This window comes from Chryseobacterium sp. UF-290 (assembly GCF_058245615.1).
In genome coordinates, this window is the sequence record NZ_JBSICB010000002.1 from 57672 (window position 1) to 173014 (window position 115343).

The window sequence follows — 115343 nt, forward strand, 5'->3', positions numbered from 1 at the left end:
AATCCTGAGGTAAAGTCCATACTTGAGTAATAAGAGCCGGAGTAGGCTGTCCTGGCTGGGTATCATTATATCTTCCTTCTTTTACAATCTGTCCTGCACTGTTTCTCAGGTTCCATCTCGTTTCGCTACCATACTTATCTCTCTGCAACTTAAAGGTAACAGTAGTTGTGGAAAAATATTGAGGTGCTACAGGTTTTACATAATTACCACTTGTGGTATTATTGGTACTTCTCTGATCTGCAGTTCCATTTACAGATGTGATAGAGAAGGAAACAGGAGAAGATGCTATAGAGCCATCTACAGGGATATTAATAACACTCGATTTATCCTGAGTCAGGTTGCCTGTCCAGTTATACGTTTGAGCAGTCCCTCCGTTTATTGAATATGAAATGACAGCTGATGTCAAATTACTGGTACCTCTGTTTGTGATAAGCAGACGCAGTACTCCTTGTCCACAGTTAACAATTCCTATTGAGCATCCTCCGTCAAATTTTATCTCAGCATCATTGGCAAACAAAGGAATGGGCATATCTGCATTTGATGCTTTAAGCTCCACTCTTCTTGGAGAATTGTCCATCACTGTTCTCATCCTGGTTTTCTGATCATTTGTATAGATATTCATACAGGTATCATTCGTGTAGTCCATATAATTCTGTACCATTTCAAAAACAGCAGGGTCATCACAACTTGGGATAGCAGGATTACACACATAGTTATCTTCATGTGCTGTTGGTGTATCTGCACAATAATCATTACCACACGCCGCATCTCCCCAGATATGTCTCAATCCAAGGAAATGTCCTACTTCATGGGTCATTGTCCTTCCTCTGTCATAGCCAGGCTGCATCAGAAATGTACCGTCATCATAATCCATACTTCCAAAAGTAGAATACCCTGCTACTACCCCGTCTGTATTGGCAAGCCCTCCATTCACATTAAGACCTGGGAGACTGGAATTAGACGGAAACTGAGCAAATCCCAACAATCCATTAGCTGCAAAGTCTACACTCCACATATTCATATATTTTGTAGGATCCCAAATCGTCTTGGTTTTTACAACATCATTGATAAAATTTTGATATCCATATTGAGGAGCTCCATTCGCCCAATAGTCTCTACAAAGATTTACCCTGTCAATTCCGTTGGTTGGATTTCCATTAGGATCTACCTTTGCCAGCACAAACTGTATCTCAGTATCAGCTCCTACAGGATTAGTATTAAATCCAGGAGTGTTAATCTTTTTTCTAAAATCATTGGTCATTACTGTAATCTGAGACATTACCTGAGCATCTGTGATATTAGGAGCAATCCCTACATCCTGACCACTGTGAATAACATGTACCACTACCGGAATTGTAATTACAGTTCCATTCTGGGATTTATTAGCCTTAGCCTTTTCAATCAAAGGAGCAAGCCACTGTTCAAACTGTTCTGTTGTAAGTCTCTCAGGAAATTGTCTCTTCAGATGAGCTTCATATTCAACTGTTCCGCATTTTTCAATTCCATTAGGATCCAGCTTTTGTTCTGTAAGTCGTTTTGGAGATTTTGCTCCTTCTCTAGTCTGTGCATTTGAAAATCCGATTCCCATAAAGAATAGGGCCGCTAAAGAAGATTTCAAAATAATAGAGTTCTTCATTATGATATTTTTTATATTTTAGCAAACATACAAAAACAACCTGCATAAACAGATCAAAATGCAACAAAATTTTAAATAATATAAAAATAATACAATGAAAATGCAATTTATAATAATTAATATTATTACACTTATATCAACTATAAGTTGTATTAATCAAAACAAAAATGACATCAATAGTAAAAATTTAACCCAAACGATAAAACAACAAAAAATAGAAAAGATCGAATTAACAGAAAGAACCAGAGGAACCAACCGGAGTGTTGTGTATACTCCTAAGCTTATTACTGCTACATCAAATGGAGATTCAACCCAAACTGCACTGCCTCCTTCCGAATGGGAGAACATTTCCAGACAGGCAGAAGCTCTTGATCTATCCAAAATATCAGATCTTCAGTCTCCCACTACCGGCAGATATTCTGACCGGGCTTTAAGCGCCACCATTATCATCACGTCCAATGGAGTCACCTATACTTCTGCCAGTTTTGATTCCGGCATTCCGCCAAAAGAGCTGGAAGCATTATACAATGCAATCCAAAAACCCAAGGAAAGACAAAAGAGGCCTTTCAAATAAGGGATTAATGGAAGAGAAAGAAAGAAAGAAAGAAAGAAAGAACTAAATTAAAAGAGTCCGTTTTTGTAAAACGGACTCTTTATTATTTGTATTCATTATTATTTTTCAATAAAGAATTTTACATTTTCTATAGGTCTTCCCAACATGGCCACTGAACCTTTTACCAGAATAGGTCTTTGGATCAGGGCAGGATTTTCAGACAGAATTTTGATCCATTCTTCTTCAGAATAGTTTTTGTCTGCATAATTTTCCACATACAGCTTGTCTGTTTTACGGATGATATGAAAAACGCTCTGATTAAGTTTTTTCAAAACCGTTTTGATCTCCAGAACGCTCAACGGATCCTCAATGATATTAATGATCTCAAAAGGCACACCGTTTTCATCCAGATATTCCAGTACTGCATTTGATTTTGAACAGTCTCCGTTATGTAAAACCTTAACCATCATAATGTAAGTATTAAAATCTATTAAACAAATTTAGAAAGAAATAAGTGGATTACCGTGTTAAATTCTGATAAAAACTGTTAAAACAGCACTATTATTAAGACAATAAAATCGATAGCTTTTATGAATTCACCGGTTAATAACAACTAAAATCTATTGTGAGGTAAATTTTAATTTAAAATAACCCGTGCAGCTCTGCTTCAATCTTTTCCAGAATAAATCCGAAATCTTCCGGTTTTTCAACAAAGTCAAGATCATCCACCTCAATGATCAGAAGCTTTCCTTCTGTATAGTTTGAGATCCATTTTTCGTACTTCTGATTCAATTTTGAAAGATATTCAATGCTGATAGAGGTTTCATATTCGCGTCCTCTCTTATAGATTTTCTTTACCAGATTGGGAACATCTGATTTTAAATAAATCAGCAGATCCGGAGCGGATACAAAAGACTTCATCAGATCAAAGACCGATGAATAGTTATTGAAATCCCTGTCGGAAAGAAGGTTCATATCATTTAAGTTTTCTGCAAAGATGTGTGCATCTTCATAAATGGTACGGTCCTGAATAATATTCTTACCGCTTTCTCTGATCTCTTTCACCTGACGGAATCTGCTTCCCAGGAAATACACCTGCAGGGCAAAACTCCATTTGCTCATATCTGAATAAAAATCTTCCAGATAAGGATTATGATCTACATCTTCAAATTGCGCATCCCATCCGTAATGCTTGGAAAGCATAGTGGTCAAAGTCGTTTTTCCTGCTCCAATGTTTCCTGTAACTGCAATATGCATATTCTTTTTCCTTGTATTTACTGTTTAATTGATAAGCTTTTCTACGCCTGCCGACTGAACTTCCGAAATATCTTCGATCAATTTTTCCAATGTATTGTCTAAAGGTTTTTCCGCTGCGTCTTCTTCCTCCTGCTTTTGTTCAGAGTTTTCTGCAGGTGGTGTTGGAAGCTCCGGCTGGATGTCCAGCTGTTTTTGCAGCCTGGCTTTTTTTACTTTTTCAAGGCTGTAAAGATAGAGCTTGTTACCCTTGATTTCAAAATAAGAAAGGATGTTTTTATCCACAATCTGCGCATCGGGATCATCAAAAACGGTCACCAATCCTTTTTCAGGAACATATTTTGAAATTGAATTATTGGCAATGATCAGAATGTTATCATTCTCTCTTCTGAATCTTTTCCCGGTATCAATAGGAGCTTCAAAAAGTTTTTCAAATTTCAGGCTGTAGATCCTGATATGTTTCCTTGTCAGAACATAGACCTTACTTTCATAGACCAAAAGATCTGTCAGATCTTCGAAGCTGATATCAAACGGATATGAATTGATGGTCGTATCATTTCTGAAATTATACTGTATCAGGCGTTTTGTACTGTCATCCAGCAACCACAGCTGCTGTAAATCTTCAGCGTAAGCCATTCTTATAAAGCCAAATTTCTGCTTAAAATCAATCCGTTGAATTTCATTCATATTCTGGTCTACAAATTTCATCTCCTGGGCGTTTTCCGAAAATAAAGGGACATTTAAAGGGTTTTGTACCGTTTGTACTTTAAAAGGAACAGTAAGCATCATTTTCCCGAGCTGCTTTCCTAAAGAATCATATTTGGTAAGACTGAAGTCCTTATTTTTGTAGATGTACAAATTCCCGTAATCATCGGCCAGCATATCTTTGGCCTCCTTTAGCTTCAGACTATCCAAAGGAATAATATTCTGTCCGAAAGCTGTACAGAAAAGGAAAAAGAATATTATGTTTAAAAACTTCACTCTGCTTTTTTAATGTGGTCAAGATACTGAAAAATAATTTCACCCAAAAGACCGTCAAAGTTAATAAAATGATCTTTAGATCAACTTTCAAAAAACACTAAAATTTCAGCCCTTATATGAAAACAGCGCCCCCTGAGGAACGCTATATTTTATAGATAAGCTCTTATTGACCATTACTTTATCTGAACTTCATAGATCTTTGACCAGTTCTTACCTGTTACCAGCATATTTTCTCCTTTAAAAGCAATCCCGTTCAGCACGTCATCACTTCCTTTGGTATTTTGTTTTGCAATTTCCGTAAAATCAAATGTTCCTACGACTTCTCCGTTTGCAGGATTGATCTTTAAGATGATCGGTTTTTGCCATACATTGGCATAGATAAAGCCATTATGGTATTCAAGCTCGTTCAGCTGGTCATATGCCTGGGTACTTCCGGCAACGGCAATGTATTTGGTCACTTTTGAAGGATCGTTAGGATCAAGGAAATACAAAAGCTTACTCCCGTCAGAAGCGATCAGGTTGTTGCCGTCATATGTCAGTCCCCATCCTTCACCCAATACATTAGGATAGGCAAATTCTGAAAGCAGCTTTAAAGAGCTTTTGTCATAGATATATCCTTTTTTGCTTTGCCATGTCAGCTGATATACTTTATCACCAATAATCGTGCTTCCCTCAGAGAAATCTTCCGGAGCCTGTTTTGTAGAAGCAAGCGGAGTGGTCGTTCCCAATGTATATTTCAGAATCTGGGAAGATCCGTTCTGCCCGTCACTTTCATAGATGGTATTTCCCTCGATCTGAAACCCCTGTACAAAGTTTTTAGGATCGTGAGGATATTCTGCGATAATCTGGTAAGAGATATTTTTTTCAGGATTTTTTGCAAACACATTGATGGTAGCATCCTGATTCAGGACCTCTCCTCCTTTGGTTTTGATATTGAAGGTAACCGCATTATCCCCCAGTGTAAAAAATTTCGGATCGATGGTTAAATCCGTTGTTTCCTTATCCCCGAAGCTAATCGTTACACTTTCCGCATTTTCAGTAACTTCTTTCGGAAGTTCAAGTTTATCTCCGAAGTGATATCCTTTTGACTCCATTGAAGTATTATAAGTGTTTAATGTATCAAGAATCTCTTTACTTTTATTACAAGATGCCAGTAATAAAATCGCCGCGAAACCCGCTATTATAGTTTTTTTCATTGACTTTCTAAATATTTCCCCAAAAATAGCAAATTTTATTCCGTATTGCCAATATTATCCATTTGTTGACCAAATTGTAAGATATAACCATTGTTATCATATAGGGCAAATTCCCTCATTCCCCATTCAAAAGTTTCAATCTCATAGCAGATCCTGGCTTTTGCTTTAAGGTCTTCCCAAAGCTCATCCACCTTATCTACATTAAAATAAAATGAGCCGCTAAAGCCTATTGCAGCAGGTTTTTCATGCTCATTAGGCTGAGAAAGCATGACATATACATCATCTTTACGAAGTGAGGCCCACTGCCAGTCGTCATTTCTGCCCATCAGGGTAAAGCCGAGAACCCGCATATAAAATCCTATAGTACCGTCAAGATCCTCTGTCCAGAGAATAGGCCGAAGTCCTGTAAGCTGCGTCATGATTTCTGTAATTCAAAAGTTTTTTTATCGATCTTCATATTCAGAGAGATCCATGTTTCCCGTCCAATCCTGGCCTCTTTCTTAATCTCCGGATCAATAGTGAAGCCTACCTTTTTATAACATTCAATAGCTCCCGTATTCCAGTCATATACGTTCAGCTCTGCTATTTTTTTGTCAAAATGACTAAAACCGTACTTCAGAAGCTCCTTCACCACTTTTTTTCCATATCCTTTTCCCCTGTAGCTTTCATCCCAGATCAATATTCTTCCAAGTAAAAATGTTTCTTCTTTCAGAAAGATCTGAGCGTGGCCTACTACCTTCTGATCTGCCTGATCCACTATCTTGAACAGCGTCCGGTTCGGGTCAGACAGATCTCCTTCCAGCTGGTCTCCGGTAAGAGGGAAACGATACACCGGACCTGCAAACTGGAGCAGCATTCTTTCGTCTTTTATATTTGCTATCAATATCCCCGCATCGTCTGTTTGAAAAGGCTGTAATTCGATCATGACCTATTTTTCTGTATATTCTTTTAGGCTCTGACCAATAATTGTGTTCCAGCCTCCTGTAAAACTTTCTCTTGAAAAATTTTCTCCCAGATCTTTAAAATTTTCTATTCCTTCATGTGTCAGCTTCACCACTGTTTCATCTTTTCCAGGTAGCAGTTCCCATGTCACCACTGTTTTCTGATCTGAAAAATCCGGATAACACCAAGTATGCTTCAGCTTCTGATAAGGAATAATCTCTACGATCTCACATTGATGATGGTACTTGTTCTCTCCTCCCGGTTCATAAAAATGGAATGCTTTTCCTGCTTCCGGCTCAAAATCCCGGATATCAAAGTACCAGGATTTCATTTCATTCTTATCGGTCAATGCTTTCCATATTCTTTCTGCCGAAGCTTTTATTTTGTACTGAACTGTAATCGGTGTATTCATATAATTAAGATTTTAACAGGCTTCCAAAGCTTATAAACATAAAAGTCACATAGAATTTAAGAAGTTAATAGTAAGGTGAACTTACATAAAATTAACAAAGCAAAATCTATAGATTTTCAAAACTTCAGTATACTTTTCAACTGAAAGATTCTGTAACCTTTTCGGTTTCTTTTTTACCATATTCAAACCCTTAAGGGTTCAAATATTCTATGTATGTGAGAACCCGGTGATCTTTGCTTCATCAAAATCCAGCTGCATCTCAATGGTTCTCATCACATGGTCATCAAATATTTTCTCTTTTTTCATCCTGTGCAGCTCATTCCTCTGTGCCTGAATGATCTGACGCAATACATCCTTATTCTCATTCACCGCCGCTACATAATCTCCGGCAGAAGCCATGCATTGCGCCTTATCCGCCATCAGCATCATTTCGTTTTCCAGCTTATGCTTTTGGTGACGCACGAGGCTGTTCGTTACGGCCAGCTCAGAAAAATCATTATCCAGCTTATGCAGAGCCGTTTCTTTCAGCTTACGCATCAGGATCACTTCCTGTTTTTCTTCCGGCAATTCGCTTCCTGCATCCTGTATGTTCAACAGTTTAAGGACCGGACTCAGTAATAATCCCTGCCCTACCAGAGTGATCAATATAATAACGAAAGTTACGAATAAAATGATATTCCGGTGCGGAAACGCTTCTCCATTTGGCAGAAAAGCCGGAATAGATAATGCTGCTGCCAGAGAAACCACTCCCCGCATCGCTGCGAAACTGATGATGAACGGCTCCCGCCAGTCCGGCCTGGGAACTTTTAATCTCAATTCTTTGGAGCAAATCCTTGGGAAATACATGAGTGCATAACTGTACAGGATCCTTGTGCCAATGATAGCTCCACCAATAACTACGCTGTAAAATATTCCTTCAGAAATGGTATAGTCCTTCATTCCTTCAACTACTACAGGAAGCTCCAGACCGATAAGGATAAAGATGATGGTATTCATCAGAAATATCAGCACGCTCCAAACATTCCCCGACTGTATCCTTGAGGTATGGCTTAAATAACAATGAGAGTTATAAGACATCAGCAATCCTCCTGCAACCACTGCAAGCACTCCTGAAAAATGAAAATGCTCTGCTCCCACATACATGATGTAAGGTACAATAAGCGTAATAATCGTATCTATATTGGAATTGGTGGGAATAATCCTCAGCAGCGCTCCAAACAGGAAGCCTACCGCTACCCCAACAGCGATTCCTCCAATAGCCATGGTAAAGAAGTCCTGAACGGCATCTCTCCAGATAAACTGCCCGGAAATAACTGCTGCCAGCGCAAATTTAAAGACGATCAAACTGGATGCATCATTGATAAGACTTTCTCCTTCCAGAATATTGGTAATCTTTTTAGGAATTTTCATATGCTTCAATACTGATGTGGCAGCCACCGCATCAGGCGGAGAGTTCACCCCTCCCAAAAGGAATCCCATTGCCAGGGTAAGCCCTGGAATAATGGAAGATGAAAGATAGGCAACTACTATTGATGTTAAGAATACCAACCCAAAAGCCATAGAAAAGATCTGTTTCCTCCATTTATGAAAATCCTGCCATGAAGTGAACCATGCAGCTTCAAACAAAATAGGAGGCAGAAAAATAAGGAAGACCAGGTCGGGTTCTATTTCTATCCGGGGCATTCCCGGAACAAAGCAAATCAGCAATCCCGCGATCACAAGAAAGATCGGATATGCTACTTTCAGCTTCTGCCCGATCAGTACTAATATCATTACAGACAGTAATACTACAATGGATATTATAACATAGCTGTGAATCATTTTGATTTAGTTTTTTTAATGTTATTTTTTTGAATTAAAGAGTTTCCCGCAGATTTCACAGATAGCACAGATTTCTATAAGATCAATAAAACATGCGGAAATCTCTTAATCTCTCAATTTCTTACTCTTTCAGTTCTTATTAAAGCACAATATTATTCGTTGGGGTAATTGCCGGCGGAAGGTCAGGTTCATCCAGCATATCTCTCATATCGATCTCTATAGTACGGCTGATCTGGGTGATCGGGACGTCATTCGGGCTTCCTTCAAAAGGATTTACAGAAGCCTCTCCTACACTGTCTAATGTATGAAAACACCAGGTCACCAGTAGTGAGAAAGGAATATTAAACCAAAGTGTCCATCCTTCCACTATGCTTCCTTCACCCAGTTTATCGAATTCTTTCAGTAACCCGAAAGGAACAAAAACGATGAACAACAGCAAAAGATAGGTGGTAATGGAAGAAAAGTTTCTGGGATATGGAAAATTTTTGATCCTTTCCGCTTTTCCCTGACTGTCTGTAAATTTCACTAGCTGCTGATTGATCTGCGTCCACTGAAAGTCATTGATCTCCCTCTTTTCATATGCTTCGGAGAGTTCTTTACTTTGGCTGGCCATCAGTTGGGTAGCTCTGTTCTTTTTGCTCAGAATATATTCCAGCTCTTTTTCAGACAGGTATTTTTTCAGTTCTTCATCCAGCTTTGTCAGCCTTTCAGGGATTTCATATTTCTTGGCATATTCATCAAACTGAGCCGTTCCCGTATTTTCCCAGGCTCTGGGCTCACGAAGCTGAAACCTTAATGCTGTAAGCCACGCATAATGGCGGAGAAACATCTCCTTTACTTTTGGGGCATCTTTTGCAATAAGGGCATCTCTCAGAATATATCCGAAGCTCCGGCTGTCATTGATGATTGCTCCATAGATCTGCCTTGCTTCCCATAACCTGCTGTAGCTGGCATTATTTTTAAATCCCACGATGAAAGCCACCGCAGTTCCCATAATAGCAATCGGCTGCCAGGGCACGGAAAGGAATTTCCAGCCTAAGAAATACAAAATCGTTGGAATCGCTGATAATACGATTAAAGCATAAATACTGCGCCTCGTCCAGTTGATGAACTCACGTGCGCCAAATCTTTTCCCTGAATGCATATTGTGTTTATTAAATTTTTTTGGATGTTTTCCTTATAAAATAACAGTTTCATTTTCATCATGGCATTCAGCAAAAAACTGTTGTTATTAATTCCGGGTAAACGGAATATTGTTATAGAAGCCGATCTGAATCTGTCCCCGGTTCTTATTTTCCTGGATCTGATTCATATAGCCTGCTTCTATTCTCATATTTTTATTGATTACATATCCTAAAGCACCGTACACCCTGTTCCTGTCAAAAACCGGACTGTTGAAATGCAGAAAGATCTCATTATAAACGGATGCGTAAAGTGTTTTGGGTAACATTTCTTTTTGGGTAATCGGAATATTCAGCCCCAGCATATAACGGAATCTCATTCTAAAATCATCTTCCAGAAAGCGTTCTTCCAAACGGTAACGGTGCTGAAGGTTAAAACGTCCGAACTTCTGCTTCGTAATATATTGCTGGAAAATTCTGTGCTCAACATTCTCTTTTTTTTCTCCGTTTACATACGGCTGGCTCAGAATAAAACCATATCCCAGCAAAACATTATTATTGTTTTCGGTGAGATCATACCCTATCCCTGTACGGATTAAAAGCTGTTCCAGATCTCCAATGGCATCAAAGTTCCGGTACTGGATTTCATTATGCCAGTTCAGCTTCTTGCTGATCTTATTATTCCCAAAGTACATATACCAGGCCCCAAGATCATTCTTCTGCGCAAACGTCATTATAGATCCCAATCCTAATAGTGTAAAAGCCAGCTTCGTAAAAACCTTTCTCATGTTTATAATTACTATTATCTATCGTTTTGAACAAAATTAATATTTTAAATCAATAATAGCAAACAAATATTGAGTAGGGTTTAAAAAGGCTTTGGAATTAAATCCGGGAGGATTCAATTCTCACCTGGCTTCATGCCGGAACCTGTTCTATCAGTATTTCCAGTCCTTCCTTATCAAAATACGCACAGGTCATGGTATTCAGGTCCATCTTCCAGCCTTCCACTCCGTTTACTGCACAGTCATTACAGAAGGTCACATAATCGGTACCGCCCTGCTGGTGAAGCTTTAATTTTACTTTAAAATTTTCAGGGTTTACATTTCCGGAAATATTGAGAATATCATATTTACTTCCGGTCTGAACCGATTGATTATCTCCATTGAAATATTCTGTATTTCCGTCAGAAACATAGGTTGTATAATGAGAAACACCCAGACTTTTTATCGCCTGAATGTATTGGGGGAAATCTGCTCCGCTCTTTACCTTTTGATGTTCCGCTGCAATATCTTCGACTGTAAATTCCATTTTTTCTATATTTTCTATCAGTTGTTGTCTTATTCTGTCTTTGAAACAACACTTCTCATAAACGGGCTGTACGGTTTCAAAAACAAAAACTAATTTAATCAGAAAATATCAATAAAATTCAATCGAATCTGTCTTTTAAATAATTTGTATCTACAATTTTACTTTCTATTGCATAGACCACTAAACCTGCTGTGTTTTTAGCTCCGGTTTTCAGAAGGAGGCTATTACGGTGACCTTCCACGGTTCTGGAACTTATGAAAAGCCGATCTGCTATTTCAGGAGTGCTGTATTGTTTACAGATCAGTTCCAATACTTCTTTTTCCCTTTTAGAGATGTGATTGGCATCAAAAATACTGGAAACCTTTTTTTTAGGCTCAGTCAGATTCTGATGCAGGGCTTCCATCACTTCCATATTATAAAAGAATCCTTTTTGGTGTACTTCCCTAATGGCAGTGAGCAGCTCTGAGGGACTGGAATTTTTCTTCAGAAAAGAACATGCCCCCGATTGGATCATATTGACAATAAAAACTTTTGTATTATAGCTGGTGAGCGCTATAATTTTGATCTGAGGATATTTGATATGAACCTGCTTGGTGGCTTCCACTCCGTTAATTTCCGGCATATTGAGGTCCATTAATATAATATCCGGCAGCTCTTCCAGAGTTGCAAATGCGTCAAGCAGCTCTTTTCCATTGCTGAAATCACGTACCAATACGATATCTTTCTCTCTTTGTATCAACAATGAAATTCCCTGGCGGAATAGCGCTTCATCATCTACGATCATCAGGCGAATGGTATCTTTTTCCATTGTATAATCAATTAAAATGTAAATTCTACAGTAATTCCTCTGCTGCTTTCACTTTCTATCTTCAATGTACCATTGATAAGCTCTACCCTGCTCCTTATATTCCGTAATCCGAGTCCACCTTTCAGAGCATCCTCATTGGGATTGAATCCTTTACCATTATCTTTATAGATACATGTATTTTTTCCATCCTTTCCTTTAAATACTATTTCAATATGAGTGCTTTCTCCATGCTTTACTGAGTTGTTGATCAGCTCCTGAAGTATCCTAAAGATATGCAAATTTTTTTCATCCTCAGCTTTTGCAAAATACAGGTTGTTGGCATAAGAAACCTGTACCGTCTTAGACATATTGATCTCTGAACACAATGCATCGATGGCAGCGTGCAGCCCAAATTTTTCCAAAACCGGCGGAAGCAGGTCATGAGAGATCTGTCTGGCGCTTTCTGCTGTGGTATTGACTAAGTTGATGATCTTATTTTTCAGCTCATTATATTCCGCTCTGGTTAGATTGTCAAAATCCAGCAGGTGAATATTTAAAGAGACCACACTCAGTTTTGAACTGATATCATCATGCAGGTCCTGGGCGATCCGCAGCCGCTCTTTCTCCTGGGAACTTATAATGGCATGGGTAAGATCTTTCTCGTACCTGATCTCCAGCTCCTTCTTTTGAAGAAGGTTTTTCGTTATTTTCTTATTGGAAAAATAGTAAAATATGACCAGCGTGACCGCCAGCAACGTAAAAGCCAGAAAAGTATAGACTATAGTGGAAATAATGGTATTTTCATTCATCTTGTAAGATCATAACAGTAATTACACATTCTTTTTACGGGAAAAAAGATACTCAGCCAGGATAAAGATCTGGTAAACAATAAACATGACCACATTGAATATCCATATTTCTTTGTGCAGCTTTCTGTTCATTACCGTATACAGATTCCCGGACAAGAATATGACCGTGCTGCTTATCAGATACAGCAGAAGTCCCAGGCTTATATAATTGTACTTCTTCGCGGTATCCAGGATATTGTATAAATGAAATAATGCCAGGATAATAATAGAATAAGAGGTGACAAAAATTTCAAATAAATTGAAAACATAATATTTCTCCGGGTCAACAATATACTGAACAATAAGAACTGCCGGGATAATGATCAAAAGGAAACGGGCTGTATTCTTCTGATATTTTTCTGTGAGTATTTCATGAAAAAAAAGTCCCAGCAACAAAAACTGACCGATCAGATAATAATGAGAGAAAAACAGATTATTGATCTTCTGATCATTCAATACATAGAACACGATCTCACAGATTAATATCCAGGCCAGATAACCTATAAAATAGGCATAGGCTTTTCCGGAACCGGAAAAGCCTATGCAATATACTGCCAGATTAATCAGCAGGATGCCTTTTCCAATAAGTGATAATATTTCAATCCAATGATCCAATGATATTCAGTTTAAGATTATAGCTGCAGCCACTCTACCCGGGAGCATACGCTTGGGCATGGTGTCGTCATATCATAGATGTAATATCCTCTATCATAGTCTACGATATCATTACCGTCAGCGTCTACACTAACCATCAGAAATTTGAACTCTCCCTGATCGGTAATAGCATTGTAGCCCCGATAGTTCTCAAAACCTTTATCATTGTAGAAAATGTCAAACGCGTCTTTTGAAGGAATCATATGCGCTTTTATTTCATTTCCTCCAATTTCTGTTCTTTCCTGCCAGTTTCTAATCCAGTTTTTGGCATTTTCTAATGATACTGCATGTTTAGGTAATTCCATAGTTATTTGCTTTTAATATTATATAATTTGCTCAAAATGAAGTTATGAAAAAAACAAATTATATGGTCAAAATAAATTTATTTTATTTCCAATAGCATCAAACTGATCTATTTTTATCAAAAATAAAACAATATGAAGAGTTATAAGCACGTATTTTTACGTGTTTTCCTTTTCGGTATATTTTACCTTATTCCCGCATTTTTATCACTGTCAGTTTAGATGTTTTGATGAAACAGAAAGAAACCCGACAGAATATCTGCCGGGTTTCTATAAAATATTTTCAATCTCTTTCTTATGGATGCTGCTGCATTTTCGCAGGATCGTCATAATTTACCATCCAGTTGATCCCGAATTTATCAGTAAACATTCCGAAATAGGCTCCCCAGAAAGTATCTGCCATCGGCATTGTTACCTGCCCGCCGGCAGAAAGCCCTCCGAATAATTTATCTGCTTCTTCTTTAGATTCCGCATTGATGGAAATAGAGAAATTATTTCCTTCCTTAAAGCCTGAAGACCATTCTCCGCCGGTATCACTTCCCATCAATACTGTTTCTTTGGAAATCGGAAGGGTAACGTGCATGATCTTGTCCTTATCTTCTTCAGGAGTTTCTTTTCCTTCCATCGGAGGCATTTCTCCAAAAGTTCCGATATAAGGATATTCTCCTCCGAAAACTGATTTGTAGAAATCAAATGCTTCTCTGCAGTTTCCATTGAATGTTAAATAAACGTTTACTGTTGCCATGATTGTTTTTTTATAAGTTAAGTTTTTTAATGTTTTAAGACCTCTCCCTATCTGTGCTGATCGATCAGGATCATATTTCCATCCGGATCTTTCAGGTAAATATGTTCCGGTCCTGAAGTGCTCTCATCAGCTTCCCTGTCAATTTCTACTCCATTTTCCTTTAAATGCCTCTGAATCGTGCGTACATCATCAAAGGATTCAAGATTCTGGGCATTTTCATCCCATCCCGGGTTGAAGGTCAGCATATTTCCATCAAACATTGCCTGGAACAGACCTATCAGAGTAGATCCGTTTTTCATAATCAGATAATTCTGTTCTGTATTTCCTGCCATCGTTGTAAAGCCCAGCTTTTCGTAAAAATCTCTTGATTTCTGAAGGTCTTTTACACTTAAGCTGATTGAAAATGCTCCTAATTTCATATTTTTCTTGTTTTTAAAGCTAATTGATGTCCCGCGAAAACCAATCCCCAAACAAGGATTCCTAAAATCCAGAACCAGATGGGAGTAGGTAAAGATGCCATCATATAAATGGTCGTCAGTAAAAAAATGATTCCACAGATCAGAGCAGATGTATGTTTTCCGTTATTGGAAATTTTTGAGGCTGTAAATCCGGATACAACGGCCGCTATCGCATAGGCCAGGATAACGAAAAAAAGAGCCATAAAGGGAGCCTCGGCTACATAGGCTTTCAGCGCTTCCATATCTCCATCACCGGCACCCGAAGGAGGCGGATACAGATAATGTCCTGTTTTTTCAACGCCGCCCATACAAACGGAACCTGTAATAAGTCCTGCCACCACAGCTAATATTTGTCTCAACATCATTATTGGTTTTTCAAACGGGTTTTAAAGTCTAATGTTCCGTCATAACTTTTCCAGTCACCAATAAGCTCAATATATTCTCCTTCGATCTTTTCCGTTTTCCTGTTCCATTTGAAGTTGTAAACGAACTTTCCTTTAAAAAGCCCTGAGTGCTTTCCTTTGTTCTCTTCCGCCAATTCATACTCTCCGAATACGGTTCCCTGTTTTTTAGCATCTTTATACTTCAGAATGGTAATCTTTCCTTCGAATTTCGCATAATTGGTATCTACAAGAGAATATCCTGAAACAAAATATTCCTGATCATTTTTTTTATTCTGCTCAGAGGTATTGATCTTAAGCTTAAGTTCCTGTCCTTTGCTTCCTATGGTCCCTGTATAAGGCTTGCTGCCGTTTAGCCAGGTGTTTGAAATATCAGGCATCTGCCCCGGTACAAAATGTGCCGCAAAGATAAAGAGTAATAAAAGTTTTTTCATATCGTGATTTTTCTTAAACGCCAAACTGTGCCAGGTGATGGTTAAGGTGTTTTGCAAACATATTATTCCATTCCTGAGCATTTAATTTTCCGAAAGAGAAAGATTCTTTACCGTCAAAAGCATCTGCTCCTAACTGCTGTGTCTTCTGGATAAAGCCGATCAGTCTTGTTTTTTCTTCATGGAAATTTTTTCTGCCGGTAACCAAAAACTGCGGAGCCGTAGGAGAGTCTCTCGGATATGCTTTTTCACCTACCACTTTAGGCTTTACAAAGGTCTTTAAAATAAATTTTGCAATAGATCCTGGTTTTTTATGCTTTTCAGGCTCATACACCATTTCGTAGGTTATACAGCAATGTGCCAGCATCTGATCTACCGTCATTTTCCCCCATAAACCATGAGTATCTTCTACAAGCCTGTTGATTCTATCGATATAGTTTTGAGCCTCTTTTGCATCAAATACGTTTTCCATATTTTTTCTAATTTACAACAGACAAATATATCAGTTTTTTTGTTTGATTTTATAGTGGAGTCAATATTTCGCTACGAAGGACGGGGGAAGAAATCTGATGACGTAAGCTGGCGGTTAGTAATTAAGTCTACTTCCAAAGGTTTGAAAAATAGAGAGAGAGAATTTGAATGTTGCTGGTTGACAGTTTACGGGTACTGATTACTCTACATCCTCCTGAGAAGTTTCCTCAAGAGCAATTTCCTGCGGTGCCGCTTTTTTAAAAATAAACCAAAGCTTGATCTTTAAGGCAATCCATCCCAGAATAGCATAGACCACTACAAGAATGCTTAAGTGCTTCAGATAAGGAAAAGTAAGCTCTACGGACCCTTTTTGGATCAATAAGATCTTAAAGGCCTGTAAAAAGGGAGTTAACGGAATTATATTGGCAATAAGCTGAACGAAAGCAGGCATTGCGCTCAGAGGCCATGTAAAGCCGCTGATGATGAATGCCGGTGAAGCAATTACCATAAGAATCTGTGTAGCCTTCAGCGCATCCGGGATCAATATACTGATGAATACTCCCAAAAATGAAGCCGATCCTACAAAAACTGATGTAAGAAGGATAAAATTGAATATTCCCTCCGGCATTGGCACCCTGAAGATCATATGCATAAAGTAATAAATACTTACAATAAGAATGGAAAATACCCAGATCGGGATTACTTTGATCAGCATGGTCGGAAATGCCCATCTTTTCATTTTAAGATATTCTCTTACAAAAGATCCTCTTTCAAATTCTGCTGCAAAACTTACCGCCATTGCCAACAGGATCACCTGCTGTAAAACGACAGCCAGCATCGCCGGCCACATAAAGATAAGATAGTTTCCGGTAGTGTTGAAAAGTGTGATATAATTGGCCTTGAAAGGTTCATATTGTGTAGCCGCTTTCGCAGCCGGCATTCCTACTTTTTGCAAAGCTTTTATGGAAGCTCCGGCAGAGAACGTTCCTATTGTAAGCTGCAGCGCTTTGGAAGCAAAGTTTGCGGTTAAAACGTTTCCTGTATTGATGTAGACATTCAGTTCCGGATATTTCTTCTGAAGCATGTCTCCTTCAAACCGGGAAGGAATAATGACTACAGCCGCCGCTTCATGTCTGATCACTTCATCTTTAATGCTCAGAGGTTCCTGCAGATACCTGATGATCCTGATGCTCTTATTATCATCCAGCATTTCCGTCAGCTGATTAGACAAAGGCGTATTGTCCCTGTCAATAACCAATACGGGAGTATTTTCAACTTTTCCGCTTTTGTAGACAAACCCCAGCAAGGTTGCATAAAAGACCGGTGCCAGAAAGAACACAGTCCTTAAGGTAGAATTACCGATAAAAAGTTTAAACTCTCGTTTTAAAAGACGGAAAAATTCTTTCATCTGTTTATTTTTATATTGTAATGGCCAGACGGAACTTCTTTTATATAATGTGAAAATGATCCGTCATGCTCCATTCCGTACTATTTCAGGATTACATTTGCATTGACCAGAATATTTTTGGCCTTATTCATATCTTTGGGCTTCACTTTGATCTCATAGATCGCATCCTGCAGCTGATAATCAGGATAAGCTGTCGTAATATCCGCATACTTGGTCAGCTGTTTGATGTATACGATATTTCCTGTGAGGGTTTCTTTATTATAGACCACCTGCATACTGACCTCCTGACCTTTTTTGTATTTTGAAATGGCACTTTCAGGAATTGTGAACCTGAAATAAGTACTTTCCGGGATATATCCATTGAACAATGCAAAACCGGCAGTTGCCAATTCTCCTGTATTCAGACTGATCGTTTCTATTTCCATATCATTGGTGGCAATGATATACCTTTCGGAATAGGCCACATTGGCTTCCTGCAATGCTCCTTTAGCCTGAGAAGCCTGTCCTGCCGCCATCTCCACTTTTTCAAAGCGGGTCCCTCTTTTCACATCATCAAGCTCCGCCACTACAGCATCGTATTGTGCCTTTGCTCCCTGAAGTTTCGCATAGACCTCATCATGAGCCTGCGGAGACATCAGGCTGTCACGGAACATATTGTTTGCCCTCCGGTAAGATTTCTGTGCGAACTCATACTGCTCTTTCAACCCCTTATATTTTGCCTGCAGCTGTCTCATCTGATCTGCCGTTGCTCCGTTTTTCGCCATCTGCTCCTGAGCTGTTGCCGCATTCACGGCACCCTGGGCCTGTGCGATCTTTGCAGAGACTTCCGGTACATCAAGCTGTGCCAGGGTATCTCCTTTCTTCACAATCTGACCTTCGGAAACGTATATTTTTAAAATTCTTCCGGTAACCTTTGGCGCAAAGGAGATAACATCCTTTTTGGTCTTACCTTCAGGTTCCGTAATCTTTTCATCTTTTTTGCCACAGCTCCCCAGCAAAAACAGAGCAGCAAAGAGTATAGATATATTTTTATGCATCATTTTAATTTTTAAGGGATTAAATAAAGTTTGGTGATATCCAGCTCCTGGGTAGACCTCATCAGTTCTATTCCCGCTCTTCTCTGGTTGAAAATCGCATTCTGATATTCCAGTTCGGCAGCTTCAAGATCGTTTTCAGCATCGATAAGCTGTGAAGATTTGCTCATTCCGTATCTGAATTCTTTTTCAGCCTGCACCAATGCGTTTTTGGCCAGCTCTTTCTGTTTTGCCTTCAGAGTGATCTGTGCAGAAGCAATATTATAATTGGTCTGATTATTGGCCTGATTCAGTGTCAGCTTTTTTAATGCATCTTCTTTCTGGTTCTGCAATACTTCTTTTCCGACCTTGGCTGTTTCTTCAGCGTGCTTCCCTTCTTTTCCGTCAAAGATCTCCCATTTGAATCCGACCCCTGCGGTAATCAATGGGAATACATTAATGTTATTAGGCCGCCAATCCAGCTTTCTGCCTTCATATCCAAGTACCGGAACTGCCGGAATAATATTTTCCGAGCTTTTGATGCGGTTTCCGTAAAGTCCGATATAATAAGCTGAAGCCATCAGCTGTACTTTGGGGATCATCCATGTTTTTTCGGCTTTTATTTTATAGTCCGCTGCTGCTATCCCATGCTCAAGGGCACGGATCTCCGCTCTCTGTTCTATTCCTTTTTCAGGAGTAAGCAATTCTACAGGAGATAAAACAGGATCAATCATTCTAAGGCGTTCCCTGTCGATTCCGGTTAAAATATAAAGCTGGGTAAGAAGCAGCTCCTTTTTCCCTTCGTATTCTATTACTTTGGCATTTAAAGTAGCCTGGGCAAGTTCGATCTTCTTATGGTCATAAGGAGTGATCAGGCCATAACCTAAAGCTTTATCTGCTGTCTTTTTATTGATATCCAGTCTTTTTGTACTTTCATCCAGCACTTTTCTGGACTGATGGATCAGTGCCAGCTGGTCATAAGCTTTGGAAATCGTGGCAACAACCTCATCCTTTGTTTTCTCCAGGAGAATATCTTCAGATTTCTTTTTTTCTTCAACGGCTTTCTTCATGTATTTTACCTTACCTCCTGAATACAGAAGCATTTTAGCATCAGCTTTGGCCACACCTGAAAATCCGGAAACGTTGAAATTGTTATTAAAAGCTCCTTCAGAAATATTGATAAAGGGCGCGAGATTAATTTCCGGTGATGTGAGCCTTGCAGTTCCGTTGAGATAACCGGCTTTTCCGCTCAGTTCCAAAGTGGGAAGGAAGATATCTTTCAGTTTATGCTCGTCGAGATCGGTAAGTTTATTCCGGGTAATCTGCATTTTGAGATCAGAGTCCCGAACCATAGCACTGTCTAAAAGTTCCTTAAAATCCGGAGCAGACTGTGCCCAGCCAAAAGCAGGGAAAGCCAAAAAACTAAACGTAAAAATCAATAAATTGTTTTTCATGGCTTATGTTTATAACAAATATAATGCAAAAAAAATTTAAATCATCAAACATAATCTCATAAAACAGTGAATTTAAAATAAGTTTAAAACTTGTTTAAATATAAATTACTTTAAAATAAAGTTTTAACCAATCCGTTTAAATCTTAATTAAAAACTAAAAAACTTTGAAAAAATTTATAACTCTACTCTCAGGGGTCCCTTTTTGCCTTCTCTTCTCCCAGCAAACCAACGCATGCAAGTGTGTTGAATTTGAGAAATTAAAAGACAGCCTTTCCCAGTCAATCCCATTTTTCCGACCTGTTACGGAAGAAGAAGCCTTGACTCCACCATTCAAATATATCTCGGTGGAATACATAAAAGGAAATGCAAAATCAGAAAACATAATTGATCCTGTCCAGCAAAGAACAAAAGATCTTCCTTATGATAGTCTGGATGCCAGATATAGCGTCAGACAAGAAGAATTTGCAAAAAAGATGAGTGACATTCCCATTCCGCTTATTATTAAAACCGGAAAGTTGAAAGAAACAATCGCTATTTTGTATACTACAGATTCTTTTTTATCCAATGATTATTATATAAAAATATCAAAAGACAATGGAAAAACCTGGAAAAACTATTTCACAGGACTGGTTGCCAATCATCATTATTTTTTTAAAAACAATTCTCAATATCCGCTATGGAAAGATGAAAACCATCTTCAGATTGAAGCAGATGTAAGGCGAATGACCAGACATACTGTTTATGGAGTGCCTCCTGAATATACTACCGTAAAAAACAATGTATTGCTGACCTTTAATCTTGATGAGATCTTGAAAGATTCTGATGGAGACGGCATCAATGATATCGAGGAAACCAGAAAACTATTTACCAACCCCTATTCAAAAGATACAGATGGGGACGGCATCAGTGATGCAGAGGACAGAAACCCTAAATACCAATCTTCCGCTAATGATTTTACCAGACTCTTACAGGGAATCATGTATGGTAGTTATCCTGTAACAGTACATCAACAACCTTGGTATGAGGAATTTTTCATTAAAATGGCAACATTTGAAGAGGATATCAAAATCCAGAGAGAAGAGCTTCCAAAACGAAAAGAAGATTTTATCCATTCTCTGAATTATAAAGTCATTGTTACCGATGATGACAATCTAAAAAGGATTGAGCCCATCGATGCAAAAATAATTTTCCTGACCTCAAAAGAATATATGGAGTACAGCAAGTTAACCTATATGAACCAATTCAAAACGTACTACAGTAAAATCTTCCGGTGTGATGAGGAGAAAGACACTTATATTTTCATGATCGATGATACTGCAACAGGGCTTACTTACCTGATTAAAAAAACTTCTGAGGGATGGATTGTAAGGATTATCGGCCATTGGATAGCCTGATCTTGAAAGCATGCCGCACCTTAACCTCATTTATAAAAAAACAACCGGCTTTAACCGAGACCTAAACAGCCTATTATTCCATAAAAAACAGCTAAGGAAAGAAAAACGAAAACTCCCCACATCGCTGTGAGGAGTTTTCTGTTTATAATAAGCTTGCAATTTTAGTTTTGAACCGCTTTTTTCATTGTGTTATCAGGGCGTAAAACTCTGTAACGTACTTCAATATCTTTCGGTACATAAAATACCAATGGCAGTTTGCTGTTGTATCTTATGATTTCCGGCTTAAGCGTTACAAACTTTTTAGTCAGCTTCTGATCCAGGCAAGCCATCAATGTTCCTCCGGTTTCTCCGTTAGACTCTACTTCGTAATAGTTATACCCCCATCCCTGAAGATCCTGGGTTTTCATTTCTCCCATCAGGAAATAGTTGTTGCAGTCTAACATTTTTTCAGTTCCTACGAAAACCTCAACTTTCAGGTCATTTTCATTTTTCGCTACGGGAAGCTGAATATATACCTGCTTATATCCTTCTTTAGCTTTTGGGAACATTTCAATCTGTAGTTTTTCAAACTTTTCAGCTTTCTTTTGAGCGAAAGCACTTACACCTGCCATCAATACCAATCCTGTCATTAAAGTTTTTGAAAATTTCATTTTATTTGGTTTTAAATTGTACTCACTACCTGTAGCCAAAAATCATTCCAAAATCTGAATCCCCGTTCCTTTTGTGTGCGCATTCATCTGCGGAGCATAGTAATTCTGCATGGTCGTAATCCCATTGGAGAACTTTCCGGATGCGTTGGCAACCACATCATATTCAAACACATACTTTCCTTTCGGCATGTACTGGATATAGAAATTGGTAGAAGCATCTTTCGTTGACTGATAGTATCCCAAATTATTTTTCCATTGGTATCCTGATAAAGCGTCTATGGGCTCAAAACCTGCAGCACGCATATCTTTGATATGAATAAATTCCATGGCTCTGTCGGTATTCAGGATCATTCTTACCGTTACTTTATCTCCTACCTTCAGTAGCGTTTCCGGGGAAATTTTCTGAAGCTCTTCTCCATTTACCGTTTTCACTTTTTTATAAAGCTCTTTGGTCACAGAGATATAGTTTTCTGAAGACCTGATCTTATCCAGATCTTCATAATACTGCCAGAACAATCCTCCCTGCACAATTCCGGGACCAGGTTTTGTAACGGTAACGGTTGCCAGGTTCTGATCTACCACATCTGTTTTTACGGTAGATTTTACATAGCCTGTCGCCTGTGTTTGAGGAGCCAACTCTTTTCCACCCCACACAATAGTAGCTTTATCACTCTCTGCTCCGGTCCATGACTTTCCTGAATTTAATATCGTAAAGATCACTTCCGAAGTACCTCTTGAGCTTCCCCATGAATTCACTTCTTTCTGTGTCACCAGCCAGATCTTCATATCTTCAATAAAGTTCTGATCAGCAGGTCTCAGCTTATTGAATGCTTCCAACGCTCCGGCATGATTCACCACTTTGGAGCCAAACCATCCCCAGTCATTCAGGTTCTGTTTCCAGTAAACACCTTGGATTTTTGTATCTGTAGAAGTTTCTTTAAGGTAGGTCATCAGCCTGGCAGAAACATCATTCAGTCCGTAATCATTCATCAGTAATGCGGCACGGTGTAATCCGAAGAAGGTAAAGTCTGTGATCTTCGCCGTTTTTGCCTTTTGTTTTACCAGGGCTTTCAACGAAGCGCCTTTTCCTTTCAAAGGATATTGTTTTTCCCAGTAATTCCGGGTATCGAGATAATCAAGCGTCCAGTTATTCCAGATGTTTGTTGTTTTCACATCAGCATATTTGCTGACTTCATTATCCACATACTGGATCAGCCTGGTCACCAGCTCTTTCTGATCTGCGCTTTGATAATCTTTTACATTTTCTTTTAGCCAGGAATTGATCTTCCCTAAGTTTTTAAGAATATACAATGACGTTCCGTAAGAACTTGGATAGCCTGCATACCATGAGAATCCTCCGTCAGGGTTCTGCAGCTTTCTGAAGTCATCCCAATCCTGGCTGATAGAATTTCTCATCGTATTGACATCAAACAGTAAAGCCAGTTTTTGCATTTGCTCTCCTTCATTTTTACTTTCCAGCACCCAAGGAGTTTCCTCCAGTAACAGCTGTTTCAGCTCCTGATTCTTTTCAAGATTTGAATTTAATAATCCTTTGTTCTGATATTCTTCAAAAACCGTTTTCATTTTCGGATTGGCTTTAAATATTTCAGAAGCCAATACATCAGCAAACCACTTGTTGAAAATGACATCGGCAGAATTATTCTGGTCGTTTTTCAGGCCTGGCAATGCAAACATCACTTCCCAGATCGGGTTGGTCGTTAATTCCAATGTGTTGGAAACATTAGAAGCCGTTGCAGAGGTATTATTCTTAAGGTTATCCAGAACAAACGTTTTCGTTTCGCCTTCTTTCACAAAAACCGGAATGGCATCTGTTACCAGCATCCTGTTTGGCAATACCGCAATCGCCTGTTGCTCACCATCGGAGTATGCTCCTGCTTTTGCCACTATTTTTAAAATGATCGAAGAGATATTGTTCGGAGCTTTCAGCTTCCACGTAAGCTCTCCGTTTCCGTTTTCATTTAAATTAAAGCTTTGTACTCCTGATATAAGTCCAAATTTTGAAGAGATATTTTCATTCGTAAATGCATCCAGTATCTGCAATTCGGCTGAGCCGCTTAATTTCTTATCTGTAAGGTTTGATAGCTTGGACTGTAAGTTCAGCTCGTCTCCTTCCCTCAAAAATCTTGGATAATTAGGCGTTACCGAAAATTCTTTCTGGGTTACCACCTCTTTTTCCAGGGTTGCTGCTCTGGCATCTTTGGTATGGGCAAGGAACATCAGCTTCCATTTTGTCAATGCTTCGGGTGAGGTAAATTCAAAATTTACATTTCCTTCTGCATCGGTTTTCAGATCGGGATAGAAGAATGCTGTTTCGTTCAGGTTCTGACGTACGGGAACTTTTTCCAGATCTTCTTTTGGTTCTGACTGATCTGAAACTCCGTCAGCATCAGCTGCTATAGGTGCCGAAGCAGCATTTATTCTATCTTCCGTTACAGCCTTCCTCATCATCACACTAGCCTTTGCTCCTGTAGACGGTGGTGGCGGCGGATCCGAATAGACTGCTGTTTTAACACCTTCTACATTTCCTGCTACCATTTCCTGTAAAACCATACTGTCGATCCCATCAAACCAGTTAAATTCAGGAACCTCAACATAGTTACCATTGAAATATCTCATTCTTTTCTGATATGTTTTTCCCTGAAGGTAATTTCTGATATCATAGGAAGTAATTCTTCTAAACGGTGCATATAGCTTGTTCCAGCTGTAATTATTCACGGCAAACTGATCCAGAGACATATCATACATATTGGCCAATACTTCGGCATTGATCTTTTCCTTATCATTTCCCGTTACTTTTACAGTCCATTTTTCTTTTGAATTAGGTTCAAGTTTATCTCTGAAAGTAACTGTTTCTATCTTTAAAGGACGCTCCGTATCTTTTATTTTTAAAGTAACAGCCTGTGTATTGACATCGTTAAATGCCACCATCTGAAACTGAAGATTCAGGTCAGATACGTTTTTATCTTTAGGGATCTCAGCAGTATATTCCAATATCCCTTTTTTCAGAGAATGGGTTTCTGAGATTGTTTTTCCTGATCCGTCCTGTACAAAAACATTGATCAGAGCATCAGGGACTGCGGAAAACACATAGACTTTAGCTTTTTCACCTCTTGACAGCTCCTCTTTGGGGGCAATAACTGTCAGGAATGTCTTTTGAGCAGGTTTTAAAGAACCCTTATCCCAAACACTGAAATACTGAGAAGATCTGATCGTATCTTTCCCTTCAATGTTGAACAGCTCCAGATGATAGTCTCCTGCTTCCAATCTTCCAAGATCCAGATTATTTGAAGATCCAGCATTATCTGCTGATGGCTGCTGCTGTCTTTCAACAAGTACTTTCTCCGTTTTCCAGTTTTTGATCTCATCATTTTTATCAAAAAGATCATGCGGGAATTTACGGATAAACTCTTCTTTTGAATATTCCGGCAGGTTCTGAACTTCTGACTGGAAGTTATTTCTGAAAACCCTGTCAGGCGCCGTCAGCTTTGACAGTTTGACCTGGTATGATTTTTTAAGATTCTGCTCGTTATAATTCTTAGTTTCTACCTTTAGCTTTACATTTTCATCAGTGAATCCGTTTTTGATTTCAGCCGCCTTGATATAATGAGAAACTGAAGATACTTTCAGCTGAGTATCTGCAGATTGTGTTTCTCCATTAATATCTGTAACGGAAGCATTGATCTCATAATTATCGATCTGTATTCCCTCCAGCTTTTCATCCTTTTTAAGGTCCAGGCGGATCACAAACTCCCCTTTTTCATTGGTTTTTGCTTCTCCCAGGATCGAATTCTCATTACTATTATCCTGCGGATACCACCAGAAATACCTCCATCTGATATTACGTTTCTTAATTTCGTAATTCACGGTGGTATTGCTTAGCGCAACACCGGAAAACATCATAGCCTTACCTTTCAGCTCTATGGTCTGCCCATATTTATATTCATCTTTTACAGGGTCAAATGTTACTTCAAACTTAGGTCTTTTATACTCCTCAACCCTGATATCCTTGTATCCCTGTGGTTCCCCGGCTGTTCTGAGATAAAAAACACCGTTCAGCTTTCCTTTGGGAAGAATAAAGCTGCCATGATAGGAACCAAACTCATTGGTCGTAAAATCCTGTGAAGATACTTCCTGGCTATTGGCGTCCAGCAACGTGATCTTTTGTTTCTGTCCCGAAAGTACAGATTCCACTTCTTTTTCTATTCTGGTATTGATCACTTTAAAATAAACGGTTTGCCCCGGACGGTAAATAGCCCTGTCTGTAAAGATCTGTGCAGTGGTACGGGTTTGCTTGTTCGGATTGTAATCTTCACCATAAGTCCCGTTACCATATACCTGCATAATCTGGAAGTCATTGGTCTTAGGCTGCTGAATCAGAAAAGACCTGTAGTAGTCTTTACTCTCAGTAGCAGGAAACTTAAAAACTCCTTTTTCGTTTGTTTTACCCTCTATTTTATTTAAGGCCCTGTTGGAAACGAACTCATAAAAGGTAAGATTCTCATTGACCAGCGGTTTCCCGTTTTCGCTGTTGACCAGCTTCAGCTCATTTGAAAGTGTATTTCTATCTGTTTTAGACTGATAGATGATTCTGTTTCCGGAAACTAAAAAATAAAAACTCTGTGAAGGATCATCCGTTTTTATGTCAGTTCCTGCCAAAGCATACTCTGCAATATACACTCCCGACGGAAGAGGTTTGATCTCCAGTGATGTTTTGTGAGACTGATAATCTTTGGGATCAGAAAGCCGGTAGGTTTCTTTTCTTACCAGGCTTTTCTTTATCTTTCCAAAAGTATTGTTATACGGACTCTGCACGTATTGCATAAATGAATTTATGTCCTCTTTTACTTCGTAAATATGTAAAGAAAATTCCGGAACATTTTTATATTCTGCCACAAAATGTACAGGCATATTATTCTGCGTCTGGGATTCATATTTAATGCTCAGTACAGGATTCGTAATTTGTTCCTCTTTATTTTTAATATTGATGAGATAAATAGACTTCGGATATTGGCTTTTGGCCTGAGCTGCTACTGCAAGTGCTTCTTTAGCTTTCTTTTTAGCCAGAAGCTCATCCATAATATTTTCCATGATGATCACTTTATAATCACCTTCTTCACCTGATTTCAAAAGGCCCTGAAGCTGCTCAAGCTTATCTTTGCAGAGATTGGCATCACAGTTTTTTGCCAGTTTTTCCTTCATGAAATACAGCTTCGGATTCCCGGTATTCTGAACAATCAGATCATCATAAATCGTATTGATCTCCGTACGGTTTTCAGCAAGTTCATTTTTCGTAAAAAGGAAACCTGATGATAAGAATTCTATTTTTTTCAGCGAATACCAGTCAGATAATGCAGGGAAAAAAGCTATATCCTTACTTTCAGTGAACAGTGCGCTGTATTTCTTCAAAGCAACTTTTCTCATTTCCTGCTTCTGCAGGTCAAGTTCCTGATATATTTTCTTCAGGTAGTTTTTAAAGTCAAGCTTGCTCCAGGTTTCAATCTGTGAAATATCCTGAGAGTTTAGATTCGTTCTGCCATTTATTTTCCAGAGATTCTGGTTATAATAATCCAGGAAAAAATTACTCATCAGAACCTGATACACCAGTTTGTCCTCTCCTTTCAGTTTTCCTTCCGTTTCCTGAAGCTTTTTGAAAAATTTGGAGGCAGAATCATTCTGATCGTCATCTACCGTTTGGTTGACAATACTGAATTCCGCTTTCAGGGAACGGATCAGCTGAAGTGCATTGTTTTCTTTCATGGCTTGCTTTTGTATGTCTAAAATAATGGGAAGATTAGATTTATAAGCTCCTTTTGTTCTGTTGTCAACAATTTTTTTCCATTGGTCATCGTAATATTTCTGGGCGAAGACCGTTGAAAAGCTCAGCATTAGAAGCAAAAGCATAAAAATCTTGGAAAATCTTTTCATATATATTAATTTTGATAAATGAACATCTTAAAAATACTGAAAAAAACCGTCATAGACAGCCAGCTTTATGTCTCACTAATGGGAACTCTTTTTGCAGTATTTTTCATGAAAGAGCAAAACACATTCCGTTTCCCTACAGTTCTTCTTATTTTTATTACTTATTTCAGTGGCTATCTGTATACTAAATATCAATATACCCGGCATTTCCTCAAAATATTGGTTCTGAATGCTGTAGCGGGCATAGTCTGCGCTTTCCTGATCATCCACAATCACAATGAGATCAGGCTCTTAAAATGGTTCATTATTGTTGTGTTAGGATTGCTTTACAACAGTTTTTTTCTCGATGTTTATATTCGTAAAATCCCTCTCCTGAAAGTATTCTATGTGGGACTGGTATGGGCGCTGGTCAATTGCTGGCTCACCCTTCCTGAATTCAGCATCCCTATTTTTCTGATCAGCTTTTTCTTTATCACTGCTTTGGTACTTCCTTTTGATATACGGGACATGAATAGTGATACCGTAAAGACCTTTCCCATGCTCATAGGCGTACAGAAAACAAAATATATTGCCTATGCACTGGTTTTCATAAGCCATATGATCGGTATTTTCTATCTTAAATCCTTGTATGCCCTGGCTTTTTTTATGGCCGGCATCGTCACTTATATTTTTATTTATTTTGCTGAAAATAAAAGAGATGACGCTTATTTTTCATTCGGGGTAGAAACTTCTTCAGCACTTCCTTTTTTATTTTTACTAATAATGGAGTATTTTTGACGAATGATTATCAAGAAGCTTTCCCTTTACAATTTCAAGAACCATTCAGAGAAAAAATTTGAATTCTCCCCGCAGATCAACTGTTTTGTAGGTAATAACGGTATGGGAAAGACCAATATTCTGGATGCCCTGCATTATTTATCGGTAGGTAAAAGCTTCCTGGGCAACACAGATCTCAACAATATCAAAAGTGAAGAGGACTTTTTTACCATTGATGCCGAGATCCGGAATGAAGACAGTGAAGATATTATTAGGATCACCCAACCCCGGGAGGCTAAAAAGGTCATCAAGAAGAACGATAAAAGCTATGACAGGCTTGCGGATCATATTGGCTATCTGCCCAGCGTAATGATCTCTCCTTATGATTCCAATCTTATTTCAGATTCAGGGGAAAGCAGACGTAAGTTTCTGGACGCCATGATCTCCCAGACAGATTCTGAATATCTTTTTGACCTGATCCAATATCAGAAAACGATCCAGCAGCGAAATGCATTACTGAAGTATTTTGCTAAAAACAGAACCTGGGATAAAGATTCACTGGAAATTTATGATGATCCGATCAACCGTTTCGGAACAAAGATCTTTACGAAAAGAAAAGAGTTTGTGGAGCAACTGAATCCTATTGTTCAGAATTTTTATCAGATCATTTCGGGAGGAAAAGAAACCGTATCGGTCATCTATGAATCTCATTTGCTTGAAAACTCTTTTGAAGAGCTTTTAAAGGAAAGCCTGGAAAGAGATCGTATGCTGACCTATACTTCAAAAGGAATCCATAAGGATGATCTTCTTTTTGAGATGGACCGTGTTCTGATCAAGAAAATCGGCTCCCAGGGACAGCAAAAATCCTTTCTTATTTCACTTAAACTTGCTCAGATGAGCCTGGTCAAAGAACTTACCAACAAAACGCCTATCCTGCTGCTTGATGACATTTTTGATAAGCTTGATGACATCAGGGTTTCACAGCTGATTGAACTGGTGAACAGAGAAAGTTTCGGGCAGATATTCATTACGGATACCCATAGGGAACGTACGGAAAGTGTCGTGAAGAAAATCAACGAAGAAAGCATTATCTTTGAGATATAATGAGATACAAGTTGGTGATAAAGTATAATCCTGATTATCATTGTTTAGCGTGTAATGGAATGTTTTTCTATCTTCCCTAATGCAAACAATACAAATGAGAATAAGCAATCATAGCAGCATAAAGATATTATAAACCCTCGACCCCCTAATCAAACATAACATGAACCATACAACACAGCTATGAAGAAGAAAAAGCGTGAATACCAATCCTCTGAACTTGTGAAATCTTTTGCCAGGATCTATGGTTTTGAGGATAAACTTGTGGCCTTTGAGATCAAGGACTTTCTTGAAGATTATCTTGATGAGAGCTTGTTTAAAGAGATCAGAAGTGTCAATCTTGAGAACGGCTGCATCCTTATTAAAATTGATTCTCCGTTACTGAAGCATGATTTTAAAATGCGTAAAAGCTTTTATCTAAAGAAGTTCCAGGATAAATTTGGTACGGAGCTGTTTCATGATCTCCAGATCTTATAGAATTTCTGCCTGTTTACCTAATAAAACGAGGCTGTCCTACTTTTAAGACAGCCTCGTTTTATTTTAATCAATGTTCTTCTGATTTATTAGAAATTGTATTGCTCATCAGGTCATCTGCTTTTTTATCCAGTCCTGAGCGTAACGGCAGGAAGAATTTCAGCGGATGTTTTACAAAATACCTGAAGATTTCTCTATAGATCTCGCTTACCTGTCCGAAGTTCATTTTTCTTGAGCGGAATGCCAGGAACATTGACAAACTGAAACTTACCAGAAAATTAAAGAATCCTATCAGGAATACCGTCACAAAAGATATCCAGAAGGTATAAGAATCTACTGAAAAGTCTTTTCCATAAAGTCCCAATGCGAAGTTTCCCGCGGCAAAGGTAATGTGCCTGATATCAAGGTCAAGTCCAAAGAACATTCCGACCGGAGCCGTTGCTCCCAGAAATACCCCAAACCAGAAATTCGACACGATTCCCGGCCAGTTTTTAGCATAATATTTAGAAAGTCCTTTTGCAAATTTTTTCCCAAAAAAGCTTCTGATCGAAAGGTTTTTGGCAATTCTTTCCGGAATCTGATAAAATACGGAGTTGTTTCCGATATTTCCCGAAATAATTCCTGAAATAAAGAGGTAAAAACCTGCAATACTCGCATGTAAAATGGCTTTGGATTTAAAAGGATCCAGGTCTTTTAATAATTTATCGGATCTGTCCACGGCCAAGTTCTGTGAAAAAAATACATCGAGTCCGTAAATAATCGCCAATGAAATCGGAAATGCAAGCAATACATTCCCTACAAAAGCAATAAACTGACTCCTGAATAGTTTTGAGACAAGATGGGCAAATTCGGTATTATTTCTTTTGCTGTTTCCTTCTTCAGACAATACCTTGGTCATAGTAGCGGCAGTCATTGCCGGCTGTTTAGTGGCAAGGGTGAATCCCATCAGATAGATCATAACGAATCCCATCGCATAATTCATCGAATACAGGAATGCGTGTGAAAAGTCACTCCCGGGAATATAACCGTACAGCATTTTCAGTACACAAAGAGCACCAACGATGATTCCTCCTCCACTCGCCTTATAGAACATGGTCATATATTCTTTGCGGTTGGAGGTGATATAATGAGTTCCGGCTTCTGCCGTATGATTGGTAATAAGGTGAGAGATTAATCTCGTACTGTCATTGATCAGGTCCGCAATATTATTCTTATGGGATTTGTAGCTCAGAATATTAAAGGCCAGCTGCTTAGACTTGATCAATACATCTTCTTCGGAATCGATCACCAACAGCTGTACAATTTCATAGATCCTTTCCGTCTGCTGGCGGATCTTCAGCAAGGCTTGGTTGATCTTTCCGGAAATACCATATTTAGCGGAATTTTTAAAAGCAATATTCACGAACTCAAGGCATTGTTCCGAATAGATTTTGATCTGCTTGTATCTGCTGTCTTTGGAGTGCAGCTGCATTCCGGGATCTTTTACAAGGTCTTCCGCCAATGTTTCCAGCTCATTCTGCAAGGCCAGAAAAGGATTGTCCAGATTTCTGTATTGCGGAGCCATTCTCACGACTTCGACCTCCATAGCCATTCCTGTAACCCTCCAGGACAGGATGTTCATGGAGAAAATAAGCTCCTTTTTCACATTGGGTCTGATGATAAAATCTGAAGCGTCTAAAATGGTCAGAAATTCATTGATTTCATTCTCAGGAAGATTATGTAAATATTTCAGGTCTTTCTTAGGTCTCAGACTGACATTATCGATCATATACCATACCGTTTTCTCATTTTCAACGGGCGGCAGGATCTTATTCAGAACCCTTTTTTTAAGCTCTGGAAAGAAGGCATTTTCTGAAAGGATATTCGCTTCTGTAAGAGACAGATTGAAAGGTCTTCCTTTAAAGATATTATGAATATAATGCTTAAAGTTTTCAGCAAAAACCGGATTATTTCTGAAGAAATTGAGCACATCTGTAAAGTCTGCCTTTTTTACACTCTCCAAAAACTCTGCAAACGGTTCTAAAGAGAGCGTTTCGTTCTTAAAAGAAAAGTATTTTTTAAGAACTGACTCAAAATTTGTGCTGGAATTAAAAAATTTCATTAGTACAAAGATACTATTTCAAACTCACATTCCTCATCTGTCTCATGATCCAATTGTGTTTCTTCGTTAAATAAGGAGACGGATTTTTGGGATCATACTTTTTCGGATTAGGCAATACTGCGGCAATCCATGCTGCATCTGAAGCACTTAAATCCTTAGAAGATTTCCCGAAATAATATTGAGCCGCGGCTTCCACACCGAATACGCCCTGTCCCATTTCGATAGAATTCAGATATCTTTCAAGAATAACATCTTTACCCCAGACTTTTTCGATAATGAAGGTATAAACCGCCTCCAGTCCTTTTCTTACCCAGCTTCTTCCCTGCCAGAGAAAGACATTTTTTGCGGTTTGCTGTGAAATGGTACTTCCTCCTCTTATCTTTTTCCCTTTTTCATTATACTTCATCGCTTTTTCAATCGCTGTATAATCGAAACCATTATGGTCAAAGAATTTCTGGTCCTCAGAGGCAATTACCGCCTTTTTCACATTATTTCCCATTTCATCATAGGAAATATAATCCCTGTGCAGCTTTCCATATTCAAAAAGTCCTCCTATCTGGGTAATGGTCACAGGTGGATTAAAAAATCTGCCCCAGATAATGAAAACCACATTCAGAACAAGAATGATAAAGATAAGCTGTTTAATTTTTTTCCACATAACTTTATAAAAAGGAGAAGCAAAAATAAGCAAATAGTCCGAGTTACCGCAACTCTTTCATATAGGTAAGCTGATAGTCCGGCAAAAGCTCAGGATGGAAGATCTTAATGTAATCTTTCAGGATAAGATCTGCCCTTACAACACCACTTTCAAAGAAATCATTGGCTTTCAGCTTTTCTTTTCCTGCAATGGTATATATTTTTCCTTTATTGAATACATCCAGCTTTCCGTAAAAAGGATTCGTCCCCAGCATTTCTTTTTTGGAGGTATGGCTTCCCGCATTCACCCAATACTGAACGCCTCCCGTTTTTGCATAGACTTCTTCAAAGCTCATCGTCAAAGCTTTTTCATCTTTATTGTCCTTCATGATATAAGCAGCGTTGGCATCGGCAATATAATGGGCTACAGAGGTGTTCCCTCCCGGAAGATACCATACATCACCATACATTTCATTAGCCATGACAACAGGTTTCTCTTTTGCAGTCAATGCCAGCTTCTTCAGTTCATTGTAATTTTCCTCCACTTCCTGATATTTGGCTACCGCTTCCTTCTCTTTTCCAAAAAACTCACCGAAAAGCTTTATATAAGCCGTTTTTTCCAATGGCTGCTGTTCCATATACTCATCCAGAAACACAACCTGAATCCCATTATTCTTCAACAGCTGGTATGCATTGTCAAAGCTTGCAATATAATTGGTAAAAACTGCATCCGGTTTCATCGCAATGATCTTTTCCACATCATATTTCTTCTCACTTCCTACATTTTGAATCTTCCCCTCTTTCAGCAAGCTTTGAATTTTTTCAGAATAAATATACTCCGGACTTGAAACGCCTATGATCAGATCTTCCGCTGCAAGCTCAGAAATATACCCCGCCATGCTTGCATTCAAGAGAATGACTTTCTTAAAAGGCGTCTGGCTTTGCTTAAAATTATACGTGAAATTTCCGGATTTCAGCTCCAGCACCCCGTCATGCTCCTTAAACTGGGTACGACCTGATATATTTGTCCAATCTGAGGACGATTTTTTTGATTCTCTTTTACAGGCAATTAGCGAAAATACCGTTAATAAAAGTAAAATTTTCTGTTTCATCTTTCAAAGAACGGAAAAAAGTGGTATATTTGCAACCGTTAAACAAAAAGATAACAGACGGCCTCGTGGCGCAACTGAATAGCGCATCTGATTACGGCTCAGAAGGTTACAGGTTTGAATCCTGTCGAGGTCACTTAAGGAGACAACTATTTATTAGCTGTCTCTTTTTTTATCTATAAACATCTCTTTATCCAACTTTTATAATCTAACATTTAGTATTCAATATTTTAAGCGTAAAATGCTTAGTCTGTTTTAAATAAACAGTCTGAAAGCTTCAATGGAAATCTTTGATACAATAAACAAAAAATCCCGGATTAACGGGATTTTAATTTCTGATATTTAAATTTATTTGATCTCTACAGGAACTGAGATTTTATCCCAATCCATTGTGAATCCATTACTGTTTATTTTATAAACTAAATTTTCCTGTGTTGCTTGTAAAGCTTTTGTTTTTACATCAACACGTAAAGCATCTTTAGCTTCTTCGTATTTATAAGCACCCCATTGTTTTGGCTCTTTGTTAAAAATCGCAGTCCAGGTTCCGCTTTCTTTAGGGATCAGGAAAAAGCTATATTTACCTGCAGGCAACGGTTTACCCTGAACGGTAATGTTTTTATCCGTTTCGAAAGTTGTTGCTTCATTGGCACCCGCACGCCAAACTTTATCATAAGCTTCTAAACCACCCCAGATTGTACGCCCTTTAACAGAAGGACTGCTATAGGCAATTGTAATGGTTGCATCTTTAATTTTTCCCGTTGCAGTAGCCGGAGGGCTGGCAGGTTTTTTAGTATCCTGTGCAAAGGCATTCACTGAAAGCGTCATTGCAGCAAAAAGTACGGTAACAGATTTAATCATTGTTTTCATAATATTTTTGTTTGTTTGTATGTTTACTTTGTTCGTTTACGAATTTACTGCTTTCTGCTTATAAAACAGTAACCCGATTGCTGAAAATATAATTACCGCCGCTGCCCCAATTACGTTAAGCCAAAGAAAAGAAACGATATCGAACTGGTAAACGGCAATAACCGCAATTTCTGATAATATTGCAGCAATAAATACATTTGAGCCGGTGATTTTTTTATAGTAGAATGCGACCAGAAAAATCCCCAATATCGGACCGTAGAAAAGAGAACCTAATACATTAACCGCTTCAATAAGGGAACCCATTTGGGTAGCAAACATGGCTACACAGATTGAGAAAATACCCCAGGCCAAAGTATGCAGGCGACTATACTTCAACTCGGTTTTCTCATCAGGAATTTCTTTTCTGAATATTAAATGAACATCTTTTAATGAGCAGGCGGCAAGGGAATTCAGCGCTGCCGAAATGGAACCCCAGCTGGCCAGAAAAATGACGGCAAACAGTAACCCGATCATCCCTACAGGCAAGGTATTTTTTACGAAATACAGGAAAATGTAATTGGTATCCGTTTTCTCGGCATTATAGTTTGAATGATTGATCGCTTCCTCTACCCTGCCGTGAAGCGCTTTTACCTGGGTTTGTGTGCTTTTAAAATCCTGAATTGTTTTGTTGAGTTGGGGAGAATGAGTTTCTTTCAGCTTTAAAATTTCTTTCGATTCTGCATTAAATTTTATTTGTAAATCCTGATGTTCTTTTTCAAAAACCGCAGCCTGTTCAGGTTTTGTTTCCTTTAAATATTGATAAGAACGTTCGTTAAAATAAATCGGAGCCGGTTTCAGAGAAAAGAAAGCGAAAAGCAGGGCACCGATCAGGAGAATAGCAAACTGCATCGGAATTTTAACCAATCCGTTCAACAGCAAGCCCATTTTTGCATTGGTATTGTCTTTCGCTGTAATATACCTCCCGACCTGACTCTGGTCCGTACCGAAGTAAGAAAGCGCCAGAAAAAAACCGCCAATCAGCCCGCTCCAAATATTGTATTTATCTTTCCAATCGAATTCTGTGGTGATTACATTAAGCTTTCCTGATTTCCCCGCCAGATAAAGGGCATCATTAAAACCAATTCCATTCGGCATATTCTGAATAAGCAAATAACCTGCAAAAGCCATTGTTCCCAGAATAATGAGAAACTGTAATTTTTGGGTGTGAGCGATCGCTTTTGCACCGCCAACATAGGTATAAATCAACAGAATGCCGCCTGTTAAAACATTGGTTAAGTAAATATTCCAGTTTAAAACGCTTGATAAGATGATACTCGGAGCGTAAATGCTGATTCCTGTTGATAAGCCCCTGGAAAAAAGAAAAAGCAGTGAAGTAAGTACCCTTGTTTTTTTATCAAAACGGTTTTCTAAATATTCATAGGCGGTGTACACATTTAAGCGCTGAAAAATCGGGATGAAAGTGATACAGATCACAATCATCGCCAAAGGCAAACCAAAGTAATACTGAACGAAACGCATACCATCCGTATAAGCCTGACCGGGTGCTGAAAGAAATGTAATCGCACTTGCCTGCGTAGCCATAATCCCTATCAACACAATGTACCAGGGCATTTTATTATCTGCTTTCAGGTATGATTCGTTGCTTTTTTGACCACGACCGATAAATACGCCGTAAACCACCACTGCAAAAAGTGTAAAAATGAGAACTGTCCAATCTATATTACTCATGCCCAGAATTTAGTAAACCAATAATAAAATGCGATCTGCAATACTAACGCAACCGCTAATAGTATGTACCAGATATTCCAATTTTTAAGTTGCTTGTTCATCAGTTTTTCTGTGCAGATAAAAAGTTAAAAAATAAACGTGCCGCACCCACATTTCCTGCAGGCAGCTGTCTGAAAAATGCCAGCGGTGTATAAATAAAATTACCCTTCCCGTATTGGGCATATAAAGTTGATCCCTGCAGCGGCTCTTCATCTGTATCGTGCATTTCAAAAAGCGGTTCATACGCTGCATCCCATTGAGCAGGGAAATAGGCGCCACGCTCCTGTACCCAACCTTTAAAATCATCCGCAGTAATTTTATTCGGAAAGTTCAGTAATTTATGATTTGGATTTAAAAACGTAACCGCAGCATTTTCTTCGGTAACACGCTTATTAGCAATACTGAAATTGTACATTCCCAATTTATCAACGGTTGTATCCTGGTTGGTGTTATACTGCATCACCAAATTACCTCCAGCTTTTACATAAGACCATAAAAAAGGCATCCAGCGGCCCAGCTTTTTCTCTGTATTGTTGGCACGGACACCCAATACGATGGCATCATATTGCGACAGCTTCTTTTGACTACCGTTTCCGCCGGATTCATCTAAGTTGCCATAAAAATCTTCGTCCTTCAAAACATCTACCTGAATACCTGCAATGCGCAGGAACTCAGGAATGAAATCGCCCGCGCCTTCTATGTACCCCACTTTTTTAACTTTCGTCTGAATATCGCCTTTCATTACGGTTACCGTGGCAGGCGCAAAATATTGTAAGGAGGGTAAATGCGGGTACTGAATTAATACTTGTTTTTTATTATAAGTGACTCCATCTGCAACAAAATTGGCATCCAATTGCAAGCGAGATGAATGTATTACAGCAAGCTTCGTTTTTGGAATAACGTAATCGATGGCAGTATCTTTTCCATTGAGCGAACTTATATTAGTACTGCCTAATCGCTCTCCGTTATACATCAGGTTTACTTTACCATTGCTTAACTTTTTGCCGGAATTAACCTTAACATTTAAACTCAAATGTAAATCTTCATTTTCTTTTACCAGATAAAGTGGTTGTGTAAATTTCAGTTCCAATGCAGGAACAATGCGCAAGGCTTCTACTACATCACCACGCACCGGGTCTAATTTCTTGAAAGATAAAGGAAGCTTAACCTGAAACTTTTCCGAACCGATTCTTAAACCAAGCAAAACATTCAGTGGCGCTTCTGCTTCAGGCAAACCGACTAAAGTATCATTCGGAACAGAGAAAGTTGCCGCGTTCGTGGCTGGTTTTGCCAGCCAGTAAGGTTCTGTAAGTGCTGCATCTGCAGGAATCTGAATGTCATGCTGAATGGTAATTAAAGAATCTTTTGATAGCTTTCTGTTGAAGCTTTCTGACTGACTTAACCATTTTACATTTTCTAAAACGACAGGATTTGCAGCTCTTGAAATCAAATTTAATCTGAAATTGTAATGATCTCCGGCAACCGCTTCAGCCTGATTGGTAACCACCTCACCCATAAACCCGGCACAGCTTAAAATGATATGGTCAAGAGATTTAATTTTATCCCTTTTTAGGTTTTCATCCTGAAGAGCCACAACCTTTTTTCGCAAAGCAAGCAAAGCAGGTAAACTCAGGTCAGGATTATTGAAATTGAAAGCGGAAATAATTTTGTCTAATGATTGATCAATATCAGCGTTTCCTTTAGCGGTCCAGGTTTTAACTACTCCATCAAAAAGCGTTGCTTTTGCAGGCTCACCAACAACGTGGGAAAAATATTCAGTTCTGATGCCGGCTACAGACTGTGTTCCTGCACCCTGGCTTTTATGTAAGCTTCTGCTTAATCCTGCTAATTCACCATAGCCCATTCCCAGTTGCGCATCATATTGCCCAACGGTAACTTTCAGTTGATTTTCAGCGGTCGTATTGACCCCACCAAAGCGGAAAGTATTCCATAATACACGTTTTGGCTGCCATACATTAACATATTTTAGTTGGTTTGGGAAAGCAGTTTTATCGCCTGCCAGCTTAAAAGCTTTTTCCGCAACCACGGCCGAAGCCGCATGTTGTCCGTGGCCTGCCGCAGCAGTAGGAGGAAAACGACAAATGATAACATCCGGACGGAATTTACGGATTACCCAAACTACATCAGCTATAATGCTATCCTCATCCCATTGTTTAAAGGTATCGGTTGTATTTTTAGAGAACCCGAAATCAATCGCCCGGGTAAAAAACTGTTGGGCACCGTCTAACTTTCTTGCCTCTAAAAGCTCATGCGTTCTGATTAAACCCAATGCAGCACCCTGCTCTGTGCCTAATAAATTCTGACCACCATCACCTCTGGTTAAAGACAAATAGCCCGTTTCTACATTTTGGTCGTTGATTAGCCAGGAGAGCAATCCTGTATTTTCATCATCGGGATGAGCCGCAAGGTATAAAACTTTAGGCAGCTGTTTAAGGGTTTTGAGTTCACGGTAAATTTCAGATGATTTGGAGGGCCGAACCTGCTGAGCTGAACAAAAAACCATATAAAAGCCAAGAATAAATACAGTGCTTACTTTTTTGAACATTTAAATTTGCTTTGCGACAAATATAAGTAAATCATCTTTCTTTCAACCTTAAAAGAATCAGACTCTGAATTTCACAAAAAAACTGTTTAAACTTTTTTATTAAGCCACAAAAGGTACAAAAGATTTTTAAACACTTAAGCTAGTTAAGTTATATACTTTGTGTATAAGAAGTACACTAAAGTTTTGTTGAGAATCAAAGATTTTCATCTTATGTGAACTTAATTGTGCGGTATTTCCTTAAACTTTCTAAAGTATATTAAAGTGTAAAAAAATAAAAACCTTTGTGACTAAGATTTTCCCACAGATTACACAGATATGCACAGATGATTGAGAATAATTTTTACTCGCCGATCAACATTCAAACAAAAAAATCTTTGATTTTTTTTTAACTTAAGTGCTCTTCTCAACATTTAGCTTGTTACTAAAATAAACTAAAGTGTCTAAAAAGCTTTTGTGACTTTTGTAGTTAATTTTAAACAGACTTTATGTATAAATTAGAGTTTCAAAGAAAATAAAAACTACTTAGAGCCTGTTTAAATTTGATTTTTTGTATACCATTCAAATCTTACGCTGAAAATAATCTTGCGCTGAAAAGAACACTAAAGTCTTAAAGAAATCAAAGATTTCTATTATTCTCGCAGATGCCGCAGATTGAGTAGATTTTTACTCATAAGAATTCTGAGATCTTTTGGAAATTATCGGATCAAACCTTATAGGTTTTAGAGCTTATGTATACTAAAAACCTATAAGGTTTAGTCCCTTTATAAAATCAGCGTCATCTGCAAAATCAGCGAGAGAAAAATGTCCACAAACATCTGTGCATATCTGTGTAATCTGTGGGAAATTCTTTTAATCACAAACCCAGGGCTCGACGAAGTTAAAAGGAACCAGAGGTTTGATAATCTTCAAATAAAATTTAAACAGGTTCTTATGTTTTTCTAATTTTATCCCGCGTAAGATAGATATAATTAAACATACAAAATGTTGCTACCGCCCCAAAAGTATGCCATAAAAAGTGCGTTCCGAAACTCAACCATTCCCATTTATCAACGATGCGGAAAGTGAGTGCGAGAGCAAACGACAATAAAGCAAAGCCTACCCATTTGCCAGCTTTCCATTGGGTATAGATTAAATAACGTAATACCGAAAAAAGCACAAATGAAGCCATGATTGCATAATTTATGTTGATAAAGAGAGAAGTGTTATCTACCAAAATCCAATTTCTTAAACCCAACATCAATATCAGATATACAAGAACCATTAAAACAGCATAGTACCATCTGGTGCTCTGAGCTACAAAATAAAACCCGGCAGACAAACAGAGCAACATAATGGGCATCCAATCCATCATGATAAATACCGGCCATTGTCTGAATGAATGATAAATAGTTCCTCCTATGGCACCAATATATAATAAAATTAAGCAGTATGCTAAAAAAGGATATTCTTTAAAATTACCCTTCATTTTAATGGTCCAAAAAATAGCTAAGGCTAAAAATAACAGAGCAGTTATTGCATTGAATGGCTCAGGGAAAAACTGAACCATATCTGTTTCTTTATATAACATGCCTCCGTCCGGAGGGATTTGGTTTATTGGCATTGTCTTTTTTTATATCATATTTATGGCATGCTTTAGAGTGCAAAATACAAACACAAGCCATTTTTAAACATTCGTACACATATATAACCTGAATTCGGGAATATAAAAGGTTGGAAGCTGGGAGATGGAAGAAGGAAGTTCTGAAGGTCATCAATAATAGGTTGCCATCTTTTTTCAGCTAATTTGATTTTACAGGGGCTTTCAGTATCTTTAACTAAAAGTAACTTCTAGCCTCCATCTCCCAGCTTCCAACTTCTATAACTCAAAAATTCTTATTCCGAACTGAGGTTAATATGCTTCTTCTAAATATAGACAAAATTATGGCATCATATACGTGGATGTGTCCGATTATATTTTACAAAAATGTTAATTCTACTTCTTATACCCATAAACCAGATTAATTATAAGAGCTTAAAATTTCTAAATTTGATTTTGTATAGCACTCAAATCGTTATCACATCTTTAAAAAGATTTCAATTGCTCTCGCAGATGCCGCAGATTGAGCAGATTTTTTACACATAAGAATCTGAGATCTTTGGGGAATTGTCAGATCAAACCTTATAGGTTTTAAAACTCATGTATATTAAAACCTATAAGGTTTAGTCCATCCATAAAATCTGTGCGCAAAATCAGCGAGAGAAAAAATACTCACAAGCATCTGTGAAATCCGTGTAATCTGTGGGAAAATTTTTCAACCACAAAGGAGGCGCAAAAGTTTGATAATCACATATACATTTTTTTCAAATAAAATTTAAACAAGCTCTAAAACAAATATTTTTTTATTTTTTAATTCAGTACATTTAAAGATATAGTTTCCTAAGTTAATTTACAGGCATCACGGAGATATAAACAGAATACAGAATTGGTTTGTGATTTATCTTAAACAAAATATAGGAGAGATCTGTATTCACAACTCCCAACCTTTTATTTACGCTCAACCTTCTTATTCTGATTGGTGTCAGCCGTCTTCTTTTCTCTCTTTCTTTGAAGAATAAGGTGTGCTGCATCCAGCATTTTAACTGTATGGATGTAGGGCATAACGATATTCCTTTCCGGTAGATTGTCATAGACGCCCATTGAGAAATAAACGATTCCGGACATAAAATAATCAAATTCTTTGAGGGTGTATTCCCTGAATGCTTTTTTGAAAACCAGCAGAGGATTCCGGTATTCCTTCTCCGAAAGCAGGCCAAGAACCCACGGGGAAATCTTTTCCGGCCGTGTATCGACCGTCCATTTCCTTTCCTTCAGCATGATGAGATAGCCTGCCCGGATCAACGACCGCATCGACTGATGAAACTGGAAAATGACCGCCGGATCTTCATTGATCCAGCTATTCTTCTTTACCGCATAATTCATCATGTTGCTGAGAATTTCTTTGGAAACATCCAGCTCATTGAACTGAAAGAAAGTTTCCATCAGCTGCAGCCCGGAGCGCTTCTTACCTGCCCGAAACCGGGTATCAAAATCTGTTTTTATCTTTTTCATTGTTTGTATTTTTTATTTTTGAAATTTTTCTGAACCGTTAAGAGTTTTAAGGGTTTAAGAATTATTAAGGCCATAACTGAAGCTATATTTTAAGCGAACTGCTTTATCCATCTTTGATGGATCTTAACTTTCCTTAAAATCTTCATTCTTCTTAATGGTTTATTTTTTTCACGAGTTTGTATTTTTAGAATGCATGCAACCACCAGCCTACCGATGTACGCTGAGTTTTGTTGTAAATGATGAATAGAAATAAAATCTGTGTTCCCGTGAAAGCCCTGAAGCCGCAATGGATTGTACACTCCACTGTACCCTATCATGATACTTTATATGGTGAAGCAGCTTAGAAAAAGATGATTGTAGAAAAGCAGAACAGCATAAAATAAAAACGGCATGGGACTCTACAATATCCGATTCGGGGTACTGGTATACCTTGTACACAGATAAGAGAGCCCACGCCTAGGTCGTGAGCTTCCTGCTTATCGTCTCGTGTACTAAAATTACCAGTTTTCGAATCGAGATTCTAAGCAATAGCTTCTATTTTTCTTTGAAGTATCGCAAAGCTACTTTATTGTAGCTTATTTTACAAATGTAGTAAAAATACTTTAATTACGTTCGATCGACCGTGATTTTTTATTATTTAATTATTTCATTTGTTTATATGACAGATATAAACGAAAAAATTTGCTCATACATTACAAAAAACTGGTTAATACCTTGGCTTCAAGAAGGCAAGTCACAAACTTCTTTTGCCAAAAATCATGGTGTTGAAGAAAGTACTATTAGAAAAATTAAAAGTGAAGAAACTTACAGAATACCTGTTGAAACACTTTTTAAAATGTGTGAAGCAAGAAAAATTAGTTTATCTGATTTTTTTAAACTTATAAATGAATAAATCCTGACTGCTATCAGTTATTATTTTATTTTTAATTTATTTCTTGATTAAACCTAATTCCAATCCTATATCCTGATATAGTTTTGAAAATGGTCTTTTGTGAATTTCCTCAACATTTGTATAAGTTCCTAATATCATTCTATCTATCTCATTCTCACTAAACATAAGTCCATTATCTCTATATTTCTTAAGATAATCCCTATATGTCTCCGAATATTTGATTTTGCTTTTAATCACTAATTCTACCACATGATCTGAATGTAATTCATATAACTCTTTCAATTTAAAAACATCTAAATGCCCTGGAATTTGTTTTTGAAATTCAACCTTAACAGAATTTCTATCTAAAAGAGAGCCAAGAATCCCACTTGTTATGGGTTTAAATGTAAACTGCATATCTTCGTTTTCAAATAAGTAAGGATTTTTAAGACCAAACCGAATAGGGTCTTTTTCTCCTTTTACCTCTAAACCATTGCAAGTCTGACAACTTGGAATAAGATTGTAAAAAGACATTGCTAAAAACGGATATTTTGTTTTGGGATAAAAATGATCAATTTGAGGTTTTACTTTTTTATCTTTTGACAAATAATATATATAGTTTCGATTGCAATATGGACAGGTGTCTATATTAATGTCTGCAATAAAATTATATTTTGAAAACTTTTTGGAATCATCATAACAATTTGAAACAAAGATGTTATATAAAAGAATACTAGACTCACTATTTGAATTGAAAAATTCTGGATAAAGGTGTTTTAAACTACTTATAATTCCTTGAAAAGATTCTGGAGGTGCTGTAATTAAAATTTTTAAATTATCTCCTAATAACAATGATTGCAGATAATTCCTTAATTGTCCATTTACTCTTATTCGGCTATTATCCTTTTTTATACCATTTTTGAGAACATTACCAATTCTCGTCATAAGAAAATCCTTTATTGCTAAAAAATGTTTATTTGCAGCTGTATTATTAAGTTTAATTTTAATCATCTTGTTTCAATTTTTGTAGTTCTGCTTCTAATTCTTCTATACGCTTCTGCTTGTCAAATTTTGTATAATATATGTCTAGCAATTTATTTCTTAAGAAAGTTTCGCCCACGAGATGGATGTTTTTAAGCAAATCGACTTTTTCATTCTCAGTATATTTTTTTAAATTTTCATCATTTAGTTGCTCAATTATATTATTGATTTTTTCTAGAGCAAAAGCACCTATTACTCCATTTTTCAAAAAGAAATTATGAGCCAATAAATCGTGTATATTGCCACCAAATGTATTATATGATTCCCCTAAATTTTCTGGTTTTGCACTATCATTTAAAAACAATATATTCTGCTGTGGTATATCTGAAAGAATAAAAGGTGAATGTGTGATAAAAAGAAAATTAATATTTTTGATATTTTTAAACTTAATATTTGACAATTGAACAAGTAAATCGTTGATAAATTCTCGCTGATATTCAGGATGAAAGTAGAGTTCTATTTCGTCTAGAAATATATTTATGTTTTTAAAATTATATGTGGGAGAGATACTGATAGCTGATATGGCTTTCATTTTAGATTTTGCCTCGTATTGAACTGAATCAATATTTTTCAAATGATATATGATTGAGCTAACAATTGAGTTTTTTTGATATTCACCAGAACTCAATTTATTGATATTAATATCTGTATCACCAGAAGATAGTGACTTCAAGAAAATATCTGTTTGGAAAATTCTAGGTGGTAAATAAGTTAATCTATCTGTACTTTTATCATCTTCTATTGCTTCATTAATATATTTGTTAAGTTCTTCTATATCGGCAAAACCATTTTTTTCAACAAATTTTTTATAAAATTTAATTAGCTTACTGTGTGGTTTATTTATAGATAATTCTAGTATTTTTTTAGCTTGCCTTAGTTTTAGAGAAATATGAGAATTATCTACACTCACGATTTTAGCCAAAAACTCAGAATGCGGTTCAATGGAATTTTTATCGTCTAAACGTAACTTAGCTGCAAAAGGAATAATCGTATCAACCCTATTATAGACATTGTATTTTGGATAAGTAATAGATTTGTAACTCTTTACTAAACAATAATAAAAAAGAGATTTTTCTAAATTATACTTTTTATATTTAAAAATATTATCATCAATTAGCTTAAAATGATTTTTCCAAAAATTGAAGTAGATAGTAAGAATCTGAAATAGATTGTATGTGAAAAAATTAAAATCTCCTGTTTCCTTAATAATATATCTCATTTTATTCTTTACTACATCATCTTTAACTTGCCTCATTAAGTTATTATAGATTGATTTGAAATCAAAATCTAGATATGAAGAATCTTCGGTAAGTAGTCTGCTAAAATTTGCAAGGTTTATTAAAGTCACATCAGAATATGTAAGCATATCTTTAATTGAAAAAGGACGTATTTTTTTCTTCTTAATAATTCCTTTAAACTTAAATAATAATTGTTTATTTTCCTGTAGAAAATTATAATATTGATCTATTAACTCTATCGTTTGTTTTTTACTGACTTTAGAATGGTTTGAAATTAAAAAACTTTCAACTTTACGATACTTACTAACTTCAACTTGTTTAGGGGTTATTATTTTATCTAAATATTCTTCCAATGCATCTTTTTCTTTAAAAGTTATATTAATTTTATCAGCAACAAGATCTTCCGTTAAATGAAATTTATTATTGACTTCATCTAATATTATACTAAGTAGTCTCTGACTAACTAAATATTTTTCATTTCTGATATTAACTTGTCCCATTTCTCTAAAAGGATGCAAGACTATGGGTGTTTGATAACCATCATTCTTATGAAAAATTTGTGTCAGCCAAGATTCTTTATTTACCTCAACATTTTTAGCACTTGGTTCTTCGATGTAAATACACTCATTAGTATAATCACCATCGTCCAGACCATATAATGAATAGTTTACATACATTGTAAAAAACAAATCTTCCAGATTAATAATTTCTTCTCTGTATATATCAGTATTAGCTTCTTTTGTTGAATCATAAATAAGATTATCCTGTTCAAAAAATTTTGCTGTTATAGAATAATTTTCACCGCTTTTCTTGATTCTTCGAGAATCGACATGAATTTTACATGTCTTCCCATTAACTTCAAAAAACAAATTAGCAAATAAACCTTCTGCAAATATTAATTTTTCTGTAACTTTACCAATCTTATATTGCTTATAAAAATTATTTAAAATCCTAATTATAAGCTCGACAATAGAACTTTTTCCTTTTCCATTTTTCCCCACAATAGCCTGAACATTAATTTTCTCTAATGTGGAATCCTTTTTTGTGGAAAAGAAAAAATTTTCAGGAATTTGCTTTTTTTCTTTTTTTGACACTTTCTTTGCTTTACTATCAAACAGATAGGCATTATCAAAAGGATAGAACAAGTCTGGTGATAAATTTTTTAATATATTATCACTACAGCCTTTTAAAGGCTGTACACCTATAATCTTAAAACTCATTTTGGTTATTATGTTTTTATGTATTAATATAATCTTTTTAAGAAATGATTAAATTTAATAAAAACATGATATCTGGTCGAATTATAATTTAAATAATTATAGAATAAATAATATTTGTCAATTTAATATATAGATTTACCAGCTCTCTTATTCTACTAAATCTCAACTTTGTTTTTTTTCATTTCAATCAAACCACAGCAAAAAACTTAATTACTAACCATTACCAACCCCTCAGTTTTCTTCAGAAACTTTTCCACTTCCATCTGCTGGTGATTGTTCTCTGTTCTCCGAAGTCTCCCGACTTCGGAGCAATTTTAAAGAAAATGACTTTATTCACCAGCTCAAAGTCAGAAAACTTTATACATCAAAAATGAAAACAAAAAAATCCCAGCTTTCGTTGGGATTTTTTAAACAAAACAACCTACAGTTCTCTATTCTTGTAGGATTTGCATTATTTTTTTACCAGCTCTACTCTACGGTTTTGCGCCTTCCCTTCTTCAGAACTATTATCTGCAATCGGATTTTTGCTGCCGAAGCCCTCTGCTGAAAGTCTTGATTGATCGATACCTGAAGTGATGATAGCATTCAATACGGCTGTAGCACGGTCTTTTGAGAGTTGGATATTATGGGCATCATTTCCGCTGTTATCTGTATATCCGTTAATAGCAAGTTTCAGATGGGTGTCGCTTTTCAGAACTTTTGTTATTTCATCTACCGCTGTTTTGCCATCGGGTTGTAAGCTCGCTTTGTCTGTATCAAAATTAATATGCAATACGGCCTTGCCTGTTGCATCCAATGCTTTTTTTATTTCATCAGATTTTAGTATCGAAATCGTTTGCTCAAACGGGGCTTTCTGTAGAATTTGTATTCCTCCGGTCGAAGTATTTCCATAGAGCTGAATATAAATATCATCGCCATTTGGCCTTCTTATAACATATACTTTTACGGGTTCATTCCAATAATCTATGGAGCCTTCTTCTCCAAAGTATTTGGCATCCGGTTTTATTCTGTCAAGCTCTTGCTGAGAAACTTTACCATCAAATATTTTTACGCCACCCACTTTTGTAATAACGTCATCATAGCTTTTCAAAAAATAGGGCAATGACCACTCTTCTTTATTACTTTTCTCATTTACTACATAGGTTTTCCACACTTTTCCTTCTACCGGTGTCATTACGCCGTTAAGTGGAAAAAACAGCATGTCATAACTTCTTTGTACCGGTTTGTTTTGGAATTCCAGCCCTTTGGGAAAACTGAAAAAGGGAAAATCACCCACTTCAGCGGTGGAAACCGGTACGGAATTGATATCAAATTGAGTTGTTCCTTCTGAAGATTTTTCTGTAGCTGTAGTATTTTCTATGGCGACAGTATCCTGTGCAGAATCTGTTTTTTGTTCAGACTTTTTGTTACAAGCAGCAAGCAAAGCGCCCATTGATAGAATAATCAGTGTCTTCTTCATTTTAATAAATTTAGTTTTTTGGTGTATAAAATTCTTTTAAATAAGGAGAGATAAAACAGCACAAATCCTTCTTCATCAACATCTGCATCAAAATCGTCCGGTATATTTTTATCCTGTATTATTTTTGCGACACTAACTTACAAATAAAATGTGAATGTGAAAACCCGAAATCTACTGACTTTGCAGTAAGTTTAAAGGAAATAATCTTATTTTTACCAGCTCAAAATCGGGAGGCTTTGCACAGCAGATAATCTATAACTTTAATTTATCTAATCATTCAGGTATATCCTCATGAGCTTAAATCTGTTTAAACTTTTTATTACACCATAAAAGACACAAAAGCTTTTAGACACTTTAGTTTATTTTAGTAACATGCTAAATGTTGAGAAGAGCACTTAAGTTTAAAAAAAATCAAAGATTTTTTTGTTTGAATGTTGATAGCCAGGTAAAAATTATTCTCAATCATCTGTGCACATCTGTGTAATCTGTGGGAAAATCTTAGTCACAAAGGTTTTTATTTTTTTAATATTTTAGTACACTTTAGAAAATTTAAGGAAATACCGCACAATTAAGTTCACAAAAGATGAAAGCTGGGATGATCTAAAAAAATAATTGTCTTTACTTTTTTTAATCTGTATTTTAAAGTGTAAAGATTAGATTCTATCAGTTCTATTTAGAGGGAGATAAGATTGCGAAAAAATCGCTGATGAGGCCCAACGGATATACATACGCATAGAAAGGATCAATGAAATTGATTCCACTTTTCCTCTTAAAATCAACAAGGAAAATAATAAATCTTTGCGTGAAAAAATGATACTAATCTGAATTAATACTGAGAATACTTCACCTTTTCTTTTAAGCCTGATCGTAAAATACAGACAAAATATTTCACAAGAATATATAGTTAAACCAAAAGCCTGTTCGGGAAATAAATTATCTTTGTTACAGACAGAAATTTTCTCAATTATGAAGTTAGAATTATATCAAATAGATGCCTTTACAGAAGAGATTTTCCATGGAAACCCTGCGTGTGTTGTCCCCTTAAAAAACTGGTTACCCGATGAGGTCCTTTTAAAAATAGCCCGTGAAAATGCTGTGGCAGAAACCGCTTTCTTTATTGATAATGGAAATACCATTCATCTGAGATGGTTTACCCCTGAAATAGAGATGGATTTATGCGGACATGCTACCCTTGCCACAGCGCATTGTTTGATCTCTATCTTAAACTATCAGAATAACAGAATCATATTTGAAACCAAAAGCGGTGAATTAACCGTTGATGTAAAAAACGGATTTTATTATATGGATTTTCCGGCAAGAATGCCTGAAACCTCCACTCTTCCGGACAATATAACCCAATCTCTCAATATACAGCCTAAGGAAATCTTCAAATCAAGAGACTATGTTCTGGTATATGAATCTGAGGAAGACATCAAAAATATCAAAATTGAAAGATCCGTTTTTGACCTCATCAACCTGGATCCGGGAGGTGTTGTGGTGACCGCAGCAGGTACTGACAGTGATTTTGTTTCAAGATACTTTACACCGCAATCGTCAATTCTTGAAGATCCTGTAACCGGCTCTGCACACTGCTCACTCATTCCGTTCTGGTCATCAAGATTAGGAAAAGATAAGCTTTTCGCCCGCCAGCTATCAGAAAGAGGAGGCCAGCTCTATTGTGAAAACAAAAATGAAAGAGTGATTGTAGCAGGTAAAGCCAGAACCTATTCTATGGGACATCTATGGATAGAATAATGGTATTTATCAAGCTGTATAGGCTGGGAGCCAGGAGCTGGAAGAAGGAAGTTATGAAGGTGATACAGAATAACTGATCATCTTTTTTAAAGTAATTTAATTTCATAGGGACTGTAAGTACTTATAACTAAAAGTAACTTCCAGACTCCCTCTTCCAGCTTCCAGTTCTTCCATCTAAATTGCATGAGCACAAACAGTAATGGTGAAGTTGTATTCTGAAGCTTTTTCTAAAACACAAAGATAAAAGTCAGTCAGTTTATAGATTAAAAAAACAAGATCTTTCAAAAGAAAATCCTAAATATTCCGTTTAATTCTTAAATTTGGCTCATGCGAAAGAATCTATATCTCATCATCATATTATTTTCTCTTACCAATTGCTATACTTACCAGGTAAAAAAACAAGCAGATCCGGCTGCCGACAATAAGCAGGAATCTAAAAAGAATATGGCTCTTGCTAATAATACTGCTACGCCAATGAAAAGTACGGCAGCAGAATCCCTAAATCCTCAGCAAATGCCCGCTCCGATCAATATTCAGGAGAAGCTTGTCCCTAATAAAAATGTTAAAATTAACGTTGATGGAAAGAGCTATAAAATAATCGTTGATAAGTGGGAGAGCGACAGTCTGGTGGCACACCCGGTTCATAATCCCAAAAAAATTCTGAAATTTCATAAGAACCAGATCAATAGCGAGAAAATTGCGGAAAAACGCTTTTCACAACCCATAGCTGATATTATTACGGTTACCGCTTATGCCGCGATTGGTGTTGGAATCTGGCTTCTTGTCCGCTAATTTTTTAAAATTTTCCGGTAATTATAGAAAAGATTTTTATTCTTAGAGCCTGTTTAAATTTGTATTAAAATATTATTTCTCGCTGATTTTGCAAATCCCGCTGATTTGATTTACGAATAATGAGCTGCTGAATCTGCAAAATCAGCGGGGAAATAAAAAATAAAGCGTTAAATTAATTATACAAATTATTAGCAATTAAATTTAAACAGACTCTTAGTTTCAAAGATCCCGGTACTCCATCTGAATTATTGCATTAATTCCAAATTCAGTTCTTTCTACTCTCCGAAATCTCCCGACTTAGGAGAATATACTTCAATTCAGCCATAACAATGTTTAATCCTACAAAAGATAAAAGCATCATTACAACAATGATGCTTCCTATTTTAAATATCTGCCCTACATTCTCCTACTATTCATACTTCGAAAAATCCACAGCAAATATACACCGGTTGACCTGGCTGCCATTCTGTGCTCCGGCATTGGGTTCATATTCCGTCAGGCTCCATAGATAGCCATATTGGGCTTCATAATAGAGGGATTCTGCTCCATACGGCCATCGGTAACGTACGGTATCATCGGCCCCATCGGTATATCGTGCCAGTCTGGCATTGGAACCGTAAGAATTACTTGGAGATCCGGTACAGGAAAGCCATGTCCTGTTCCCTTTCCGGAATACCCCCTGAATGCCATGAGCGTGATTATCGGCAAAAAGGCTATTCTTAGGAGTGACGCTAACAATCCCTGAATTTTGAATCATTCCATTGGCATCAACAGGAAAACCAAAGACTTTAGGCACAATGGAAGCATCGGCGCTGCCTGCATAGTATTGTCCGGTCCAGAGCTGAGTTCCTTCATCATTGACCTGTATGGTGGAGAAAGGATTGGCATTATTGATCTTTTGATACCCCGTCTGAGGCAATATATACCGGTAGTTGAAGGCAAATAAATTACCGTTGGCATCTTTACCGCATTTGTTATTGGTAGTCTCACCTGTACTCACTTCAATAATTTTATTCAGATCGAATATCCGGACGCCCAGATTTGTGCTGCTGAGATACACTTTCCCTTTAAAATAGGCAATCCCACCGGCATGTACTTTCAGTGGAGCATAAGAGCCATATTGGGTATAAGTCGTTGTATTAGCTGGAATATCAGGCTGCACCAGCAAAATATGCCGATACGTGAGATAAGTGCTTGAACTTGGGCTGATGTCAATCAGGGTAATACGGGACCCTTTATATTCGGCATCATCCTTCGCATACCAGCTCACCAACAGGTAGCGAACTCCATCTTTGGTAAATCCTGCAATGCCCTGTGGCCGCCAGATCGCTGTAGTTTCATCATCGGTGTTCCAACGGATTCCCCTTACCCTGTTTTCTTCCGGTATATTGAATCCGTAGACCTGGGTGTAAGCATTTCCGCCAATGGCTTGCCGGTTTTTATTAATCTGGGATGGATTTAAAAAACTAAAGCCTGAATTGATATAAGCACTGGTGTCTACATAAGGATTGACACTGACATCTGTAGCCGCTCTGCCGGCATTGAGTTGTGACGGAAGCTCTTCCTCCATTGAAACGGAAGCAATTTCACTATTCTGACATCCAATGCTTGCTACCGCAAGCATAAGCATCCATCCAAATATTGGTTTTTGAATCATGGTTTGTTTTTTTGGCGTGTAAAAAATCGCCTACGAAACTACCGGATTCCATTTTCATTTGGATAACCTCAGTATTAAATCTGCATTAAATTTTATGATTCCTCTACTGCCCAAAACACAGTGTTTAAAACATCATACTTTGGAGCTTATATTTGGATAAACTTACTCCCCAAACTTATACACCCAACGAAATAGTTTCTTTGCAAGGCTGGCGATCAATCCAACTTAAAAAAGAAATACACTACCGCTGCCCACTCTTTTCTAATTCCTTTAGCATAGCCAATAGTGCTGTGACTGCTGTTTTCTACAGTTCCATCATCTTTGATGTAGCCAATGGTGGAATGATTGCTGTTTTCTACGGTGCCGTCTTTTTTAACATAACCTACCGTAGAATGGCTTTTGTTTTCTATGGTACCGTCGCTTTTGATATAGCCGATGGTCGAGTGGCTTTTATTCTCGATCGTTCCATCAGACTTAATGTAACCGATTGTGGAATGACTGCTGTTTTCAATCGTTCCGTCAGGTTTGATGTAGCCCGTCGTACTGTGGCTTACCGATTCTATAGTTTGTGCCCTTACAACAGAAAGGGTAAACAGAAGGAAATAAATGAATAGTGATTTTCTCATGGTTTTCAATTTTTTATCCTATTGAAAAATGGTAAATGTAAAATAAGCATTAAAGTTTTAACTTACAAATACATAGGTAAAATCTTAGAATTTTAAAAACAGAAAGAGGCTGTCTCAAAAGTGTCATTCTGAATGAAATGCAATGTAATGAAGAATCTCAAACAGCTGACCATCAATAAGATTCTTCCTTCGTCAGAATGACAAAAGCCAAATTATTTGACTTTTGAGACAGCCTCCATATAACAATACCTCGGATTTCTTTACAACCTTTTACATCACTTCTGCCAATCCGCAGCCTCATCCACCACAGCAATGGCCTCAATTTCAATCAGCGCATCAGGGGAAAATAAAGATGACACTTCAAAAATCGTATCTGCCGGATAAGGGGCTGTAAAATATTGACCTCTCAATGCTACAATCTTTTCAAAATTTCCCATATCACGGAGCATGATGGTGACCTTAATAACGTTCTTCAGACTGGAGCCTCCTGCTTTCAGCACTTTCTCCAGATTTTCAAAAGATTTTTGGGCCTGGACATCAAAGTTACCTATCCCGGTGAGCTTCCCGTCATCGTCAATAGCCGTCTGTCCTGAAATAAACAATAAGTCGCCAACCCTGTGGCCCTGTGCCAGACGGAATGGTTCATAAGTATCCGGCGTAATTTTAATTTGTGAAATTTTCATTTTTTCTTTTTTTAAAATGTTGGAATTATTTTTCTGTGCGAATGTTTTCCCTGTAACAGCAAACAGCAAAAACAAAATAGCCGTTGCAGATAGTCTATTCACTCTAAATATTAGCTGTTTCATTACTTTCTATGTTTAGCTTGCTGATGATCTTCTGGGTATGGCGGATGGTAGCTTGCGGCCATAGCATATCACGATGAAAAGGAATGACCGGTAAATGGCTCTGTGTCTTCACCACCCAATGCGGGTCTGCCAGGGCAGCTTTTCCAATAGCAAGAAGGTCGGCATGATTCCCGTTTAAAGCTGTTTCAGCTTTGTCAATATCGTGAAAGCCTCCATTGGCTATTACGGGAATGCCCGTTGCTTTCCGGATAACCGATGCCAATGATACCCCTTCTTCATAAAAGCTATCCCGTTCCCACTCTCCCGTTTGCACTGCTACGTGCACAAAATCCGGTCGGTTAGCCTTTATTTCTTCAGCCAGTTCTTTGGCGGTTTCTATACCATTTGTCCAACGGTAGGTAAGATCATTTACCTTTCCTTCCGAAATCCTCAAGCCTACAATGAAATCAGGTGGTACGGAAGCTTTTATACCGGCAATAATTTCAGCAATCACACGGAAACGGTTTTGCATTGATCCTCCATATTGGTCGTTACGGCGGTTCAGCTCCGGTGTGAGAAACTGATCCAGCAGATACCCATTGGCACCGTGAATCTCGACACCGTCAAATCCTGCTTTGTAAGCATGTATGGCTCCGTTAATAAATCCCAGCTGCATTTTCCGGATATCTTCCAGAGTCATTTCTTTAGGCAGCGGAAAACCCCCTTCGCCACCATAGGAAGCCATCTTTACCCCTACAGGCTGTATAGCGGACGGGGCCAAAGTGTTTTCGCTGTATTGGGACAATGCACCACCATGCATCAATTGCGCAAAGATCAGGGAGGAAAATTGATGAACCGCCTGGGTGATCTTTTCCCAGGAGACAGCCTGCTGAGCGTTTGTAAGCGCGGGCTGGTTGTAGTAGCTTTTACTGCCGTAGATATCGGTGTAAATACCTTCGGTAATGATAACGCCAAACCCTCCTTCCGCAAAGGCGGAATAATAGTTCATCATTTCATCCGTAGCCAGGCCATCCGCTGTAGCACTGACCCGTGACATCGGAGCGACTGCCGTCCGGTTCATCAATTCTCTTTGCCAGATATTGGCTTTCTGAAAAATAGGATAATGTTTCATTTGCTTCTTAAATTGTATGAAGCAAAATTCCCAGTAATTAAATTCAAAAAAATTGACCTAGTTCAAGATGGATTATTTTTTTTTCTGATACGGCTGATAAACTCTGCGGACACTCCCAAATAGGAAGCGATCAGGTATTGAGGTACTTTTGAAACGATGTTCGGATACGTTTTTAAAAAATCATAATACCTGTATTCCGCATCATATATATTGCTGTAAATAATCCTTTTCTGTAAGGCTCCGAGATAGCTTTCCAGGATTAAACGAAAATACCTTTCCAACGAGGGGATTTCAGCCAGTAACTTTTGAAAGGAATGATAGCTGATCTGTAAAACCTTTGTATCCTCTATAGCCTGTATATTATAGATAGAAGGTTTCTGCCTGGTAAAGCTGTCCAGATCAGAAGCCCACCAATCATCAACAGCAAAAAATAAAATTTCCTCATTGCCGTTTTCAGCATTAATATAAAACGCTTTTAATGCTCCCGAAATCACATAACTGTCATAACGGCAAACCTCACCATTACGCAGAAGACTCTCTCCTTTTTTAAAGGTTTTCTCTTTCCAGAAACTCTCAAAAACAGAAATTTCTTTTGGGGTTAGCTGTATATGCCTGGAAATATTCTCCAATAAAGCATTTTTTTTCATAAATCATTTTAAATTTGATAATACAAACCTATCAATTGATATCTATTGTCTCATTCCTGTCTATTGCTGGGAGCTGGAAGTGGGAGGTTGGAAGTTCTTTTAGTTATAATTACTGACAGTTATTTTATACTATTAAATTAACTTAAAAAGATAAATGTTATTTATTGATGAGCTGCATAATTCAATAAATATAAGAACTCTAACTTAATATCTAAACCTAACAGGTTTTAAAAACCTGTTAGGTTTATTTAGTACAGATCCCTTATAAGCAGACGCAATAACCGCCAGCTTTATCAGTGACTTTATCGCTTCCTTTGTCTTCATTTAATGATACGGTGAAATCACTGGGCTTTGCATTTTATACTATTAAAACTGTTCAAACTTTTCCAATGAAAACCACAAAAGACACAAAAACTTTTATTTTAAACACTTAAGTTCACTTTAGTTAGTTGAAAATGATATGGTATAAAAGTTCACATAAGAAGAAAATCAAAGATTTTCATAAAACTTAAGTGTACTTATTGCGCACCAAGCTTGTGACTTAAAATAACTTACGTGTTTAATCTTTTGTGTCTTTTGTGGTTAAAAAATTTGAATTTGCATTATATACAGCTGAATAATTTATTTTTTAATAGTCTCAAAGTTTAAAAATATGTTCGGAAACCTATTGCCTCCATTTCAGCTTTCCTCCTTTATCAAATGTTTCAATAGAAGCATTGCCTAAGCTGTCCACCTTTAAAACAATTCTTGGAACCTCATTGGCATCTTTCAGAACCAGCGCCGCATTCCCGTTTTCTGTAACCAGGTTGATTCTGTTGATATTATGTCCCGGTTTTCCGGATAAATCTTTATCATTAATGGTGAAACCTGCTTTGAAATATTGATCATTCTTATTATCCTGGGCGAACATACCGATGGCATCGGCATTCTGATAATCAAACGCCAGTGCGTTGAAATTGGTTTTGTCCGTATCTGTTATGGCGAGTCCCCCTCTTTCATCCCCTTTTTTATCATAAAAAATAAGACCTGCAGGTGTTACAGCCCTTTGATAGGTTTTCCCGTTAACGATTGGCGGCGGAATATGATCCACGTTTGAAATAACAATCCTGTTGTTGCCTGTTTTATCTTTGATGTCAATCCTTTCCGCCTCCATCAGCTTATCTGGTCTGTTCATCAGCATGTAGGACACGATAGACAAAAGAATGATATTAAAAAGTAAAAGGGCCCCGAATAAAATTTTGAAAATTTTGGATGTTGTTTGCATAAGTAAAATATATTTTGGTATTAGATTTTGGAGGAAGGTTGATGAATAAGGTCCTCCTGGGTTAAGTTTTTAAGTTTTTGCGGATCAATAACCGAATCAATCCGGATAATTTGGTTTTCATATACATCGAAGATCTGGCAGGACTGTATCTGCCCGTCCTGAATATATACAGCGGCAGGCTGATGATTGATAACGGTAAAGGTAATACTGGAAAGGCTGTTATACGTCTGGTGTATATAAATCAATAACCGGCTTACCAGATTATTCCCCAGACATTCTTTAGCCACAACCTGAATAGAGGTTCCGCCATCAGCATAAAACTGAATATCTTCAGCCAGCAATAGCTTCACATCCTCAGCGTCTCCATTTTGAATGGCATCGATCAGCTTCCTTACCGGGTCAGAAACAGGTGACTGATGTTGCGTTTTCTCTTTATAGCCGATCTTTTTCAGCTTTTCTCTGGCCCTGCTCAGCATCTTTCTTGAATTTTCCGGGGTACAGGACAGCCATTCCCCAATTTCCTCGTGTGAATGGTCAAAGCCTTCCTTCAGAATAAACACGGCCCGTTCTTTAGCACTAAGATGCTCCATTCTGGCAAGAAGCGAGAAATTAAAAACATCCGGATGCCTGTAAGCTTGCTCCGTAGCCACAGGCTCAGGAAGCCACATATAGGTCCGGACCGTCTTGTCCTGCTTCCGCTTTAGCTGAATTGACTGATTAATAACACTCTTGATCAGGTAATTTTTAGGATGGCTGATAACATCAGCTGAAACCTTTGTATACCGGATCATCACATCCTGGATCACATCCTCAGCATCTTCCACCGTACCCAGAATATTATAGGCATACGGGAATAATATGTGCCTGTAATTTTCAATCATATTATTCATATTACATCAAATTGTTGATACCTCATTTTTAAGCCTTAAATAATTGCAAAAAGATAGCTAAAGGATTTAACATAATTACTGATCGCTGATAGAAATTATGTATTTCATCAATTCCGCCATGAGCAATGGATAGATTGATCTCTGTTTATATCCGCAAAATTCCCGGTCTTTATTTTTAATAAAAAGACCAGGAGTAATGATTTCATTTCAGTATCTTTTATTGATGATTCGGTTTCTTAACCGCAAGGGCATCAATTTCTACCAGCATCCCATCTATAGCAAGCTTAGGAACGGGAATTAATGTATTGATAGGGAAATTTTTGGCAGGCCAGACCTTATTGAACTCCTCTGTGATGATCTTCAATTTCTCTGCATCGTGGTCAACGACCAATGTGGTTAATTTAATAACACTATCCATGGTAAGAGCTTCAGTTGTAAGCGCCTCTTTGATATTTTTCAGAGAGAATGCTACCTGGCGTCTGAAGTCAGGGGTCAGCTTTCCTTCCGGATTCTCCTCACCACCCTGTCCGGCGATAAAAATAAACTGATGTCCTTCCGGAACGGTAACCATATGGGAAAATCCATACGGCACAGGATCGAAAAGAGAAGATGGATTTTTAAATTCTTGGGCTTGTATTGTCATTGTAAAAATAATTGTGATTAAAAAAAGTAAATGGTTCATAAGTTAATTTGGCGTTAGGAAGTTAAGATTAAAAGGCTGGAGGCTGGAAGAAGGAGGCTGGAAGTTACTTTTAGTTATCATTACAGACAGATCACTATACAATTAATAAACTGCCTTAAAAAAGATAAACGGTTATTACTGATAACCTTCATAACTTTCAGCTTCCTGCTTCAAAGCCATAAGCAATTTTTATTCAGTTCCGGTGTATGATCCCGGCACTGCCCCTACCGTTTTATTAATCCTGTTCCATGCATTGATCTGGGTAATGACTAAGGTAAGCATTACTATCTGCTCTTCCGAATAGTATTTTTTCAGACGGGCATAAAGCAGGTCGTCCACCTCTGTCTCACTGGTTAACGTCAGATTCTCTGCAAATTCCAGCGCCAGCTTCTCATGATCCTCAAAATACGGACATTCCTTATAGGCAATGAGCGTATGAAGCCTTAATTCAGATTCACCGAGAGCCAAAGCTTCCTGATGATGCATATCTAAACAATATCCGCATTTGTTCATTTGCGAAACCCGGTATTTAACCAGTTCGATCAGTTTCAGATCCAATCCTGATTTCTTTAAGTACAGCTCTGTTTTGATCAGGCCGTCTAACAATCCTTTGGGCATTTGATGCAGGTCAATCCGTGTGTTCATAAAAGTTGTTTTTATAATATAGATAAAGATTCAGGAAAAACGTGACACATTTTTATCATTTTTTTTCCTGCAAAAAAACAGCCCCGCTCAATTGGCAACAGATATTCCCTGTTCGTCGAAATTTTAAGCTGCTCCTGACACACTTCTCCTGGATTGATCCCAATTCTCGTATAAAAGCTGTTTAATCTTTTTAATGAAAACCACAAAAGATTAAACACTTAAGATTTTTTTTAAGTAACAAGCTTGGTGCACAATAAGTACACTTAAGCTTTATGAAAATCTTTGATTTTCTCCTTATGTGAACTTTTCATACAGTATTTTCAGTGAACTAAAGTCTCTGGAATAAAAGCTTTTGCGTCTAATAGCTAAGTAAAAAGGTTAAACAGATTCATAACCAATAAGTCCGGATAAAGCCCTTCTTTAACCGACCGTATCAACCCCTGTTTCTTTATAAGGAATAAATCATATTTATTTTTCAATCATTTATAAAATATTTATTTATATTTGGACTAATTATAAATAACACATGAAAATAATTTTTGAGCGTTTAAACTACAACAGGTTTATAGCCTTTTTCTTTTTATCTGCTTTTTCAAGCAACTATATTGATGCTCAAACTATTATAAATATAAAAAACGAATCAAAGGAAGCAATTCCGGGAGCTAAAATCACTGTTGAAGGAAATGGATCTATTTCTCAACAGACAACCGACAGGAACGGACAGGTAACTATTAACGAAAAACCAGGTAAATATATGGTTTCTATAGAAAATTCGTTATTCAGAAAAAAGGACTTTAAGATTCAGATCACCGAAGAAAGGGACACGTTAAACGTTACCCTTACCAAATCAGCGTATGAGCTTGAAGAGGTGATTGTAGAAGGACAAAAGCTCTCCACGTCACAAAAGATCCGTGAATCACTCTACACCCCTGAAGTAATTGATTTCAAAGAATTCCAGAGCACTTCAAAAACCGTTGTCGAAGCCCTGAACCTTGCCTCCGGATTGCGCATACAGCAACAGGGCGGCATGGGCAGTGACCTGAATGTCATTCTGAATGGCATAGATGGGAAAGACGTAAAGGTATTTATAGATGAAATTCCCGTATACCTGCTGGGCCGGGGACTTGAGCTTCAAAACCTTACCCCCAATATGATCGAACGTATCGAAACCTATAAAGGGCTGATCCCCGTACAATTCGGGTCGGATGCTTTAGGAGGAGTCATCAATATTGTCACCAGGAAAAATGAGAAGGATTTTCTGGGACTGGGATATATGTACGGTTCCTGGAACTCCCATGAAGCCACATTAAGCACCTTTGGGCATCCTTTCAAAAATAAAAAATTCTTTGCCGGCTTAGATGCTGTTTACCGGCATTCCGATAATGACTACTGGATGGACCATGTAGATGTGGTAGTTGACGATTTATACAATACAAAAAAAGGCCGGGCCAGGAGATTTAATGACGACTATGATTTTGCATTGACCAAAGTACAGATCGGGGCCAAAGACTTAAGCTGGGCCGATAATATAAAATTAATAGTTTCCTCTACCCATACCTATAAAGAATGGCAGCACGGCATTACAGCATTGAGACCCTGGGGAGAGCCGTTTTCCACGGAATATACCGGAGGTGCTGCCCTCAACTGGAAAAAATCGAGCTTACAGAAGAACAGATGGCAGGTTGATGTAACCGCCGGATACAATTTTGAACAGACGTATTTTGAAGACATTTCCTCACGCATCTATTTCTGGGACGGCAGCTTTGTCCAGGGACAGAATAAGGGGGAAAGCGGATTGTACAGCCAGGGGCGTACGCCCAAAATCAACCAGAATGTTCTGTATGCAAGAGAAAACGCATTTTTTAAAATAGGAGAACATTATAAGATCAACGTAAGCCTCCTCACTACCAAAAGGGAGCTGACAGGAGAAGACAAGGCCGGTACAGCTACTTACAAAGAAGATCCCTTCAAAACACCACAAACACTTTTCAATAACTTTTTCGGAACCTCTCTTGAATCCAGGCTTTTACAGGGCCGCTTAATTTCTAACACCTCTTTCAAGCATTACTACAATAAAGTAAAAGGCGTTAGCTTTAAGATCAACAATGAATTTGACAGGATAAATTCCTCCTCCTCTTCCGATATTGGCTTTGGTCAGGTATTCAAATGGATGGTAACTCCAAAAATATCAATCCTTCCGGGTTATGAATATACCGTTCGCCAGCCTGACAGCAAAGAGATTTTCGGGGACTGTATTACCATCAGCCCGAACCCCAACCTTAAATCAGCCAAAAGCCATAATATCAATGTAAAAGTACATTACAAATCATCAGACGGAAAAATTTTTACAGGGATCGGCGGATTTTACAGAGACACTAAGAACCGGATTCTTTTGACCTCTTTTTCCAATGCGCTTGCCGCTTACACCAATTTGTTACAAACATCCACAATTGGTGGCGAATGGTTCCTGGAATACAAATTAAACAATCAAATTGGCCTTAATCTCAACACAACCTACCTGGATACAAGGTTACGGGCAGTAGACGATTCAGGGATCTTTACTCCGGAATATATTGGCGCAAGAGTTCCCAATACACCATACCTGTTCAGCAATGCCCAGATTGCCTATACATTGAATCCCGGGAATAACCGGAACTACTACATCAGGTTTTTATATACCGGCTCCTACGTCCATGAATATTTCCTTACCTGGGCCATTAACGGGATAAAATCATCCAAAACAACGATTCCGTCTCAGTTTGTCAATGATATTTCAGTCTCAGTTCATTCTAAAAATGAAAGATGGAGTTTTGCCGTCGACTGTAAGAATCTGACCAACGCAAAGGTGTACGACAACTTCTCTGTTCAGAAACCGGGACGGAGCTTTTACGGAAAAATAACGTATTCATTTAACTAAGCAAATAACTAAACAAATTTTTTTAACTAAACAAAAATCAAAAAAAATCAAAAAAATGAAGAACAAATTAACTGCTTTAACGCTTATGCTGCTGGCATTTGTATCCTGTAACAATAAGGATGATGATATGACAGAACCGACTGCCGATAACGGATCAGCGAATTTTGCGTTAATTACCAGACCTCAGAATGCAGACGGAATGTCTTTCTCTGCTTACATGCAGAAAATTGAATCCCCGGATGTTACAGGAACCATCGATAATGCTAAAGCCCACGAAATCTCAGCTTCTCATTCAGGAGGTGTTTATGAATTTAAAAAAGCGATCTATGTGAATGATTATCAAAACAAATCAATCACAAGATGGACCTTATCAAATGGAAATACCGGAGAAAATAAAGGATCCATTTCAGTTCCTGAGCTGGGTTTTCAGGGAAATATCGCTTTCAAAGATGAAAACACAGCCTACATAGGAGGATCAGGAAAGATCGTGATCTTTAACCCTACCACCATGACCAAAACCGGAGTAATCGACTGGTCTTCCATGTCAAGAGCCGGTCAGGTAACCAACTTCCCTACTCCCGGAGCAACTATCCAGGCGGATGGTGTTACAGAGATTATCATTAACGGAAATTACATGTATGCCGCATTGTATTACATGCAGGACTTTAGCTCCTTTACCCCGGCCACGGCTACCTGCGATATATTGGTCATAGACCTTACCAAGGTAAACAACTCATCGAACAATAATTCTGGTGCGTTAGTGAAAATCATCACTGATACCAGAGGTTCCTTTACGGGTGCCTGGAATACCGGCGGCGGGGTGTACTATATGAATAAAACCGAAAACGGGGATATTTATGTATTGTGCCACAACGTATTTGGCGGGGCCAGAAATGTCATCGGTAAACCAGCATGTATGTTGAGAATCAAAAACGGATCTACGGAGTTCGATTCAAGCTACTATTTTGATTTAGAAGCCGCATCACAAGGAAATGGCAACCCGGTAACCAATTTTGAATACTATGGAAACGGTAAATTCCTTGCTACGGTACTTGATCCTTCAAAGCTTGATCCGGCCAATCCATACTCATTCAATACGGACGCTATTTTCCGTTGGTGGAGCTTTGACTTAAATACGAAAACAGCAGCGAAGCTGGATGATGACTACACCATTGGCGGAAAAGTCGCAAGATGTTATTTCTCAAATGGTTTTGCTTATGTTCCGTTTGCCAATAAAACAAGCAACTATATCAATAAGATCAACCTGAGCAATTCAAGCAAAACCAAAACGGTCACTACAACAGGAATGTCTCATATTCTGAAATTGAACTAAGATAAGAGAATGGGCTGAGCATCCGGAACCAACCCAGGTGTTCACCATTGCTTTCTGTCATTTTTAATTTTTTTGAATGAATAAATCAAATATTATGAGAAAAACCATGACCATATTACGATATGTTTTTGCTGTCATCCTTTTACTTTTCGGTGCCATAGGAACCTATGCCATGTTCACAGAAGGCTATAATCCGCAAAGCGAAGGTATCCTGTTATTTGGGAAAACCTTCCGCCAGTTGCATGATGCCATTATGATGAGCTATCTGGGACCTTTTGTCCGTTTAGCCCAATTATTTGCAGGAGCGCTTCTGCTAACGAAAAGATATTGGTGGATCGGCTTGCTGTTCTATCTACCTTTTGCAGTCAATATTTTTCTGATCCACATTGTTCATGATATGCCGCCTGCGCACCCCGGATTTTTTGCTTCCGGAATGATCGTGTCTATCATGAACTTTATTCTGGTATTCTATGAAAAAGACCGTCTGAAGCAACTGGTAGTGAATCCTAAAAGCAAGTAAACGATATGACCGCAAATCACAGAATGTACGAAGCTTTAATCGTAGGATCAGGATTTTCGGGGATTTCAATGGCAATAAGCTTAAAAAAGCGGGGAATACGATCTTTCCTGATGCTGGAAAAAGCAGAGGATATCGGAGGTACATGGAGGGATAATACCTATCCGGGTGCAGAATGCGACGTACCCTCTGCCCTGTACAGCTATTCCTTTGAACCTTTCCCCGGCTGGAAGAAAAAATGGTCGGACCAGCCACAGATCCTTGAATACCTCAGATTCAACGTAGAAAAGAATGGATTAAAAGAGCATATTCTTTGTGAAAAAGAATTTTCGTCCTCCCGGTTCATTGAAGAAGAGGGATACTGGGAAGTGAAAACCAGACAGGGCGACACCTATGCAGCCAGGTTTTTAATTATGGCGATAGGTCAGCTTCACCACCCGAAAATCCCTGACTTTAAAGGGAAAGAAACGTTCAAAGGATCTGCCTGGCATTCCGCAAGATGGAACCATGATATTGATCTGAACGGAAAACGGGTAGGCGTCATAGGCAACGCTGCCAGCGCCATCCAGTTTATTCCGAAAATCGTTCCGCAGGTGCAATCCCTGACGGTTTTTCAGCGGAGCGCAAAATGGATATTACCCAAGAAAAATGCGGAATACAGTGATAAGGACAGGCATTTGCATCAGAAATACCCGTCTAAACTCCGGTGGGCCCGCCATTCGAATAACACCTTCAACGGATTGTTTTACCATTTGATGGGACAAAACAAATTCTGGAAAAAGCTCTGGCAGAGTGTAAGCTTGAGCCACCTCAAAAAAACGGTCAAAGATCCGGAACTGTTGAAGAAGCTGACCCCGGATTACCCGATGGGAGCAGTCCGTGTGTTGTTGTCTGATGAATATTATCCTGCTTTGGTAAAAGACAATGTAGAAGTCAATGTGGAAGGCATCGCTCATTTTGTAGAAGAGGGCGTGATTACCTCCTCAGGAAACAAAGTTCCATTGGATGTGATCATCTATGCGACCGGCTTCGAGAGTCATCCGTTTCTGAAAGGACTGGATATCTGCGGACTGAATGGACAATCTATCAGCAACGCATGGGAGCAATCAACGGAAACTTACCTCGGAATGACCACGGCAGGCTTCCCGAATTTCTTTATGATGTTCGGCCCGAATACGAATCTGGCGCACAGCTCTGTCCTGCTCATGATAGAAAGCCAGGCACACTACATCGCTGAATGCATGGATCTTGTTTCAGGGAAGAATCTGAAATATATGGATGTAAAACCGGAAGTTCAGAAGACATTTACCCGTCAGGTCAACGAAAGAATGAAAAAAACCGCCTGGGTCCAGATAAAAGAAAGCTGGTACAAAGACGGAGATGTGATCATCAATAACTGGCCCGGCAAAGCCGGAGCATATCAAAAGCTGACAAAAGCGGTAGATGAATCTGCCTATACCTTTTGTCCGTAAAAATAACCACCAATAACAAATACAACTGACATGGAGAACACTCATGTTCAACCTATACCCCGTACATCTCACCAACCCGAAGATGACGGCAGATGCCTGATCGATTTTCTGATCAGGAGAAGCATAGAATACCCCGACAAAACAGCCTTTAGCGAAGTAGATATTGACCTTAATGAAAATCCACAGACCTATTCCCAGCTTTTATTCCAGGTCAGAGAATATGCGCAGGCCTTTAAAAATGAAGAGATCCAAAAAGGAGATCGTTGCCTGCTGATTTTTAATCAGGGCATAGAATTCATCATCGCTTTCCTGGCCTGCCAATGGATAGGAGCGATTCCTGTTCCGCTTAACATTCCCGGACGGTCAAAACCTTTGGACAAATGGGAGAATATTGCTGGCACATGCCAACCTAAAGCGATCATTACCGGTAAAAAAAGCGGTTCAAGGCTCATGCAGTCATTAAGCAAATCCGAACTGCTCGGCAGCATACCGTTCATCGAAGTAGCAATCAAAGCTTCAGACAACTTTGAATCTGACTTCACGGATCAGCCTGATATCCATCCTACTGCATTTTTACAATACACCTCCGGCTCTACGGGGAATCCTAAAGGCGTGGTCGTAACACAGGATTCTCTGATTAAAAATTCCAAAGAATCTAAAAAGAATATGAACGCCACTCCCGACAGTGTGTTTGTGAGCTGGCTTCCCTTCTATCACGATATGGGGCTTATATTGTTTATCGTTCAGACCATTTATAACGGGAACAGCCTTTATCTCATGAAACCCGAAGATTTTATGAGCCGGCCGCTCAATTGGGTCTATGCGCTCAGCAAATGGAAAGCCACCCATACCGGAGGACCCAATTTTGCCTATCAGCTGGTGGCCGATAAGCTGGTGCAACTCCACAACGAACTTAAAAACACCAACGAAAAAATAGACTTCTCTTTGGAAACACTTACAATGTGTGCATCCGGTGCTGAACCTATCCGCTTTCAGACGATCTGTGATTTCCAGAATGCTATTTCGCTGTTTGGCGCCCATGACCACGTGATTTCTCCCGGTTATGGCTTAGCGGAAGCTACTTTAACCGTCGCTTTGAATAAGGAAGGAGAAAAGGTAAAATGGCTAAAGGTCGATAAAGAAGCGCTCAGAAACAATACCGTGATCCTTCAGGAAAGCGGCTTTCTGGAAACCGGTAAGAAATTCCCCGATGAGGAAGGCTCAGTATATCTCGTAGGAAACGGACAGGTCATCGACAACCACGGCGTTGATATTATAGCCGTTGCCGACCTCGAAGGAGCGTTGCCCGATTCCATTTCGGCGTTTCCCGTACAGGAGCCCTACTCCATTGGTGAACTATGGTACTCCGGTCCTTCTGTAACGGACGGATATTTTGAAAACGAATGGGCCACTTCCGAAAGCTATTTCCACTCCCGTTCCGATAATACCACCTATCTTCGGACCGGTGATCTGGCATTCAAAGATGAGGATGGACAAATCTACATCGTCGGCAGAATCAAGGATCTTATTATCATCAGGGGATTAAATTATTATCCCCAGGACATAGAACGTACCTCCTGCTATGCCCATCCTGATCTGAGGATTGACGGCGCAGCAGCCTTTTCCATGAATAAAGACGGAAACGAATGCTGCTATATCGTACAGGAATTAACCCGCAGCGCTGTGCTGTCCCCTAAATTTGATGAATATGCGAAAGCAATACGCAATGCTGTATTACAGGAGCATGGCGTAGCGATAGATACCATTCTGTTTGTAGCTCCTATGCATGTTCCCCGGACCACCAGCGGCAAAATTCAAAGACGGCTGGCCAAACGTACCACCGAAAATGAGCAATGGGAAAACATTTTGTACACTTCCCGCTTAAATGCAGCAGTTCCTAAAAAGAAAACGGTAACCACACATCCCGGTCTTCAGGAGAAGGAACTGGCACAGATCGTTGGCGAATTACAACATTTCCTTCAAACCAGGGTCGACAGCTATACAATAGACGAAAGACGTTCTATTCCCCCTTACATTATGACTGAATTGGCCCGCATGGGATTGATGGGTCTTCTGATCTCACCGGAATATGGTGGCTTAGGTTGTACCCTGAACCAGGCAAGGACTTTCATAGAAACCATTTCTTCTGCAGATTTAACGTTAGGGTTATTCGCCAGCCTCCACAATTTACTGGGACTGCATCCCATCGCAACATTTGCCAAAGAAGAAATCAGGGAAAAAGTGGTGAGAGAACTGGCCACAGGCAGAGGAACCGCCAGCTTTGCATTAAGCGAACCCGGTGCAGGAAGCAATCCCAACGCAGGGAAAACTCTTGCAAAAAAACATAACGGCCACTGGATCTTAAACGGTGAAAAATGCTGGGTTGGCTCTTCCTCCTGGGCAAGCTACCTGACAGTGATCGCACATACGCAGGACGAAAATGGCAAATACCTGGGACAATCCGCCTTTTTGGTACCGCAGGGAACACCAGGATTGAACCATATCGAAGAATGTATGACCATGGGCATGCGTGGAACCGTACAGGGACATTTTACCCTGAACGATGTACAAGTCTCAGAGGCATATGTGCTGGGCGAAATCGGTAAAGGTTCAGAGATCCTGCATGAAGTAGTCTCTATGGGCCGTATCGGGATCAATTCCATGTGCATCGGCATCCTGAAAACCGTTTTATCCCGGTCTAAACGATGGGCTGATAACAGAAAGATCAACTCAGGCTCCCTTATCGATCAGCCTGTGGTCCTTAAACAGCTCAACGAGCTGCTTTGGATTCTTGAAATCATTGAAACCTATCAGTCTAAGCTGGTACAATGGAAAGATGAAGGGCTGATGCTTCCTGATACCCTGGTAAGCGCCGGGAAAATCTTCTCTACCGAAGAAACCTGGAAAGGCGTCGACTTCCTGATGCAGATCACTGCTGCCAGAGGATATTCGGAACACAACGGTATCGCCCAGCTTTTCAGAGATACCCGTGTATTGAGAATATTTGAAGGCCCTTCAGAATCCTTAATTGCCGACCTCGGAGGACGCAGTGATGAAGCCATTATGGAAGCCTTAAACTTTTTAACCAACCAGTATGTAGCCATCAATGCTGTAGCTCAGCAAGAGAAAATACAGCTTATAAAACAGCAGTTGGAACAACATACCAGTGATGCTGACGGACCGCAAAGAAAATTTGCCCGGTATGCATTCGGAGAAGTGCTGACCTACCGGCTGGTTGCATGGATGTGTCAGGACGATATTTCCTCCCACGCAAAAAACTGGATCGAGAAAAAAATCGAAGGAATCATAGCAGACACGCTCGAATTCGATACCAGCCTACTCTCCAGACAACGGTTTGAAGCGAAATTCAGCCATGCCCTGAAAGATCACCAGACCATTTATACACAACCTATGTCTGATGAAGCTTCCATCCGCTCCCCTTTCCGGGATCTGCGCAGGATAGAAACGCAAAACGCATCACAACAGGCAGAAGAGCAAAGCTCTGCTGAAAAGGTAATATTCCGTACGACAACATCTGAAACCGACACAGACACTACCTCTTCCATCAGCTCTAAAAATCCATCTTCCGTAAACAACAAAGCCGTTGCGGAAATGGAAGCCTGGATTTATAAATGGCTGGAAAAAGAGGCCGGAATTGAAAGCAGCCAGTTTGCCCCTTCCACCTCATTTTCAGAATACGGACTCGATTCTTCCCTGTCCATACGGTTTGTAAGCGATATGAATACCCGATATGCTATTCATGTGGAACCTTCTATTATCTGGAGTTATTCCACGGTAAGTGAGCTGGCCAGCTATCTGTGTGCATTTGAAATACAACCTTCCGGACAGACAGATATACAGGACAGCGGAGTGGATAATGATTTTCTGAAAGGATTACTGGAAGATGAAATATAATGATAATCACAAATATAAACATATGAACACCGTCAGAAAAAATAAGATAGCGGTCATTGGTTTAGATTGTAAATTCCCAGGACAGTCCAACGGGCCTGATCAATTCTGGGAAAACCTTTTACATAAAAAAGACGGGATCATCCCTATACCTCCGGACCGTTGGGATCATTCCTTTTATTACGATACGGAGGGAGGAAAAGGAAAAACATTTGTCGACCGTGCCGGCTTTATTTCCGATGTCTTTGATTTCTCGCCTTCCAGCTTTGGAATGACCGAAAAGGAAGCCGCCGATATTGACCCTCAGCAGCGTTTGCTTATCCAGTCTTCATGGAACAGCATTCAGAATGCAGGCTATAAAATTGATGCCATCAAAGAAAAAACAGGGGTATTTTTCGGTCTGAGCTACCGTGATTACTATGATTTTGACATTGCTCCGGATGGGGTGAATAGCTATAATGCCTCAAACCCGCTGGGAAATATCAATGCGATTGCAGCAGGAAGAGTAGCCTACTTATTAGGATTAAACGGGCCTGCCATTCAGCTGGACACGATCTGCTCATCATCATTGATGACCCTGCATTTAGCCTGCCAGAGCCTGCTGAATGAGGAATGCGATTATGCCCTTTCAGGAGGAGTGAACTGCATTCTTTCCCCTCATGCTTTGGTAGCATTAGCCCAGATGGGTGCTTTATCAAAATCAGCCAAATGTCAGGCGTTCTCCAAATATGCCGACGGTTACATCCGTGGTGAAGGGGTGGGAACTTTACTGCTCAAACGTCTGGAAGATGCAGAACGCGACGGGGATTATATCTATGGAATTGTAGAAGGCACAGCGACCAACCACGACGGGCGCAGCAATGGATTAACCGCCCCCAATGGCAAAGCGCAAGTAAAGCTTATTGAATCCTGCCTGAAAAAAGCCGGGCTTTCTCCTGAAGACATCGGCTATGTAGAAGCACATGGAACAGGTACCTATCTGGGAGACCCGGTAGAGCTGGAAGGGCTTTACCAGGTCTTTGGAGCTTCAAAATCATCATCAGATCCTCTTTTTGTAGGCTCTGTCAAATCGAATATAGGTCACCTGGAACCCGCAGCGGGTGTCGCTTCCCTTATCAAATCGCTGCTGATCCTTAAAAACAACATGATCCCTGCCGGACTGCATCTGGAAGAGCTGAATCCCGGCTTTAAATGGAACGAAAAACCGATCGTCCCGGTAAAGGAAAGCATGACCTGGGAAAGCACTGAGCAGTATATTGGCGTAAGTGCCTTTAGCATGACCGGGGCTAATGTGCATGCCATATTGGGTAAAGCTCCTGATCAGCATATCAATGACTCAACGAATGGATCCGTTCAGACATGGCCAATGCTTATTTCCGCACAAAATGAAACCACATTAAATCAATACATTTCTGCCCTTCTAAACAGTATAGATGAAAACACTTCTGTTGCTGCCTTGTCTCATACTTTGATGAACGGGCGTGAAATCTTTGAAGCATCGATTTATGCCTGCTGTAGCAGTACGGAGGAATTGATCAGGGAACTTAAGAACTTCCAAAACGGCATTTCAACCACTTTCAAAAAAGTTTCACTCAAAGGAAAAAGGAAAAGAAACCAGGCGGTTTTAAACATCGGAAACCTGACCGGCTTCAATCCTGAAAGCCTTAAAAGCTGGAAAAAAGAAGGATTCTTTACCTCAGCCATGACAAAAACAGACCAGGTACTGCATAAATTATTGGGCAAATCACTTGATCATCTTGCTGCAAATCCCGCTACGGAATTAGAACAGAAAGTGATCCGTTTTGCCCAGTCATTGATCTGGACGGAGAGTATCCTGTCTGCGCTAAAAACAGAGATACAACTCAACACATCAGGAGAAGGCGATTATCCGGGCGCTGTTTTGAGCGGATTATTATCCATTGAAGAGTCGTTAATGCTTTTTATCCTGGAAAATAAATCAAAACGTGAACAACTGCTGGACAGAATTACTTTCCTTACAGGAAATCAGCATTGGGAAAAATCAGAACAGGCTACTGACAAAGCATTCTGGCTGGAGAAAAAGGATGATACTTCGATAAAAGCGATCACGGTAAATATACTCAATGATACACAAACTATTTCCCTTTCACCAGCAGATACAGCCGATCAGTTACTTGATTTTCTGCTGTACGCTTATGCAAAAGGAGTTGAAGTCAATTGGACTCCTCTTTTAGGAAACCAACGTTTAAGAAAGCTACCGCTTCCTCCACCGCCACTTGCCATGTCAACTTATATTTCCGAATCGTACAGGATCAACAGCAGGAAAGCTCCGGGAACCTCCGGAAATGTTGTGGAAGCAGGAAAAGACAGGGTCATTGCTTCCGTTTTACATCGTCAGACAGGTATGGAACAGGAGAACAAGGCAAGCTTTATTTCCTCTTTCAGTCCCGAACAGGACGGTTTCATTAAAGAGCATATCGTGAACGGAACTTATATTTTCCCGGGTTCCGGTTATCTTTCCATGATCTGCCAAGCATTGTCCTATCTTCATAAAAGCCATCACATTACGTTAAAAAATGTGCAGATCTTCCAGCCGATGAGCTTCTTGTCGTTGCAAGAAAAAAGAGAAGTGCAGCTCGAACTTACCTATGAATTAAATAAAAGTGAAGCGCCATTTTTAGCAAACGGTTCATGGGAAATCAGGAGCCGGAAAGATCAGGAAGAATGGGCGATCCATATCAAAGGTGGTTTTTGGGTTCGTTCTGAAAACACTTCAACAGAAAATAAAAAACCATTATTCACCATTGATGGGACCCCTCTGAAGACGGTCGATACACAAGCCTTTTATAATCGCTTAAGCAACTGGGGGGTACAATATGGGCCGAAATTCCGCCTGGTCAATCACCTGAAAGCAGATGAGCACAGCATGAAAGCACTGCTGCAACAGGAGGAACAAACCATCGATTTACTGGCCGCTCCGGAACTGCTGGATGCATGTATGCATGCCCTGTTTTCCGCCAAAGCATTTGAGCAGTTTTCAGAGCCTTTTGTCCCTTCCCGTTATGATGAGATCCATCTCTATCAACCGCTTCATGGCCCAATTCATGCATCAGGGACCTTATTGAAAACTGATGCTGATGCCATGAAAGCACAGTTCAGCTTCTGCGATTCCGAAGGCAATCCCCTGCTGGAAATTACAGCTATGGAAGTCCGTAAAATTCTGAACGAATTTTTACCCTCCGCAAAAGAAAATGATGCAGTGTATGAGGAGCAATGGGAGCAGATCGACATCAGCTTGAAAAACGATCAGGAAAAAACAAATACGGATCATCAGCCTGTTTCAAAAGACCTATGGATATTCCTTGATGCACAGCAGGCTCAACAGACATTTTCAGCGATCGCTCAGAATGCTGGTAAAATTCCACAGATATACCTGATCGGGCCAAAAAACGATATAGCTTCGGATCATAACATATCAATCTGTGAAGCCATTTCTGATGTCATAAAAAGCAGGCAGGAAGGCAACCGACTATTGACTCTTTTTGCTCCACCTATCGACGATATTCAGAGATTATCCGGGATATTCACCTTATGCAAAGACCTGCTGCTGAATATGCCCAAAGACCTCAATTTCAGACTGTGCACAACCAAGGGAATAGCGGTCAGCACTGAAGAACAGGTCAATCCTTTCCACACCGCACTTTGGGGACTGGCCCGGACTATGCCTATCGAGGCAAAACAGAAATGGAAAGGGGTGATCGACATTTCCTCCATTCAGGAAGCTGCGCTTCTCTCAAATATACAGGGAAAAGACGTACTTATCTATGACCAGATAGCTCTAAGAGACAAAACGGCTTATACACCGGTCCTTACAAGACAAACGGAACCGTATTCCGAAAACATACAGCCGAAAGGCAACTGGACTGATCCGGTATTGATTACAGGCGGATTGGGACAAATGGGCCGGGTATTTACCGAACAGCTGGTGAAGCTGGGATGTAAAAAGATCTATCTGCTGTCCCGTAACCCCGCATGGCTTCAGGCAGAAGATAGTGAGGTCAGCAACCTGAACCTCAGCCGGGCACAGCTCGATTTCCGCAATTATGTGGAGCAATGCCAGTCGGAAGGTATTATGATTTCAGCCCTCAGCGGAAAAGTAGATTCCGGTGAAGATATGACAGCCATAGCCAGATTATTGAAAAAACAGGGAATCAAAGAAATCAACCTGATTCACGCCGCGGGAGCCATTACCCGGAATAAAGTGACTGAAGCAAACCCTGAAGCGCTGGAAGCTGAATGGAGTGCCAAATACGAAGGCGCCCTGCAATTGGATAAGCATTTCAAAAACTTCAAGGTAGGATTTACTGTATACACCTCTTCTATTGCTTCTCTTTGGTCGGGAGACGGAGTAGCCGGCTATTCAAGCGCTAACTTACTGCTGGATGGCCTGGCGATTAACAGAAATCTTGCGGGAAAAAGAACAATCTCGGTACGCTTCGGAAGGTTTGCCGAAAAAGGACTGATGAAAGATCACGAAGCACAGGAATTGGAGACATCAGGGATTTTGACCGTTCCTATGCATACCGCAGTGGACAAAGCCCTGGAGTTGGCCGGCCATTCAACACTTGCTACACCAGGCATTATGCATATCGACTGGCAACGCTTTATCCCGTTGTACCAGCTGCTGAATCACAACCGGTTCTTATCATCGCTTGCTCACCAGGAAAGCTACACAAAGCATAGCACTGAACGGGACTTCAGCAACAGTACAGACAAGCCGCTTCGGGAAATCATTACAGAGCTGGTAGCGGGTGAACTTGAAATTGACATTGATGAGGTAGATCCTTCCATCCCGCTTTTTGAGCTGGGATTGGATTCTATGCACTCACTGGGTATACGGACCGACCTTGAGCAAATGCTGAACATCAAATTATCGGTAAGCCTTATTTACGACTTCAATACCGTTGACCTTCTGAGCAAACACCTTGAAGAATTAACGAAAAAAGTCCCGGATCAACCTGCCGGAGATAAAAAAGAAGAAAGCGAAGAGGACCTTCTGCAACTTTTAATGCAGGAATTGCAGTAAACACAAAATAACATTCAATGGAAAACAACAATACAGATCGTTCGGATATTCTTAGAAAAGCCCTCGAAGAAATCAGGAGATTGAAGAAAAAAATAGAAGATAACCAGGAGACCCTTTTTCAACCTATTGCTGTAATAGGAATGGCCTGCCGGTTTCCCAAAGGCGCCAGCACACCGGCAAAATTCTGGAAAGCCCTGCAATCGCAGGAAGATCTGATCGGGCCTGTTCCCGAAAAAAGAGCAGAATATGCTTTGGGTGGAGCATGGGAAGAAAGTCCGTTTTTAAAAGAAGCCGGTTACCTGGAAGAAGATATTGAAGCCTTTGACCATCGCTTATTCCGTTTCTCTCCCAGGGAAGCGGAACGCACGGACCCGCAGCAAAGGCTGTTTCTGAAAGTGTGCTGGGAAGCGCTGGAAAATGCAGGCTATGCCCCTGATTCATTACGGGGCAGTAAAACGGGCGTTTATGCCGGGGTCATGCTTATGGAGTATATGCAGCAGCTCGCCAGCGAAAGAAAGCTGACCTCCCAGTTTGAACCTTATGATGTATCGGGCAACGGATTTTCCTTTATGTCCGGCAGAGCCAGCTATTTCTTTGGGTTTCAGGGACCAGGCATTACTACGGATACCGCCTGCTCATCATCGCTGGTCAGTATTGACCAAGCCTGTAAAGGCTTATGGATGGGCGACTGCAATATGGCGCTTGCCGGCGGGGTCAACCTGCTGCTTTTCCAGGAATCTACCGCTTTATTTTCATCCCTGAATATCCTTTCCCCGGACTGCCGAAGTAAATCATTCGATGCCGAAGCCAACGGAACTGTTCGTGGCGAAGGCTGTGGGATTGTAGTTCTCAAAAAATTATCGGATGCAGAGAAAGATGGCGATCATATCCATGCAGTCATCAAGGCTTCGGGAATCAACCAGGGAGGATTGTCTTCCGGGCCTACTGTGCCTCACGGCCCTTCACAGGAAATGCTGCTCAAAGAAGTCTGGAAAAAAGCCGGCATCAGCGAAACCGGCCCCGACTACATTGAAGCTCATGGTACCGGTACCGAAATTGGCGACCCTATCGAGATGAACTCCATCATCCACCTGCTCCCTAAAGAAAGACAATCACCGGTGTATGTAGGTACAGTTAAATCCAACCTCGGACACCTGGAAGCCGCTGCCGGAGTAGCAGGATTTATTAAAACGGTATTGGCATTAGAACATAAAAAAATTCCGGGGAACCTGCATTTCAATACCCCATCCGCTCATATCAACTGGTCGGAATCATGCATTGAAATCCCCCGCAACACCTTAGAATGGCAGCCATCACAAAGACCACGGACAGCAGCGATCAGCTCCTTTGGTTTAAGTGGAACCAATGCCCATATCGTGCTGGAAGCATATGAAACAGCTGCACATTCACAGGAAAAAACAGCATATACCTCCCGCAAATGGCCATTCCGTTTCAGCGCAAGAAGCCAGTCCTGCATCAGGGATCAATGGATGGCTTTTGTTTCTTTCCTGAAAGAAAACGAAGACCTGAATATGGATGAATTGTCCTACAGTCAGAACATATCCAGAGCCGATTTCAAAGAAAAGCAGGTGATCTGGGCAACCGGTAAGGAGGAAGCTATTCACATTCTGGAAACAGCCCTTGCCGATGAATCAGATAGCATTCCTGTTGACGGCCTGTGGAGAAACAGTAATGATATTCCTGAAGCTATAAGTTCTGAGGGAAAAAATGCACAGGAGATCTCCTTTTCTGACACGATAGCAAATCCTGATCTGGAACAACGTGTTTTTGCAGGCTGGATACAAGGGAATGCCATCAACTGGAAATCTTATTACCGGGAATCCGGTTTACAGAAAATCAATGTTCCGAACTATCAGTTCCGGGAAAAAGTATTCGGGCTGAAAACAACCTGATGCTGGGCAGCATGCATATAATGAAACGGTCATTATAAAATTTTCATTTTTATCACACAGGGAATGAAAATTTTATACCTGATAAGTTCCATTCGACAAAAATACGAGCCGCAAAGCGGCGCACTAAACAGATATACGAATGAAATTAAGATAACATTTAAAACAATATTGTGATAACGATAGAACAAGAATCTCCAAAAGTAACACTCACTAGTGTGTCAGAAGCTTTTGAATACCTTCAAAGGAATCTGATGGAAGAACTGAAGCTCGATGAAGACGAGCTGGAAGAGCTTGAAAATGATGAAAACCTGTTCACCATAGGATTAGACTCTATTGCCATGACCGATCTGACCGGCCGCTGGAAAAAAGAGCTGGGCATCGAGGTAAAAAGTACGGACTTTCTGAGGGAGCCTACCCTGCAAAGCTGGGCGGAATTTATTTTTGAGCAGATCAATGAACAAAATAACGGGACGTCTTCTGCGGATGCAACCTTAAGTCTGTATACCAGCGATGAGGAGCATCGGTACGAGCGTTTCAGGCTGAACGATATACAAAATGCTTATGTGGTAGGCAGGAATGCAGAGCTTCCCTGGGGCGGCATCAGCTGTTACGGTTATTTTGAAATGAATACCGGAAATCTAGATACCAACGCTTTGCAGCTTGCCATCAATGACCTGATCAAAAGACATGAAATGCTTCGGGTACGGGTAGATGAAAACGGATTTCAGAAAATCCTCCCGGAAATGACCTATACTCTTCCGGTGTACAGGATAAAAGAAGGTCAGAATGTGCAGGAGCATCTTGCAGCCATCCGGGAGCAGATGGAAAGCCAGATCATTCCGCTGGACCAACCTTTGTTTGACCTCCGGGTCAGTGAAATGGAAGAAGGAGCATGGCGTATCCACTTCGGCATGGACTTTATTGCCAGTGATGCCCTGAGTCTCCGTTTATTCTGGAGAGATCTCTCCATTTTATATGCCCAACGGACAGAAAAAACCTCATACCCAACCCCTCTTCCGGAAATTAAAGCCTCTTTCCGGGATTATCTTCAATATGTCGAGCTGCGGAAAAAATCCGACCGATACGAACAAGATAAAACGTATTGGCTGAACCGGATGGAAAGCCTGTCTCCCCCACCTCAATTACCATTAAAAAAACAGATCAGCGCGTATGGCCATACCGCAGAAGAATTTGCCCATTTTGAAAAAACCTTTGAAAAAGCGCAATGGGAGCAATTCTGTAAGCATGCGGCACAGAAAAAGCTGACCCCGACAGCCGCTTTAATGGGTATTTTTTCAGAAGTGCTTGCTGCCTGGGGTGCCGGACAGCATTTCGGACTGATACTGACTGTGTTTGAACGGGATCCCGTTCATTCGGATATTGATAAGGTCATCGGAGATTTCACCCATCTGTCGCTCTTGAGCATCAACTGCCTTAAACGAAGCGTGGAAGAAAATGCCCTGGCTCTGCAATGGCAAATGCAGGAAGACCTGGAGCACAAAACCTATTCTGCTATTGAAGTCGTGAAGGAGCTCAACCGTACTCATCCTTCTGCCGACCTTTTTTACCCGGTGGTATTTACCAGCGCTTTAGGGTTAAGCAAGAATGAAAATGATTTAGGAGATCCTTCCGTATTTGGGGAAGTCGGCTATTCGTCTTCTCAGACTCCACAGGTCTGGTTAGATTCCCAGGTAATGACCAAAAACGGCAATATGGTAGTGGCATGGGATGCGCTGAACACTATATTCCCTGAAGGTCTGGTAGCCGATATGTTTGAAGCCTATACCAGGCTGATCAAACTTGCTGTTAATGATATGTCTTTCTGGGAATCAACCTTGAATGACCTGAGACCTGATCATCAGCGCAATACCCATAATCAGGCCAATCAAACGCCATACCATTATCCGGAGCTCCTGCTGCATGAGCAAATCCTGGAACAGGCAAAAAACAATCCTGACAGGACAGCCATTGTGTTTAAAGAGCAGAGTTATTCTTACAGAGAATTAACAGAAAAAGCCAATCATATCTCGGCTGTATTGCAGCGCAACCATATTCAGAAAGGAGCCAGGATTGTGGTTCAGATGCAAAAATCCTTTGAATCCATTGCAGTCATTCTCGGTATCGTTCAGTATGGCGCCTCCTACATTCCTATGTCGCACAATAACCCGGAAGCCCGGACACTTGAAATTATTCAGCAGGCGGAAGCACAGGGCTTTATCACCGACCAGGAATTTGAACTAAAAGAAATCCAGGCTGAAAATTTCCTGCACCTCAGACATTCGGATATTACCTGGGAGCAGATGGATTTTGAACAGCCTGCTATTCTTCCGGATGATATTGCTTATATCATCTTTACATCCGGGTCAACAGGAAAGCCTAAAGGCGTAGTAATCACCCATCAAGCGGCTATGAACACTATTTTAGACGTGAACAGGCGCTTTGGAGTCAGTGAAAAGGATGCGGTATTAGGGGTATCGGCTTACAGCTTTGACTTATCTGTGTACGATATCTTCGGAGTGCTGGGAGCAGGCGGAAAGTTAGTCGTTCCTACGGAAGAAGAACGTATCGATCCTATCGCATGGAAAACGCTTATCATGCAACATCAGGTTACTTTATGGAACTCCGTTCCCGCCTTGTTCAATATACTGCTGGATTCCATTTCCGAGCAGAATAATATGAGCCTGGAGAAAGTCTTTTTATCAGGCGACTGGATTCCGCTCTCTACGTTTGACCGAATTAAAAAGTTGCTGCCACATGCCAATCTCGTAAGCATGGGCGGCGCTACAGAAGCATCGATCTGGTCCAATTATTATGAAGTACAGCAGATCAAAGAAGACTGGAGCTCTATTCCTTACGGATATCCGCTATCCAACCAGCAATTTTATGTGTTAGATGAATCCGGACGACCATGTCCGACCTTTGTAAAAGGAAAACTGCATATTGCCGGAAAAGGTCTCGCTCTTGAATACTGGGGAAGTAAAGATTTAACCCAAAAAGCATTTTATATCCATCCTGCGCTTAACATCAGATTGTACGATACAGGAGACTATGGACAGTATATTGAGAATGGAATCATCGAATTTTTAGGAAGAAAAGACGATCAGCTGAAAATCAACGGCTATCGTATTGAAATCGCAGAAATTCAAATGGCATTCCAGCAGTGCAATCCGGCTCTGGATCCTGTTATTCTGCCGATCGGAGAAAAAGCAGGAAATAAAAAACTGGTGGCTTATGTAAAATCAGCTGCGGAAGCTTTCTCAGAAACTGAATTCAAGAAAGAATTGGCAAAATACCTTCCACCGTACTTTATCCCGGACAGCATTATTCCTCTGGAAAATTACCCTGTGACAAGCAACGGGAAAATCGACAGGAATAAGCTGATACAGCAAGCAACGGAACAAACGCTATCCCGATCCGAAAAGCCTGATGCTACAAAAGACAAAGAAAACACTAAAACTCAGAACGGAACCCTGCATCCTGTGCTGAAAGTCGTGCGGGAAGTATTCGACCTTCCGGAACTTGCTGAACAGGACAAATTCAGTGAGCTGGGCGTTTCTTCGATGGACATCATCCGTCTTGCCAACCAGCTGGAAACCCATTTTCTGGACCGCCCTACAGTAGGCGACATGGTGAGATTTGGCTCAGTGGCAGAACTTATCGGTTATTACCAGGAAAAAAACATCCGGTTTGAAGAATTAGATGACATCAATACGCAATCTGTTCCCCCTCAGTTCCTGCTGTATACCCCGGAACAGATGAAATACCTGAACGGGCTCACCTTCATCGACAAGCTGGACGACAGGCAGTCTTACAAAAAAAGCCGCATAGCACAACGTAAGGACCTCGCTTCGGACAACCGGATTTCATTAGCTGAAACAGAAACGCCGGATCTATACAACGGATGGAGAAAAAGCTACCGCAGCTTCATCGATCAACCTGTTTCATTTGAAGCATTTAAAGGCTACTTAAACCTTTGCTCTGCCCAGGCTATGGATCAGCATGCCCGGTTCAACTATGCTTCTTCAGGAGGAATATATCCTGTACAGATCTATGTGACAGTTTTCAAAGATAAAGTGGAGCATGTGAAGGAAGGCTATTACTATTTCGATCCATACAGCCGGGAACTGGTATTGATTTCCAGTGAAAATGTCATTTCACCGACACAGCTTAATTTTAATCATAACTGGCTGGATCAGGGCGCTTTTGCAGTACACCTGGTGGCAGATATGGAAGCTGTTTATCCGATTTACAATAAAGAGTCGCTGCGATTCTGCATGCTCGAAGCCGGTCTTATGACACAATTGCTGGAAGCAGACGGCGTGCATTATAATGTAGGCTCCTGCCAGCTGGGTGGGTATGATTTTGAGCAGATCAGAGCAAATCTTCAGCTTTCCGCACAGCATTTCTACCTGCATACGCTTATTGCCGGAGCAATCGATTTTCAATCGGAAAAAGAAGCTATGCAGACAGAGCGTGAAGCTCTCGAATGGCAGAAACATACAGACACCCTGAATTCGTTAGTATCTCACTGCGAACAGAAAGGCGTGCAGCTTTGGGTGGAAGAAGACAAGCTGAAATTTAAAGCCCCTGAAGGAGCGTTGGATAAGGAGCTGCTTGAACAGTTGAAGACCAACAAAGCTTTCCTGATCGCTTATTTACAATCCGAAACCTATAAAGCCAGGCAAAAGCAGTATGAACGATTTGACCTGACGCCTATACAGGCTGCCTTTTTAATGGGCCGGGACAATACTTTTGAGCTGGGCAATGTGGGATCCCACTATTACAGCGAGCTGAAATGGCCTTATCTGGATGTTGAAAAGCTGGAAAAAGTAGTCAATCACGTCATCGGGCTGCACGATGCATTGAGAACGGTCATCTATGAAGACGGCACCCAGGCGGTTTTACCACAACAGCCTTACTATAAGATTAAAATATCCGGTGAATCCCCTGAAACCATCAGGGCAGAACGTTCGCATCATAAATATCCGCTGGGGCAATGGCCTATGTTTCATTTTGAAGTGAGCGGGGCCAATACTGCGGATACCATTCTGCATCTGAGCGTCGATCTGCTTTTACTGGATGCCTGGAGCGCCGACCTGCTGATGCGGGAAATCATTAAAGCCTACCAGGGCCAGGAAGTAAAAAAGCCGGGATATACCGTGAAACAGTACCTCACGGATGAAAAAGCCTGGCACCAGGAACATCAGCAATTTATACAAAAGGCAGAAGAATACTGGAATGCCAGGTTAGACCATATCCCTGCGGGGCCTGCACTGCCGTTTAAGAAACCGCTTGCCGATATTGAGCACCCACAATTCGGAAGATACAGGTTTGCGGTGCCGGACAAAGCCATTGAAACGCTTACTCAAAAGGCCGGACAATACAAGCTAAGCGCTACAGCGGTATTTGCTACCCTGTTTTCAAAGCTGCTGTCTCATTGGAGCGGCGGAAAAGCGCTCACTTTAAATATGACACTGTTCAACCGCTTAGGCCTTCATCCCGATGTCAACGAGGTAATGGGCGACTTTACCAATGTGGCTTTGATCTCCTATTTCCCTCAAAGCGATGCGACTTTCTTACAGGAAGCAACCGCCATTCAGGAACAAATATGGCAGGCCGTAGAGCACAGAGCTAAAAACGGACTGGAAGTGTTGCGTGCCCTGAATAAGAACAATCCCGGAAAAGCAGTGATGCCCATAGTATTCACCAGTCTGCTCAGCAGCGAGTCCGCTGATATGGAAAATAACTTCTTCCCGGAAGGCGTCAAAGAAGTCTATGCGGTCAGCCAGACGCCGCAGGTGGTCATTGACCATCAGATCTACCGCAGAGGAGATGAATACCTGATCAACTGGGACGTCGTGGAAGAAGCTTTTGACCTGAACCAGCTGGAAGCAATGGTAACCCTGTATGAAACATGGGTACATCAGATTGCAGGAGCAGAAAGCTGGGAGATTCAGCTCGATGCACCCCGAAAATAAATCATTTACCAATTGACAACTAAACTATAGAGATTAAAACAACATGAATTTATTACAAAAATGGTTTCCTTTTAACCATAGAAAAATACGGGAGGAACATGAAAAAAGCAGTTCGTTCGGTCAGCCCGAAGAACGCATTCAGGTCTTTTGTTTTCCTTCGGCCGGCAGCAGCGCCGGTTTGTACAGGGCCTGGTGTGATGCTGCGAAAAATACCGGGGATATAGATTTCATTCCGGTTGAAATTCCCGGCCGTGGTAACCACATCACCTCACCGGCCGCTGCCTCCATCGACGAGCTGGTAGAAGATTTTTTATCTGTATTTCCCAAGGTGGTACGCCCGCCTTATATGATCTACGGACACAGCTTTGGGGCAGCAGTAGCCTTTCAGGTAGCTTATACTTTGCAGGAAAGAGGTTTTCCACTGCCTGAAAAGCTCATCGTGGCAGGCCGTCATGCTCCCCACATGAAAGACCCGAATCCCATGAGCAGCGTAAGTACAGATGAGGAGATGACTGAAGAGCTCAAAAAGATGGGCGGTACCCCGGAAGTTATCCTGAACCATCCAGAGATGCTGCAGTTTACCCTTTCCCAGTTACGGGGAGACCTGCGCACCCATGAATCCTTACGGTATACAGGACAAAAACTGCAGATCCCGATAGAAGCCCATTGCGCTACGCAGGACGATGCCAATAAAGAAGCAGTGGAATACTGGAAGGACGTTACCACTGACGGGTTTCAGATAAAGGAATTTGAGGGCCACCACTTTTTCATTCAGTCCCTGGGGGACACTTATCTGAATGCCCTGATCGATACGATTAACAAAACAAGAAAATCATTCCCTTAATTGATTACCATGACAACAGATCACATTCATTATACAACAACATCCCAGATCATCCATGAAGGTACGTGGCATGCGGAAAAAATTCATATATCACCGGACACATGGAAGACAATTCAAGATCAATCGAACCAACACAAATTACAGCCGGAAGCCGTATTGGCTTTTGCGGCCGCATTATCTTTAAATACCTGGCTCGATCTGCCGGATCAGGAAGCAGGCGAACACATGAATATCATCAGCAAGCATGATTTTTCATCAATCTTACTCAACCCGTCTACTGAACATTCCGGATCAGGTCACAGTTTTTTGGAACACTGTAAAGACCTGCATCATTCTATGGCTTCAGCCGCCCAAAAAGCGGAAGAACTACTGACCAATAGATTTTCCGTGATGCTACATCATGATTCATCGGATTTTAAAATTCCTATCATAACCCCTTCTATCCTGGTCACCATCACAGTTGCTGAAGACGTGCAAATCGGCTGGTACATTATCCCTGAACTTTTAAATGATGAAAGGGTAAAATCTCTGGCTGAAACACACAGCCTATTGTTGAATTTGTTTTCAAAAAAAGACTGGAAACAGCCTCTGCCGGATCTTTTAAGCGAACAGCAAAGAAAGATCAGAAATGAAGTCAATCAAACCTCAACAGAGATTGAGCCGCAACTGATTCACCAGGCTTTTTTCCAGCATGCCTTACAGCATCCTGAAGATACCGCCCTTTACTGGGAAGAGGATCAGCCCATACAGATGAGCTACGGAGCGTTGGCTAACAGGGCTTTAAAGCTCTCCCGTGTTTTAGTAGATAGTGGTGCTGAACGGAATATCCGTGCGGCTGTCGTATTACCCAAAGGTCCGGCTCAAATTATTGCAGTGATGGGAATTCTGGGAAGTAGTGCCCTGTATATTCCTGTAGGAGTGGATCAGCCTTCGGGACGTCAGGAAAAGATCTTTAAAAAGGCAGGGGTACAGTTTATCGTTACCGACACTTCCACCCTTTCCGGTTTTCCCCACCTCAAAGATTTAGCACACGAACAAAATATAATGATCGTCAACCTGGATGAAATTTCGGAGGTAAAACCTTTAAATGCTCCGTTGCATATAAGTACAGACCAACTAGCTTATATCATCTTTACATCTGGATCTACGGGCGAGCCTAAAGGGGTAGAAATTACCCACGCCGCAGCCTGGAATACCATTCAGGATATCAATACAAAATTTGACGTCAATGCTTCAGACCGTGCTTTAGCGATATCTGCACTGGATTTTGACCTTTCGGTGTATGATATGTTCGGATTGCTGGCGGTAGGCGGATCGCTGGTGCTGATCCGTGAAGAAGAACGAAAAGAAGCTGCTCTATGGATTCAGCTGGTAGAAAAATACAAAGTGACTGTCTGGAATTCTGTTCCGGCATTGTTTGATATGCTGCTTTTAAGCGCTGCGGCAGAAAATGACTTATCCAGCCTACGCCTGGTTTTGGTATCAGGAGACTGGGTAGGATTAGACCTTAAAGACAGGATGAAAGAAAGATCAGGAAGCTGCCAGCTCATTGCCCTTGGTGGCGCAACGGAAGCTTCGATCTGGTCCAATTTCTTCCCTGTGAATGAAGTAAATCCTGAATGGAAATCGATCCCGTATGGAAAACCGCTTGCCAATCAAAAATACAGAGTGGTGAATCCTTTAGGTATGGATTGTCCTGATGGTGTTACCGGGGAATTATGGATCGGAGGAAAAGGCGTTGCTTCCGGCTATACGAACAATCCAGAGCTTACCGATAGCCGTTTCGTTACTGCCAATGGCGAAAGATGGTACCGCACAGGTGATCTCGGGCGCTATGGGTCCGACGGTAACCTGGAATTTTTAGGGCGTATCGACCATCAGGTAAAAGTGAATGGCTTCAGGATCGAGCTTGGAGAAATAGAAGCTGCGCTGAAAACATTTCCGGGAGTGGCACAGGCAACTGCCACCGTACTTTCCATCAATAATGCTGCACATTTAGTAGCCGGAATTGTCGGAGAAAAAGCTCCTTCAACAGATGGTTTTGATGATGATCTGCTGACAGGAACACTCTCTCCTGCTGCCAAAGCGGAATACGATCTTCAAAAACAGGTCGTCGGCGATTTCCTGTACGAACTGTTGGATTTGTCAAAATACACTGTAAAATATGTTGTTGATGATTCCGGTAATCCGGCTTTACATCAAGCTTCATCAGCTCAAATCAACCCGTTACGGGCACAGCTGATTAAAGATATGGGTATTGCTCCTGAACAGACTACCGTGCTGGATATGTGGCTGAACTGGCTGCATGAAGAAAACATATTGGCAGAGAAAGACGGCCAGCTTGTATTTGCTGCATTAAATCCTGTCGATTCCGGTGACACCTTCGGGAACACCTTCAAAGAGGGCTTACAGGAGCGCAAACCGTTGCTTCGCCAGATCCTGTCTAATATTGTTCCTTCCGTCTCTCTGCTGGATGATGAGCTCTTATCGCCTGAAATATTGAGTACGCATGACAGGAATACCCTCAAAGGAATTGAACAGATTGCAGAAAAGATCAGCCAGGCCGCTACCCGATCAGAAAAAACAATAAAAGTGGCCATCCTGGGTGGCCGTACAGGTATTTTAACGGAAAAGCTGCTTCAGGCAACCCACGAAAATACCATTGAATATTCGGTGATCGATGAAGGCCGTGCTATGGTACGCAGCTTTACGGAGCGCTTATCAAAAGCTGGGTATCACGTCAACGGCATTGAGCTGAAAAACAACCAGGTTCCGGAAGAATACTGGTACCAGTTTGATTTTGTAGTGGCGATCAACACCCTGCACCGCTTCCCTCAGCTTGATCAGGGGGTGTTTATCAGTAACCTGCTGTTGAACAACGGAGGCAGGCTTTTAGCCATAGAAGCCGAATCATTACTTCCAGTGGCATTGGTAAGCTCAGGGATTATTGATCGTGGCTTTCAGCACTTTGACCCACAGCGCAGCACAGCATTTAGCCCTATGCTCAATAAAGCATCCTGGAAAAACTATTTCCTCAAAACAGGCTTTACCGGAGTGCATGCTGAAGCTATACAGGATTCCTTCATTATTCTGTACGATACCTGCTGCCCGGAAGAACGCCATCAATTAAAGGAAAGCGATATCCTTGCCCACATTCAGGCTTTGCTTCCACCCCATATGATGCCTGAAAAGCTGGCTGTACTTCCCTGGATGCCCCTGAGCGCCAACGGAAAGGTAGACCGTAAGTCATTTGCCGAGCTGGTCAGGATGATGGTAGAAGCAGAGGTACGGAAAGGTACGGAAGATTTTGAAAAGCCAACCGGTAGCATGGAAGAAGGCATTGCTGCCATCTGGAAAGAGCTGCTGGCTCTGGAAGCCGTAGGAAGAAACGATGTATTCTTTGAAATAGGGGGCGACAGCTTGTCGGCTACCCGTTTTCTTACAGAAGTAAAGAAACAGTTTGAGGTGAATCTGTCACTCAGAGAACTGTTCGGAACTACGTTAAAAGAGGTTGCTGCCAAGGTGGAGACAGAACACCAAAGATTGCAGCAGGAATTGGAAACCATGGAAATAGGAGAAATTTAATTATGATAGGAATAATAGGAGGTTACGGAGAAGTAGGCCATCATGCCTGTCTTACCCTACAGCAATATGGAATGGGCCCTTTAAAAATCGGGGGACGCCATCCGGAGAAAGGAAAAGCTAAACAGTCGGATGTATTGCCTGACGCCATTTGGGAAAAAGTAGATGTGGAAGATGACGAAAGTCTTTCCGGGTTTATTGCCGGCTGTGATCTGGTATTGAATTGTGCTGCCCCATCCCACCGCTATTCGAGACGCATTGCCAGAATATGTTTACAGCACCATGTCAATATGGTGGATGCGGGAATAGACAATGATTATCACAGCAATCCATTGGAGACCGGCGACAATATCATCGTCTATGCAGCCGGTGCTACACCGGGATTTTCGGGATTATTCCCGCTATGGTTTGGGCAACAGTTTGATAAGATTCATTCGCTGTTGAGCTATTACGGCACTTCAGGACAGCTTTCAAAGGCTGGTGCGGAAGACTATCTGGAAGGCTCACTGCATTCCAGTAACGTTCCCCGTGCTGCGTGGAGAAATGGCATTGTTCCGAATGTATTGTCAAGGAAAAGCGGTATCGAGCTTCCCTTCTTCCCGGGAGAAGTTACGTTGTTTCCCCTGTTTGATGATGAAACCCATCTGGTAGCCCAAAGACTTGGGCTGGAAAACGGAACATGGTATGCTGCCGTGGAAGGAGAAAAATCGATCGCGGCACTCGACAGCGCCAGCTTTGAATACAAAGCCAATCCCCGGGCCATGATTGAAAAACTATGCTTTGCCGTAGAAATGGATACCCTCGGAAGAAGCCCGTACTTCATTCTCATGGTCCAGTTAACCGGGGAATCAGAAGGCCAGGAAAAAACACAGACGGCCGTTTTTGAGGTTGGTGAGATCATTCCGTTCTGCGGAAAAATAGCTGCGATCATCACAAAAGCAGTGCTGGATGGCAAAGTAAAGCCCGGACTGCACCATACGGCCTCCCTTGAGGATATCAGCTATGTGATGGATCATCTTGAACAAACAGATTCCACGCACAGCATTCAGGTCATTGACCACTCTATTGAAGAGCTTTCAGTGGAGGAAGAAGGAACATTATAAAGATTTCAAAAAATGAACAACAAAGAACAATATCAATCAGGAAAAATAAGAACGGTCGTTTTCGGCTCTACTTTCGGGCAGTTTTACCTGGAAGCGCTCAGCAATCTGTCTGATGACTTTGAGATCAAAGCACTGATTGCCGGAGGCAGCGAACGGTCCCGGAAATGTGCGGAGGCATATGGTATCCCTCTGCTGAATAGTATCAGCGAAATAGATCCGAATGAAGTTGACCTGGCCTGCATCATCCTGCGTTCAGGCGTTATGGGCGGTAAAGGAACCGAATTTGCCCTTTACTGTATGGAAAAGGGAATTCATGTGATCCAGGAGCATCCCATCCACCACAACGACCTGGCCACCTGCTTACGGGCGGCAAAATCGAATAACGTCCATTTTATTACGGGAAACTTATACGTTCATCTGCCCGCTTTTAAACGGTTTGCCGAAGTAGCCGGACATCTTTTTGAAACGAAAAAGGTCGCCTACATTGATATAGCGCTGGCAACACAGGTATCGTTTCCGCTGGTGCAGATGATGATCGGTCTTTTGCCTAATCCAAGACCCCTGAACATTCATCATGTTTTGAAAGATTCAGGCCCATTCCAGGTGCTTACGGGTGAATGGGGAGGTCTGCCGCTTACCCTTCGTGCCCATAATGAAGTCAATCCAAACGATCCCGATAACCATCAGCATTTATTGCATACGATTTCCATCGGATGTTCCGGAGGGACTTTATCGCTGACCGATACCCACGGGCCGGTCGTATGGAAAACCCAGCTTCACATCCCTCATAATGAACTGCTGAGAAATGTTTCTGCGGGGAATCACCTGGATGAAAAAAGCACAGTGGTTTTGGGACCTGAATTCCCACCCACTTATCAGGAAATTTTACAGAAACAGTGGCCCAGAGCCATCGGGAAAGACCTGCAAGCCATGAAAAGCTTTATCACAGGAGCAAAAAAGCCGGAACAAAGAGCTCATCTGGAACTACTCTGTACCCGCTTGTGGCATGACCTGACACACGCTTTAGGATCACCCTCCTTAAGACCGGATGCATCCTATGAGCAGGTAGAAACGAGTACCCTTATGGAGCTTGCAGACAGAATCCCGGCTGAACCGGAAGAGATCAGTATTTCCTGATCCGGCTTACAATCAAATACTATTAATACCCTACTATTTTAATATGACAACATATATAGAACCGGTTGATGTTCAGGAGCTGATGAGCAGCATGCGAAAAAAGAAAATTCAGCTTTGGACAGAAGATGGAAAATTAAAATTCAAAGCTCCGAAAGGAGTCATGGAACCCAGTGATATGGAACTGCTCAAGGAAAATAAAGCTAAAATCCTTGAATACCTGGAATCAGAGAACAAAGTGATAACCATCCATGATGACCTGCCTAATCGTTATAAGCCGTTTCCGCTTACGGACGTGCAGTCGGCGTATCTTCTGGGAAGAAACCCGGGCTTCCGGTACGGAGGAGTAGCCTGTCATCTTTATATGGAACTAAAATATAGTGCTTTGGATCACGAGCTTGTGGAAAATACCTGGAACAGGCTGGTTCAAAGGCATGAAATGTTAAGAGCCACGGTAAGTAACCAGGGCTTCCAGACGATTCATAAAGAAACGCCACGCTTTAAGGTAAGCTATCAGGATGTTTCTACATTCACTGTTCCAGAACAGTCTTCAGCTCTTGATGAAGTGCGGGAACGCATGAGCCATCGTGTGTATGATACCGGGCAGTGGCCTTTATTTGATATTGCAGTAACGACAACGCAGTCCGGACAGAAGAAAGAATCTGTTCTCCACTTTTCCATGGAATTCCTAATTGCGGACTGGATCAGCATGTGGATGCTGATGGCGGAATTTGAAAAGCTTTATTTCAATCCCGGCACACAGCTTTCACCATTAAGCCTGAGCTTCAGGGATTATGCCATTGCGGAAAGAGGGATACGGGAAACTGCGGCCTATGCCAGAGACCGGAATTACTGGATGAACCGTGTGGAAACATTGCCTGCGGGGCCTAATCTGCCTATTTCCCGCCGTGAAGATACCTCTTCCAATCACTTTACCCGGAACAGCACCCTGATCGGGAAAAAGAAATGGGAAAGCTTTAGGGCAATAGCTACTTCCTATGGGATCACCCCTACTTCGGCAGTAGCCGCTGTATATGCTTCCGTACTGGAACGCTGGAGCGAGACCGCCCATTTCTGCCTGAACCTTACTGTACTGAACCGTATGCCGCTGCATCCCGAGGTACATCAGATCGTGGGTGATTTTACCTCAGTGAGTCTGCTGGAAGTGGACGGCAGGGAACAGAAAATATTCAGTGAAAGGGCAAAGGATATGAATATCCAGCTGTTTGACGACCTGGACCATACTTTGTTTACCGGAGTAGAAGTGCTTCGTGAAATGACCAAAAAGCAACAGAACGGAAGGGTACTTTTACCGGTCGTGCTTACCAGTGCCATCGGGTTGCTGGATACCGGCGAAGAGGCAGGATTAAAAGGGCAAATCGGCGATTACAACATCAGCCAGACGCCACAGGTATTTATCGACTGCCAGGTGGTAGATACCGCACAGGGATTATCTGTCAACTGGGATACCCGTGACGGTATTTTCCCCGAACATATGATCGATGATATGTTCTTCACTTTTGAAATGCTTCTCAATGAGCTGGCGGATAACCCCGGCTCCTGGAATAAAAAAGAGCTGGTCTCCCTGCCTGAACGACACAAACAGGAAAGAGATCAGCTGAATCATGAACCGGCCACTTTGCCGGAAGCTTTATTACATGAACCTGTTATCAAAAACTTCAGACATTTTGCGGATAAAACGGCTATTATGGATCAGTACGGCTCCTTTACCTATCAGGATATAGAGCAAAAAGCAGCCGCTATCGCTTTACAATTAAGACAGCTGGGTTGTGGCAAACAGGATAAGGTAGCCATTACCCTTCCCAAATCACACCATCAGGTAACGTCCGTATTGGCTGTACTTGCATCAGGTGGCGTGTATGTACCGATAGACCTCAACCAGCCTATGGAGCGACGGGCAAAAATCATCAGAAACGCTGGCATCCGCTATGTGCTGACCAGTGATGAAATCAACAATCAAGGCTATGGCGTGGAAGAAGGTGTCCATATAATTGCTGTAGATACATTAGAAAGCAACAAAGAAACAAGTCTGGAAGAGATTGCAGCCAATACAAAACAGGATCGGAATGTCCCGGCTTATGTGATTTATACTTCAGGTTCTACCGGCGAACCCAAAGGTGTGGTGATTTCCCATTTAGGCGCCATGAATACGATTGAAGACATCAACAGGCGCTTTCAGATTGATGAAAAAGACAGCGTACTGGCCTTATCTCAGCTGGGCTTTGATTTATCGGTATACGATATTTTCGGACTGCTGGGACTTGGCGGAACCATCATTTACCCTCACCCGGACCGTCAGCGCGACCCTTCGCATTGGCTTGAATTAATGCAAAACCATCAGATCACGGTATGGAACACCGCTCCTGCCCTGATGCAGATGTTTGTCAATTTCCTGGAAACTGAAAAGCAGGAGATCAGCTCATCGCTCAGCCATTTCAGGATCGCCTTATTATCGGGAGACTGGATTCCTCTGAATCTTCCTGATACCTTAAAGCAGCTTGTTCCTTCCGTACAGCTGATCAGTCTGGGAGGCGCTACCGAAGCTTCCATCTGGTCGAATTTCCATGTTTACAAAGGCTTACAGCCGGACTGGAACAGCATACCTTATGGCAGACCGCTTTCCAATCAGGGTTTCCGTATTCTGGATGAGCAGATGCGGGGTTGCCCGGAATGGAAATCCGGAGATTTATTCATCACCGGTACCGGGCTGGCTCTGGAATATTTTAATGATCCGGAGCTTACCCGGGAACGCTTTTTCCCGCATCCTGAAGACGGCGAAAGAATGTATAAAACCGGAGACTTAGGCAGATATATGCCGGGAGGTGAAATTGAATTTTTAGGAAGAAGAGACAAGCAGGTAAAAATCAGAGGTCACCGTATTGAATTAGGCGAAATTGAATCCGCTTTGACGGCGCATCCTGAGGTTTCCAATGCCGTTGTGATTGCCAAGGCGCATGCGGAAAACAGCAGGATCAAAACTTTATTTGGCTTTATCGTTCCTGTGGGAGACCGGCCTGATGCAGACCTTACCGCTGAGCTGTTGCAGTTTTTAAGTAAAAAAGTACCGTCCTATATGGTTCCTTCCCATATCCAGCTGATAGATAGGATCCCTGTAACCGTTAACGGTAAGGTGGATGCAAAAAAGCTGGAAGCGCTTTGTGTCTTTGATACCGATCATACCACTGCCGGAAACCAGGATTTTAAGGATGAGCTTGAAAAAACCATTCATGACCTATGGTGCAGTTCCTTGGGTGTAGACAACATCGGGAAGCATCAGAACCTTAATGACTTCGGGGCAGATTCCCTGATATCAGCCCAGATGGCCGGAAAGCTACGGGATATTTTTGCTGAAAAAGGGCAAACCAATCTCACTTTTGACCTGATCCTGAGACAAATCCTGACCTCACCTACTATTGCCGGTTTGGCGGATTTCTTCCGGGAACAGGAACAAAACGCAGGAGTTCAGAAAAAGACTGAGGAATCTAAAAAAGCAACCCGCATCGGAACACTGACCCATTTTGGCGGCGATCCATCCGGTGAACATCGTATCATCCTGCATGCCGGCGGTGGTACGCTGGAAAGGTACAAGCACCTGATCCGTGAAATGGTCAACCAGGATTCCGGGGCGGTATATGGAATTTCGGTCGGAGATTTTGATGCTTATTGTGCGATAGAAAGTGATCAGCTGGTAGAGCGTATTGCAGACGATTATTGTGCTTCCATTATAGAGAACGGGGCCGGACAGGTACAGCTTATCGGCTATTCCATCGGAAGCATGATCGCTGTGGAAATGGCCAGAAGGCTGAGTGAAAAAGGAATTGAGGTCGTTGATCTGTGCATTATAGATGCGATCCGTGTTCCGTTCAAAGTATATGATGATCTGTTTGTTGAATTCCGCTTCCTACCGAATTTAGGGATTACTCCTGCTGATGCCGGCTTTGGGGAAATGAACGGAAAATTGTTCATGGACTGGGTAACCCAAACCCTGCAGGAAAATAGAAACGAGCTTCCTGAAGGAGCTATTTTCAATATAGAGGGTAGCAGTGAATTGGCTCAGGTAAGTTCTGTTTTCAACAAGATGAAAGCTACCAGCCAATCCGATCGTTTTGATGCCTACCTCGACACTATGAAACGCTTATCCGGCAGGGAAATGCCAAAAGAACTGCTGGAACGTACATACAACACTTTTGCCCAGAACTTTAAAGCTTCCCGGTTCGTTTCACCTCCTTATTTCGGTGATATCCGGTATTTTAAAGCCAAAGACCAGCGTACGACAACAGCGACAGGGATCAATGATGACATCGTAGAGCTGTGGTCCGAAATAAGTCTTGGTCAGTTGCATATCACCGATATTGAAGGCGACCATCTGGGTTGCGTGGGAGAAGCGTATGCACCTGATCTGGCAGGTCATTTAGGTAAATTTTCAGATCAGTAACGACATGAAAGACTTCCCAACCCATTTACAGGCCGCCTATTTTGATGTGGATGGCACGCTGGCCAAAAGCAATATTGTAGAGCCGCTGCTGTATATCAAAAAACAGGTAATGCCGCCCTCCGGATATCGTTTCTGGAAGGCAGCACTTCCCTTTCGATTTATGTACTGGACGATACTCGATACAATTGATCGTGAAATAGCAACAGCTTCTATCTACCGGCAGTACAAAGGGATTTCCGTTGAGAAAATGAACGGATTGCGAAACCAATGCTATCAGGAACACTATCAAAAGAAGCTTTTCCCGGAAGCCCTGGAAGTGATCAGATCATTCAGGGAACAGGGAATCCGGATTATTTTGGTCTCAGGATCTTTAGACATTTTCTTACAGCCTTTAGCAGAAGAATTAGGCACGGAATTAATAGCCTCCCGCCTGGAAACGAAAGACGGAATGTATACAGGAAAAATCAAAGGTTCTGCGGTTACCGGAAAACGGAAAGCGGAACTGATCAGCGAGCATTCCCATAAAAACCAGCTCAACCTGGAACATTGCGCCTCTTTTGGTGATTCAGCGGATGATATTCCTATGTTGAGTTCGGTGAAATACCCTGTAGCCGTTAACCCGGATAAAAGATTAGTCTCATTTGCACAAAAAAACAATTGGAACTCCCTGACCTGGTCTTAACATGCATATCTGTTGCGTACATATCGATCAGCCTTTGGATGAAATAGCGTTTCAGGAAATGATGCAATACGTTACTTCTGAAAAAAGAGCCAGAATCCAACGGTTCCGGAAACCCATTGATGCAACACGGTCTTTGCTGGGGGATTTGATCATACGTTTTATTTTGTGCAGGCATTATGGTTTTCACAATCACAAAATACACTATGAACATCAGGAATTCGGGAAACCTTATCTCCCGGAGCATCCTGATGTTTATTTTAATATCTCTCACTCCGGCGACTGGGTTGTTGGTGTCGTTTCAACTCATCCGGTAGGAATCGATATTGAAAAAATCACAGAAGCAAAAGAAAATCTCACTTCATTGGCTTTAACAGCCGAAGAGCATCAACAATTCCAAAAACTCAATGAAACGGAAAGAAACCTGTTTTTCTTTGAATTATGGACGCTGAAAGAAAGCTATGTAAAAGCTACGGGAAAAGGGCTTTCCGAAGGGTTAAATACATTGCAAATTTCGAGGGATAATGGGGAGATCGTTATTGAAAAGCATGGAAAAACCGTTCAAGCTTATTTTGAAATGCTGGAATGTATAGATGGATATAAGCTTTCTTTTTGTTCCTTTTCTAAAAATCCTGAGAAGGATATGAGATTGTTTCTGCTTAATGAGTTCATTGGAGAGGTAAAAAACTTGTTGAGAATGCCGAAAGGTCAATCAATATATTAGAAGTTCTTATCTGAACTTTCAGGTGCCCTGTTAAGTTCACAAAAACGGCAGATATCTGAGATGTTTTTAACCACAAAAGCCTTTATTATAAACACTTTAGCTCACTTTAGTTAGTTTAAAATGATACTGTATAGAAAGTTCACATAAGAAGAAAATCAAAGATTTTCATAAACTTAAGTGTGATTTTTGTGCACCAAGCTTGTGACTTAAAATAACTCTTAAGTGTTTAATCTTTTATGGCTTTTTTGGTTTTTATTGGAAAAGTTTAAACAGATTAATAGGTTGGGAGCTGGAAGAAGGAAGTTATGAAGGTTATTCAGAATAACTGATCAGCTTTTTTAAAGTAATTTAATTTCATAGAGCTTGTAAGTACTTATGACTAAGAGCCTGCTTAAATTTGTTAAAATATTATTTCTCGCTGATTTTGCAAATCCCGCTGATTTGATTTACGAAATTAGTCATTAAATTTCAACAGGCTCTAAGGGTAACTTCCAGCCTCCCCCAGCCTTTACCCTGCAACCTTCTCCCCTCTTCTTTCCAGAATAAGGTACGCCGCATCCAACATTTTGGTCAGGTGGATGTACGGAATAACGATATTCCTTTCCGGCAGATTATCATAGACGCCCAGCGAGAAATAGACCATCCCGGACATAAAATAATCAAATTCCTTGATGCTGTATTCTCTGAATGCTTTCTGAAAGGCCAGCAGAGGATTTTGGTATTCTTTCTCCGAAAGCAGGCCGAAAAGCAACGGAGAGACCTGCTCCGGCTGAGTATTGACCGCCCATTTCCTTTCCTTCAGCATAATGAGATAGCCTGCACGGATAAACGACCGCATAGACTGGTGAAACTGAAAGATGACGGACGGCTCTTCGTTGATCCAGACATTTCTTTTTACCGCATAATGCATAATGTTGTTTAACCGTTTTTTAGATGTTGTTAAGTCATTGAGCTGAAAAAATGTCTCTATTTGCTGTAAGGCAGAGCGTTTCTTACCGACTTTCCAAAGTCTGGTTTCAAAATTTGTTTTATTCTTTTTCATGAGTTGGTGTTTTTGTAGTGAGTAATTCTGTAAGGATGGGATCATTTCTTTTCATTATTCATTGTTTTTTTTTGGATTGAGCATAGCTCTGTATACACCATGAAAATTGCAACATCCGGTGTGTGCTAAGCTTTATTTAAAAAGATCATATGAATGAAATCTGTGTTCCCGTGAAAGCCCTGAAGCCGCAATGGATTGTACACTCCATTGTACCGTGTCATGATACTTTATGTAGTAAAGCGGCTTAGAAAAAGATAATTGCAGAAAAGCAGAACAGCATGAAATAAAAACGGCATGGGACTCTACAATATCCGAACAGAGGTACTGGTATACCATGCATACAGATAAGAGAACCCACGCCTAGGTCGTGAGCTTCCTGCTTATCGTCTCGTATGCTAAAAATTACCAGTTTTCTGTTCGAGATTCTAAGCAATAGCTTCTATTATTCTTTGAAGTATCGCAAAGCTACTTTATTGTAGCTTATTTTACAAATATAAGAAAAATTCCAAAAAGGATACATATAAGTATCCTAAATTTTAACTCTAAACTTAGAATTTTACAGTTAATGAATGAAATCGAACTTAATAACTGTAAAAAAGCTCTTGGTTATAGAATTTCTGAATTAAGAAAGAAAGTTATAAATCCCGAGACCAATAAACCTATTTCGCAGGAAGAACTGGGGTTAAGAACCGGGCATGCAAAAAAAACAATAGGAGAATTAGAAAGAGGTAATACCAATCCTCGATATGATACTCTACTTATAATAAGCAAAGAACTTAATGTTACAATACAAGAACTCTTTGATTTTGATATGAAAAAATACATCAAACTATCAAGTAAATCCTAATTAAATTTTAATAGTACAAAACAAAAATCCTTACTTTTGGAAGTAAGGACAATATCGAATGATTGGCCATTATTTTTAACACCTAATTGTCAGATCAAGTCAGGTTTAAATAACTGAAAAACCCGGCTATCAAATCAAATTATGATTATCACCTACCCCTCAAACCGAGCCTATATTTATATAAAAATGGAAATCTATATTCCTCACCTCTACCATAATTTTCTTTTTTAATTATACCATTTGTCAGTAGTAATTCTTCCATTTTTTTAGGAGTAATCTCGGTCATTTCTTCTCGATCCTTATAATCATTAATAACATCTTTAAAAAGCCTATAAAATCTATCTTTTTTTAAAGTTATTGATCTATATTCTTTATGATTCACAATATACTCAAATAAATATTCTATTGGTTTATTACCGATTTGGTTACGAACAATATCATTGAAATGTCTGTCAACAGCCTCTTTTCTAACCTCTCTATCAGTATAATATTTTTGAAATAAAATTGGCTTTAATCCTTCTTCTTGAATGTACTTTTTCTCCTTCCATTTATCTATTGACAATTTAATAAGATCAATAAAAGGACGCAAGCTTATTGTATCATCTCCGTTTCTTAAATTTTTATAAAACCAATCGTAGCTTTCCCCCATCCTACTACTTCCTTCAGTATCAACTTCTTTTCCGAAAAAAGTAGTAGCTAAAGGACGTAATAAATATTCTTCTAATGCAGTTTGTTCTAGTTTATTATATTTTTGTCTATTTTTCTTTATTAGTTCAGAATGATAGTCACCATATAAGTACATTATTACCCAAAAATAATCAGACATTTTATTAGAAAAAACAAGTTTGAAAAAATATGAAAACATCTCTTCTTGTGACCATTCAATATTTATAGCTTGATTTTCAACATCATTAATGTTTGTTAAGCCATATAAACCATTGAATAAATCCCTTCTGATAAATACTTTACCAAAAATACGACTATATCTTTTATTTCTCCAAAAATCAATTAATGAAGGAATCCAATCATTCCATAATGAAGGATGCACTATCTCATCTAGTTGATCATATAATATCATTAAAAAATTCTTTTGACCATTATTAGATTTAAGAAGATAATTATCTAGGTTATTGAATTCTTTTTCTACTTTAATTATATATTCTGTATCTAGAATCCTCTCATTTAATACACGTAATGTTGTTTCGTCATCTTTAATATCAAAACTTTCTACAGAAGATATAAAATCAAAATGATGACTTTTTATTTCTTTGGTGATTATTTGCCAAGTATATATTAACCAAAATCTATAATTAAAATTTATGTCATTATTATATCTAAACCTATTGACCTTGAAAATTCTATCTTTCTTATCGATAGTATAAATGAAAGTGAAATTATCCGTGAGATTTGCAATTTCTAATAATTTTTTCACTATCTTCTTGCTACGCAATGCATTGTATATATATGATTTTCCCGTACCTTTGCTTCCTAAAATAAATGGTTTATCAATATTAAAAACATCATTCATGCAGTTTCTAAAGAAAAATTGTTGATTTTCAAATTCTTGTTCAATCGACATATTTTCAGCATACAAACTGGTTGAATCAATTTTACGTGAAGTTTCAAATAAAATCTTTTCTTTTACTTGTGTAATATAATTATATTTTTTTTCTTCTGATAGTTTAGCAATTTCGTCTTTACTTTTAATGTCTAGAGTTTTTGAATCATCAAAAGTTTCTTTACCAGCTTGTTCTACATCTTTTACCAATATAGTATCTAAATTATAAGAGGTATTTTTATTTATATATGGTATAATTGAACACAGATGATTAAAAATTTCCTTATACTCTTTAATTTCTCCGTCTTTTATAAGCTCTAAAAAATCAGAGCAATTTTCAGATGTGCTTCCCAGTAATTCCAAATTCTGATTTCTTGAAATAGGAAAACATGTAAAATTTAATTCAGAATCGGGATCAATGTCTATAATTATATTTTGGACATCTTCTTCAAAAGATTTAAATAACTTTTTCTTTAAACTAATTGATTCTGGCAAAATAGAATTAATGATACAAGGCTCAATTGCTTTATTCTCAATTAAGTTCTCAATAAAGAAATGTAATCCTGGTAATGACTGTGCATCATTTCTAAAAAAACCTATTACTATTTTTGATAATTTAAATGCTGCAATCCCTAACATATCACTAAATCCTGTTCTTGAATCAATAAGAATTACATCTGGTTTAAAAGAATCACTTATATCTTCTAAGATACTTTTAAACTTTTTAATTATATATTTTTCATTTGTAAAGTCTATTCTAGAAAGTCCCTCAATATAATGATTCAAATCGTTTCTAAAAAAATCCTTACTATTTATTTGAGTACCTAAGTTTCCAGCTGGCATAATATGAATTGAACCAGACTCGGAAAATTGAGTATCCACTTGCCATGTATAGTTTTCTAATTTATTTTTATCAGAAAAACCATTTTCTTTATCAAAAAAATATTCAATAAAACCTTGCCTCTGGTTAGTTTCTCGTGGATTAGTTAAGAAAAAATTTGTAAAACCTGGTGCCTCAAAATCACAATCCACAATAACCACTTTTTTTCCTTCATTAATTGCAAGATGTGTAGCAAAAGAAGCTAATGTTGTGGATCTTCCCATACCTCCTTTATAGCTGTAAAATGTGACTACTGGACAACTGATTTTTTCGACTTGTTCATCCTTATTAAACAGAGAAGTAAAACGTCTTCTACCATTCTCTAAGTGAATTACCTCTGATTCATTAAATATTTCACTATAGAAATCATTATCTTGTAGCATATTTATAGTTACATAATCCACCTCAATATGAGGATAAATTTCTAATATTTTATTTTCAATTTCTTCCTGATCAATATCATTCTTAATTAAAATATAAACGTATAAATTTTCGTTTGTACGTAAATAAATCTTAAAATCAATATTATCACTCGACAAATTTTCTAAGTAAAACTTAATTTCATTACATTTATTGAGAATTGATATCATAATTAATATTGTTCTTTTATTTTCAAATATATAGGTTTTACAGTATTTTCAAAATGTTTTTTCAAATCAACAATAGAAATATTATCACAGTCGTATCGAACCATTACATCCCAATTTTTGCTAATGTCGAGCCATTTAATATCTTTTCTAGGAAAGCTGTAACCTAATCTGATCCAAAGCTCGTAAATATTATGGGTTTTTAGCTTCATCCTTTCTAAATCTTCAAGTGTGAGCTTTCCCTTAAAATGATTTTGTTCAAGAATATAATATTTTAATATACATTCCAAAATATAGCCACTCAAATAATATACATTATTGATTACATGTGGCTGTTTATCAGGTAATGTAGTTTCAATTTTTTCCAACAAATGGGAACAAGTAATAAAATGCCTATGCGCTGCTCTTTTAAATGTTTTTGAAGTCCAAGTAGCGGGAATAATCATGGTAGTTTTTTAATTATTAACAAATATATAAAATACAATCTTTGTAGCCATCACTTACTAGCCTAAGTTTTAAATTTAACTAATTACCACTCCTCTCCAAATCTTTTTGCTTGGGAATATTATTAAATCCCACTATACTTTTCAACTATCCATATTTCGAAAATCCACAACAAAATATATCAGTTGACCTAACTGCATTCTATAATTAAACTACTTTCAACTAATAAAACCAGCTCTCACCTTTCCACCACATTTTCCCTTACAACAATTCCACCATTTTCCCTAACTTTATATTCAAAGAATAATAGATGAAATCAGAATATACGTCAGATGCTTTTTTCAGGAAAATAGCTTCCTTATTTACTCTTATGGAAGGTGAAAAAGAATTTCTGCTGTCAAAAATTTCAGTTTCAGAATATAAAAAAGACAGTTATCTGATTAAGCCGGATACGACGGCTAAAAATTTATTTTTCCTGCAAAAGGGGCTTGTACGGAGCTTCTATCAAAAGGATTACAGGGAAATCAATACTGAGTTCTTCTTTGAAAACGAATATCTCACCGCATTCACAAGCTTTCTTACCGGAGAACAGACGAAGCTCCATTTTCAATGTCTTGAGGATTGCGAAATAATCAGTATCCCAAAAAATGTGATAGACAACCTGCTGGCGGCTGACCCTAAATGGCATATGCTGCTCAACGGGATCTTAAAACATGAATATATCAAAAAGTGCCGGCGGGAAAGCTCTTTTCTTTTATTTGACTCTAATGAAAGATATCTGTATTTCCTTGAGCAGTTTCCGGAATCCGAAAGCAGAATCCCTCTTTTTCATATTGCCTCCTATCTCGGGATAAGCCCGGAAACCCTAAGCAGGATCAGAGGTAAAAAAATGAAGCAAATTGATATACATCAAGTAAACGGCATTTAGATTTTTACATCTTTGCTTATAGATTGTAAGCGCATTTAATGGTGATTGAAAGTGAAATTTGACCATACATTCAATTGCGTTGGAATCAGAAATTTTGACCGTAGAACATCACCAAATCAATAGTATGGAACATAAAACAGGATTAACGAAAGATGCCGGCTGGCAGTTCGGAATCAGAAGAACAGTAGCATTACCATTGAATGAGGTATGGGATTATCTGTTTTCTGACAGGGGAATGAAGCTCTGGACTGAAGGAGTGGATGAAGATTTTTCCACTTTTAAGAAATATTCCCATATCCGCACAAAATGGAAGCTGAAAGACTGGACCAATACCTCCAGCCTTCAAATCAGGGTAATTGCCTCTTCCCAAGCCGGAAAAACAACTATTGCCATCCATACCGACCAGCTAAAAGATGAGCTGCAACGGGAACAGGTGAAGGAATATTGGACCAAAATTGTCATGGCTATTACGGATGAGATCGTAAAAGGCCATACCTGAAAGTAAAAAGATTACTATTCCGCATTTTTTTTAACGACCTCAACCATATGGTCTATATCAAAAGGCTTTTCGATGTAATCATCAGCCTTACATTCTTCTGCTGTTTTCGCCAGGTCATAAGAGGTGGACGTCAAAACAGAAGACACTTCTTCCGTCTGCGGATCGGATTTGAGCTCTTTGATGATCTGCGATCCTTTTTTCTCTCCTTTAATGTGATCATCCACAACCACCACATCAGGATCTATTTCATCAATCTTTTCTATAGGTTCAGTAGTTAATGAAGGAACAACATCAAACCCTTCATCCTCCAGCACCTCATCCATAATATTGAGCGTTTCTTCATTATCCTGAATAAGAACAACCTTTTTCTTCATCTTGCCGTAATTTTTATATAAATATATGAAAAATGGAAATGGTATAATTGAATACAGCGTAATATTTTCAATACAGCATCATCCCGCGTTAATCACTAAAAAACTGACAGTAAACAGCTTCATGAAAGAGAATCTTTTCAGGGTGAGTAGACAAAAAAAGTATTGACGGCACCTTTTTTGCCACAGCTTCTATGGTTTGTAGTCTATGATTTTGTATTTTGGTCATAGAGATTTGTCTATAAGCCAATTAAAGCCGCACCCGTCAAAAAAAACTTTGTATGAAAAAAACTTTCGTCCTGCTGTTATTGTTTGGATATCTCAGCATATTTTCACAATCAAAAGTTATCGTCAGAAGTTCTGGGGACCATTCTCCCGTTTCTGATGCAACCGTCTCCTGTAATAAAAAGGTATTAGGCAAAACGGATGCAACAGGGACATTGAATTTCAAAACAAAATGTAAAAAAGTAGAAATTTCTGCAAACGGATTTCAGGAGGATGATGCAGTGGTAGATAAAGTGATGGAAGTCTTTCTGGCCAAAGCTGATCCCAACATCAAAAATATTCAGACCATCGTTCTGGAAGACAAAAGTGATCCCAGAGCGTTGGAAATTCTCAGGAAAGTAAACGAAAACTACAAGCAGAATTCTCCTCAGAGCCTGGATTCCTATTCATTCAAATCCTATGAAAAAATTTCGCTGGATCTTGATGAAGACAGCATCAATGCATATAATGTTTACATTGCCAACCGGATAGACTCCCTAAAAAAGCTCCCGCAACGCCCTATGAAAGCAGCAGAGAAAAAAGACTCCCTGGAATCTGTAAATCTGATGAAGCTTTTGGGAGGCAGTAAAATATTTCTGTGGGAAAGAGCTTCCCAGACTCTGTATTCAAAAAAATATGGTGAAAAAATCAATATCCTGGATAATAAGATGGCAGGTATAAAAGACCCTATCTATGAGCTGATGACTTTCCGGTCCAACAGAAACCAGATCCCTAAAGAGATCCGGGAAGAAAACAGGAACCTTTATCGTTTCTTTTTAACGGATTCCATAGAAATTGAGGGACGGCAGAACTATGTCATCCGCTTCCGCCAGGTAGATTACAAGCAGCCCATAAAGCAGAGGAAATTCAACGGATATCTTTATGTAGACAAAGAAACCTATGCGCTGAAAAAAATTGAAAGCAACAGTAAAGTTAAAAGCGAAGGCAGCATTACCAGCATCTGGAAACCTGTGGATAATAAATGGTTTCTTGTAAAGGAAAATTATAAGCTGAAAATGGCTTCCGCCTCTTTTGATAATGATGGTAAGACCGATAAAAATAAAAGCGAAGAAGAGAAAGAAGCGGATAAAAAGAACATAAAAAAGTTCGGGAGCTATGCTTTTGTCACCGCCGATTATTTTGATTTCAAAACCCCGATTGAGGAAAAACCTGAAGATTTCAGAGGCTATACCATCGGCGTAAAAAACTCGGATGGGAACAGCATAGATCAGTACCGTACGGAAAACCTTACCGCCCGTGAAGCGGCCACCTACACAACGATCGACAGCTTAAGCAGTAAATACAAGCTCAATCAGAAAGCGAAGGCATTGACCGGTTTGCTGAAAGGAAAAATAAGGCTGGGAATGATAGATTTTGACCTTTCTAAAATAGTCGGTTACAACAAATACGAGCATTTCCGGCTTGGAGCCGGTGCCAAGCTGAATGAAAAATTCAACAGGTATATTTCCCCGGATGCTTATTTTGCATACGGTATCTATGATAAGGATTTTAAGTACGGAGCCGGTGTGGATATCCGTACCACCCTGGAAAAAAATTCGTTCTTCCGGGTTGAATATTTCAATGATGTCATGGCGGCGGGCCGTTTTTCTGAAAACTTATGGAACTTCAGAATGAAAATCATGAATTCCGGAGTCGCTTTGAATAATGGGGTGTTCTATGGCTATGAAGGCTTCAAAGTGAGCTATGAAAATGATATCACCAATGCGCTGACCATCAATGTCGCTGCGAAAAAAACTCAGGAAGAGTCGAAATTTGATTATAATTTTAAAGGACTCGGAGACCGCTTTGATATTGCATCGTCCGTCATCACAATAAAATATTCCCCGAATTCAAAAAACATCATGACGCCTACCGGAAAATATACCTATGAACAGAATCTTCCTGAGCTTTATCTGAATTATGAACAGGGCTATAAAGCAATGGGAGGTGATTTCAGCTTCAGCAGGTTTGATGCGCTGTTTGTTCACAATTTTAAAACCAAGCTTGGGGTAACAGGTGTGAGACTTTACGGTGGTCTGATTACCGGTGAAGCACCGATCTGGAAGAATTTTACGCTGAATGGACTAGGCAACGGAAGAGAAGGGCTGAACTTCAATCTTACCTCCTATCTCGGCTTTGCCACCATGGAAGGCGGAAAATACTATAATGACAAATTTGTGGGGGTATACCTTACACACAGGCTGCCATGGTATTTTAAAAGTTTCGGGAAAAATGTTTCAAGCTTCGACCTTATCTACAGGGGAACCATCGGTGATATGAAAAATCCGGAATTTCATCAGTTTGATTTCAAAAAGCTTGATCACCTGTATAACGAAGTGGGACTTGAATGGAATAACTTCCTATCCTCCCAATTTAACTTAGGATTTTTCTACCGGGTAGGCTATTACAATACCCCGAAGTTTAAAGATAATTTCGCGATCCAGTTTAAATTTAAATTCTTAGGATTTTAAACATCAGAACCGACCGCTTATTTTCCAATCATCCTTATCAAAAAAACAACATGAAAAAAAACTCAGGCCATCCAAAATTTCAGAAGAGGAAAAAAACCGTACTGATCATACTGGGAATAATAGGTGTTTTAGCCCTTATTTTCCCGTTTTTGCTGAACATTTACCTTAAACATAAATTACCTGAAATCATCAATGAAAAAACGCCGTATCAGGTAACCCTTAAGGATTTTGATATGAATCTATTCAGGGGGAATATTTCGGCCAACTCCGTTACTATTAAAACAAAACAGACGCAGGATTCTGCCGTTACCAAAATATCAGGGAATATTAAAAGCCTACAGGTTGAAAACTTCGGGATATGGAATGCTGTTTTCAATAAATCCTACCGGGTAAATAATGTGAAGCTTATTGATCCGAACGTTCAGGTAGTTCTCGGCAAATCAAAAAAGAAAAAAGATCCGGCAAAAAAGAAAACAGACTTCGGGATTGAAAATATCATCGTAAGCAACGGTAATATTTCTGTAAAGGAAAGTAACAAAAAAGATCTTTTTACCGGAAAAAATGTCAATATCAGGCTTACAGATATCCGTCAGAGCCAGGATGTTTCCAAGATACCGGTTGCCTTTAAAGATTTTAAAATCGATGCCCATGATGTGCTGATCACCGTGAATGATTTTTATACCATTTCTGCGGATAAGATCGATGCGAAAAACAAGCAGCTGCATATTTCGGCATTTCATCTGAAACCTATAGAAAGTCCTGCCCTGTATAATGCCAAAAATGTATTCGACCTGAAAGTCGGCCAGCTTGCTGCTGAAAACTTTATCATTGATCAGGATTCCCTTATCATTGACAATGCCAGATTCACCAAACCACAGCTGACCGTCACCTCTACCAATAAACACACTGTAAAGGAAAACCCGCAAGAAGTCAACCTGAAAATCGGGATCAAAGATCTTGACCTGCAGCAGGGATCTGTGCTGGTACAGGAACAAAATAAAACAAAATCAGCTTCCATAGACAATTTCCATGTGAACCTGAAAGATATTGTCTTTGACAAAAATACCGTAAAAGAGAAAGTGCCTTTTGCATTTTCTACCCATAATGTTGAGCTTCAGGATATTTATTTCAAGGTAGATCCTCTACAGGCTGTAAGCGTTAAAACGATCCGTTCCGACAATGCTGACATTTTCATTAATGACGCGCAGTTTCAGGCGATTGGAAGCAGCAGCACAAAAGATGTTTTCAACATTAAAACAGAGAAAATTGAGATCCTGAACAATACCTCAAAATTTGTCGGGCAACAGCTACAGCTTAAGCTGGATGCCATCAATGTATATTCTCCTGACATCCATATTATTGCCGCAGCTCAAAAGAAGAAAGCTCTTTCTAAAAAACAGGGCCATACTCCTGATTTAACATTAAATCTCGGAGCTCTGAATCTTATTAACGGGACTTTCAGCCAAAAGCAGCAGGGCATCCAGAAGATGAAGGTCGGAAATTTTAATGTGAACCTGAATGCCATTACCACCAACAGGGATATTCTTAAAGAAGCGATTCCTTTTCATATAAAAAATCACCTGATCACCGCCAATACCATTGATATGGATGCAGGAAAGTATTACCGGCTGAAAGCAGACCATATAAAAAATACCGGCAAAACGACCAGTATCAGCAATTTTGCTTTCCTTCCCAAATACTCAAGGAGCCAGTTCAACAGGATGATTGCCGTAGAGGAAGACCTTTATACGATTAAAGCGAAGTCAATCAGTATCACGGATAAAAACTCGGTAATAGGCGGAAAAACAAGTATAGACCTGGATCATATCATTCTGGACGGGATAGACTGTAATATTTATCACGATCTTGCCCCACCCGATGATAACAGTGCTCGTTATATGTTCAGCAAAAAGCTCCGTGATGTAAAATTCCCGCTGTATATAAGACAGGTAGATATTAAAAATTCAAAGCTGGCCTACGAAGAAATTGCGGAGAAAGCACAGATTCCCGGGAAGATCACCTTTGATCATTTTAACGCAAAAATCGCCAATGTAAACAGCGCCAAAATGAAAGGAAAGCCCACCATGGTGAAAGTAGATACTGATTTTAAATTCTTTGGTGACGCGCCTACAGATGTCCACTGGCAGTTTGATGTGGCCAATACCAATGATGATTATGCCATCAACGGAACCATAAAAGATCTTTCGGTAGAAAATGCCAATCTCTTCGTAAGGCCTTACCTGAATGTAACGCTTGACGGGAAAATTCATTATCTGAAATTCGATTATAAAGGAAACAGCAGTAAAATCGGAGGTAATTTTTATTTTAAATATACCGACATGCATGTTAACTTCATGAATAAAAATACAGGTAAAGAGAGAAAGCTGCTCACTGCCATCGCCAATATTTTTGTTAAAAACGATTCCAAAGGCGAACCTGATCATGTGGAAGTAGAAAAAGAGCGTGATCCGAACAGAAGCTTTTTCAACACTTTATGGCAAGGCATTATGGAAGGGCTTAAAAAATATCTGATTTAGAACCTGTTTAAATTGGTATTAAAATATTATTTTTAAACACTTAAGTTGTATTAAGTAAGAGTCTTTGAGTATAATAAGTACACTTGAGTTTTTTGAAAATCTTTGATTTTCTTCTTATGTGAACTTTTTATACAGTATCATTTTAAACTAACTTATTAAACTAACTTAATTGTACTGAAGTATTTAGAATAAAAGCTTTTTTGAAGTTAAAAATATCTATGATTCTTATGAGATAAAAAATTTAAACAGTTTCATTTTTAAAAATTGATACCACAACATTGCAACGGTAAAAAGAACAGTTTTGCCATTTGGTAATAAAATTGTACTGTTATGGTAAAAACATGCCTGAAGCTGCTTATAATACGGAAAGCAGGTAGATATACAATCCTGATAACAGGGTTTCTGTTTTTCCTGAAATTAGCAGGATCAGATGCAGAACATCCCAAATTGATCTAAGTCAAGTCAATAAAATCTGAATTTCAACAATTTTGCTTCCATGATTAAAACATATACCACAATGGATAAAAGAGTAAAATTTGATTTTGAAGTGTATTTCACCAATGGCGGAAGCCTTAAAGGCGAAGATTTCAGGCTGGATATTGCCGGCGATGACATAGGCGATAAAGAACTTGCGGATTATATTATTGAAGATTTACAGTTGCTGATGGCCGGAAAAGTAAATATCCTTAACAAAGAAATCTTAACAGAACAACACAAGCGGAAGCCTTTCAATCCCGGTATTACAACGGAATTACTCATTGACCTCAGCCATACCATTGAAAACGGACTTGTAACCTACAAAGGTCTCCCTGCTCCAATCATATGCGATTATCTATCCAGAGAAAGCTCAAAACAGTTCTATGAGCAGGGAACGGAATTCCAGATCGGAAAAATTGAAATGGTAACCAATACGGGAACCTACATTGACTGTCCGTTTCACCGGTTTGAACATGGAAAGGATATGTCCGAAATATCTCTGGCCCACTTTGCGGAACTGGATGCTGTTGTGATCCGGGTTCCGTTTTCAGAAACGCTGGAGATCACGGAAGAGCATATTAAAAACAGGGAAATCAGGAACAGGGCTGTACTCATTCACACCGGATGGGACAAGCACTGGAATACCGAGCTGTACTATGAAAATCATCCTTACCTGACAGAAGGGGCCGCAGAATATCTGAAAAGCTGCTCTGTCCGGCTGGTAGGCATTGACTCTCATAATATCGATAATACAACCGGCAGGACAAGGCCCGTTCATTCCCTATTGCTGGGCTCAGAAATTCTGATTGTTGAGCACTTATGCAACTTACATCTTTTGCCGGGTGAAAATTTCACCTTTACAGCTGCACCACCCAAGTTTAAAGGAGTAGGAACATTTCCGGTAAGAGCTTTTGCTTCAGTAAAAAAATCTGTGTAATTTTATACATTATATGATTTAACTTTAAGATTGGCTTTTATTATTCTGACTTCCCTATTAATATTTTCGGCTTATATTTTCTCTCAACTTTTGTATTTTATTTATAAACAAAACCCTCTTGCATTGTATACAGGAGGGTTCATCATTTGTGTTTAAATCATTTTGACGTTTATATTTCATATTTAAAAAATTCATCAACTTACTCTTCCCAACAATGGCTTAAAATAGATCCTTTCTTGAATTTCAGGGTACTGATAAAATACCCTGAAATATTCTTAATTTTTTTTAACTAATTTGCAGTGTAAACTGGTGCATTTTTTAGCATATATGCAAAAAGATTGATAAGAACTTTTTGAACATTATCCATTGCTTCGCTATTATAACCAAATTTATCTCCTATAATAAAGGCGCTCCCTGAAAGATCTATATATCCTGTATTTCTTTTAGCGCCAGAGCTTGATATTAAAAATTCAGATCCTCTATTTGATGTTATATAAGCTGCATCATCTCCCTGGTACCTTACTGATAATCCGTCTGTAAGTGCATAAGGAGCATCATAAGGAGCCGTTCTACTAAATAATTGCGGATAACTGGCCGTATTGGTTAGCTGGCTTGCAACAGCCGATCCTTTTTCAAGGTAATATCCCAGATTATCACAAATAACATTAACATTTGGTGTATCATTCATTGTGATAAAGAAACCTTTTCCTGCTTTGTTCCATTGCTCAATAAGACTGGACACAGAACTACTCAGTGAAACTTCGCCACCAACATAGACTATTGAAGCAGTATTAAGAGAATCCTGAAGAGCTGCCGGACCAATAGTAGCACTCAATTCAACAAGGTCAATACCAGCTGTACCCGAATAATAAAGAGCTGAATGCGCTGGAGATATATCATTATAATTGTAAATTGTCTCCCCCTTTAACCATTGGCCGGTTTTCGTAGATGCCGAAGCTTCACTATAAAAAGTTGTTGGTTTTAATGTAGAATTATATTTTCCTGGAAAGTACACAATTTTCATTCTAGCTCCTGATCTTGCCAAAAAGGACACCTTTATATTTCCGCATGTAGTGCCAGCTGGTCCTCCATTTTTCGTAGGGGCAATTGTTATTAAGGCAGGATAAGAGCCCGAGGTATTGGCAGGAGATCCGGATACAGGAACTAATGTTACCGTCTGTGATCCTAAACCTGTAAAACTTCCTGTAGCGGCAAATGTAACCCCATTTACAAGACATGTATAATTATAATCCCCCAAAGCCGTTACTTTAACGGGAACATTTATTTTCACCACCTGGTTACTCACAGTACTTTCTGTCATATAAACCCCTGATACTTTTATAGCGCTACAATCAGAAAATTCTGCCATTCCTGTTTTTTTGCCGGAAAGCACCCAGCTCGAACCATCCCAAAAATATATACCTTTATCCAAAGCTTCCCCGGTATTGTATACCAATAAGCCCGCGGGCTGATTTGAAACATTATTGTCTCCGTCGGGATTCAGATCCATCGTTGCAGAAGTCAGGTTAAGTCTTGGTATGAGAATCCCCTGATCGGTAGAAGCAATCTCAAGTCTTGAATAGGGATTGGGAGATGCTGTTCCTATTCCTACCACTCCATTATCTTTAGCTACGAATTCCGTTCCTGCATTTCTGGCAGATATTCCATCTGATTTTGTTCTTAATTTTGTCATAGTATTAGCAGCATCATTGCTCCAAACTCCATTATTAGTGTTACTTGCTGAAAAGCCTGTCCACGCAATACCATTCCAATAATAAAATCCCCTGGTAAAACTCCCCGCATCCGCTACAAGATATACCAATTGTCCGTTCACAGTACCGTTGGTGGCAAGATCTGTAACCCGGGGCACGAGCACTCCATCGGTAGCAGTCACCGCACCTGGTGCAGATCCTGTATGATTTCTGGCTCTAATATCTAGAGTTGCTTCAGGTGAAGGAGTATTGATCCCCACCTGACCGAAAGTGAGTCCTGAGAATACAAGTGTTGAAAGCATAACTGCTTTTTTAATATCCAATATTTTTTTCATCTTTATTTTAATTTATATTCTTTTTATTTTTGTGAACCTTTAATAACAGGAGTTCCATTTTAGATTTTCCCCATTTTGCAGGGAAGAAGATCCCTTCCAAACATATAGTATAATGCTGCTCTGATAAGGTGATTCTGTTTTAAATAACATTTCATGTGAAACAAGATGCTTTAATGTCTAATCATATCCGTCTATGCCTTGTAAGTGAGAGTCAAAACAGATATGAATACTATTTGCAGCGACAGGTATAGTTGCATTTATTCCAAGCCTATGGCATAGAAAAAACGAAAGGCGATGCTTTGCCCGGAACTATCCATCTGAATATTGTTTGTGTTTTTATTGGCAAAGATGTAACAGGCTGAAAAATAATTACCCTTAAATTCCCTTATTAATAATAAAACACCCCTCAAAACCCCTCGTCTTGCAGAATTTATGTGTATTACTAAGACAATTCATGAAAATTTAAAAGTTCAGTGTCAAAAAAATCCGGTCATTCTAATAACCGGTCCCTGCCTCATTTAGCCCATAAATAGTTTATTTATATCCCGATTAGTAATCCTCTCAATTAAATGTAAATAACTTTGAAAGCAAAACCGGATATTATTGTTATTAGAAGTACACTATAGATTAAAAAAAGTATAACAATAAATATCCGGTTTATATACATCAGAACCCACTTTATTGAAAGAAGCAATAATCCAATCGCTACTTTCCACATTAATCATTCAAAAAAATCAAACAGTGTAAGATCTGCTTTCACTACTACCTTATGGGGTACTCTTACCATATTTTTTATGGATAACAGAAGCAGTTCCGGTACCAGAATTGTTAACAATAAATAAGTTATCATATTGACTGTCACTAATACTCACATGGGTGGATGTATTGTTACTGAGCGCCTTTACAATTTCCGGAACGGTATCGGAGTGTCCGACTATAACAACTATTTTGCCACGGTTTGAAAGAAGAACATTCTCCGCAAATTTTTTAACAGGCTGATAAGCATCATATTCTGTAATAGTTATCCCCTTATCATCAGCTAAAGGAACAGCTGTTTGCCGGGTACGTTTGAATGCGGTAGTATAAATGGTATTAACATCAACTTCTTTCAACAGGTTTTTCAGTTCTTCTGCTCTAAGTTTACCCTCGCTGCTAAGATTAGGATCAGAACCTGCATTTTCTTTTTCAGCATGCCGTATTACAATACACATTGTTTCACTACTGCTAACGGATGCTGGTATCTGTATAATATTGTCAGCCCGATCCGTTGCAGCCAGTAAAGCAGACTGATCTTCCTGACCGAGGCTTTTTTCACAGCTTGTAAAAGATATTAATAGTAGATTTAAAATAATTGTTAATTTTTTCATGACAAATAATTTTATATGTTTTTTTTAAATAAAAGCTAATTTTATGATGGAGATCTAATATTCCAACCTTTCCAAAAATAATTCAGAAGCTATTAAAACCGGGTAAGGCTAAACTAAATAACCCTAATTGCGCATGAAAAGCGATCACCATTACCCGGTACATCATCATTACTTTATATTAATTTATTTCCCTTCAGTTCATTTTACGTATAGATTTAAATTTCATAAGCAGACCAGTTTTTTTTAACCGGCTAGTTTGATTTGCAAAAATTTAAAAAGCACTCTATCCGCTAATTTTTATTATAAGCCAGTGACAAAACAGATTTTATTTTTTGAATTATTTGGCAAAATTGGAAATAATAAAAGTCATGTTACTCTTAAAATCCCTCAATCACATTAAAAAAACCCCTCAATACCACTCACTGGGTATTAATCTGTGAAGATTTTGGATTTTGAATGATTAGATATAAGAAAACATATTGTACGCTATAGTGTAAAAGCTCTTATGGAAATGTAATATACTGAGCTAAGAAGCTATTGGGAAGAGAATAAGAGCTATTTATTCCACGGACTAATCCCGGAACAAAAAAGCTGTATTACTTTGAAAGATGGCCAGAAAGCCAGCTACGGTTAAAAAATTTCTTTTTAGGAAAGACAATAGAGATATCAGCTGCATCATTATAATACTACAGCCCTCATCTTCTATTACCTATACACTCTATTGAACATTTTATAAGCTATCTACCCAAATATATAAATCTTGTGTACCAGACAGGTTGAATTTCTTTCTTATCCGATACTTTTTAGATTCCACAGACTTTATCGTGGAGTTTGTTATCTGCGCGATCTCATTGGTTGTATAATTCAATTTTATTAAAGATAAGATTTCCAGATCTGCAGCACTGGCATTTTCCAGTTTTTTTAGTTTCATATAAAAGATTGGGAATAGAGCCTGAAAGTGAATTAAGAATCCTTTATAATCTTCATAAAGCTCGGATTTCAATAGATTAATATCTTCAATGCTTACACTATCACGTCCTGAAATCTGATCTTCATTACCATTTTTCCCATACCTATACTCATATTCATACCAATCCAGCATCCTCTTTTTTCTCATTATAAATATTATATCTACAACAAAAAAAAGAAAGAACAGGATAACCGCCATAGTAAACAGAGCAGTATATTGTTTCTGAGTAACCAACATTCCGGAATGGAACCAATCCGTAAAGATATTCAAACCCGCCCCTACAATAATAAATAAGAATAACGTGCAGATTTTAAATAGATCCTTTTTGAAATCAAAAATAAAAATTATGGCCAAAATAATATTTACATAAAAAATATTACAATACCTGAGCCTCCTATTCAGTCCAAAATAACATACAATAAAAATAAGAAGGAGTATACATATATACTGGACTGATGTTTTCTTATAAAAATCAAAAAAAGTAATAAACGAGAAAAACAACATTAATAATGTCAATAGTGCTATTGACATAAAATTTACGACTATAAAAATATTAGCCATAATAAAACAAAACAGAGCTATTTGTATTACAATAAGATAATTCTTTATAAGCTTATTCCTGGCAATGGATAAATCATAAGATTGCTGCATTTTGATTAAAATTAATTATTTGTTTATTTTATCATTACATTCCAAACATTGGTCTCTATTATTTGTACAATTGTTACAATTTACAATCAAATTTTACAAAATTTCAAATACAATAATAAAAAATCTAACAATACCATACAAAAGAAAGTATATCTGTAACTTTTGAATAGAAGAAAGAATATGACAATTTAACTGCCTTATTATTAGCTTGTATAAAATCGACAAAAAGGGTGAATGTACTTCAGCCATTCACCCTTTTATATTTTGTCAGGTTATCAAATGATGCTTTAAATAGTTAATTTTTACCAAACAAAGCCTTTTTAAGAGCCAGCGCACCCTGTTCCGTAGAAAACTTCACAGCTTCTATATGATCCAATGGATTTAATAAGCCGTAGTCATGGATAAATCCATTATACGTCTGAATGGTGGTAGGAACTCCCGCTTCATCCAACTTCCTCGCATAGGCTAATCCTTCATCAAAAAGAATGTCGTTTTCCGCCAATTGAACCAGCGCAGGAGGAAGGTCTTTCAGCTGATCTGTGGTAGCGCTGAAAGGAGTTGCATAATACTCTTTTCTTTTTTCAGTATCCGGCAAATAATTATCCCACATCCACTTCATCAAAGGAGCGGTCAGGAATCGTCCTTCACCATATTTTTGCCAGGAATCACGTGAGAAATCAGCATCTGTCACAGGCCACAGCAGCAATTGGAACTTAATGCGCGGACCTCCTTTGTCTTTTGCCATCAGGCAAATTACAGCAGTCATATTTCCACCGACACTGTTTCCTGCAACAGCCAGATTGGAACCATCCACTCCTATTTCCTTTCCATGTTCAGCTACCCACTTTGTAGCAGCGTATATCTGATTGATGGCAACCGGATATTGTGCTTCAGGAGATGGTGTATAATCTGTAAAAACAGCTGCCGCACCACTATTTACGACCAAATCCCTTACCAATCTTCTATGGGTAGGATAATCGCCCAGTACCCAGCCGCCACCGTGGGTAAACATAAATACCGGAAGATTCTCAGAAGCGGCATTTGCAGGTTTTATGATATGGATATTTACCGTAATTCCATCCTGTGTTATCTCCCTTTCCGTTTCAGTGATGCCGGAATAGTCGACCTCAACTGATTTTTGTGCATCTACCAGTACCTGCCTTGCTTCCTGCGGTGTCAGGGTTTCTAATGGTTTTCCGCCGCTATTATTGAGCGCATCTAAAAATTCTCTGATCTGAACCAGAATTTGCGGGTCTTTTTCACCCTGAACTGATTGTGACATAATTAAGATTTTAATGATTAATGTATAAGTGGAATAATAAGCTTTAAAAAAGTTATTTGAATTTATAGTTTCTCAAGCTGTCTCATAACAACTTTAGCCATTTCTTTTGAGCTGAATGGGTTTTGCCCTGTAATAAGATGACCATCTACGACAACATTGGAAGTCATAGGTATAAAGGCTTTCTTCAGATCAGCACCACG

The 115343-nt window shown here is 39.4% G+C and carries 84 protein-coding genes and 1 tRNA gene (2 of these 85 cut by a window edge); 30 read left to right on the plus strand and 55 right to left on the minus strand.

Annotation, left to right across the window (positions count from 1 at the left end):
- Window positions 1–1636 carry the 5' portion of a M43 family zinc metalloprotease gene (locus AC4IF5_RS02685; RefSeq protein ID WP_490731432.1) on the minus strand. 392 nt of this gene lie to the left of the window's left edge, so 1636 of the gene's 2028 nt are visible here — the first part of the coding sequence; it begins with the start codon at window positions 1634–1636; its stop codon lies beyond the left edge, outside the window.
- A 100-nt stretch (window positions 1637–1736) separates the two neighbouring features.
- Between AC4IF5_RS02685 and AC4IF5_RS02690 the strand changes: the two genes are divergently transcribed.
- Window positions 1737–2210: a hypothetical protein gene (locus AC4IF5_RS02690; RefSeq protein WP_490731434.1), complete on the plus strand. Its 474-nt coding sequence runs from the start codon at window positions 1737–1739 to the stop codon at window positions 2208–2210.
- A 98-nt stretch (window positions 2211–2308) separates the two neighbouring features.
- Here the strand turns inward: AC4IF5_RS02690 and AC4IF5_RS02695 are convergent, their stop codons facing one another.
- From AC4IF5_RS02695 to AC4IF5_RS02805, 23 genes are all read right to left on the minus strand, one after another.
- Window positions 2309–2659 carry an ArsC/Spx/MgsR family protein gene (locus AC4IF5_RS02695; RefSeq protein WP_490731436.1) on the minus strand — a complete coding sequence of 117 codons (351 nt, stop codon included), beginning with the start codon at window positions 2657–2659 and terminating at the stop codon, window positions 2309–2311.
- A gap of 172 nt (window positions 2660–2831) precedes the next feature.
- Window positions 2832–3446, minus strand: coding sequence for a deoxynucleoside kinase (locus AC4IF5_RS02700; RefSeq protein ID WP_050020343.1), 615 nt, complete (start codon window positions 3444–3446; stop codon window positions 2832–2834).
- A 24-nt stretch (window positions 3447–3470) separates the two neighbouring features.
- Complete coding sequence (locus AC4IF5_RS02705) at window positions 3471–4424, minus strand: hypothetical protein (RefSeq protein ID WP_490731438.1); 954 nt, start codon at window positions 4422–4424, stop codon at window positions 3471–3473.
- Between the two features lie 173 nt (window positions 4425–4597).
- Window positions 4598–5620, minus strand: a complete 1023-nt coding sequence (locus tag AC4IF5_RS02710; protein ID WP_490731440.1) for a glutaminyl-peptide cyclotransferase — start codon at window positions 5618–5620, stop codon at window positions 4598–4600.
- A 35-nt stretch (window positions 5621–5655) separates the two neighbouring features.
- Window positions 5656–6039, minus strand: a complete 384-nt coding sequence (locus tag AC4IF5_RS02715; protein ID WP_490731442.1) for a VOC family protein — start codon at window positions 6037–6039, stop codon at window positions 5656–5658.
- Entirely contained in the window at window positions 6036–6545 is a 510-nt protein-coding gene (locus tag AC4IF5_RS02720) for a GNAT family N-acetyltransferase (RefSeq protein WP_490731444.1), read from the minus strand. Before AC4IF5_RS02720 ends, AC4IF5_RS02715 begins: the two co-directional genes overlap by 4 nt.
- A gap of 3 nt (window positions 6546–6548) precedes the next feature.
- The gene (locus AC4IF5_RS02725; protein ID WP_490731446.1) at window positions 6549–6974 is read right to left on the minus strand and encodes an SRPBCC family protein; all 426 of its coding nucleotides are present in this window, start codon (window positions 6972–6974) and stop codon (window positions 6549–6551) included.
- A 207-nt stretch (window positions 6975–7181) separates the two neighbouring features.
- Window positions 7182–8795: a Na+/H+ antiporter gene (locus AC4IF5_RS02730; RefSeq protein WP_490731448.1), complete on the minus strand. Its 1614-nt coding sequence runs from the start codon at window positions 8793–8795 to the stop codon at window positions 7182–7184.
- Window positions 8796–8934: 139 nt separating this feature from the next.
- Complete coding sequence (locus AC4IF5_RS02735) at window positions 8935–9939, minus strand: bestrophin family protein (RefSeq protein ID WP_490731450.1); 1005 nt, start codon at window positions 9937–9939, stop codon at window positions 8935–8937.
- 87 nt (window positions 9940–10026) lie between these two features.
- Entirely contained in the window at window positions 10027–10704 is a 678-nt protein-coding gene (locus tag AC4IF5_RS02740) for a DUF2490 domain-containing protein (protein WP_490731452.1), read from the minus strand.
- 130 nt (window positions 10705–10834) lie between these two features.
- Window positions 10835–11227 carry a DUF1398 domain-containing protein gene (locus AC4IF5_RS02745; protein ID WP_490731454.1) on the minus strand — a complete coding sequence of 131 codons (393 nt, stop codon included), beginning with the start codon at window positions 11225–11227 and terminating at the stop codon, window positions 10835–10837.
- 118 nt (window positions 11228–11345) lie between these two features.
- The gene (locus AC4IF5_RS02750; protein WP_490731456.1) at window positions 11346–12035 is read right to left on the minus strand and encodes a response regulator transcription factor; all 690 of its coding nucleotides are present in this window, start codon (window positions 12033–12035) and stop codon (window positions 11346–11348) included.
- Between the two features lie 11 nt (window positions 12036–12046).
- Window positions 12047–12823, minus strand: a complete 777-nt coding sequence (locus AC4IF5_RS02755) for a sensor histidine kinase (protein ID WP_490731458.1) — start codon at window positions 12821–12823, stop codon at window positions 12047–12049.
- A 21-nt stretch (window positions 12824–12844) separates the two neighbouring features.
- A complete protein-coding gene (locus AC4IF5_RS02760; RefSeq protein WP_490731460.1) occupies window positions 12845–13477 on the minus strand; it encodes a hypothetical protein in 633 nt (210 codons plus the stop codon).
- 17 nt (window positions 13478–13494) lie between these two features.
- Window positions 13495–13821, minus strand: a complete 327-nt coding sequence (locus AC4IF5_RS02765) for a hypothetical protein (protein WP_490731462.1) — start codon at window positions 13819–13821, stop codon at window positions 13495–13497.
- Between the two features lie 292 nt (window positions 13822–14113).
- The gene (locus tag AC4IF5_RS02770; protein ID WP_490731464.1) at window positions 14114–14563 is read right to left on the minus strand and encodes a VOC family protein; all 450 of its coding nucleotides are present in this window, start codon (window positions 14561–14563) and stop codon (window positions 14114–14116) included.
- Between the two features lie 47 nt (window positions 14564–14610).
- On the minus strand, window positions 14611–14982 hold the full coding sequence (locus tag AC4IF5_RS02775) for a VOC family protein (RefSeq protein WP_490731466.1): 372 nt from the start codon (window positions 14980–14982) through the stop codon (window positions 14611–14613).
- Complete coding sequence (locus AC4IF5_RS02780) at window positions 14979–15383, minus strand: hypothetical protein (protein WP_490731468.1); 405 nt, start codon at window positions 15381–15383, stop codon at window positions 14979–14981. Before AC4IF5_RS02780 ends, AC4IF5_RS02775 begins: the two co-directional genes overlap by 4 nt.
- A gap of 2 nt (window positions 15384–15385) precedes the next feature.
- Window positions 15386–15856, minus strand: coding sequence for a hypothetical protein (locus AC4IF5_RS02785; protein WP_490731470.1), 471 nt, complete (start codon window positions 15854–15856; stop codon window positions 15386–15388).
- A 13-nt stretch (window positions 15857–15869) separates the two neighbouring features.
- Complete coding sequence (locus tag AC4IF5_RS02790; protein WP_490731472.1) at window positions 15870–16325, minus strand: DUF1569 domain-containing protein; 456 nt, start codon at window positions 16323–16325, stop codon at window positions 15870–15872.
- A 198-nt stretch (window positions 16326–16523) separates the two neighbouring features.
- Window positions 16524–17732 (minus strand): ABC transporter permease, encoded by a 1209-nt coding sequence (locus AC4IF5_RS02795; protein WP_490731474.1) that lies wholly within the window; start codon window positions 17730–17732, stop codon window positions 16524–16526.
- Window positions 17733–17812: 80 nt separating this feature from the next.
- Window positions 17813–18769 carry an HlyD family secretion protein gene (locus tag AC4IF5_RS02800; protein ID WP_490731476.1) on the minus strand — a complete coding sequence of 319 codons (957 nt, stop codon included), beginning with the start codon at window positions 18767–18769 and terminating at the stop codon, window positions 17813–17815.
- Between the two features lie 11 nt (window positions 18770–18780).
- Window positions 18781–20199, minus strand: coding sequence for a TolC family protein (locus AC4IF5_RS02805; RefSeq protein ID WP_490731478.1), 1419 nt, complete (start codon window positions 20197–20199; stop codon window positions 18781–18783).
- A 164-nt stretch (window positions 20200–20363) separates the two neighbouring features.
- On the opposite strand from AC4IF5_RS02805, the gene AC4IF5_RS02810 reads away from it, so the two are divergent.
- Complete coding sequence (locus AC4IF5_RS02810; RefSeq protein WP_490731480.1) at window positions 20364–21593, plus strand: hypothetical protein; 1230 nt, start codon at window positions 20364–20366, stop codon at window positions 21591–21593.
- A gap of 161 nt (window positions 21594–21754) precedes the next feature.
- Here the strand turns inward: AC4IF5_RS02810 and eco are convergent, their stop codons facing one another.
- Complete coding sequence (gene eco / locus AC4IF5_RS02815; RefSeq protein WP_490731482.1) at window positions 21755–22243, minus strand: serine protease inhibitor ecotin; 489 nt, start codon at window positions 22241–22243, stop codon at window positions 21755–21757.
- Window positions 22244–22285: 42 nt separating this feature from the next.
- Window positions 22286–28189: an alpha-2-macroglobulin family protein gene (locus AC4IF5_RS02820; RefSeq protein ID WP_490731484.1), complete on the minus strand. Its 5904-nt coding sequence runs from the start codon at window positions 28187–28189 to the stop codon at window positions 22286–22288.
- Window positions 28190–28207: 18 nt separating this feature from the next.
- On the opposite strand from AC4IF5_RS02820, the gene AC4IF5_RS02825 reads away from it, so the two are divergent.
- The 3 genes from AC4IF5_RS02825 to AC4IF5_RS02835 all read left to right on the plus strand — a co-directional run bounded on the left by AC4IF5_RS02825 (window position 28208) and on the right by AC4IF5_RS02835 (window position 30520).
- Window positions 28208–28963, plus strand: a complete 756-nt coding sequence (locus AC4IF5_RS02825; protein WP_490731486.1) for a UbiA prenyltransferase family protein — start codon at window positions 28208–28210, stop codon at window positions 28961–28963.
- Window positions 28964–28966: 3 nt separating this feature from the next.
- Entirely contained in the window at window positions 28967–30046 is a 1080-nt protein-coding gene (recF, locus tag AC4IF5_RS02830; RefSeq protein ID WP_490731488.1) for a DNA replication/repair protein RecF, read from the plus strand.
- 180 nt (window positions 30047–30226) lie between these two features.
- On the plus strand, window positions 30227–30520 hold the full coding sequence (locus AC4IF5_RS02835) for a hypothetical protein (RefSeq protein ID WP_490731490.1): 294 nt from the start codon (window positions 30227–30229) through the stop codon (window positions 30518–30520).
- Between the two features lie 67 nt (window positions 30521–30587).
- On the opposite strand, the gene AC4IF5_RS02840 is transcribed toward AC4IF5_RS02835, so the two are convergent.
- The 3 genes from AC4IF5_RS02840 to AC4IF5_RS02850 are packed head-to-tail and all read right to left on the minus strand — an operon-like array spanning window position 30588 to window position 34366.
- Entirely contained in the window at window positions 30588–32618 is a 2031-nt protein-coding gene (locus AC4IF5_RS02840) for a recombinase (RefSeq protein ID WP_490731492.1), read from the minus strand.
- Between the two features lie 13 nt (window positions 32619–32631).
- Window positions 32632–33276, minus strand: a complete 645-nt coding sequence (gene mtgA / locus AC4IF5_RS02845; RefSeq protein WP_490731493.1) for a monofunctional biosynthetic peptidoglycan transglycosylase — start codon at window positions 33274–33276, stop codon at window positions 32632–32634.
- Between the two features lie 43 nt (window positions 33277–33319).
- Window positions 33320–34366 carry an ABC transporter substrate-binding protein gene (locus tag AC4IF5_RS02850; RefSeq protein ID WP_490731494.1) on the minus strand — a complete coding sequence of 349 codons (1047 nt, stop codon included), beginning with the start codon at window positions 34364–34366 and terminating at the stop codon, window positions 33320–33322.
- Between the two features lie 59 nt (window positions 34367–34425).
- Between AC4IF5_RS02850 and AC4IF5_RS02855 the strand changes: the two genes are divergently transcribed.
- Window positions 34426–34499, plus strand: a tRNA-Arg gene (locus AC4IF5_RS02855).
- A gap of 212 nt (window positions 34500–34711) precedes the next feature.
- Here AC4IF5_RS02855 and AC4IF5_RS02860 read toward each other — a convergent pair.
- The 5 genes from AC4IF5_RS02860 to AC4IF5_RS02880 all read right to left on the minus strand — a co-directional run bounded on the left by AC4IF5_RS02860 (window position 34712) and on the right by AC4IF5_RS02880 (window position 42651).
- On the minus strand, window positions 34712–35230 hold the full coding sequence (locus tag AC4IF5_RS02860) for a DUF2911 domain-containing protein (protein WP_490731496.1): 519 nt from the start codon (window positions 35228–35230) through the stop codon (window positions 34712–34714).
- 36 nt (window positions 35231–35266) lie between these two features.
- On the minus strand, window positions 35267–36958 hold the full coding sequence (locus AC4IF5_RS02865; protein ID WP_490731498.1) for a sodium:solute symporter family protein: 1692 nt from the start codon (window positions 36956–36958) through the stop codon (window positions 35267–35269).
- A 100-nt stretch (window positions 36959–37058) separates the two neighbouring features.
- Window positions 37059–39563: a PIG-L family deacetylase gene (locus AC4IF5_RS02870; RefSeq protein WP_490731500.1), complete on the minus strand. Its 2505-nt coding sequence runs from the start codon at window positions 39561–39563 to the stop codon at window positions 37059–37061.
- A gap of 928 nt (window positions 39564–40491) precedes the next feature.
- Window positions 40492–41163 carry a hypothetical protein gene (locus tag AC4IF5_RS02875; RefSeq protein ID WP_490731502.1) on the minus strand — a complete coding sequence of 224 codons (672 nt, stop codon included), beginning with the start codon at window positions 41161–41163 and terminating at the stop codon, window positions 40492–40494.
- Window positions 41164–42087: 924 nt separating this feature from the next.
- Window positions 42088–42651, minus strand: coding sequence for a hypothetical protein (locus AC4IF5_RS02880; protein WP_490731504.1), 564 nt, complete (start codon window positions 42649–42651; stop codon window positions 42088–42090).
- 658 nt (window positions 42652–43309) lie between these two features.
- Between AC4IF5_RS02880 and AC4IF5_RS02885 the strand changes: the two genes are divergently transcribed.
- Complete coding sequence (locus tag AC4IF5_RS02885) at window positions 43310–43543, plus strand: helix-turn-helix domain-containing protein (protein ID WP_490731506.1); 234 nt, start codon at window positions 43310–43312, stop codon at window positions 43541–43543.
- Between the two features lie 36 nt (window positions 43544–43579).
- Here the strand turns inward: AC4IF5_RS02885 and AC4IF5_RS02890 are convergent, their stop codons facing one another.
- The 3 genes from AC4IF5_RS02890 to AC4IF5_RS02900 form a co-directional block, all read right to left on the minus strand.
- Window positions 43580–44533, minus strand: coding sequence for a hypothetical protein (locus AC4IF5_RS02890; RefSeq protein ID WP_490731507.1), 954 nt, complete (start codon window positions 44531–44533; stop codon window positions 43580–43582).
- Complete coding sequence (locus AC4IF5_RS02895; protein ID WP_490731509.1) at window positions 44526–47021, minus strand: hypothetical protein; 2496 nt, start codon at window positions 47019–47021, stop codon at window positions 44526–44528. The genes AC4IF5_RS02890 and AC4IF5_RS02895 overlap by 8 nt, the downstream gene beginning before the upstream one ends.
- Before the next feature lie 451 nt (window positions 47022–47472).
- Window positions 47473–48480 carry an OmpA family protein gene (locus AC4IF5_RS02900; RefSeq protein ID WP_490731511.1) on the minus strand — a complete coding sequence of 336 codons (1008 nt, stop codon included), beginning with the start codon at window positions 48478–48480 and terminating at the stop codon, window positions 47473–47475.
- Window positions 48481–49446: 966 nt separating this feature from the next.
- On the opposite strand from AC4IF5_RS02900, the gene AC4IF5_RS02905 reads away from it, so the two are divergent.
- Window positions 49447–50235 carry a PhzF family phenazine biosynthesis protein gene (locus tag AC4IF5_RS02905; protein WP_490731512.1) on the plus strand — a complete coding sequence of 263 codons (789 nt, stop codon included), beginning with the start codon at window positions 49447–49449 and terminating at the stop codon, window positions 50233–50235.
- A gap of 327 nt (window positions 50236–50562) precedes the next feature.
- Complete coding sequence (locus tag AC4IF5_RS02910) at window positions 50563–51027, plus strand: hypothetical protein (RefSeq protein WP_490731513.1); 465 nt, start codon at window positions 50563–50565, stop codon at window positions 51025–51027.
- A 409-nt stretch (window positions 51028–51436) separates the two neighbouring features.
- On the opposite strand, the gene AC4IF5_RS02915 is transcribed toward AC4IF5_RS02910, so the two are convergent.
- From AC4IF5_RS02915 to AC4IF5_RS02955, 9 genes are all read right to left on the minus strand, one after another.
- Window positions 51437–52684 (minus strand): hypothetical protein, encoded by a 1248-nt coding sequence (locus AC4IF5_RS02915; RefSeq protein ID WP_490731514.1) that lies wholly within the window; start codon window positions 52682–52684, stop codon window positions 51437–51439.
- Window positions 52685–52899: 215 nt separating this feature from the next.
- Window positions 52900–53310, minus strand: coding sequence for a 5-fold beta-flower protein (locus tag AC4IF5_RS02920; RefSeq protein ID WP_490731515.1), 411 nt, complete (start codon window positions 53308–53310; stop codon window positions 52900–52902).
- Between the two features lie 275 nt (window positions 53311–53585).
- Window positions 53586–53993 carry a RidA family protein gene (locus AC4IF5_RS02925; RefSeq protein ID WP_354046148.1) on the minus strand — a complete coding sequence of 136 codons (408 nt, stop codon included), beginning with the start codon at window positions 53991–53993 and terminating at the stop codon, window positions 53586–53588.
- Between the two features lie 103 nt (window positions 53994–54096).
- Window positions 54097–55227 (minus strand): NADH:flavin oxidoreductase, encoded by a 1131-nt coding sequence (locus AC4IF5_RS02930; protein WP_490731516.1) that lies wholly within the window; start codon window positions 55225–55227, stop codon window positions 54097–54099.
- A 62-nt stretch (window positions 55228–55289) separates the two neighbouring features.
- The gene (locus tag AC4IF5_RS02935) at window positions 55290–55874 is read right to left on the minus strand and encodes a Crp/Fnr family transcriptional regulator (protein ID WP_490731517.1); all 585 of its coding nucleotides are present in this window, start codon (window positions 55872–55874) and stop codon (window positions 55290–55292) included.
- 664 nt (window positions 55875–56538) lie between these two features.
- On the minus strand, window positions 56539–57138 hold the full coding sequence (locus AC4IF5_RS02940) for a hypothetical protein (protein WP_490731519.1): 600 nt from the start codon (window positions 57136–57138) through the stop codon (window positions 56539–56541).
- A 20-nt stretch (window positions 57139–57158) separates the two neighbouring features.
- Window positions 57159–58028: a sigma-70 family RNA polymerase sigma factor gene (locus AC4IF5_RS02945; RefSeq protein WP_490731521.1), complete on the minus strand. Its 870-nt coding sequence runs from the start codon at window positions 58026–58028 to the stop codon at window positions 57159–57161.
- Between the two features lie 217 nt (window positions 58029–58245).
- Window positions 58246–58671: a RidA family protein gene (locus AC4IF5_RS02950; RefSeq protein WP_490731523.1), complete on the minus strand. Its 426-nt coding sequence runs from the start codon at window positions 58669–58671 to the stop codon at window positions 58246–58248.
- 228 nt (window positions 58672–58899) lie between these two features.
- Window positions 58900–59355: a carboxymuconolactone decarboxylase family protein gene (locus AC4IF5_RS02955; RefSeq protein ID WP_490731525.1), complete on the minus strand. Its 456-nt coding sequence runs from the start codon at window positions 59353–59355 to the stop codon at window positions 58900–58902.
- Between the two features lie 526 nt (window positions 59356–59881).
- On the opposite strand from AC4IF5_RS02955, the gene AC4IF5_RS02960 reads away from it, so the two are divergent.
- The 15 genes from AC4IF5_RS02960 (at window position 59882) to AC4IF5_RS03030 (ending at window position 94984) form a co-directional block, all read left to right on the plus strand.
- A complete protein-coding gene (locus AC4IF5_RS02960; RefSeq protein WP_490731527.1) occupies window positions 59882–62272 on the plus strand; it encodes a TonB-dependent receptor in 2391 nt (796 codons plus the stop codon).
- Between the two features lie 55 nt (window positions 62273–62327).
- Window positions 62328–63605, plus strand: coding sequence for a DUF4374 domain-containing protein (locus AC4IF5_RS02965; protein ID WP_490731529.1), 1278 nt, complete (start codon window positions 62328–62330; stop codon window positions 63603–63605).
- Between the two features lie 94 nt (window positions 63606–63699).
- On the plus strand, window positions 63700–64125 hold the full coding sequence (locus AC4IF5_RS02970; RefSeq protein WP_490731531.1) for a hypothetical protein: 426 nt from the start codon (window positions 63700–63702) through the stop codon (window positions 64123–64125).
- A gap of 5 nt (window positions 64126–64130) precedes the next feature.
- Window positions 64131–65594: a flavin-containing monooxygenase gene (locus tag AC4IF5_RS02975; protein WP_490731533.1), complete on the plus strand. Its 1464-nt coding sequence runs from the start codon at window positions 64131–64133 to the stop codon at window positions 65592–65594.
- A gap of 30 nt (window positions 65595–65624) precedes the next feature.
- On the plus strand, window positions 65625–69509 hold the full coding sequence (locus tag AC4IF5_RS02980; protein WP_490731535.1) for an AMP-binding protein: 3885 nt from the start codon (window positions 65625–65627) through the stop codon (window positions 69507–69509).
- 22 nt (window positions 69510–69531) lie between these two features.
- Entirely contained in the window at window positions 69532–74571 is a 5040-nt protein-coding gene (locus AC4IF5_RS02985; RefSeq protein ID WP_490731536.1) for a beta-ketoacyl synthase N-terminal-like domain-containing protein, read from the plus strand.
- A gap of 17 nt (window positions 74572–74588) precedes the next feature.
- Window positions 74589–76484 (plus strand): type I polyketide synthase, encoded by a 1896-nt coding sequence (locus AC4IF5_RS02990; protein ID WP_490731538.1) that lies wholly within the window; start codon window positions 74589–74591, stop codon window positions 76482–76484.
- A 170-nt stretch (window positions 76485–76654) separates the two neighbouring features.
- On the plus strand, window positions 76655–82462 hold the full coding sequence (locus AC4IF5_RS02995) for an amino acid adenylation domain-containing protein (protein WP_490731540.1): 5808 nt from the start codon (window positions 76655–76657) through the stop codon (window positions 82460–82462).
- Between the two features lie 43 nt (window positions 82463–82505).
- Window positions 82506–83306 carry a thioesterase II family protein gene (locus AC4IF5_RS03000; protein WP_490731542.1) on the plus strand — a complete coding sequence of 267 codons (801 nt, stop codon included), beginning with the start codon at window positions 82506–82508 and terminating at the stop codon, window positions 83304–83306.
- Between the two features lie 9 nt (window positions 83307–83315).
- Window positions 83316–86891: an amino acid adenylation domain-containing protein gene (locus AC4IF5_RS03005; protein WP_490731544.1), complete on the plus strand. Its 3576-nt coding sequence runs from the start codon at window positions 83316–83318 to the stop codon at window positions 86889–86891.
- 2 nt (window positions 86892–86893) lie between these two features.
- The gene (locus AC4IF5_RS03010) at window positions 86894–87991 is read left to right on the plus strand and encodes a saccharopine dehydrogenase NADP-binding domain-containing protein (protein ID WP_490731546.1); all 1098 of its coding nucleotides are present in this window, start codon (window positions 86894–86896) and stop codon (window positions 87989–87991) included.
- A gap of 12 nt (window positions 87992–88003) precedes the next feature.
- On the plus strand, window positions 88004–89128 hold the full coding sequence (locus tag AC4IF5_RS03015; RefSeq protein ID WP_490731548.1) for a Gfo/Idh/MocA family oxidoreductase: 1125 nt from the start codon (window positions 88004–88006) through the stop codon (window positions 89126–89128).
- A gap of 43 nt (window positions 89129–89171) precedes the next feature.
- A complete protein-coding gene (locus AC4IF5_RS03020) occupies window positions 89172–93581 on the plus strand; it encodes an amino acid adenylation domain-containing protein (RefSeq protein WP_490731550.1) in 4410 nt (1469 codons plus the stop codon).
- Window positions 93582–93585: 4 nt separating this feature from the next.
- Window positions 93586–94263: an HAD family hydrolase gene (locus AC4IF5_RS03025; RefSeq protein ID WP_490731552.1), complete on the plus strand. Its 678-nt coding sequence runs from the start codon at window positions 93586–93588 to the stop codon at window positions 94261–94263.
- A 1-nt stretch (window position 94264) separates the two neighbouring features.
- Entirely contained in the window at window positions 94265–94984 is a 720-nt protein-coding gene (locus AC4IF5_RS03030) for a 4'-phosphopantetheinyl transferase family protein (protein WP_490731553.1), read from the plus strand.
- Window positions 94985–95492: 508 nt separating this feature from the next.
- Here AC4IF5_RS03030 and AC4IF5_RS03035 read toward each other — a convergent pair.
- The gene (locus AC4IF5_RS03035) at window positions 95493–96026 is read right to left on the minus strand and encodes a hypothetical protein (protein ID WP_490731555.1); all 534 of its coding nucleotides are present in this window, start codon (window positions 96024–96026) and stop codon (window positions 95493–95495) included.
- Window positions 96027–96591: 565 nt separating this feature from the next.
- On the opposite strand from AC4IF5_RS03035, the gene AC4IF5_RS03040 reads away from it, so the two are divergent.
- On the plus strand, window positions 96592–96873 hold the full coding sequence (locus tag AC4IF5_RS03040; RefSeq protein WP_490731556.1) for a helix-turn-helix domain-containing protein: 282 nt from the start codon (window positions 96592–96594) through the stop codon (window positions 96871–96873).
- Between the two features lie 148 nt (window positions 96874–97021).
- Here AC4IF5_RS03040 and AC4IF5_RS03045 read toward each other — a convergent pair whose 3' ends face one another.
- Window positions 97022–99901 (minus strand): KGGVGR-motif variant AAA ATPase, encoded by a 2880-nt coding sequence (locus tag AC4IF5_RS03045; protein ID WP_490731558.1) that lies wholly within the window; start codon window positions 99899–99901, stop codon window positions 97022–97024.
- A gap of 2 nt (window positions 99902–99903) precedes the next feature.
- Window positions 99904–100344: a hypothetical protein gene (locus AC4IF5_RS03050; RefSeq protein WP_490731560.1), complete on the minus strand. Its 441-nt coding sequence runs from the start codon at window positions 100342–100344 to the stop codon at window positions 99904–99906.
- A gap of 308 nt (window positions 100345–100652) precedes the next feature.
- Here AC4IF5_RS03050 and AC4IF5_RS03055 point away from each other — a divergent pair, with 308 nt between their 5' ends.
- Window positions 100653–101270 carry a Crp/Fnr family transcriptional regulator gene (locus tag AC4IF5_RS03055; RefSeq protein ID WP_490731562.1) on the plus strand — a complete coding sequence of 206 codons (618 nt, stop codon included), beginning with the start codon at window positions 100653–100655 and terminating at the stop codon, window positions 101268–101270.
- Between the two features lie 124 nt (window positions 101271–101394).
- Complete coding sequence (locus AC4IF5_RS03060) at window positions 101395–101769, plus strand: hypothetical protein (protein WP_490731564.1); 375 nt, start codon at window positions 101395–101397, stop codon at window positions 101767–101769.
- A 14-nt stretch (window positions 101770–101783) separates the two neighbouring features.
- On the opposite strand, the gene AC4IF5_RS03065 is transcribed toward AC4IF5_RS03060, so the two are convergent.
- Complete coding sequence (locus AC4IF5_RS03065) at window positions 101784–102143, minus strand: response regulator (protein ID WP_490731566.1); 360 nt, start codon at window positions 102141–102143, stop codon at window positions 101784–101786.
- Window positions 102144–102421: 278 nt separating this feature from the next.
- On the opposite strand from AC4IF5_RS03065, the gene AC4IF5_RS03070 reads away from it, so the two are divergent.
- The 3 genes from AC4IF5_RS03070 (at window position 102422) to AC4IF5_RS03080 (ending at window position 108826) form a co-directional block, all read left to right on the plus strand.
- Window positions 102422–104875: a hypothetical protein gene (locus tag AC4IF5_RS03070; protein WP_490731568.1), complete on the plus strand. Its 2454-nt coding sequence runs from the start codon at window positions 102422–102424 to the stop codon at window positions 104873–104875.
- Window positions 104876–104925: 50 nt separating this feature from the next.
- The gene (locus tag AC4IF5_RS03075) at window positions 104926–107412 is read left to right on the plus strand and encodes a DUF748 domain-containing protein (RefSeq protein WP_490731570.1); all 2487 of its coding nucleotides are present in this window, start codon (window positions 104926–104928) and stop codon (window positions 107410–107412) included.
- 517 nt (window positions 107413–107929) lie between these two features.
- Complete coding sequence (locus tag AC4IF5_RS03080; RefSeq protein WP_490731572.1) at window positions 107930–108826, plus strand: cyclase family protein; 897 nt, start codon at window positions 107930–107932, stop codon at window positions 108824–108826.
- Window positions 108827–109115: 289 nt separating this feature from the next.
- On the opposite strand, the gene AC4IF5_RS03085 is transcribed toward AC4IF5_RS03080, so the two are convergent.
- The 5 genes from AC4IF5_RS03085 to AC4IF5_RS03105 form a co-directional block, all read right to left on the minus strand.
- Window positions 109116–110873: a phage tail-like protein gene (locus AC4IF5_RS03085; RefSeq protein WP_490731574.1), complete on the minus strand. Its 1758-nt coding sequence runs from the start codon at window positions 110871–110873 to the stop codon at window positions 109116–109118.
- Between the two features lie 767 nt (window positions 110874–111640).
- Window positions 111641–112240: a phosphoglycerate mutase family protein gene (locus AC4IF5_RS03090; protein WP_490731576.1), complete on the minus strand. Its 600-nt coding sequence runs from the start codon at window positions 112238–112240 to the stop codon at window positions 111641–111643.
- 730 nt (window positions 112241–112970) lie between these two features.
- Complete coding sequence (locus tag AC4IF5_RS03095; protein WP_490731578.1) at window positions 112971–113357, minus strand: helix-turn-helix transcriptional regulator; 387 nt, start codon at window positions 113355–113357, stop codon at window positions 112971–112973.
- Window positions 113358–114156: 799 nt separating this feature from the next.
- Entirely contained in the window at window positions 114157–115143 is a 987-nt protein-coding gene (locus AC4IF5_RS03100) for an alpha/beta hydrolase (RefSeq protein ID WP_490731580.1), read from the minus strand.
- A gap of 62 nt (window positions 115144–115205) precedes the next feature.
- Window positions 115206–115343 carry the 3' portion of a type 1 glutamine amidotransferase domain-containing protein gene (locus AC4IF5_RS03105; RefSeq protein WP_490731582.1) on the minus strand. 558 nt of this gene lie beyond the right edge of the window, so only the last 138 of its 696 coding nucleotides appear in the window; its start codon lies off the right edge, out of view; its stop codon occupies window positions 115206–115208.

Bases quoted from the DNA above. Each gene is read 5' to 3' on its own strand.
- AC4IF5_RS03010 (WP_490731546.1), top strand. From the start codon at position 86,894: ATGATAGGAATAATAGGAGGTTACGGAGAAGTAGGCCATCATGCCTGT.
- AC4IF5_RS03030 (WP_490731553.1), top strand. From the start codon at position 94,265: ATGCATATCTGTTGCGTACATATCGATCAGCCTTTGGATGAAATAGCG.
- AC4IF5_RS02750 (WP_490731456.1), bottom strand. From the start codon at position 12,035: ATGGAAAAAGATACCATTCGCCTGATGATCGTAGATGATGAAGCGCTA.
- AC4IF5_RS02820 (WP_490731484.1), bottom strand. From the start codon at position 28,189: ATGAAAAGATTTTCCAAGATTTTTATGCTTTTGCTTCTAATGCTGAGC.
- AC4IF5_RS02945 (WP_490731521.1), bottom strand. From the start codon at position 58,028: ATGAATAATATGATTGAAAATTACAGGCACATATTATTCCCGTATGCC.
- AC4IF5_RS02915 (WP_490731514.1), bottom strand. From the start codon at position 52,684: ATGATTCAAAAACCAATATTTGGATGGATGCTTATGCTTGCGGTAGCA.
- AC4IF5_RS02950 (WP_490731523.1), bottom strand. From the start codon at position 58,671: ATGACAATACAAGCCCAAGAATTTAAAAATCCATCTTCTCTTTTCGAT.
- AC4IF5_RS03025 (WP_490731552.1), top strand. From the start codon at position 93,586: ATGAAAGACTTCCCAACCCATTTACAGGCCGCCTATTTTGATGTGGAT.
- AC4IF5_RS02690 (WP_490731434.1), top strand. From the start codon at position 1,737: ATGCAATTTATAATAATTAATATTATTACACTTATATCAACTATAAGT.
- eco (WP_490731482.1), bottom strand. From the start codon at position 22,243: ATGAAATTTTCAAAAACTTTAATGACAGGATTGGTATTGATGGCAGGT.
- AC4IF5_RS02695 (WP_490731436.1), bottom strand. From the start codon at position 2,659: ATGATGGTTAAGGTTTTACATAACGGAGACTGTTCAAAATCAAATGCA.
- AC4IF5_RS03080 (WP_490731572.1), top strand. From the start codon at position 107,930: ATGGATAAAAGAGTAAAATTTGATTTTGAAGTGTATTTCACCAATGGC.
- AC4IF5_RS02740 (WP_490731452.1), bottom strand. From the start codon at position 10,704: ATGAGAAAGGTTTTTACGAAGCTGGCTTTTACACTATTAGGATTGGGA.
- AC4IF5_RS02940 (WP_490731519.1), bottom strand. From the start codon at position 57,138: ATGCAAACAACATCCAAAATTTTCAAAATTTTATTCGGGGCCCTTTTA.
- AC4IF5_RS03045 (WP_490731558.1), bottom strand. From the start codon at position 99,901: ATGATATCAATTCTCAATAAATGTAATGAAATTAAGTTTTACTTAGAA.
- AC4IF5_RS02825 (WP_490731486.1), top strand. From the start codon at position 28,208: ATGAACATCTTAAAAATACTGAAAAAAACCGTCATAGACAGCCAGCTT.
- AC4IF5_RS02925 (WP_354046148.1), bottom strand. From the start codon at position 53,993: ATGAAAATTTCACAAATTAAAATTACGCCGGATACTTATGAACCATTC.
- AC4IF5_RS03065 (WP_490731566.1), bottom strand. From the start codon at position 102,143: ATGAAGAAAAAGGTTGTTCTTATTCAGGATAATGAAGAAACGCTCAAT.
- AC4IF5_RS02890 (WP_490731507.1), bottom strand. From the start codon at position 44,533: ATGATTAAAATTAAACTTAATAATACAGCTGCAAATAAACATTTTTTA.
- AC4IF5_RS02710 (WP_490731440.1), bottom strand. From the start codon at position 5,620: ATGAAAAAAACTATAATAGCGGGTTTCGCGGCGATTTTATTACTGGCA.
- AC4IF5_RS02775 (WP_490731466.1), bottom strand. From the start codon at position 14,982: ATGAAATTAGGAGCATTTTCAATCAGCTTAAGTGTAAAAGACCTTCAG.
- AC4IF5_RS02960 (WP_490731527.1), top strand. From the start codon at position 59,882: ATGAAAATAATTTTTGAGCGTTTAAACTACAACAGGTTTATAGCCTTT.
- AC4IF5_RS02850 (WP_490731494.1), bottom strand. From the start codon at position 34,366: ATGAAACAGAAAATTTTACTTTTATTAACGGTATTTTCGCTAATTGCC.
- AC4IF5_RS02755 (WP_490731458.1), bottom strand. From the start codon at position 12,823: ATGAATGAAAATACCATTATTTCCACTATAGTCTATACTTTTCTGGCT.
- AC4IF5_RS02870 (WP_490731500.1), bottom strand. From the start codon at position 39,563: ATGTTCAAAAAAGTAAGCACTGTATTTATTCTTGGCTTTTATATGGTT.
- AC4IF5_RS03085 (WP_490731574.1), bottom strand. From the start codon at position 110,873: ATGAAAAAAATATTGGATATTAAAAAAGCAGTTATGCTTTCAACACTT.
- AC4IF5_RS02985 (WP_490731536.1), top strand. From the start codon at position 69,532: ATGAACACCGTCAGAAAAAATAAGATAGCGGTCATTGGTTTAGATTGT.
- AC4IF5_RS03040 (WP_490731556.1), top strand. From the start codon at position 96,592: ATGAATGAAATCGAACTTAATAACTGTAAAAAAGCTCTTGGTTATAGA.
- AC4IF5_RS03015 (WP_490731548.1), top strand. From the start codon at position 88,004: ATGAACAACAAAGAACAATATCAATCAGGAAAAATAAGAACGGTCGTT.
- AC4IF5_RS02930 (WP_490731516.1), bottom strand. From the start codon at position 55,227: ATGAAACATTATCCTATTTTTCAGAAAGCCAATATCTGGCAAAGAGAA.
- recF (WP_490731488.1), top strand. From the start codon at position 28,967: ATGATTATCAAGAAGCTTTCCCTTTACAATTTCAAGAACCATTCAGAG.
- AC4IF5_RS02875 (WP_490731502.1), bottom strand. From the start codon at position 41,163: ATGCCAATAAACCAAATCCCTCCGGACGGAGGCATGTTATATAAAGAA.
- AC4IF5_RS03075 (WP_490731570.1), top strand. From the start codon at position 104,926: ATGAAAAAAAACTCAGGCCATCCAAAATTTCAGAAGAGGAAAAAAACC.
- AC4IF5_RS02785 (WP_490731470.1), bottom strand. From the start codon at position 15,856: ATGAAAAAACTTTTATTACTCTTTATCTTTGCGGCACATTTTGTACCG.
- AC4IF5_RS03000 (WP_490731542.1), top strand. From the start codon at position 82,506: ATGAATTTATTACAAAAATGGTTTCCTTTTAACCATAGAAAAATACGG.
- AC4IF5_RS03060 (WP_490731564.1), top strand. From the start codon at position 101,395: ATGGAACATAAAACAGGATTAACGAAAGATGCCGGCTGGCAGTTCGGA.
- AC4IF5_RS02835 (WP_490731490.1), top strand. From the start codon at position 30,227: ATGAAGAAGAAAAAGCGTGAATACCAATCCTCTGAACTTGTGAAATCT.
- AC4IF5_RS02720 (WP_490731444.1), bottom strand. From the start codon at position 6,545: ATGATCGAATTACAGCCTTTTCAAACAGACGATGCGGGGATATTGATA.
- AC4IF5_RS02970 (WP_490731531.1), top strand. From the start codon at position 63,700: ATGAGAAAAACCATGACCATATTACGATATGTTTTTGCTGTCATCCTT.
- AC4IF5_RS03095 (WP_490731578.1), bottom strand. From the start codon at position 113,357: ATGAGAAAAAAGAGGATGCTGGATTGGTATGAATATGAGTATAGGTAT.
- AC4IF5_RS03035 (WP_490731555.1), bottom strand. From the start codon at position 96,026: ATGAAAAAGAATAAAACAAATTTTGAAACCAGACTTTGGAAAGTCGGT.
- AC4IF5_RS02980 (WP_490731535.1), top strand. From the start codon at position 65,625: ATGGAGAACACTCATGTTCAACCTATACCCCGTACATCTCACCAACCC.
- AC4IF5_RS02895 (WP_490731509.1), bottom strand. From the start codon at position 47,021: ATGAGTTTTAAGATTATAGGTGTACAGCCTTTAAAAGGCTGTAGTGAT.
- AC4IF5_RS02790 (WP_490731472.1), bottom strand. From the start codon at position 16,325: ATGGAAAACGTATTTGATGCAAAAGAGGCTCAAAACTATATCGATAGA.
- AC4IF5_RS02880 (WP_490731504.1), bottom strand. From the start codon at position 42,651: ATGAAAAAGATAAAAACAGATTTTGATACCCGGTTTCGGGCAGGTAAG.
- AC4IF5_RS02725 (WP_490731446.1), bottom strand. From the start codon at position 6,974: ATGAATACACCGATTACAGTTCAGTACAAAATAAAAGCTTCGGCAGAA.
- AC4IF5_RS02920 (WP_490731515.1), bottom strand. From the start codon at position 53,310: ATGAGAAAATCACTATTCATTTATTTCCTTCTGTTTACCCTTTCTGTT.
- AC4IF5_RS02990 (WP_490731538.1), top strand. From the start codon at position 74,589: ATGGAAAACAACAATACAGATCGTTCGGATATTCTTAGAAAAGCCCTC.
- AC4IF5_RS02910 (WP_490731513.1), top strand. From the start codon at position 50,563: ATGCGAAAGAATCTATATCTCATCATCATATTATTTTCTCTTACCAAT.
- AC4IF5_RS03005 (WP_490731544.1), top strand. From the start codon at position 83,316: ATGACAACAGATCACATTCATTATACAACAACATCCCAGATCATCCAT.
- AC4IF5_RS02715 (WP_490731442.1), bottom strand. From the start codon at position 6,039: ATGACGCAGCTTACAGGACTTCGGCCTATTCTCTGGACAGAGGATCTT.
- AC4IF5_RS02955 (WP_490731525.1), bottom strand. From the start codon at position 59,355: ATGAACACACGGATTGACCTGCATCAAATGCCCAAAGGATTGTTAGAC.
- AC4IF5_RS02975 (WP_490731533.1), top strand. From the start codon at position 64,131: ATGACCGCAAATCACAGAATGTACGAAGCTTTAATCGTAGGATCAGGA.
- AC4IF5_RS03100 (WP_490731580.1), bottom strand. From the start codon at position 115,143: ATGTCACAATCAGTTCAGGGTGAAAAAGACCCGCAAATTCTGGTTCAG.
- AC4IF5_RS03070 (WP_490731568.1), top strand. From the start codon at position 102,422: ATGAAAAAAACTTTCGTCCTGCTGTTATTGTTTGGATATCTCAGCATA.
- AC4IF5_RS02805 (WP_490731478.1), bottom strand. From the start codon at position 20,199: ATGAAAAACAATTTATTGATTTTTACGTTTAGTTTTTTGGCTTTCCCT.
- AC4IF5_RS02770 (WP_490731464.1), bottom strand. From the start codon at position 14,563: ATGGCAACAGTAAACGTTTATTTAACATTCAATGGAAACTGCAGAGAA.
- AC4IF5_RS02840 (WP_490731492.1), bottom strand. From the start codon at position 32,618: ATGAAATTTTTTAATTCCAGCACAAATTTTGAGTCAGTTCTTAAAAAA.
- AC4IF5_RS02860 (WP_490731496.1), bottom strand. From the start codon at position 35,230: ATGAAAACAATGATTAAATCTGTTACCGTACTTTTTGCTGCAATGACG.
- AC4IF5_RS02865 (WP_490731498.1), bottom strand. From the start codon at position 36,958: ATGAGTAATATAGATTGGACAGTTCTCATTTTTACACTTTTTGCAGTG.
- AC4IF5_RS03050 (WP_490731560.1), bottom strand. From the start codon at position 100,344: ATGATTATTCCCGCTACTTGGACTTCAAAAACATTTAAAAGAGCAGCG.
- AC4IF5_RS02780 (WP_490731468.1), bottom strand. From the start codon at position 15,383: ATGTTGAGACAAATATTAGCTGTGGTGGCAGGACTTATTACAGGTTCC.
- AC4IF5_RS02800 (WP_490731476.1), bottom strand. From the start codon at position 18,769: ATGCATAAAAATATATCTATACTCTTTGCTGCTCTGTTTTTGCTGGGG.
- AC4IF5_RS02935 (WP_490731517.1), bottom strand. From the start codon at position 55,874: ATGAAAAAAAATGCTTTATTGGAGAATATTTCCAGGCATATACAGCTA.
- AC4IF5_RS03020 (WP_490731550.1), top strand. From the start codon at position 89,172: ATGACAACATATATAGAACCGGTTGATGTTCAGGAGCTGATGAGCAGC.
- AC4IF5_RS03090 (WP_490731576.1), bottom strand. From the start codon at position 112,240: ATGAAAAAATTAACAATTATTTTAAATCTACTATTAATATCTTTTACA.
- AC4IF5_RS02735 (WP_490731450.1), bottom strand. From the start codon at position 9,939: ATGCATTCAGGGAAAAGATTTGGCGCACGTGAGTTCATCAACTGGACG.
- AC4IF5_RS02885 (WP_490731506.1), top strand. From the start codon at position 43,310: ATGACAGATATAAACGAAAAAATTTGCTCATACATTACAAAAAACTGG.
- AC4IF5_RS02900 (WP_490731511.1), bottom strand. From the start codon at position 48,480: ATGAAGAAGACACTGATTATTCTATCAATGGGCGCTTTGCTTGCTGCT.
- AC4IF5_RS02795 (WP_490731474.1), bottom strand. From the start codon at position 17,732: ATGAAAGAATTTTTCCGTCTTTTAAAACGAGAGTTTAAACTTTTTATC.
- mtgA (WP_490731493.1), bottom strand. From the start codon at position 33,276: ATGTGGAAAAAAATTAAACAGCTTATCTTTATCATTCTTGTTCTGAAT.
- AC4IF5_RS02905 (WP_490731512.1), top strand. From the start codon at position 49,447: ATGAAGTTAGAATTATATCAAATAGATGCCTTTACAGAAGAGATTTTC.
- AC4IF5_RS02700 (WP_050020343.1), bottom strand. From the start codon at position 3,446: ATGCATATTGCAGTTACAGGAAACATTGGAGCAGGAAAAACGACTTTG.
- AC4IF5_RS02765 (WP_490731462.1), bottom strand. From the start codon at position 13,821: ATGGAATTACCTAAACATGCAGTATCATTAGAAAATGCCAAAAACTGG.
- AC4IF5_RS02965 (WP_490731529.1), top strand. From the start codon at position 62,328: ATGAAGAACAAATTAACTGCTTTAACGCTTATGCTGCTGGCATTTGTA.
- AC4IF5_RS03055 (WP_490731562.1), top strand. From the start codon at position 100,653: ATGAAATCAGAATATACGTCAGATGCTTTTTTCAGGAAAATAGCTTCC.
- AC4IF5_RS02730 (WP_490731448.1), bottom strand. From the start codon at position 8,795: ATGATTCACAGCTATGTTATAATATCCATTGTAGTATTACTGTCTGTA.
- AC4IF5_RS02745 (WP_490731454.1), bottom strand. From the start codon at position 11,227: ATGGAATTTACAGTCGAAGATATTGCAGCGGAACATCAAAAGGTAAAG.